At 61.7% G+C, this 115,343-nt stretch carries 93 protein-coding genes and 3 pseudogenes (2 of these 96 cut by a window edge); 58 read left to right on the forward strand and 38 right to left on the reverse strand.

What is annotated here, in order from left to right:
• On the reverse strand, positions 1 to 109 hold the beginning of the coding sequence (locus AB6804_RS21490) for a purple acid phosphatase family protein (RefSeq protein WP_370888176.1). The gene continues 1,562 nt to the left of window position 1, outside the view; 109 of the gene's 1,671 nt are visible here — the first part of the coding sequence; the start codon lies at positions 107 to 109; its stop codon lies beyond the left edge, outside the window.
• 168 nt (positions 110 to 277) lie between these two features.
• Between AB6804_RS21490 and AB6804_RS21495 the strand changes: the two genes are divergently transcribed.
• The 5 genes from AB6804_RS21495 (at position 278) to AB6804_RS21515 (ending at position 5,581) form a co-directional block, all read left to right on the forward strand.
• Positions 278 to 1,042, forward strand: coding sequence for a DUF2278 family protein (locus AB6804_RS21495; protein ID WP_370888177.1), 765 nt, complete (start codon positions 278 to 280; stop codon positions 1,040 to 1,042).
• Positions 1,043 to 1,242: 200 nt separating this feature from the next.
• Positions 1,243 to 2,505: a serine hydroxymethyltransferase gene (gene glyA, locus AB6804_RS21500; protein WP_370888178.1), complete on the forward strand. Its 1,263-nt coding sequence runs from the start codon at positions 1,243 to 1,245 to the stop codon at positions 2,503 to 2,505.
• A gap of 591 nt (positions 2,506 to 3,096) precedes the next feature.
• Positions 3,097 to 3,897 (forward strand): DUF4118 domain-containing protein, encoded by an 801-nt coding sequence (locus tag AB6804_RS21505; protein WP_370888179.1) that lies wholly within the window; start codon positions 3,097 to 3,099, stop codon positions 3,895 to 3,897.
• Positions 3,894 to 4,775 carry an alpha/beta hydrolase gene (locus tag AB6804_RS21510; protein WP_370888180.1) on the forward strand — a complete coding sequence of 294 codons (882 nt, stop codon included), beginning with the start codon at positions 3,894 to 3,896 and terminating at the stop codon, positions 4,773 to 4,775. Before AB6804_RS21505 ends, AB6804_RS21510 begins: the two co-directional genes overlap by 4 nt.
• Before the next feature lie 11 nt (positions 4,776 to 4,786).
• Positions 4,787 to 5,581 (forward strand): MipA/OmpV family protein, encoded by a 795-nt coding sequence (locus AB6804_RS21515; protein ID WP_370888274.1) that lies wholly within the window; start codon positions 4,787 to 4,789, stop codon positions 5,579 to 5,581.
• An 82-nt stretch (positions 5,582 to 5,663) separates the two neighbouring features.
• Here the strand turns inward: AB6804_RS21515 and AB6804_RS21520 are convergent, their stop codons facing one another.
• Both AB6804_RS21520 and AB6804_RS21525 read right to left on the reverse strand, forming a co-directional pair.
• Positions 5,664 to 7,334, reverse strand: a complete 1,671-nt coding sequence (locus AB6804_RS21520) for a methyl-accepting chemotaxis protein (RefSeq protein ID WP_370888181.1) — start codon at positions 7,332 to 7,334, stop codon at positions 5,664 to 5,666.
• 254 nt (positions 7,335 to 7,588) lie between these two features.
• Positions 7,589 to 9,037: a glycosyl hydrolase gene (locus tag AB6804_RS21525; RefSeq protein ID WP_370888182.1), complete on the reverse strand. Its 1,449-nt coding sequence runs from the start codon at positions 9,035 to 9,037 to the stop codon at positions 7,589 to 7,591.
• 414 nt (positions 9,038 to 9,451) lie between these two features.
• Between AB6804_RS21525 and AB6804_RS21530 the strand changes: the two genes are divergently transcribed.
• Positions 9,452 to 9,865 carry a hypothetical protein gene (locus AB6804_RS21530; protein ID WP_370888183.1) on the forward strand — a complete coding sequence of 138 codons (414 nt, stop codon included), beginning with the start codon at positions 9,452 to 9,454 and terminating at the stop codon, positions 9,863 to 9,865.
• A gap of 239 nt (positions 9,866 to 10,104) precedes the next feature.
• Here the strand turns inward: AB6804_RS21530 and AB6804_RS21535 are convergent, their stop codons facing one another.
• Positions 10,105 to 10,992, reverse strand: coding sequence for a LysR substrate-binding domain-containing protein (locus AB6804_RS21535; RefSeq protein ID WP_370888184.1), 888 nt, complete (start codon positions 10,990 to 10,992; stop codon positions 10,105 to 10,107).
• 99 nt (positions 10,993 to 11,091) lie between these two features.
• Here AB6804_RS21535 and AB6804_RS21540 point away from each other — a divergent pair, with 99 nt between their 5' ends.
• Both AB6804_RS21540 and AB6804_RS21545 read left to right on the forward strand, forming a co-directional pair.
• Positions 11,092 to 11,685, forward strand: coding sequence for a LysE family translocator (locus AB6804_RS21540; RefSeq protein WP_370888185.1), 594 nt, complete (start codon positions 11,092 to 11,094; stop codon positions 11,683 to 11,685).
• A gap of 2 nt (positions 11,686 to 11,687) precedes the next feature.
• A complete protein-coding gene (locus AB6804_RS21545) occupies positions 11,688 to 12,080 on the forward strand; it encodes a cupin domain-containing protein (protein WP_370888186.1) in 393 nt (130 codons plus the stop codon).
• A 29-nt stretch (positions 12,081 to 12,109) separates the two neighbouring features.
• Here the strand turns inward: AB6804_RS21545 and AB6804_RS21550 are convergent, their stop codons facing one another.
• The 4 genes from AB6804_RS21550 to AB6804_RS21565 form a co-directional block, all read right to left on the reverse strand.
• Positions 12,110 to 13,561, reverse strand: a complete 1,452-nt coding sequence (locus AB6804_RS21550; protein WP_370888187.1) for an MFS transporter — start codon at positions 13,559 to 13,561, stop codon at positions 12,110 to 12,112.
• A 114-nt stretch (positions 13,562 to 13,675) separates the two neighbouring features.
• Complete coding sequence (locus AB6804_RS21555; protein WP_370888188.1) at positions 13,676 to 15,634, reverse strand: aconitase family protein; 1,959 nt, start codon at positions 15,632 to 15,634, stop codon at positions 13,676 to 13,678.
• A 95-nt stretch (positions 15,635 to 15,729) separates the two neighbouring features.
• Positions 15,730 to 16,620, reverse strand: a complete 891-nt coding sequence (locus AB6804_RS21560) for a LysR substrate-binding domain-containing protein (protein WP_370888189.1) — start codon at positions 16,618 to 16,620, stop codon at positions 15,730 to 15,732.
• Positions 16,621 to 16,630: 10 nt separating this feature from the next.
• A complete protein-coding gene (locus AB6804_RS21565; RefSeq protein WP_370888190.1) occupies positions 16,631 to 17,536 on the reverse strand; it encodes a LysR family transcriptional regulator in 906 nt (301 codons plus the stop codon).
• Between the two features lie 99 nt (positions 17,537 to 17,635).
• On the opposite strand from AB6804_RS21565, the gene AB6804_RS21570 reads away from it, so the two are divergent.
• Entirely contained in the window at positions 17,636 to 21,124 is a 3,489-nt protein-coding gene (locus AB6804_RS21570) for an indolepyruvate ferredoxin oxidoreductase family protein (RefSeq protein WP_370888191.1), read from the forward strand.
• A gap of 67 nt (positions 21,125 to 21,191) precedes the next feature.
• Here AB6804_RS21570 and AB6804_RS21575 read toward each other — a convergent pair whose 3' ends face one another.
• A complete protein-coding gene (locus tag AB6804_RS21575; protein WP_370888192.1) occupies positions 21,192 to 22,082 on the reverse strand; it encodes a LysR family transcriptional regulator ArgP in 891 nt (296 codons plus the stop codon).
• A gap of 112 nt (positions 22,083 to 22,194) precedes the next feature.
• Between AB6804_RS21575 and AB6804_RS21580 the strand changes: the two genes are divergently transcribed.
• Entirely contained in the window at positions 22,195 to 22,815 is a 621-nt protein-coding gene (locus AB6804_RS21580; protein WP_370888193.1) for a LysE/ArgO family amino acid transporter, read from the forward strand.
• A 242-nt stretch (positions 22,816 to 23,057) separates the two neighbouring features.
• On the opposite strand, the gene AB6804_RS21585 is transcribed toward AB6804_RS21580, so the two are convergent.
• Entirely contained in the window at positions 23,058 to 25,136 is a 2,079-nt protein-coding gene (locus AB6804_RS21585; protein WP_370888194.1) for a TonB-dependent siderophore receptor, read from the reverse strand.
• A gap of 353 nt (positions 25,137 to 25,489) precedes the next feature.
• Positions 25,490 to 26,725, reverse strand: a complete 1,236-nt coding sequence (locus AB6804_RS21590; protein ID WP_370888195.1) for an RtcB family protein — start codon at positions 26,723 to 26,725, stop codon at positions 25,490 to 25,492.
• Positions 26,726 to 27,444: 719 nt separating this feature from the next.
• Here AB6804_RS21590 and AB6804_RS21595 point away from each other — a divergent pair.
• Positions 27,445 to 28,986, forward strand: coding sequence for a methyl-accepting chemotaxis protein (locus AB6804_RS21595; RefSeq protein ID WP_370888196.1), 1,542 nt, complete (start codon positions 27,445 to 27,447; stop codon positions 28,984 to 28,986).
• Here AB6804_RS21595 and AB6804_RS21600 read toward each other — a convergent pair.
• From AB6804_RS21600 to AB6804_RS21620, 5 genes are all read right to left on the reverse strand, one after another.
• Positions 28,935 to 29,219: a hypothetical protein gene (locus tag AB6804_RS21600; RefSeq protein WP_370888197.1), complete on the reverse strand. Its 285-nt coding sequence runs from the start codon at positions 29,217 to 29,219 to the stop codon at positions 28,935 to 28,937. The two genes, AB6804_RS21595 and AB6804_RS21600, sit on opposite strands and share 52 nt — an antisense overlap.
• A gap of 955 nt (positions 29,220 to 30,174) precedes the next feature.
• Complete coding sequence (gene flhC / locus AB6804_RS21605; protein ID WP_370888198.1) at positions 30,175 to 30,759, reverse strand: flagellar transcriptional regulator FlhC; 585 nt, start codon at positions 30,757 to 30,759, stop codon at positions 30,175 to 30,177.
• Between the two features lie 2 nt (positions 30,760 to 30,761).
• Positions 30,762 to 31,064 carry a flagellar transcriptional regulator FlhD gene (locus AB6804_RS21610; RefSeq protein ID WP_035963108.1) on the reverse strand — a complete coding sequence of 101 codons (303 nt, stop codon included), beginning with the start codon at positions 31,062 to 31,064 and terminating at the stop codon, positions 30,762 to 30,764.
• Positions 31,065 to 31,244: 180 nt separating this feature from the next.
• Entirely contained in the window at positions 31,245 to 31,517 is a 273-nt protein-coding gene (locus AB6804_RS21615; RefSeq protein ID WP_370888199.1) for a hypothetical protein, read from the reverse strand.
• 516 nt (positions 31,518 to 32,033) lie between these two features.
• A complete protein-coding gene (locus AB6804_RS21620) occupies positions 32,034 to 32,843 on the reverse strand; it encodes a PhzF family phenazine biosynthesis protein (protein WP_370888200.1) in 810 nt (269 codons plus the stop codon).
• 313 nt (positions 32,844 to 33,156) lie between these two features.
• Between AB6804_RS21620 and AB6804_RS21625 the strand changes: the two genes are divergently transcribed.
• Positions 33,157 to 35,601 (forward strand): EAL domain-containing protein, encoded by a 2,445-nt coding sequence (locus tag AB6804_RS21625; protein WP_370888201.1) that lies wholly within the window; start codon positions 33,157 to 33,159, stop codon positions 35,599 to 35,601.
• Between the two features lie 125 nt (positions 35,602 to 35,726).
• A complete protein-coding gene (locus AB6804_RS21630; RefSeq protein WP_370888202.1) occupies positions 35,727 to 37,064 on the forward strand; it encodes an MFS transporter in 1,338 nt (445 codons plus the stop codon).
• An 85-nt stretch (positions 37,065 to 37,149) separates the two neighbouring features.
• On the opposite strand, the gene AB6804_RS21635 is transcribed toward AB6804_RS21630, so the two are convergent.
• Both AB6804_RS21635 and AB6804_RS21640 read right to left on the reverse strand, forming a co-directional pair.
• The gene (locus tag AB6804_RS21635; RefSeq protein ID WP_370888203.1) at positions 37,150 to 38,256 is read right to left on the reverse strand and encodes a hypothetical protein; all 1,107 of its coding nucleotides are present in this window, start codon (positions 38,254 to 38,256) and stop codon (positions 37,150 to 37,152) included.
• 565 nt (positions 38,257 to 38,821) lie between these two features.
• Positions 38,822 to 39,934, reverse strand: coding sequence for a purine nucleoside permease (locus AB6804_RS21640; RefSeq protein ID WP_370888204.1), 1,113 nt, complete (start codon positions 39,932 to 39,934; stop codon positions 38,822 to 38,824).
• Between the two features lie 657 nt (positions 39,935 to 40,591).
• Between AB6804_RS21640 and AB6804_RS21645 the strand changes: the two genes are divergently transcribed.
• Positions 40,592 to 41,446 (forward strand): oxidoreductase, encoded by an 855-nt coding sequence (locus AB6804_RS21645; RefSeq protein WP_370888205.1) that lies wholly within the window; start codon positions 40,592 to 40,594, stop codon positions 41,444 to 41,446.
• Positions 41,447 to 41,607: 161 nt separating this feature from the next.
• On the opposite strand, the pseudogene AB6804_RS21650 reads toward AB6804_RS21645, so the two are convergent.
• Positions 41,608 to 42,520 (reverse strand): annotated as a pseudogene (locus tag AB6804_RS21650) (aromatic ring-hydroxylating dioxygenase subunit alpha); the annotation flags it as partial.
• 250 nt (positions 42,521 to 42,770) lie between these two features.
• On the opposite strand from AB6804_RS21650, the pseudogene AB6804_RS21655 reads away from it, so the two are divergent.
• A pseudogene (locus tag AB6804_RS21655) lies at positions 42,771 to 44,002 on the forward strand (IS3 family transposase).
• A 293-nt stretch (positions 44,003 to 44,295) separates the two neighbouring features.
• On the opposite strand, the gene AB6804_RS21660 reads toward AB6804_RS21655, so the two are convergent.
• The 5 genes from AB6804_RS21660 to ehuB form a co-directional block, all read right to left on the reverse strand.
• The gene (locus AB6804_RS21660) at positions 44,296 to 44,748 is read right to left on the reverse strand and encodes a monooxygenase family protein (protein WP_370888206.1); all 453 of its coding nucleotides are present in this window, start codon (positions 44,746 to 44,748) and stop codon (positions 44,296 to 44,298) included.
• 192 nt (positions 44,749 to 44,940) lie between these two features.
• Positions 44,941 to 45,765, reverse strand: coding sequence for an ectoine/hydroxyectoine ABC transporter ATP-binding protein EhuA (gene ehuA / locus AB6804_RS21665; RefSeq protein ID WP_370888207.1), 825 nt, complete (start codon positions 45,763 to 45,765; stop codon positions 44,941 to 44,943).
• 73 nt (positions 45,766 to 45,838) lie between these two features.
• A complete protein-coding gene (gene ehuD, locus AB6804_RS21670; RefSeq protein ID WP_370888208.1) occupies positions 45,839 to 46,507 on the reverse strand; it encodes an ectoine/hydroxyectoine ABC transporter permease subunit EhuD in 669 nt (222 codons plus the stop codon).
• Positions 46,504 to 47,187: an ectoine/hydroxyectoine ABC transporter permease subunit EhuC gene (ehuC, locus tag AB6804_RS21675; RefSeq protein WP_370888209.1), complete on the reverse strand. Its 684-nt coding sequence runs from the start codon at positions 47,185 to 47,187 to the stop codon at positions 46,504 to 46,506. The genes ehuD and ehuC overlap by 4 nt, the downstream gene beginning before the upstream one ends.
• Positions 47,188 to 47,237: 50 nt before the next feature.
• Complete coding sequence (gene ehuB, locus AB6804_RS21680; protein WP_370888210.1) at positions 47,238 to 48,092, reverse strand: ectoine/hydroxyectoine ABC transporter substrate-binding protein EhuB; 855 nt, start codon at positions 48,090 to 48,092, stop codon at positions 47,238 to 47,240.
• A gap of 233 nt (positions 48,093 to 48,325) precedes the next feature.
• On the opposite strand from ehuB, the gene AB6804_RS21685 reads away from it, so the two are divergent.
• The 12 genes from AB6804_RS21685 to AB6804_RS21740 all read left to right on the forward strand — a co-directional run bounded on the left by AB6804_RS21685 (position 48,326) and on the right by AB6804_RS21740 (position 62,609).
• Positions 48,326 to 49,723 (forward strand): PLP-dependent aminotransferase family protein, encoded by a 1,398-nt coding sequence (locus AB6804_RS21685; RefSeq protein WP_370888211.1) that lies wholly within the window; start codon positions 48,326 to 48,328, stop codon positions 49,721 to 49,723.
• A 76-nt stretch (positions 49,724 to 49,799) separates the two neighbouring features.
• Positions 49,800 to 50,762 (forward strand): hydroxyectoine utilization dehydratase EutB, encoded by a 963-nt coding sequence (gene eutB / locus AB6804_RS21690; protein ID WP_370888212.1) that lies wholly within the window; start codon positions 49,800 to 49,802, stop codon positions 50,760 to 50,762.
• A gap of 5 nt (positions 50,763 to 50,767) precedes the next feature.
• On the forward strand, positions 50,768 to 51,772 hold the full coding sequence (locus AB6804_RS21695) for a cyclodeaminase (RefSeq protein ID WP_370888213.1): 1,005 nt from the start codon (positions 50,768 to 50,770) through the stop codon (positions 51,770 to 51,772).
• A gap of 11 nt (positions 51,773 to 51,783) precedes the next feature.
• Positions 51,784 to 53,001 carry an ectoine hydrolase DoeA gene (gene doeA, locus AB6804_RS21700; RefSeq protein ID WP_370888214.1) on the forward strand — a complete coding sequence of 406 codons (1,218 nt, stop codon included), beginning with the start codon at positions 51,784 to 51,786 and terminating at the stop codon, positions 52,999 to 53,001.
• A 4-nt stretch (positions 53,002 to 53,005) separates the two neighbouring features.
• The gene (gene doeB / locus AB6804_RS21705; protein ID WP_370888215.1) at positions 53,006 to 54,037 is read left to right on the forward strand and encodes a N(2)-acetyl-L-2,4-diaminobutanoate deacetylase DoeB; all 1,032 of its coding nucleotides are present in this window, start codon (positions 53,006 to 53,008) and stop codon (positions 54,035 to 54,037) included.
• Entirely contained in the window at positions 54,034 to 54,513 is a 480-nt protein-coding gene (locus AB6804_RS21710; RefSeq protein WP_370888216.1) for an Lrp/AsnC family transcriptional regulator, read from the forward strand. Before doeB ends, AB6804_RS21710 begins: the two co-directional genes overlap by 4 nt.
• A 127-nt stretch (positions 54,514 to 54,640) precedes the next feature.
• Positions 54,641 to 56,119, forward strand: coding sequence for an NAD-dependent succinate-semialdehyde dehydrogenase (locus tag AB6804_RS21715; RefSeq protein WP_370888217.1), 1,479 nt, complete (start codon positions 54,641 to 54,643; stop codon positions 56,117 to 56,119).
• Between the two features lie 45 nt (positions 56,120 to 56,164).
• Positions 56,165 to 57,583 (forward strand): aspartate aminotransferase family protein, encoded by a 1,419-nt coding sequence (locus AB6804_RS21720; protein WP_370888218.1) that lies wholly within the window; start codon positions 56,165 to 56,167, stop codon positions 57,581 to 57,583.
• 592 nt (positions 57,584 to 58,175) lie between these two features.
• Entirely contained in the window at positions 58,176 to 58,898 is a 723-nt protein-coding gene (locus AB6804_RS21725; protein ID WP_370888219.1) for a GntR family transcriptional regulator, read from the forward strand.
• A gap of 59 nt (positions 58,899 to 58,957) precedes the next feature.
• Positions 58,958 to 60,253: an MFS transporter gene (locus AB6804_RS21730; RefSeq protein ID WP_370888220.1), complete on the forward strand. Its 1,296-nt coding sequence runs from the start codon at positions 58,958 to 58,960 to the stop codon at positions 60,251 to 60,253.
• Positions 60,254 to 60,287: 34 nt separating this feature from the next.
• Positions 60,288 to 61,142: an amidohydrolase gene (locus tag AB6804_RS21735; RefSeq protein WP_370888221.1), complete on the forward strand. Its 855-nt coding sequence runs from the start codon at positions 60,288 to 60,290 to the stop codon at positions 61,140 to 61,142.
• Between the two features lie 81 nt (positions 61,143 to 61,223).
• Entirely contained in the window at positions 61,224 to 62,609 is a 1,386-nt protein-coding gene (locus AB6804_RS21740) for a gluconate:H+ symporter (protein ID WP_370888222.1), read from the forward strand.
• 83 nt (positions 62,610 to 62,692) lie between these two features.
• On the opposite strand, the gene AB6804_RS21745 is transcribed toward AB6804_RS21740, so the two are convergent.
• The 7 genes from AB6804_RS21745 to AB6804_RS21775 form a co-directional block, all read right to left on the reverse strand.
• Positions 62,693 to 63,331: a LysE family translocator gene (locus AB6804_RS21745; protein ID WP_370888223.1), complete on the reverse strand. Its 639-nt coding sequence runs from the start codon at positions 63,329 to 63,331 to the stop codon at positions 62,693 to 62,695.
• A 328-nt stretch (positions 63,332 to 63,659) separates the two neighbouring features.
• A complete protein-coding gene (locus AB6804_RS21750) occupies positions 63,660 to 64,964 on the reverse strand; it encodes an MFS transporter (RefSeq protein ID WP_370888224.1) in 1,305 nt (434 codons plus the stop codon).
• A gap of 83 nt (positions 64,965 to 65,047) precedes the next feature.
• On the reverse strand, positions 65,048 to 65,917 hold the full coding sequence (locus tag AB6804_RS21755; RefSeq protein ID WP_370888225.1) for a class II aldolase/adducin family protein: 870 nt from the start codon (positions 65,915 to 65,917) through the stop codon (positions 65,048 to 65,050).
• A gap of 112 nt (positions 65,918 to 66,029) precedes the next feature.
• Complete coding sequence (locus AB6804_RS21760; protein WP_035963160.1) at positions 66,030 to 66,938, reverse strand: LysR family transcriptional regulator; 909 nt, start codon at positions 66,936 to 66,938, stop codon at positions 66,030 to 66,032.
• A 381-nt stretch (positions 66,939 to 67,319) separates the two neighbouring features.
• Positions 67,320 to 68,003, reverse strand: a complete 684-nt coding sequence (locus AB6804_RS21765; protein ID WP_370888226.1) for a GntR family transcriptional regulator — start codon at positions 68,001 to 68,003, stop codon at positions 67,320 to 67,322.
• A 533-nt stretch (positions 68,004 to 68,536) separates the two neighbouring features.
• Positions 68,537 to 69,481 carry a dihydrodipicolinate synthase family protein gene (locus AB6804_RS21770; RefSeq protein WP_370888227.1) on the reverse strand — a complete coding sequence of 315 codons (945 nt, stop codon included), beginning with the start codon at positions 69,479 to 69,481 and terminating at the stop codon, positions 68,537 to 68,539.
• 362 nt (positions 69,482 to 69,843) lie between these two features.
• Positions 69,844 to 70,950: a mandelate racemase/muconate lactonizing enzyme family protein gene (locus AB6804_RS21775; protein WP_370888228.1), complete on the reverse strand. Its 1,107-nt coding sequence runs from the start codon at positions 70,948 to 70,950 to the stop codon at positions 69,844 to 69,846.
• Positions 70,951 to 71,419: 469 nt separating this feature from the next.
• Between AB6804_RS21775 and AB6804_RS21780 the strand changes: the two genes are divergently transcribed.
• Both AB6804_RS21780 and AB6804_RS21785 read left to right on the forward strand, forming a co-directional pair.
• Positions 71,420 to 71,611: a hypothetical protein gene (locus AB6804_RS21780; RefSeq protein ID WP_370888229.1), complete on the forward strand. Its 192-nt coding sequence runs from the start codon at positions 71,420 to 71,422 to the stop codon at positions 71,609 to 71,611.
• A pseudogene (locus AB6804_RS21785) lies at positions 71,599 to 71,805 on the forward strand (2-hydroxy-6-oxo-6-phenylhexa-2,4-dienoate hydrolase); the annotation flags it as partial. The gene AB6804_RS21780 and the pseudogene AB6804_RS21785, both read left to right, overlap by 13 nt.
• Before the next feature lie 169 nt (positions 71,806 to 71,974).
• Here AB6804_RS21785 and AB6804_RS21790 read toward each other — a convergent pair.
• Positions 71,975 to 73,027 (reverse strand): GGDEF domain-containing protein, encoded by a 1,053-nt coding sequence (locus tag AB6804_RS21790; protein ID WP_370888230.1) that lies wholly within the window; start codon positions 73,025 to 73,027, stop codon positions 71,975 to 71,977.
• A 547-nt stretch (positions 73,028 to 73,574) separates the two neighbouring features.
• Here AB6804_RS21790 and AB6804_RS21795 point away from each other — a divergent pair.
• The 6 genes from AB6804_RS21795 (at position 73,575) to AB6804_RS21820 (ending at position 80,786) form a co-directional block, all read left to right on the forward strand.
• The gene (locus AB6804_RS21795; protein WP_370888231.1) at positions 73,575 to 74,336 is read left to right on the forward strand and encodes an enoyl-CoA hydratase/isomerase family protein; all 762 of its coding nucleotides are present in this window, start codon (positions 73,575 to 73,577) and stop codon (positions 74,334 to 74,336) included.
• Between the two features lie 52 nt (positions 74,337 to 74,388).
• The gene (locus tag AB6804_RS21800; RefSeq protein WP_370888232.1) at positions 74,389 to 75,450 is read left to right on the forward strand and encodes an ABC transporter substrate-binding protein; all 1,062 of its coding nucleotides are present in this window, start codon (positions 74,389 to 74,391) and stop codon (positions 75,448 to 75,450) included.
• Between the two features lie 10 nt (positions 75,451 to 75,460).
• Positions 75,461 to 76,522, forward strand: coding sequence for an ABC transporter ATP-binding protein (locus AB6804_RS21805; protein ID WP_370888233.1), 1,062 nt, complete (start codon positions 75,461 to 75,463; stop codon positions 76,520 to 76,522).
• Positions 76,523 to 76,531: 9 nt separating this feature from the next.
• The gene (locus AB6804_RS21810) at positions 76,532 to 78,313 is read left to right on the forward strand and encodes an ABC transporter permease subunit (protein ID WP_370888234.1); all 1,782 of its coding nucleotides are present in this window, start codon (positions 76,532 to 76,534) and stop codon (positions 78,311 to 78,313) included.
• Between the two features lie 12 nt (positions 78,314 to 78,325).
• Positions 78,326 to 79,867, forward strand: a complete 1,542-nt coding sequence (locus AB6804_RS21815) for an AMP-binding protein (RefSeq protein WP_370888235.1) — start codon at positions 78,326 to 78,328, stop codon at positions 79,865 to 79,867.
• Between the two features lie 70 nt (positions 79,868 to 79,937).
• Positions 79,938 to 80,786 carry an IclR family transcriptional regulator gene (locus tag AB6804_RS21820; protein ID WP_370888236.1) on the forward strand — a complete coding sequence of 283 codons (849 nt, stop codon included), beginning with the start codon at positions 79,938 to 79,940 and terminating at the stop codon, positions 80,784 to 80,786.
• A gap of 30 nt (positions 80,787 to 80,816) precedes the next feature.
• Here AB6804_RS21820 and AB6804_RS21825 read toward each other — a convergent pair whose 3' ends face one another.
• Positions 80,817 to 81,764 (reverse strand): LysR substrate-binding domain-containing protein, encoded by a 948-nt coding sequence (locus AB6804_RS21825; RefSeq protein WP_370888237.1) that lies wholly within the window; start codon positions 81,762 to 81,764, stop codon positions 80,817 to 80,819.
• 150 nt (positions 81,765 to 81,914) lie between these two features.
• Here AB6804_RS21825 and AB6804_RS21830 point away from each other — a divergent pair, with 150 nt between their 5' ends.
• The 12 genes from AB6804_RS21830 to AB6804_RS21885 all read left to right on the forward strand — a co-directional run bounded on the left by AB6804_RS21830 (position 81,915) and on the right by AB6804_RS21885 (position 93,418).
• Positions 81,915 to 83,240 carry an NAD(P)/FAD-dependent oxidoreductase gene (locus tag AB6804_RS21830; protein ID WP_370888238.1) on the forward strand — a complete coding sequence of 442 codons (1,326 nt, stop codon included), beginning with the start codon at positions 81,915 to 81,917 and terminating at the stop codon, positions 83,238 to 83,240.
• 53 nt (positions 83,241 to 83,293) lie between these two features.
• A complete protein-coding gene (locus AB6804_RS21835; RefSeq protein WP_370888239.1) occupies positions 83,294 to 84,019 on the forward strand; it encodes an amino acid ABC transporter ATP-binding protein in 726 nt (241 codons plus the stop codon).
• 33 nt (positions 84,020 to 84,052) lie between these two features.
• The gene (locus AB6804_RS21840) at positions 84,053 to 84,865 is read left to right on the forward strand and encodes a substrate-binding periplasmic protein (RefSeq protein ID WP_370888240.1); all 813 of its coding nucleotides are present in this window, start codon (positions 84,053 to 84,055) and stop codon (positions 84,863 to 84,865) included.
• 42 nt (positions 84,866 to 84,907) lie between these two features.
• On the forward strand, positions 84,908 to 85,705 hold the full coding sequence (locus AB6804_RS21845; protein ID WP_035963177.1) for an amino acid ABC transporter permease: 798 nt from the start codon (positions 84,908 to 84,910) through the stop codon (positions 85,703 to 85,705).
• A 24-nt stretch (positions 85,706 to 85,729) separates the two neighbouring features.
• Positions 85,730 to 87,070 carry an NAD(P)/FAD-dependent oxidoreductase gene (locus tag AB6804_RS21850; protein ID WP_370888241.1) on the forward strand — a complete coding sequence of 447 codons (1,341 nt, stop codon included), beginning with the start codon at positions 85,730 to 85,732 and terminating at the stop codon, positions 87,068 to 87,070.
• Between the two features lie 32 nt (positions 87,071 to 87,102).
• Complete coding sequence (locus AB6804_RS21855) at positions 87,103 to 87,786, forward strand: SDR family NAD(P)-dependent oxidoreductase (protein ID WP_370888242.1); 684 nt, start codon at positions 87,103 to 87,105, stop codon at positions 87,784 to 87,786.
• Between the two features lie 373 nt (positions 87,787 to 88,159).
• Entirely contained in the window at positions 88,160 to 89,038 is an 879-nt protein-coding gene (locus tag AB6804_RS21860; RefSeq protein WP_370888243.1) for a PAAR-like domain-containing protein, read from the forward strand.
• A gap of 24 nt (positions 89,039 to 89,062) precedes the next feature.
• Positions 89,063 to 89,500 carry a hypothetical protein gene (locus tag AB6804_RS21865; RefSeq protein ID WP_370888244.1) on the forward strand — a complete coding sequence of 146 codons (438 nt, stop codon included), beginning with the start codon at positions 89,063 to 89,065 and terminating at the stop codon, positions 89,498 to 89,500.
• The gene (locus AB6804_RS21870; protein ID WP_370888245.1) at positions 89,500 to 89,997 is read left to right on the forward strand and encodes a hypothetical protein; all 498 of its coding nucleotides are present in this window, start codon (positions 89,500 to 89,502) and stop codon (positions 89,995 to 89,997) included. The genes AB6804_RS21865 and AB6804_RS21870 overlap by 1 nt, the downstream gene beginning before the upstream one ends.
• Positions 89,998 to 90,000: 3 nt before the next feature.
• On the forward strand, positions 90,001 to 91,107 hold the full coding sequence (locus AB6804_RS21875) for a DUF2169 domain-containing protein (RefSeq protein ID WP_370888246.1): 1,107 nt from the start codon (positions 90,001 to 90,003) through the stop codon (positions 91,105 to 91,107).
• Positions 91,104 to 92,156 (forward strand): hypothetical protein, encoded by a 1,053-nt coding sequence (locus AB6804_RS21880; protein ID WP_370888247.1) that lies wholly within the window; start codon positions 91,104 to 91,106, stop codon positions 92,154 to 92,156. Before AB6804_RS21875 ends, AB6804_RS21880 begins: the two co-directional genes overlap by 4 nt.
• The gene (locus AB6804_RS21885) at positions 92,153 to 93,418 is read left to right on the forward strand and encodes a TIGR02270 family protein (RefSeq protein ID WP_370888248.1); all 1,266 of its coding nucleotides are present in this window, start codon (positions 92,153 to 92,155) and stop codon (positions 93,416 to 93,418) included. The genes AB6804_RS21880 and AB6804_RS21885 overlap by 4 nt, the downstream gene beginning before the upstream one ends.
• Before the next feature lie 331 nt (positions 93,419 to 93,749).
• On the opposite strand, the gene AB6804_RS21890 is transcribed toward AB6804_RS21885, so the two are convergent.
• Both AB6804_RS21890 and AB6804_RS21895 read right to left on the reverse strand, forming a co-directional pair.
• Positions 93,750 to 94,898, reverse strand: coding sequence for a glutathione-independent formaldehyde dehydrogenase (locus tag AB6804_RS21890; RefSeq protein WP_370888249.1), 1,149 nt, complete (start codon positions 94,896 to 94,898; stop codon positions 93,750 to 93,752).
• A gap of 1,435 nt (positions 94,899 to 96,333) precedes the next feature.
• Positions 96,334 to 99,009: an excinuclease ABC subunit A gene (locus AB6804_RS21895; RefSeq protein WP_370888250.1), complete on the reverse strand. Its 2,676-nt coding sequence runs from the start codon at positions 99,007 to 99,009 to the stop codon at positions 96,334 to 96,336.
• Positions 99,010 to 99,273: 264 nt separating this feature from the next.
• On the opposite strand from AB6804_RS21895, the gene AB6804_RS21900 reads away from it, so the two are divergent.
• Together AB6804_RS21900 and AB6804_RS21905 are read left to right on the forward strand one after the other, a co-directional pair.
• The gene (locus AB6804_RS21900; protein ID WP_370888251.1) at positions 99,274 to 99,549 is read left to right on the forward strand and encodes a hypothetical protein; all 276 of its coding nucleotides are present in this window, start codon (positions 99,274 to 99,276) and stop codon (positions 99,547 to 99,549) included.
• 628 nt (positions 99,550 to 100,177) lie between these two features.
• Positions 100,178 to 101,347, forward strand: coding sequence for a zinc-dependent alcohol dehydrogenase (locus AB6804_RS21905; RefSeq protein WP_370888252.1), 1,170 nt, complete (start codon positions 100,178 to 100,180; stop codon positions 101,345 to 101,347).
• Between the two features lie 489 nt (positions 101,348 to 101,836).
• Here the strand turns inward: AB6804_RS21905 and AB6804_RS21910 are convergent, their stop codons facing one another.
• The 3 genes from AB6804_RS21910 to AB6804_RS21920 all read right to left on the reverse strand — a co-directional run bounded on the left by AB6804_RS21910 (position 101,837) and on the right by AB6804_RS21920 (position 105,133).
• On the reverse strand, positions 101,837 to 103,471 hold the full coding sequence (locus tag AB6804_RS21910; protein WP_370888253.1) for an ATP-binding protein: 1,635 nt from the start codon (positions 103,469 to 103,471) through the stop codon (positions 101,837 to 101,839).
• A 47-nt stretch (positions 103,472 to 103,518) separates the two neighbouring features.
• On the reverse strand, positions 103,519 to 103,740 hold the full coding sequence (locus AB6804_RS21915) for a hypothetical protein (protein ID WP_370888254.1): 222 nt from the start codon (positions 103,738 to 103,740) through the stop codon (positions 103,519 to 103,521).
• Positions 103,741 to 104,899: 1,159 nt separating this feature from the next.
• Positions 104,900 to 105,133 carry a hypothetical protein gene (locus AB6804_RS21920; RefSeq protein ID WP_370888255.1) on the reverse strand — a complete coding sequence of 78 codons (234 nt, stop codon included), beginning with the start codon at positions 105,131 to 105,133 and terminating at the stop codon, positions 104,900 to 104,902.
• 100 nt (positions 105,134 to 105,233) lie between these two features.
• Here AB6804_RS21920 and AB6804_RS21925 point away from each other — a divergent pair, with 100 nt between their 5' ends.
• The 9 genes from AB6804_RS21925 to AB6804_RS21965 all read left to right on the forward strand — a co-directional run.
• Positions 105,234 to 106,973 (forward strand): putative bifunctional diguanylate cyclase/phosphodiesterase, encoded by a 1,740-nt coding sequence (locus tag AB6804_RS21925; RefSeq protein ID WP_370888256.1) that lies wholly within the window; start codon positions 105,234 to 105,236, stop codon positions 106,971 to 106,973.
• Positions 106,974 to 107,585: 612 nt separating this feature from the next.
• Positions 107,586 to 108,860: an MFS transporter gene (locus tag AB6804_RS21930; RefSeq protein WP_370888257.1), complete on the forward strand. Its 1,275-nt coding sequence runs from the start codon at positions 107,586 to 107,588 to the stop codon at positions 108,858 to 108,860.
• Positions 108,861 to 109,055: 195 nt separating this feature from the next.
• Positions 109,056 to 109,985: a LysR substrate-binding domain-containing protein gene (locus tag AB6804_RS21935; protein ID WP_370888258.1), complete on the forward strand. Its 930-nt coding sequence runs from the start codon at positions 109,056 to 109,058 to the stop codon at positions 109,983 to 109,985.
• Positions 109,986 to 110,106: 121 nt separating this feature from the next.
• Positions 110,107 to 110,610: a hydroxyquinol 1,2-dioxygenase gene (locus AB6804_RS21940; RefSeq protein ID WP_370888259.1), complete on the forward strand. Its 504-nt coding sequence runs from the start codon at positions 110,107 to 110,109 to the stop codon at positions 110,608 to 110,610.
• A 71-nt stretch (positions 110,611 to 110,681) separates the two neighbouring features.
• Positions 110,682 to 111,701: a hydroxyquinol 1,2-dioxygenase gene (locus AB6804_RS21945; protein WP_370888260.1), complete on the forward strand. Its 1,020-nt coding sequence runs from the start codon at positions 110,682 to 110,684 to the stop codon at positions 111,699 to 111,701.
• Between the two features lie 34 nt (positions 111,702 to 111,735).
• Complete coding sequence (locus tag AB6804_RS21950; RefSeq protein ID WP_370888261.1) at positions 111,736 to 113,202, forward strand: aldehyde dehydrogenase family protein; 1,467 nt, start codon at positions 111,736 to 111,738, stop codon at positions 113,200 to 113,202.
• 7 nt (positions 113,203 to 113,209) lie between these two features.
• Positions 113,210 to 114,277, forward strand: coding sequence for a maleylacetate reductase (locus AB6804_RS21955; protein WP_370888262.1), 1,068 nt, complete (start codon positions 113,210 to 113,212; stop codon positions 114,275 to 114,277).
• A gap of 29 nt (positions 114,278 to 114,306) precedes the next feature.
• Entirely contained in the window at positions 114,307 to 115,188 is an 882-nt protein-coding gene (locus AB6804_RS21960; RefSeq protein ID WP_370888275.1) for an intradiol ring-cleavage dioxygenase, read from the forward strand.
• Positions 115,185 to 115,343, forward strand: the 5' portion of a protein-coding gene (locus AB6804_RS21965) for a YciI family protein (RefSeq protein ID WP_370888263.1). 156 nt of this gene lie beyond the right edge of the window; the window shows 159 of its 315 coding nt (coding positions 1-159); the start codon lies at positions 115,185 to 115,187; its stop codon lies beyond the right edge, outside the window. The genes AB6804_RS21960 and AB6804_RS21965 overlap by 4 nt, the downstream gene beginning before the upstream one ends.

Below are 115,343 nucleotides of genomic sequence, written 5' to 3' on the forward strand. Positions count from 1 at the left end.
GTCCGCTCATCACATTGGCGGCCGTGGCGAGGCCCGACGCGCCTGCGAGCTTGAGAAAGCCACGGCGCGATGCGATCGATGCACCATCCTGCTGGTTCTTCGTGACCATGAACTTCGAACTCCTTTTGGGAAGGGATATGCTTTGAATTCCGTCTGCAAGACATTATGGTCAGGCTTATGACGGGACCGTGACAGAAGACTCGAAGGTTTCAACTACTGTGCACGAAGGTCTTCCAAAGCTGAAAATACCGTGACGTTCCACGTAAAGGAGAGGCGCATGGCACGTAATCCCTATATCGTATTCAAGGGCAAGGTCACACTCGGCGTTCCCTTTCTGGACGGTTACAAAGGCGATCCGCATTACGTCATCGTCAGTGAGGACCAGAACGGCAATGAGTTTCGCATCGTCACGAACGTGAAGTCCGACAGTTCGCTCACCGGGTCAGCGGGTTATCTCGTGCTCTATCTGTGGGACCAGTACTTCGAGCATCCGATGACCGCCGATCTCGCCACGCTTGCGGCAGGCGTCTCGGCAACGAGCTTTCCAAAACTGGACTACGTTCACGACAAGCGCCTCGTCGATCTCTCAGCGATGCGTCCCATTTCGCTCGACACGAAGGACGAGCACAACGACATCAATGCGCTCATCAATGAGATGCTGCAACTCGACATGTCCGTCGATGGCGTCGACTATGTTTATCCGACACCGAGCTATCGTGACAACCGGCTTGGATGGAAGCCCCGGAAAGACGTGACGGTGTATGGCTTTGGCTTCCTGTTCGAACCGAACAAGGACGGGCTGCACGAAACGCACATGAATCAGGGCAATCCGAAGCCGCCGCCGGGAAGCCATTCGAAGGACCATTCGAACGAGAACGGCGTGTTCCAGGACGGCGCGGTGATGATCGAAGTCGACGGCAAGTTTCAGGCGCTATTCGTCGCGTTCCAGACGCAGCTCGTTCCGACTGATAATCGCGGCAGGCCGATTCCCGACGAGTCGCATCCCATTCTGCAAACCGGCAAGAACGCGAGCCACGGTTGATGATGCTTGGCCGCGCGTGTCGAGGTGACGCTTTTATCCACGAAAGATGGCGAAAACGTCCTAGTCCCGGCGATACGAGTCGCTGCATGATCTGGCGATGCTTGCGTCACTGCAAGGCCGATTTGCGGTCGCGCGCCCCGCGAACACGGTCGGCCAGCGTTGCTTTCCAGGTTTAATCGCCCACTTCATCGGAGCCGTTCATGTTTGATTATTCGTCTGGTACTGTCTCGCGCGTCGACCCGGAACTCTGGCAAGCCATTGAACAAGAGAACCGCCGTCAGGAAGATCACATCGAACTGATCGCGTCGGAAAACTACACTTCGCCCGCCGTGATGGCCGCGCAGGGTTCGCAACTCACGAACAAGTACGCCGAAGGCTATCCCGGCAAGCGCTACTACGGCGGTTGTGAGTACGTGGATATCGTCGAGCAGCTTGCAATTGATCGCGTCAAGCAACTCTTCGGCGCCGAAGCCGCGAACGTGCAGCCGAACTCCGGCTCGCAGGCCAACCAGGGCGTGTTCTTCGCGATGCTCAAGCCGGGCGACACGATCATGGGCATGAGCCTCGCCGAAGGCGGCCACCTCACGCACGGCTCGCCGGTCAACATGTCGGGCAAGTGGTTCAACGTCGTGAGCTACGGGCTGAACGAAGCGGAAGATATCGATTACGAAAAGACCGAAGCGCTCGCCAAGGAGCACAAGCCGAAGCTGATCGTCGCGGGCGCGTCGGCGTTTGCGCTGCGCATCGACTTCGAGCGTCTGTCGCAGATCGCGAAGAGCGTCGGCGCGTATTTCATGGTCGATATGGCGCATTACGCGGGTCTCATCGCCGCTGGGCTGTATCCGAACCCGGTGCCGCATGCGGACTTCGTCACGACCACCACGCACAAGAGCCTGCGCGGGCCGCGTGGCGGCGTCATCCTGATGAAGGCGGAGTTCGAGAAGCAGATCAACTCGGCGATTTTCCCCGGCATTCAGGGCGGCCCGTTGATGCACGTGATTGCGGCGAAGGCGGTCGCGTTCAAGGAAGCGCTCGCGCCGGAGTTCAAGACGTATCAGCAAGCCGTGATCGACAACGCGCGCGTGCTCGCCGAAACGCTGGTCAAGCGTGGTTTGCGCATCGTGTCGGGCCGCACGGAGAGCCACGTGATGCTCGTCGATCTTCGCGCGAAGAAGATCACCGGCAAGGCAGCGGAAGCGGCGCTCGGCAACGCGCACATCACGGTCAACAAGAACGCGATTCCGAACGATCCGGAGAAGCCGTTCGTCACGAGCGGCGTGCGTCTGGGCTCGCCCGCGATGACCACGCGCGGCTTCGGCACGAAGGAAGCGGAGATGGTCGGCAATCTGATTGCGGACGTGCTCGAAGCGCCGGAAGACGAGGGCACGCTCGCTCGCGTGAGACAAACCGTCGCGGACTTGACGCGCCGCTTCCCGGTCTACTCGGGCAAACAATCTGGTTGATATGAGTGAGCGGCGGCGCCTGTGGCATTGGCGCCGCCGCTCTCACGAACGAGCTCCTACGCTCGACATCCCGCTGTTCTTCAAATCGTCTGTTCCGCCCTACGTCCGGCTTACTATGCGGGCAAAATCGTAACGAGCTAGCGAAAGCTGCGCTCATCCATCTGGGCGCGCCCGCGCCTCATTCCGTCTCCTCTCCATACAACGCGCGGCACGTTCCTGCCCAAAGCGACTGTGAGGATTTTTCGGAATTCAGCCATTTGTCGTTCGACATTCTTGCTAGACAATCCGAGGCCCGTCACAAACGGAAGCCGTCTGTAAGCCGCTAACTGACTCGTCACCGGGTAGACCCGAAGCAAGTCATAAGCGCGCCTTAAGCAAAGCTGCAATAGCGTGCTGCTGGAGTGGACGGCAAGCCAAAGTGATAACGAGGCTCGCGATTCGCAATCATCTTTACCGCCTTTACTGCGCTCGGTGAAAGCACAGACGCAACGATTGCCATAACGATGAACGCAGTTTACCCGCCAGTCATGCGGATTCGCTCTGCTTCAAGCCGTGCGTATCTGTCTGCCAGCAATTCTTTTATTCGAGTGAATGCGAGTCAATAATTCCCGGCGCTGGGCGCCTCGTGGTGTCAGGCGATGGATCATCGCGGCGGCCGCGCTTCTTGCCGCGGCTGTCGTTCGCGCACTGTTGCATCCGGTACTCGGCCCGGTCATGCCGGGGACGGCCTTTCTTATCGCAGCCGTACTCGTGCAGTACTATTGCGGGCTTGCGCCTGCTGTCTGCGTCATGCTGGCTGGTTTGGGCATCGCCGATTATCTTTTCGTTCCGCCTTACGGACGCCTCGATTTCATTGACCAGTCCGATATCGTTCTGTTGGTTTCTTACCCATTCATTACGGTTCTATTCATCACGCTCGTCGAGCGGCTCAGGCGCGCGCAGTACCGCGCGAAGCTGCTCGCCGCAGTCGCGCAGTCGCGTTATGAAATGCTGCTGCGTCACGATAACGAGCGGCTGCTGGCTCAACGGTCGACCGATGAGATGCATCGCTTGCTGCATCACATCGCTCAATACAACCGCTCACTCATTCTGATCAAGGCACTCGACGCGGCCACCAGCGTTGAAGGAAGCCTCCTGGCTGCGTCGTCGCCTGTGATTGCCGATCCTTCTATCGACATGCAGTCGTTCAGCGCAGGCGTCGTGTTCGGCCGGAAGCATGCACATGTTCATCAGGAAGACCTCGCTCGCGTAACCGATCGACTGGTTCCCGGGCGGCATCGCATGCGTTTTCGTTCGGATGGCCATGACTGGCGCCCGGCCGAATGCGTTTGTGAACGATTCACTACGCCGCCTGGCGATTTTCTTATTCTGCGAATGGAAGAGCGATCGTGACGCAGCCCAGCTTCAAGACATCACAAAGCGGCGATCACGCTGTTCTCCTTCTGCATGGGCTTTCGAGTTCGCCGCTCGAACTACGCTTCATTGCCCGTTTTCTTGGCGACGAAGGTTTCGCGACGCACACGCCGGAGTTGCGCGGTTACAGCGCGGGCACCGGACACCTGGCGATGGAACAGTGGATCAGCGCAGCGGTGAGTGAGTTCGACGCACTCGCCGCCCGCTATCGGCATGTATCGATATGCGGACTTTCGATGGGAGCCACGCTCGCGGCAGCCGTGGCGCACCAGCGGCCGGATGCACGTGCGCTGCTGCTACTTTCGATCACGCTCGACTATGACGGCTGGGCGATTCCGTGGTACCACTTCCTAGTGGACTGGTGTTACTACACGCCACTGCGCTCGCGGTACAAGTATCGCGAGCGCGAACCCTATGGCCTCAAGAACGAAGCGTTGCGGTCGAAGATTGCACGGGCGATGCAGAAGAGCGGTATCAGCGAGGTCGGGGCCGCGTCGATCGCGATGCCCGCGCTTCACGAAGCTAGCCGTCTCGCCTCTTCGGTCAGAAGGATAACGAAGGAAATTTCGAGCGATTGCCTGATCATTCACGCTATCGACGATGAAACGTCGAGCCCGCACAATGCGGAATTCATCGGGGCGAATATCGGCGCTTCATTCCTTCGAACGATCTGGCTCGATGACTCCTATCACATGATCTCATCGGATAACGAGCGCGAGGTCGTGGCACGCGAATGCGCGCTTTTCTTGCGGGAAAGCGCGGCTGCCAGCACTTGTGCCGACAATCCCACGCCGGTCGTGTCACGCGCGCTGGCGCGGCGGTTGCGGCAACTGGCTTCAATCGCGGAGAAGGCGTGAAGAGCACCGTCATGTCACGCGGCGTTCGCACGCGCGTTGCAGGGTGCATCGCTCATGCATTGTTATGGGCCGCTGGCAGCGTCAGCGCCGCCGAACCGCAAGCGCAAGCACCAGCGCAAGGTGACTGGAAAGTCGCCGTCGGGCCAGGGGTCTACATTTTTCCGGCGTATCCCGGCTCCTCCCGGCTCAAGCTGTTTCCGCTGCCCGCGCAGGACATCTCGTGGCGCGATCGCATCTTCTCTCAGGGACCGGATGTGCTCGGCATCAACGTGCTACATGGCGAGAACTATCATGTCGGTACGTCGTTGAGTTTCGATTTCCAGTCACGCAGCGCATCCGACGATGCCCGGCTCAAAGGCTTGCCCGATGTGCACTACGGGCCGAAGTTGCGCCTCTTCGCCGATTACACCTGGTGGGCGTTCACCGGCGCGGCGGCGGTCTATCAGGACATCGCCGGAACCGGACAAGGCATGACCGCCATGGCAGATCTTTATATGTCGGCGCCGCTCGGCAAATGGCTCGTGTCGATGGGGCCGGGAATCACCTGGGCCAGCGCGACGTACACAGAGACGTTCTTTGGTGTGAACGCGCAGGAAAGCGCCGCGTCGGGGCTGCCGCAATACGCAACTCGATCGGGCCTGCGTGACGTCCACCTGAATGTGAGCGCCACGTATGAGATCGACTCTCACTGGTCCGCGAGCGTTGCGGCGGTAGTCGGACGCCTCGAGAAATACGCCGCTGGTAGCCCGATTACGCAGCGGCGACTCGATGTCAACGGAATGGCGTCGGCGGTGTACCGCTTCTAGAATGTTCGTTGCGGTATGGCGTTGAAGCGCATTACTCGCCAGCGCATTTCTCCCGCGACGAGCCCGCCGCTCCTGTCGAAGCTCAAAAGGCTGACCAGTCCGCGCCGGATAACGCCGGTGTAACCGGCGGCTTCACGGCGCCCGTTGCCTTGAGTGGCTTGTCACGCAGCAGCGGTCGCGTAACTTGAGGAGCCACCGCATACGTCTGGCCAGTGCGAAACACCGCGACAGCTTCGCTCAGTTGTTTGGCCTGATCCTCCATCGATCCCGCCGCGGCCGCCGCCTCTTCGACCAACGCGGCATTCTGCTGTGTCACCTCGTCCATCTGCGAGATGGCCTGATTCACCTGCTCGATACCTCGCGTCTGCTCATTCGATGCCGACGCAATCTCGCCCATGATGTCAGTGACGCGCTGGATCGCAGTGCCGACCCGCTGCATTGTTTCGCCTGCCTTTGCCACTAACTCCGTACCGGTCTGAACGCGATCGCCAGACGCTTCGATAAGCTCTCTGATCTCTTTCGCCGCAGTCGACGATCGCTGCGCGAGGCTGCGCACTTCGCTCGCGACGACTGCGAAACCGCGGCCCTGTTCGCCCGCGCGCGCGGCTTCGACGGCAGCATTGAGCGCGAGAATGTTGGTTTGAAACGCGATCCCCTCGATCATGCCGATGATCTCCCCGATCTTGCCCGAGCTTTGCTCGATCGCGTCCATCGTTTGAATGACTTGCCCGATGATCGCGCTGCCTTCGTTTGCAACGCCATTCGCGTTGTCGGCGAGGCCGCTTGCCTGCATCGCGTTCTCGGAGTTCTGCTTGACGGTCGCAGTGAGTTCTTCCATGCTCGCCGCGGTCTCTTCCAACGATGCCGCTTGCTGTTCGGTGCGCGAAGACAAATCCGTGCTTCCAGCCGCGATCTCACCGGATGCCGTTCGAATGACGTCGACGGACTCCTTGATTCCATTCGCGAGCGAAGACAGCTTGGCAAATGCGGCTTGTATCGCACGCATCAGGGTGGCGAGTTCATCGCGGCCAGCGGCTTCGACTCGATGAGTCAGATCGCCTTGCGCCAATGCGGTCATTGCATCGAGCGCGTCTTTGACCGGCTTCGTCACCGATCGCGTGATGACCAGCATGGCGGCAATCGCCATGAGCACGGCCGCGATGGTTGCTCCAAACGAGAGCACGCACGCACGATCGTAGGCGGCATTCGCTTCCTTCGCGGACTCGTCGGCCAACTGAAACTGGTAGGCAACCATCGCGTCCAACGCCGCGAAATACTGGCCTTGGGCTGTTGTGAGCGGTCCCGCAATGTGCGCCCGGGCATCGTCGACCCGACCTGCGCTCAACATGTCGACGGCGACATTGCGCGCGGCGGTGTTACGGCCACGCGCTTCTACAAGCGCGTTGAACAGTTCATGACCGCGTGATGACGAAATCAGCCGTCGAACGTGTTCAAGGCGCTTCGAAGTTGATTCGGATGCCTCAATGATACCGGCCTTCATCGCCTGAATATCTTCCTGACGTCCGGTGATTGCGGCGCGCTGCAATCGCAGGACGGTCTGACTTGCCGAGTCCTTGGCTTTGGATATCTCGGCCGCTTTGACCATCCGATCTTCGGTGATAAGCGTGATCCCATTGCTGAGCGTGCGCATGTTGAAGAAGCTGATCGCAGCCACGATCACGAGCATCGCAACGACGACGCCAAAGCCAACGGTCAGCCGCGTGCCGACCTTGAGATGGTGCAAGTTGAACATTGATGAATCCCAGAGCCGGTTATTGGTATTAGGGCAGACGCAGGACGGACTAGTCGACAAAAACCGAACAGTGGAGTGCTGGTACCTGTCGATGTCCTTTCAGTTATCGACGGCTCAAGCGGAAACTTTATCTGTTTGGTTAGTTTTTCAGCCGGAGCTAATGTAATATATACCTAATACATGGATTGTCTCGCTGGCTAGTGGTTGCGACGCCGGCGCAAACAAATAGTGGACAACCCAATTAACCGGAAGGTTCACCACAACGCTCTCACTGGATTCACCGCGATGAAGTTCTTGAACGTTTCGTATGCCGGGCCCTTCGTCACGCCGTCGGCGAGGATCAGGCCGTAGTCGACGTCGATCATCGTGAAGATCATGATGCTTTCGAGGTTGTACGTGTCCTTGATTTCGAAGTACGACGCCATCGTTTCCTGCACATACGCCGATTGCGTCGCCGGTGAATCCTCCCGGCCTGACCAGCCCCATTCCGTCAGCCAGATCGGCACGTTGAACGAGTCCTTCAGTACTTGCAACACGTTGATGCACGCGTTGTCGCGCCCGCCGCACTCGATCTTGCCCGAGCTGTGATACCAGTGATAAGTCGTGTAGTCCCACTGAAGCGTCGCTGCACCCGATACGCCGGCTGCCGTCCCGTTCGGCGTGATGCCGTTCCAGAGCATTTGCAATGCGCGATATGCCATCGGTGTACCGACGTTCACGCCGCACTTGATGGTCGGATCGACCGCCTTCACGCCCGCGATCATGCCGCGGATCACGCCCCGGAACGACGGCCACTCGGCCGGGTTCCAGTCCGACGTCTGGCTGCCGTCGCCGCCGATTTGCAGGCCGACGGTATCCAGTTCATTGCCGCATTCGATATGTGTAACGAGGCCCTTCAACGGTTGCGTGCAGCGTACGGCAAGGTCATAGCCGAGCGAATAAGCGGTGGCTTCAGTGCCCCTCGGATTCCAGTCTGACGAACGCGGATTGAGCACCGGCATGATGCCGACACCGCTGCCTGCGAACGCGCCGCGCAGCGCCATCGCGAGCGTCGTGGACATGCCCGCATCGGCCGTGTCGCAGCGATACATCGTCACGCCGAGGTCCTTCAGAATGGCGAGTTGCTGCTCCGCCGTCATCGTGTAGTAGACGCCCGCGTCCCAGGCCATGTGCCCGTTGACGCCATAAAACAGCGACTTGTTCGACGGCTTCACCACGTTGCGCGGATCGATCGTGCCGATGTTTTTCCACGGCACGCCGTTCTGATACCAGACGCCGCGCGAATTCTGTGCGAAGACGATGCCGTTGAGATACAGAATTAGCGCTAGCGTGACACTCGAGCCAGTCAGGATGTTGATGCCGTTCTTCATTACACGGCCGCCGACCAGCGTCCAGATATCGCCCGCGCTGTCAGTGATGGATGCGGCGGGCGGAATGGTAATGCCGGGCGAATAGGTTGCGGCCGCCGAAACCTCGGTACTGGGCGGACGAGTTGCATCTTCCGAGACGGTGGTGCCGGGCGAACGGATGGCATCTCCCGAGACCGTGGTAGTGGGCGGGTTGATCGCGTTCGCTGGTCCGGATACGCCGTTTGCGGCTTGCGTCGCGGCCTGCTGGTCGCCGCCGCCTCCGCCTCCGCATGACGACAACGCAGCGCCGCCCGCTCCCGCCATCAGCAGACGCAGGAAGTCACGGCGAGACAAGACTTGGTGGATAGATGCGTCGGGTGAAAACCGAGTAACACCTTTGCTGCGCTTTTTCATTGAGCGATGCGTATGCAATGAGTTGAACCATGCACGATTTTGCTTTCATATCGATGCGGTCCGATTCACTTCTGGATGAATCAAAAGGAAAACTAACGATGTGAATTGTGTTCCAGCAGGACTTTGAGACGCGGGCCCCGTGCATTCAGTAGCTGGTCAGTTTGGGTCAATCCGCCGCGCTTCGCCGCAATGCGAACGGCAACTCAGATTTACGGGATCAACACTTGCAGTCGGAATCGTTTCCTGGATACGACTTGCGGCACCGGGACCGGGTCGTTTGTTGCAACGTGGAACCGCATGCACTTCGTCAACGGAGAGTCGTATAGTTCACAAACGGGGTACCCGAGGACGATCATGGCCAACGAGTGGAAGCATCGCGCCGCACGGTTCATTCAGCGTTTCTGGCAGCCGACGTGCGCTTGCATGACCTGCATGCCCGGCAGTTGGAGCCAGGTCATCAGTCTCGCGCACTGGACCATAGCGCTCAGGACCGGTCTCTTCACTGGCCTGTTGGCGGTGCTCGTCACGTTCACTCCCGCGCGCAGGCTCTATACGAATCGCTATGGCAATGCGGCCGTTGTCGCGGTGCTGAGCATGTTGGGCGATGCCTATTCGCACGCGAGCCGCTATCGCGTCCCTTATCTAGAGCACGTCCTCACCGGAGCAATCGCGGGTGTGCTCGCGCTAATTGCTGCTTACGTGTTCGAAGACCGCGCCGTTCGCGTGCGAAGGGCGCTCGACCGCGTTCTGCATTCCCGCGCGCACTGAAGGTTGGCTGCTGTGCGATTCCACGCGCTCGCAGCTTCGCGCGCCGATTGGAGAAGACGCCTGGAAGAAGCGGGAGCAGGCGAGTTCAGTCATGGCTGAAGCGTTTAGGTGCAATGAAGAGGTTTTCCTTTTGGGTTTTCACGTAATACCGAAAGGCGTTTCAGCATGATTCGATCGCGCTCGCAATCGAATCTATGGCCCAACGCCGAAGAGAAGCGAGCCATTCAATGGCGCCGGCGTCACGCAACGCTCGCCAGTTGCCCGCTCGAAGCAACGTCACCCGCCATCGATTCCCGCACGCAGCGTGCGAACTCGAGCGCCGCCGGTTGAACCGACTTCGGCAACAGCAGGCAGATGGCAAACGATGGGAGCGCAGGCAAACCGGCTACACGGGGCGCGAGCGTCTCGAGGTCGGCGGGCACCGTCGACACGAGCCACGCAGTAATCGCAAGGCCCGCTCGCACCGTGGCGGCAGTGGCTTCGATGTTGCCGCTCTCGAACACGGTGCGCCAGAGTATGCCTTCGTCCGCGAGTGCACCGAGCACGACCGGGCGAAAGGCGCAGCGTTCGTCCACCATCGACAGAGGCAAGGGCCGCTTCCGCCACGCGTCGCTGTCACGCCCCGTCACCCAGACGAGCGGCTCCACGCGAATCACTTCGCCCTCGGCCTCGCTCGCAGGGTATTCCGCCAGCGATACATCCACGCGCCCGCCATCCAGCGCCTCGCGCAATTCGGGCGACGCGCCGCAGACCAGTGTGATTTCCACCTGCGGATGCGTCTCGGCGAACGCTTTCATCGCAGGTGCGAGCGGCGTCACCAGATCGTACGGCACGCCGACGCGCAGACTGCCGCTCAGCGACTGCCCGGTCAGGCCGGCCCATATTTCATCGTTCAGCTGCATCAACTGACGCGCCTTGACGAGGAACTGCTCGCCTTGTCGCGTTAGTTCCAGCTTGCGCGTCTTGCGCACGAACAACAGGCAGTCCAGCACGTCTTCGAGACGTTTGACCTGCTGGCTGACGGCGCCTTGCGTGAGGTGCAGCCGGTTCGCGGCGACCGTCATGCTGCCGCTGTCGGCGACGGTGACGAAAGTGCGGATGAGATCGAGATCGAGGTTTCGAGGCATACATGCATTATGCGGCGTAATGCCCGGCATCAATATTATTGGTTTTGCTGATGCATCCGCGACCGATAAAGTGCAGGCGGCTCACTCGCATGCGCACCGATGGCTTCGCTCGATCTCTCGCTTCTCTTGTTCGCAGTTGTCGCGACCGTCACACCCGGCGGTGCGACGACGCTCGCCACCGCGTCGGGAGCACGGTTCGGCTTCAGGCGCTCGATTCCGCTGATGCTCGGCATCGCGATCGGTCTTACTTTGCTCGCCGCCGTCGCCGCGCTCGGTCTAGGCAGCATGCTGCTCGCGATGCCCGCGCTGCAAATCGTCGTGAAGACGCTGGGGTCGGCGTACTTGCTTTGGCTGGCATGGCGCGTGGCTCGAAGCGGCCCGCCGACTGCGAATAGCGGTCCCACGCAGCCGGTCACGCTCGCCAACGGCATGCTGCTGTTGTGGCTGAACCCGAAAAGCTGGGCGATGACCGTCGGCGCGGCGGCTTCGTTCGCGATGCTTGCGAGCAGTCCTCGCCAGCTCGCGGTCCTGCTTGGCGCGGCGTTCGGCGTGGCGGCGAGCGGGTCGCTGGCGCTTTGGTGCGCGCTCGGCGCATTGCTTGCGCGGGTGCTGCGAACGCCGGCTCACTGGCGCATGCTGAATCTTGCGATGGGTGCGCTGCTGGCCGCATCCGTTCTGTCCATCTGGAGATGATGATGTCCGTTATTGCATTTGCCGAATCGTTCAACCTCGAAGCCGCATTCGGCGATGTGTCCGAATACTGGTCGCCCAAAGTCGTCGCGCAGGTCAACGATCAATACGTGAAGGTCGCAAAGGTGCGCGGCCAGCTCGTCTGGCACGACCACAAGCACGAGGACGAGCTCTTCTTCGTCGTGCGCGGGCATCTGAGGATCGAGTACGAAGGCGGCCGCGTCGTCGACTTGCCTGCTGGTTCGATGCACGTCGTGCCGCGCGGTACGCTACACAATCCCGTCGCCGATGAAGAATGCTGGATCGTGCTGATCGAGCCAGTGCAGACGAAGCACACGGGCGACGTGCAATCGCCGCTGACGAAGACGATCGACGAGCAGCTGGGGCAGGCGCGCTGAGAAGGTTCAGCACGCTTGCCGCCGGTTCGCTAGTGGGAGATGCTTTCGAGAGACTTGCCCAAGGTTCGTGGACCCATCAGGCCTATCGCGAGAATCACGCAGAACATCGCGCTCGCAATGAACACGAAGACACCGTGAACGCCGAAATCTCGCAGGACGAACGCAATCACGAACGAGCTGAAGACGGCGGACAGGCGGCTCCACGAGTACACGAATCCAACGGCACGGGCGCGAATCGTCGTCGGATAAAGCTCCTGCTGATAGGTGTGATACGTGAATGAAATGATATTGCCGGCTAACGTGAGGAGCACGCCGAGGACGACGATCGTGGCGGGCGAGCCTGCCTGACTGAAGAGCAAACCAGCGGCGATATTCACCGATGCCATCGCGACGATCACGTGCTTGCGCTCGAAGCGGTCGGCGATCCAGTAGCCCAGCAACGGGCCGATCGGCGCCGCGAGTCCGATGACCGTGGTGTATAGCAAACTGGACGTGACCGTGATGCCTTGCTTCACCAGCAACGTCGGAACCCAGTTCGCGAAGCCGTAAAAGCCCACCGTCTGGAAGATGTGGAAGATGATGAGCATCAAGGTCCGGCGGCGATAGGGCGGCTTCCACATATCGGCGAAACTCGCGCGTCGCGGAACGGGTTCGGATGGACCCGGCGGCGGCAGTGGCTGCCCGAACTGGCTTTCGACTTGCGCCTCGAGCTTCTTCAGGGCGGCGTCGGCTTCATCGACGCGGCCCTTGCTCGCGAGCCATCGCGGGCTCTCAGGAAGGTTGCGGCGGAAGTACCAGACAAACAGCGCGCTGACACCGCCGATTAAGACGACCCAGCGCCAGCCGTCGAAGCCGAACGGCGCGACGGGTACGAGCAAGTAGGACAGGTAAGCGACGACCGGCACAGCCGAAAAACCGATGGCCTGACACACCGCGAAGGCCCTGCCTCGCAAATGCTTCGGCGCGAGTTCGGACATGTAAGTGCCGATGGTGATCAGTTCGACGCCGATACCCAGTCCCGAGACGAAGCGCCACAGGTTCAGCCCGAACGCGGTGTCCTGAAACGCCATGATCGCGTTGGCGGCGACGTACCAGAGCAGCGAGTAAGTGAAGATCGCGCGGCGGCCGAACTTGTCGGCAAGAAAGCCGCATGCCGCCGTGCCGATGAACAGGCCGGAAAACAGCGCCGCAATGAAGCTCGCCACGCCCGATGTGCCGAACAGCCCGTGCGTGGTCGATGAAAGGATGCCGCTCTTGACCAGTCCCGGCGCAATGTAGCCAGTAAAGAGCAGGTCGTACAGTTCGAAGAAGAAGCCGAGGCTCAGAAGCAGGATGAGTTTCCATACCGCCTTCGTCGCGGGCAGCCGGTCCAGCCGGGCGGAGATTTCACCGACTTCACCGCCGGTTATGCCGGTGATCGCTGATTCTGGCGCGCCTTCGGCTGGCGCTCGAAAGCCCGGGGTACTTTCCGCGATGGCCATAGGTGTCTCCTGAATAGTATTGTGGTGGTCGGGTGCGCTGTAACTGAAGCGTGCGGGGCGACTGCTCGCCTCATTGCTGTATCGAAGTGAGCATCGAAGCGCGCAACGAACGCGTCAGGCGTAGAGCCGTTGCAACTCGTCGAACGACGTCACCTTGCCGGCGATCGCGCTTGCCGCGACGGTAGGCGGGCTCGCGAGCCACACTTTCCCCGGTCCCGACCGGCCGTTGAAGTTGCGATTGATCGCGCTGATCGTGACCTGCGACGACTCCGTCGACGAGCCGGGGCCGCAGTTCGCACACGCGCCGCAAGCGGGCTGCAGCAATACCGCGCCGACCTGCTCGAACGCCTTCAGATAGCCACGCGCGACGCAATAGTCGCGCACGTCGGAGGTTCCGAACTGCAGGAAAAGCTGCACGTTCGATGGCACCGACAGCCCGCGAGCCGCAGCCCACGAAAGCACTTCGTGATAGTGATCGAAGTCCTCGCGCTTGCCGGCCGTGCACGATCCGCCATAGGCGATGTCCACCGCCGGCCGCTCGCTGAGCGCGGACAAGGGCACACCGTTGCCGGGATCGCCGGGCGCCGCGAGCATCGGCGTGATGCCGGAGCAGTCGATATCGATCACGGCTGCGTAGGCCGCGCCGTCATCGCTGCACATCCACGGTTCGAGCACGAAGTCGATGCCGCGTCGTTCCCTCAGAAAGCGGACCGTCTCCTGATCGGGTGCAACGATGCCGGTGAAGCCGCCGAGTTCGGCGGTCATGTTGGTCAGCGTGGTCCGTTCGTCCGTGGTCAGGTCGGCGATCGCCGGGCCAGCGAATTCGAAAACCTTGCCCACGCCCGAGCCCTCTCGAATCCCGGGATCGGCCAGAAGATGCAGGACGATGTCTTTCGCTGTCACGCCTGCCGGCACGCGACCGTTGAGGTTGACACGCAGCGACTGCGGCACGGTCAGGCGAACCGCGCCCGTGACGAACGCATTCGACATGTCGGTCGTGCCGACGCCGAAGGCCACGCAACCCAGCGCGCCGCTGTGCGGCGTATGCGAATCGGTTCCGACGACGACCTGACCCGGAAGCGCGTACTGCTCCGCCATCATCGCGTGCGAGATGCCTTCCGAGCCTTCTTCGATGCCGCCGTCGCGTTCGTTCAGATAGCCGTGATTAACCAGCCCGTAGTCCCTCGCGAACTGACGATGCGCGCTCGACAGTTCACGCACGTTGGGAAGCAGGCCGTTCCTGATATGAAGCTCGCTCTTGTGCGAATACGAGAGGTGATCTTCGAACGCCAGGATCGTTTCCGGCTGATGCAAAGTCAGCGGACGGCCGAAGGTCTTATGCAGCATGTGCGCGGCCATGCCGGTGTAGTACTCGTGGATGAAACGCCAGTCGGCGCGCACGAACGTCCCCGAGCCGGGAGCAAGCGTCCCGTCGGTACCTTCGGTTTTCAGCGCATGACGCTCGAGTATCTTCTGGGTCAGCGTGCGCGGCCCGCTGCCCGGTTCGGCCGATACCGGAACGATCTGCTTCATGTGCGCCGCGCCGTATCGAAGAAGCCCGCCGTTTCGGAGGATCGCGGCTGCGAGAGCGTCGCGGGAACCGACCAGCTCTTCGATGTCGAGCGCCTCGCCGCTCTGGATGCGCTCGATCAACCCGAAATCTGTCGACGTAAAGAGTCCGAGGTTGTCCGCATTCTGCCGATAGATCCGCTCGAAGCTGTGAGCGATGACGAGACGAATGCCGGCGCTGTACTCGGCGAGCGGGCTATGCTCGCGCGACGATCCCTTGCCGTAACGATTCCCGCCGACGGTCACGCAGAACTTGCCGTCGCGGACCGCGTTGTGGCCGATGGGATTGCGCTCGCCCGCATGAAACCCGACATAAGGCACCGCGCCGAGCCGTTCGTCGAAGCGCGTAAGGACGCTCACCGGCGTGATCTCGTCGGTCGAGATGTCGTCTCTCAGCGCGCCCGCCGTGGCGAGCGTGAGGTCGTGGCCTTCGAGCTGTCGTTGCACGAGGTCCGGGTCCGTGCTGAGAAAAAGAATCCGGCCCGTCAGGGTTAGGCTTGCCATCGAACGTCTCCTTGGGAGCAGACTGTAGACGGCAAGCGCGCCACGGTGGAAGTGCTGATTGAGCAAGGGCCCTCTCGCAGATTGCGAGATCGGAATTAACCCTTATGCGTGAGGAAATCGATGAGAGCCTGAACCGCGCGCAGTGCCGGCGTCTTCCGGTGCGCGTGGACGTGCAGCGAGCGGTTGCGGGCCCACGCTTCATCGAGCGGCTTGCGGACGAAATTGCGCGATCCGGCGAAGGCCGACGCGGCGCTCGTCGGCACGACGCCAATGCCGAGACCGGCTTCGACCATTCGGCACTGCGCGTCGAAGCTGTTCACGGTGACGACGAGTTTCAGCGGCGTTCTGGCCGCTTCCGCCCGCTCCTTGAGGACCTGGTCCAGTGAGCCGCCCGCCTGCAATGCGACCACCGGGTAGCGGATCACATCGTCGAAAGCGACCGTATCGTGCTGCTCGAGTTCGTGTCCCGGCGGCAGCACGACCATCAGCGGGTCATCGGCGAAGTGCCACGTTTGTAGTTGTGACGGCGCCTCCGAATTCGCCGATATCCCGACGTCGGCGCGACCGTCGAGACATGCGCGGACCACTTCGTCGCTGATCTGCTCGGTGAGCGCAATTTCCACGAGCGGATACGCAGCCTGAAAGCCCTTGAGCAGCTCCGGCAGGAAGCCAACGATCGCTGAAGCGTTCGCGAATAGCCGCACCGTCCCGGCCACTTGCCCGCCGAGCGACTGTATCTCGCGCGCCATCTGCCGCAACTGGCGGTCGACGGACTTCGCGCACGAGAGCGCATGACGTCCCGCTTCCGTCAGCTCGACGCCGGCCGCCGACCGGATGAGCAGCGGCAGGCCCATCACTGCTTCGAGATCGGTCAGCCGCCTGCTTAGTGCGGATGCAGCGATGTGATTCAGACTTGCCGCCCGTGCGATGGAGCCGGTCTCCGCAACGGAGATGAAAAGTTCGAGGCTGTAGTGATCGATTCGCATCTGGCGTCCCCTAGACTCCGCGCCCGTAGCCGAGGAAATCGACGAACGCGCTCGCCGCAGGAGACAACGGCGAGCCCTTCTTCCACAACATGCCTACGTCCATCTGCGGAACGGGATCGGCGATCTCGCGCGCCTCGATGCGCTTGCCTTCGAGCGACCACGGCCGGAACACCATCTCCGAGAGAATCGTCACGCCGAATCCGTGCGACACCAGCCCGCGTAAAGCTTCCATCGATCCGGTGCGCAGGAAGACGTCCGGCTGAGGCGTGACCTTCTTCCAGTAGCGCAGCGCGGATTCCTCGCCCTCGTCGACGGTCAGCATGATGTAGCGATGCGCCGCGATATCGCGAAGAGTCGGCCGCTGGATTTTCGCGAGCGGGTGCGAAGGCGCGACCCACAGCTTTCTTGGCGAACTGACGAGGCTGCGATGCTCGAATCGGCCGATGGACTCCAGATTCGACAGGATGGCCACGCCCACGTCGATGCCGCCCGACGCCACCGACGCTTCCAGTGTCGCCCGGTCGAGGTCGTGCAATTCGAAGTGCACTTGCGGATAGCTCGCGGCAAAGCGCGCAAGCACTTCGGGAAGGAAGTATCCGAGCACCGTGTACGACGCCCCGATGCGCACCGTCCCCTGAGCTTCTTTCGAGCGCGAGCGGGACTTGTAAAGCGCATCACTGAGCGAGTCGAGCACGTGCCGCGCGTGATTGTAGAAGTCGTGGCCGTCCAGCGTCAGCGCGACGCCATGGGGCAAGCGTTCGAAGAGCCTCGTCCCGAGCGCGCTTTCGAGCGACGACACCGCGTTCGTCACGGCCGACTGCGACACATGCTCGTTTGCCGCGGCCATCGAGATCTGACCGCTTTGCGCGGCGGCGACGAAGTACCGCAATTGACGGATCGTGATGTCGCTCGGCATTCGAAAAAGTCATAGCGGGTTTCCGAATTTATGATTTTACGATGAGCGAGGCGCTTCCTACACTCCGTGGAAACCAAAGACATACCCGGAGACTCGACGATGCCCATCTCGCTGGAAGACAAGTATGTGAAGCCGCACGGACGGGTCTATATGACCGGCACTCAGGCGCTCGTGCGGATGCTGCTAGCCCAGAAACAGCGCGACGAGTCTCAGGGTTTGAAGACGGGAGGCTTCGTATCCGGTTATCGCGGCTCCCCGCTGGGCGCGGTCGATCAGGAACTGTGGAAAGCCAGGAAACACCTCGATGCGAACACCATCCGGTTCACGCCGGGCCTCAACGAAGAACTGGCGGCCACGGCGGTGTGGGGCACACAGATGGTCAACCTCGATCCCAACGCGACGGTCGATGGTGTGTTTGCGATGTGGTACGGCAAAGGGCCGGGCGTCGACCGCAGCGGCGACGTGTTCAAGCACGGCAACATCGCGGGAACATCGCGGCACGGCGGCGTACTCGTCATCGCGGGCGACGATCACAGTTGCAAGTCGTCGAGCTTGCCGCATCAAAGCGAACATGCGTTTATCGCCGCGATGATGCCGGTGATGAATCCGTCCGGCGTTCGGGAATTCGTCGAATTCGGCCTTCACGGCTGGGCGATGTCGCGCTATTCGGGATGCTGGGTCGGCTTCAAGACAATCACGGACACGATCGAAACGTCGTCGTCTTTCGAAGTCGATCCGGCGTCGGTCGAGATCAACATTCCCGACAGCTATCCCGTTCCGCCCGACGGCTTTTCCTTGCGCTGGCCCGACGCGCCGCTGGAACAGGAGAACCGGCTTCAGCGCGAACGGCTTTACGCGCTCCTTGAATACGTGCGAATGAACCGGCTCAATCGACAACTCTGGGACGCGCCGCAGGCACGCTTCGGCATCGTGACGACGGGCAAGAGCTACCTCGACACCCGCGAGGCGCTCGTGCTGCTCGGGCTCGACGAGGATGCCGCAAGCGCGCTCGGCATTCGCCTGTTGAAAATCGGCGTCTCGTGGCCGCTCGAGCCACAATGCGTCCGAGCGTTCGCGGACGGGCTATCGGAGATTCTCGTCGTCGAAGAGAAGCGGCAGATCATCGAGTATCAGATCAAGGAGCAGTTGTACAACGAGCCGGTGTCGTCGCGTCCGCGCGTGGTCGGCAAGTACGCCGAAGTGGGCGAATGGGTGCAGGTCCCCAAGGACGGCATTCTTTTATCGCCGAACGGAGAACTCAACGCTTCGACGATCGCGGCCACCATCGCGGCGCGGCTCGCGCGCGTCTTCGGACCGGACGGTTTGCCGTCGAGCGTTCATGCTTTTCTCGAAACCCTCGCAGGCAACAAGGCGCGTCCTGCGCTGGACATGAAACTCCCGCAGCGCGTGCCCTATTTCTGTTCCGGGTGTCCTCACAACACGTCCACGAAGGTGCCCGAGGGCAGCCGGGCGGTGGCGGGCATCGGTTGCCACTTCATGTCGATGTGGATGGACCGCAGCACGGAGACATTCACGCAGATGGGCGGCGAAGGCGCTTCGTGGATCGGGCAGGCGCCCTTCACCACGACGCGCCATATCTTCGCCAATCTCGGCGACGGCACGTATATGCACTCCGGTTCGCTGGCAATTCGGGCCGCGGTCGCGGCGGGCGTCGACATCACGTACAAGATCCTCTATAACGACGCCGTTGCCATGACGGGCGGACAGCCCGTCGAGGGCGGGCCGAGCGTGCTGCAGATCGTGAATCAGGTCGTCGCCGAGGGCGTGAAGCAGGTTCATCTCGTGACGGACGACCCCGGGCAGTTCGACGCGGCCGCGTTGCCGGCGGGCACGCGGGTTCTGCATCGCGACAAGATGGACGAACTGCAACGCGAGCTACGCGACGTGGCGGGTGTGACGGTCATCGTCTATGCGCAGACGTGTGCCGCTGAAAAGCGCAGACGCCGCAAGCAAAAAAAACTCGTTGATCCTGCGCGTCGCGTGTTGATCAACGAGGAAGTCTGTGAGGGATGCGGCGATTGCGGCACGCAGTCGAATTGCGTATCCATCCTGCCGCTCGAAACGCCGCTCGGCCGCAAGCGCGCCATCGACCAAAGCTCCTGCAATAAGGACTTCTCGTGCGTGAAGGGATTTTGTCCGAGCTTCGTGACAGTGGAAGGCGGCACGTTGCGCAAGCCGCGCAAGGCTGAAATCGCCATTCCGTCCGGTCTTCCGCCGGCGACGCTGCCTGACTTGAGCGAGCCGTACAACGTGGTGGTCACTGGTGTCGGCGGAACGGGCGTCGTGACGATCGGCGCGTTGATGGGAATGGCAGCGCATATCGAAGGCAAGGGCGTGCTCGTCCTCGATATGGCGGGCATGGCGCAGAAGGGCGGCGCGGTGATGTCGCACATCCGGATCGCACGCGCGCCCGACGCGCTGCATGCTGCGCGGGTTGCATCCGGGAAAGCGGACTTGATCCTCGCCTGCGACTCGATGGTGGCCGCGGGCAAGGATGCGGTTGCACTATGCGATACGGCTCGCACGGTGTCCGTCGTGAATACCGATGTCGCTCCGACCGGCAGCTTCGCCCGCGATCCGGACTGGTCCGCATCGGCGCAAGGCTTGCTCGCGCAGGTGCAAGCGCATTCGCTGCGCACGGACTCGCTCGAAGCGACGCGCATTGCAACCGCGCTCATGGGCGACGCCGTTGCAACCAACATGTTCCTGCTTGGCTTTGCATGGCAGCGCGGGCTCGTTCCGCTCGAAGAAGAATCGTTGATGCGCGCGATCGAACTGAACGGCGCGGCCATCGAGATGAACAAGACGGCTTTCGCGTGGGGCCGACAAGCGGCGCTCGACTTGAGCACCGTGAAGGCAGCAGCGGGTATCGGGGAGCCAGTGAGCGTCGTTTCGATGCCGCTCAAGAGAGAATCGCTGGAACAGATCATTGATGATCGCGTGCGAAGGCTGACGGCTTATCAGAGTGCCGCTTACGCGCATCGTTATGAGCGTTATGTCAGAGAAGCGGCTCAGAGAGAACGCGAGTGCGTGGGTGGTGACAAAGTCAGTCGCGAGATTGCCGTGAGCTTATACAAGCTGATGGCGTACAAGGACGAATACGAGGTCGCGCGGCTCTATGCGGACACGGACTTTGCCGAGCGCGCGACGGCGATGTTCGACGGTGATGTCAAGCTTCGATTCCATCTCGCGCCACCGTTGCTGGCGAAGAAGGACAAGCAAGGGCGATTGCTCAAACAGGAATACGGAAGCTGGATGCTGACCGTGTTCAGGATGCTGGCGAAAGGCAAAGTGCTGAGAGGTTCCGTGCTCGATCCGTTCGGATATACAGCTGAGCGTCGGCTGGAACGCAAGGCGATCGAAGTGTACGAAGCGTCGATGCGCGAGGTGCTTGAATCGCTCGATACGCCACGGCTTGCGACGGCTGTCGAGCTTGCGAAGTTGCCGCAAAGCGTTCGCGGTTTCGGGCATGTGAAGGAGCGTAACGCCGAGATGGCCGAAACGAAGCGTACGGCGTTGATGGAGCAATTTGAGCGGGAAAATGCGGTGACGAAAGCGGCGGCTTGAAGCCGGGACATAGGCGCCGTAGGCGGATCGCATATGGCGCGTCTTCACCGAGAAATCGAATCGGACACTACCCGAGCCATTCGGCGGCGCGCGTTCGCAGCATCGCGCCGAACTCGTCGAGCCAGCCGATGGACAGCCGCCAGCTTTGCCAGTACAGCGCCACGTCGAGGTGACGGCCGGGCGCCATCTGCACGAGTTCCCCGCGCTCCAGATGTTCGCCGATCATGCGCTCCGGACACATGCCCCAACCGAGTCCGGCCACGCATCCACGCAGAAAGCCCGCGACATGCGGAATCCAGTGCAGCGGCGGGTTGACTTCCGCATGTGTCACGCGCCGGATGAAGCGCTGCTGCAACTCGTCCTTTGCATTGAAGGAAACGCACGGCGCGACGCGCAGTGCTTCGCGCGTCACACCGTTGGCGAAGTACGTCTCATGGAAGTGCGGCGAACAGACCGCGAAATAGCGCATGCGTCCGAGATGCGTCGAGCGGCAGCCTTGCACCGGCTCCGCCTGCGTGGTGACGGCGGCCTGTACCGCGCCTTCGCGGATAAGTTGCGCGGTGTGATCCTGATCGTCGATGACGAGATCCAGCAGGATCTGCCGCTCGACACAGAAGGGCGCAACCGCATCGACGAACCAGGTTCCGACGCTGTCGTCGTTGACGGCGACGCGCAACGTAGGCCGCCCGTTGTCGAGTCCGGGCACATTGGGTAGCGTGCCCGCAAGCTGTGCTTCGAGAATCTGCACGCGTTCGGTATGGCGGCACAAGAGCGCACCGGACGGCGTCGCGACACAGGGCGTGCCGCGCTTGACGAGCACCGTGCCGACTCGCTCTTCCAGCAGCTTGACGCGCTGTGAGACCGCCGAGGGCGTCACGTTGAGCGCGCGCGCCGCCCGCTCGAACGAGCCGTGACGAACGACGGCGCAAAGGGCATCGAACAGGGCATAGTCGAGCATTAGCGTTGCTTAATCGGGTTAAAGGAAATTAGCTTTGCTTCGTCAGAGCTGTCGGGCAATCTAGCGCAACTCGTCGGGTCTGTCCAACTCTCTTCCGATTTCCATTGCATCCATGAACTGGCTCTCCTTTTCTCACGGCGCGGTTCTTTGCGCGTCGCTTATCGTCACCATCGGCGTGCAGAACGCTTACGTCCTTCGGCAGGGCATCGTGCGCTTGCATGTTGGCAAGATCGTCGCTTTGTGCGCGCTGTCGGATTTCGCATTGATCGCAGCAGGGGTGGGCGGGGCATCGGCATTGGTCGAAAGCTATCCGCGTGTGGTGCATGCGCTGCTCTACGTCGGGCTTGCCTACTTGCTGTGGTTCGGTCTGAATGCACTGTGGCGCGCATGGAAGCCGTCACACGCGACGATGGATGCCACGGCCGGCGGCAAGGCGGCGTCGACGGTCGGTGCGCGTGCGGCCATTTTGACGACGCTTGCGTTGACGTGGCTGAATCCGCACGTCTATCTCGACACCTTTTTGCTGATCGGCACGGCAGGCGCTCGCGAACCCGCCGATGCGAGGTTGGCGTTCGCCATCGGCGCAATGGCTGCGAGTCTGGTGTGGTTTATCGCGCTCGGCTACGGCGCGCGGTTGCTGGCTCCGCTGTTTCGGCGTGCGGGCGCGTGGCGTTTGTTCGATGGCGCGATTGGGGCGATGGTGATTGGCATCGCGGTGACGCAGATGCGCTGAGGGGTGCGTTATGGGATGTCTTTGATGCAATCGCAATGTCGGATGCGGGCGCATTCTGCATATTGCATCGATGGGCGGCTCGGTCACGAGGCCCGGTATCGCGGACTACTGTGAGAGTTCGTTCGCGCTCGAAGGTATCTGCGAGGCGATTCAGAACTACCGCACTTCGACGCCGATTGAAAGAAGGAGGTCGCGCCGCTCACCCACGGCCATCCTTCCCGAATCCAGACGAGCTAAAGTCCTCAAAACTCCACGCGAGCATTGACCGCCACGGTGCGCGGTTCGCCCGGTTGAATATAGTCGGCGTACTGGAATTCCCAATAGCGATGATTCGTCAGGTTATCGATCGCCGCACGCACGCCGACGTTATGTCCTGCAATCTTCGTCGTGTAAGTCGCGCCGAGACTGTAGATCATGTAGCCCGGAACCTTGATGTCGCCCGCAGGACGCAGGCTCGTGTTGCCCGTGAACTTGGCCGATGCACCCAGCGTCAGACCCGGTACCACCGGCACCGAATAGGCCGCGTGCGCAGTCGCAACGAAGCCCGGCGCGCCGGCCACGCGATTCCCGTCGTAGTCCGAACCTTTCTTGTACTTCGTCGCAATCCACATTACATCGCCGCCGACGGTCCAGTCGCGGCCTAGCCGCACGTCCGCGCCTGCTTCCACGCCCTGAAACACGGACTCGCCATCTTCGACGAAGACGTTGTCGCTATTCGCGTACTGCGCGCCGCGCTCGATGCGGAACAGTGCAGCAGTCGCACTCCAGCGTTCGTTTTGCGTCTTGACGCCGACTTCGTACTGCTTGCTGCGCAGCGGATTCAGCACCGCGCCGGAATTCGCGTAGGTCGTGCCAACGACGTTGCCCGCTTCGAGCGACTCGACGTAGCTCGCATAAAGCGTCGTGCCGGGCGTAAGTTTGTACATCAACGCGACCGACGGTGTGGCGACCCCGTTCTTCGAATACGTCGAAGTCGTTGCGCCGTCGACACCGTAACCGTGCTGTTCGTAATTCGTGAAGCGCACGCCGCCGAGCACGGACCAGCGCGATGTCAGCGCGATGGTATCGCTCGCAAAAAGCGCCTTCTGCACGATGTCCGCATTGCGATACGTGGTGTAGCCGCCGCCGCTGTAGCGGTTCGTGTTCGGCTGATAGATGTTGCCGATGCCGATCTGATCGTAGAACGAGTTTGCGGTATTGTCGTTCGTCTGCTTCTGATACGACGCGCCGAACACGAGTTGATGCTGGAACGGCCCGGTCCTCACAAGTCCCTCGGCCATGATCTGCCACGCGTTCAGCTGATGCCCCTCCTTGCCTTCGTAGCGCATATCGTTGTAGTCGCCGGCGGGATCGGTCAGGTAGAACGTGCTCTCATTGCGATAACGCGTGCTCTTGCTAAAGCTATAAGTCGCCGAGATCGTCCAGTCCTGATTCAGGTTGTAGCGCAGGCCGGCCGTATAAAGCTGCAGGTTCGTGTTGAGGTGCTGATCGGGTGTGACGAGCGTGCTGCTGCCACCGCTCAACGGCACGGGCAGCGTGTTCCCCGCGAGTTCAGCGGTCGATATTGCCGTCGTGATGCCCGATGCATGCCGCTCCTGGTACAACGCGCCGAATGTCGCGGTGAGATCGCGGGTGAGGCGGGCGTCGGCGGACAGCGAGATTGAATCGCGCCGCACGTTGCCGTCGTTGTGGGTCTTGCCTTCCTCGTGCGTGGCGTTGAAACGGTAACCGAACATGGCGTTGGGTCCGACGCGCCCCCCGAGGTCGATATGCTCGGACCACACGTTGGTGGACGCATAGCCGACATCGACGCTCGCGATCTGCCGGTCCGTGAGCGGCGGCTTCTTCGTCACGTAGTTCACGACGCCGCCCGGCGCGCCGAAGCCATACATGAAGCCGGAGAGACCCTTCAGCAATTGCACGCTTTCGAGTTGTTCGTAGGGCATCGTGATGCCGTAGGCGTTGAACGGCTGCCCGTCGATGCGAAAGCCGTTCTGCCAGTCGAGCTGCATGCCGCGCACGGTGATGTAGCTTGCCCATGCGTTATACGGATTGCTGTTATCCGATACGGACGCGTCCTGCGAGAAGACATCCCCGAGCTTCTTCGCCTGCCGATCCGCGAGTTCTTCGCCGGTGACGATGGTCGTCGAGTAGGGCGTGTCGAGCTGCGTGCGCGTGCCGAGCGCGCCGGAGCTGACATCGCTCCGCAAGTGCTGTCCCGGGTCTTTTTCAGTGGTCGCGGTGACGGAGACAGCGGGAAGCGTCGCATCGGCCGCCCCCGGCGATGACGGCGATGCCCCGGCATCGTTTTCTTGCGCCATTGCGCAGTGGGTCGTGGCGAACAGGAGCAGTACCGCCAAGGTCGAGGGCCGCAGAGTCCATCCGCCGCATGCTGCTGTGGTCATTTTTCTTCGTCGTGAACGTGTGTGAAATGCGAACCATTCGCATTTGAAGGACGCATTCTGACGGAGCGACAAAAGTTTGTAAACCGGTGGATGGAAATTCGCGGGCGGCGGCTGGAGGGGCGTTGAGCCAGCGATTCCTTCCGTCGTGGCGTCTTGCTGCGAAGTGGACGGCGGTCGTTCAGCTTTCTTCCGTGGAATTACTCTGTTCGGTGCAACGCGAGTACACGTTGCTGCCGTCGCACTGGCATGTCTTCGAGCCCATGCCGCCCTCAACCCTTCACGCAAACGACCTGCTTGAGGGTATGCACTACTTCGACCAGGTCCCGCTGCGCTTCCATCACCGCGTCGATGTCCTTGTAGGCCATCGGGATCTCATCGATCACGTCCACGTCCTTGCGGCATTCGACGCCTTGCGTCGCCTGCACCTGATCGTCGATGGTGAAGCGGCGCTTGGCTTCCGTGCGGCTCATCGTTCGTCCAGCGCCGTGGCTGCAGCTATGGAAGCTCTCGGGATTACCCTTGCCGCGAACGATATAGCTCTTTGCGCCCATCGAACCGGGAATGATGCCGAGTTCACCTTCGCGCGCCGACACCGCACCCTTGCGCGTCAAAAGCACGTCCTTGCCGAAGTGATGCTCCTTCTGGACATAGTTGTGGTGACAATTCACCGCTTCGACGTGCGTTTCGAACGGCTTCGCGATGACCGTGCGAACGGCGGCGATCAGGTTGAGCATCATCACTTCGCGGTTCATGCGAGCGAACTTTTGCGCCCAGCCGACGGCCTCGACGTAGTCGTCGTAGTGTTGAGTTCCTTCCTGCAGATAGGCGAGGTCCTGATCCGGAAGATTCACGAAATGCGTGCGCATGTCCTGCTTTGCGACTTCGATGAAATGCGAACCGATGGCGTTCCCCACGCCTCGGGACCCGGAGTGCAGCATGAGCCACACGAAACCTTCTTCGTCGAGGCATATTTCGATGAAGTGGTTGCCTGTTCCAAGCGTGCCCAGATGCGTGTAGTTGTTCGTGTTCCTAAGCCTCGGAGTCTTCTGCACGATGACATCGAACTCGTCTTTCAGCTTCGCCCAGGCCTGATCGACAGGCTGAGGCGGCTTTTCCCACGATCCTCTGTCTCGGCCCTTGAACCCGCGCGTTTTCGGCGACATGCCGTGAGGAACGGCTTTCTCGATGGCGCTGCGCAATGTGCCCAGATTGTCCGGCAGATCGTTCGCGCTCAAGGTCGTCTTGGCTGCCATCATTCCGCACCCGATATCGACACCGACGGCGGCCGGAATCACCGCGCCGAGCGTCGGGATCACGCTGCCGATCGTCGATCCCTTGCCAACATGAACATCGGGCATCACCGCGATGTGCTTGTAGATGAACGGCATCCGGGCCGTGTTGCCCAGTTGTCGCCTGGCTTCGTCTTCGACGGGGACGCCCTTGGTCCACATCTTCACCGGGCGGGCACCGTCGACATTCATTACGTCGTATTCGTCGTGCTTCATCGTGGTTCTTCTCAAAACCAGAATGATAGGTGACGAGAGCGGGCGATGAGATATTCCGGTGGCGTTTGCGGCTGGCGTCGGGGTAGGGCGGCTTATGGTCCGGCTTACGACGGACGCGTAGTGGTGGTGGCCAGCGTGCGTGTCTGCTTCATGGAGCAATCATTCGAACGCCGAGAACGCCGAGTACGCCGACACGTAACCACGTCTTTGCGCGAGAGTTATTGTCGAACGAGCGTTCGATCCAACGTCTGCGCGATGCGTGAAGCCCGCAATGCTTGGTCCGCGCACTTCTAAAGCGCTGCGGGCCGGTCGCCTGCAGTCGCATCCCGTTGCGCGCTCTGGCCGCAACTGCCTCCAAGGTGAATCTTGCCGACTGCCTTCGGCGTTCAGGCTGACATATATAACGGCAGCCGCGTGCGAAAGCTTTATAGGCCAGATGACCGGACAGCTGTGCGCAGCCAGTTCCGACGAACCAGCACCTTCTATCGAACGCCATCAAACGATGCTTATTAACGGCGGTCTATGAAGCCGAATTGGCTGGCCGCATGCGTTGCATTTCTTCGCCCCGATAGGAACACGTCGCCCGAAAGCTGTCTCGCCCGGCGATCGAGCGCGCGTCCCCTGTCAAGTCACGCCGTTCACAGCCGTTAATGCGGAATGTACGCCAGACCCTATGACGGTTTCCACCGCAATCAACGACATTCAACGACTAACGACGCATGACTTTCTCTAGAAAACTTTGGCTGCCCCTGCTGCTTAGCCTCGTATGCCTTGCGGGGATCTCCATTGCTGACGCTTACCGCATGCGTGCGGTACGCATGGAACAGACACAGTTGGGCATCAAGCACGCCACCGAGGTTGCGAACAGCATCATCCGCGAATTCGCCCAGCAGGCGACTACCGGCGAGATCACGCAAGAGCAGGCCAGGCAAGGCGCGCTGAACGCGATCCGCGATATTCGGTTTGGCGACAACGGCTACTTCAGCGTCTTCGATTCGCAGGCGAAGGTGCTGGCGCATCCGATGAAACCCGAATTTGTCGGCAAGACGATGATGGAGTTCAAGGATCCTAATGGCGTCTATCTGTATCGCGATCTGATCGATGTGGGCAAGCGCCAGGGCGCGGGCTACACGTACTATTCGTTCGCGAAGCCCGGCAGCAATGAGATCCTGCCGAAGATGTCCTACGTGTCGTGGTATCAGCCGTGGGACTGGTTTATCGTCACGGGCGTCTATATCGACGACATCAATGCCGCGTTCTATAGCTCGCTCGGCTGGAGTCTCGGCGTGCTGACTGTGATCGCGGTGTTGTTGAGCCTTGTGGTGTCGCGCCTCAATCGCGGCATTCTTCGCTCGATGGGCGGTGAACCGGCATACGCCGCTGAAGTGGCGAATCAGATTGCGGATAACAACCTCGCCGTTGAGGTCGCGACGGCAGCCGACGACCGTTCGAGCCTGATGTATTCGATGGCTCGCATGCGCGGTCAGTTGTTGGCTGCGATCGAAAGTGTGAAGACGTCCGCCAACGCGATCGCAAGCGCAAGCCGCGAAATCGCGGTCGGCAACACGGACTTGTCCTCACGCACCGAGCAGCAGGCGGCATCGCTCGAGGAGACAGCGGCGAGCATGGAAGAGCTGACCGCAGCCGTGAAGCACAACTCCGAAAACGCCCGTCAGGCGAGCGGGCTGGCTGGAACGGCACGCGATGTTGCTCACGAAGGCGCGACTATCGTCGGGAACGTCGTCGGCACGATGGCCGAGATCGAGGAAAGCTCGCACAAGATCGCGGAGATCATCGGCATGATTGAAGGTATTGCGTTTCAGACGAATATTCTTGCGCTGAACGCGGCGGTGGAAGCCGCACGTGCCGGTGAACAGGGGCGCGGTTTTGCAGTGGTCGCGGGCGAAGTGCGCAGCCTGGCGCAGCGTTCGTCTACGGCGGCGAAGGAGATTCGCGAACTGATTGAAGCATCGAGCACGCGCGTTCACGCGGGCACCGAGCTTGTCGGTCAGGCCGGAGAGACGATGGCGAAGATCGGCTCGGCAATCCAGAAAGTGACGGACATCATGGATGAGATCGCGTCTGCGTCCAACGAACAAAGCCGCGGCATCGAACAGGTGAATCAGGCGATCAGCCAGATGGACGAAGTCACGCAACAGAACGCGGCGCTCGTCGAGCAGGCTGCGGCTGCGGCGGGTTCGCTTCAAGATCAGGCGGAAACGTTGCGGTCGACGATGGGCGTGTTCAAGACGGCCGCTTGAGGTGGCGTTTTAGGCTGCGGCTGCTGCAGGTTCAGCCCGAGATCAGGCGCGAAACGCTGCGCGCGACGATGGGCGTGTTCAAGACCACCGGTTGAGCAGGCGTCGTTAGCGCGGCGCGGCTTACTTGATTGGGCGGGGCTATTGGGACCCGGATGGCGTTCCAATAGCCCCGTAGCTGACGGCACGAAGCGATGCAGGAAGGAATCCAACGCGCCGTAATGGAGTTGCTTCATCACGGCTTGTTGGTCAAGAAAACTGGGTCGAGCCTTGGCGAGAGCGTCTTACGCGGTGAAAGGGCTGGTAAGCATAAAGCGCCGAGGTCGAGAGAGATTGATCGTTTCCACGCTTATCGAGCTACGGAGTGCGGGAGCTTCTCTCTTGCTCGGCAAGCGTCAAGCCGGTTCAGCCGCTTGTCGCTATTCGGAAGTTGGAGAGGCTTAGGTATCGGCGCAGCCCCTTCGGGCGTAACTTGCTGTTGCGTCTTATCGCATGCATCGACTAGTTGTGTTCGCTCGCTCGATGTCAACGCTCGAGGCTTTGATGTCACATCGACAATTCATCGGGCGTGGGGGCTCGAATGGAAACGCGTGCGGATCGACGTTCCGCTCCAAGAAGGGCGACGATCGATCGATGTTGAATGAGATGCGGCTGCTGTACGTTGCGTCCACGCCTGAGCAGCACTTGCTCGACCTTTCCGATGTGACGATGGACAAGCCAAGCCCGCTGCATTCGACACATATCTAGTGAGAAGACTTGAATAGGAGCGCGTGCGAATCGTCAACGGCTTCCGCTTCAAGAGGGTCGACGTTCGATTCACGTTGGACGAGCAGCGGCTGCTATAGGTCACGGCCACGCGGGCGTAGCAAGTACTCGACTTTTTAGATGTGACGATCGATAGGCCAAGCCCGCTGCCTTCGACATCTAGCGGGCGAGCGGACCTGACTGGAGTGCGTGCGAATCGCCAACCGCTTCCGCTCCAGGAAGGGTGACATTCGATTCACGTTGGACGAAATGCGGCTGCTTTACGTTGCGTTCAAGCGTGAGCAGCAAGTACTTGACTCCTGCAATCCGGAGAACGATAAGCCAGGCCCGCCGCGTTCGACATCTGAGTTAGCGCGCAAGAAGCGCTTCGGATGAGTTGCTGCCGCTCTCAAACCTGCCGGGAGCCGCTTGCAGCCCGCAAAGCGCTCAGGCCGCCTGTGCCTGCAATGCCGCGCTTCGCTCGAGCGCTGCTTTCGCGGCAGCCTTGGTTTTTCCTGCTCGCGACGGCGGCTGGCAAATCCCGCAAACCATCGAGTGCGACGGCTCATGCGCGTGCGCGACGAACTTGCCGCGGCAGCGCGTGCAACCCGCGAGACGCAGAATTCCGGCATCCTTGAAGCGGATAAACGTCCAGGCGCGCGTCAGGTCCATCTGCAACGACTCGCCGTTCATCTGAAAATGCTCTGCGTAGAGCGCGTAGGCGCGAGTCAGCAGGTCGACGCGATCCATCCCTTCGCTGTTCGCTTCGAGGAAGGCATAGACGTTGGCGAACATCGACGTATGGATGTTCGGCGCCCATGTCAAATACCAGTCTTCCGAGAACGGCAACATGCCCTTGGGCGGCGATGCGCCTTTGACTTCCCGATAAAGGCGGATCAGTCGCTCACGCGAGAGCTTCGGGAACTCGGACTCCAGCACCTGCATGCGAGCGCCAAGCTGAATCAGCTTGACCGCGCGCAGTACGTCGGCGGCGTCATCAGCAAGGCGCTTGGGGGACGTGGTCGTGCTCATGGTTAAGCCGCGAGAAGAACGTGATTGGACACGGACGCCGCAGCCGTCGCTTCGTGGCCGCGGCTCGCGAGACCACCGAGCATCGCATCGGCGCTCAGGCGGAAGAAGCACAGCAGTTGCGACGACGACGCGAGCTTTTCTGTTTGCGCCGGCGAGAGCTTGAGCAACGTGTCCGCCATTTCCGATGACAGACCCAGATGCGCCTGTGCCGCCTCGCGGTCGGCCGCCAGAACGCGCTGAGCGAGCATGAGATACGACATATTCAACTCGCGGATGGAACCGAGGTCGGAGGAAGCGTGGATCATGGCGGCGGACCAGTTAGAAGTTCGACTTGCTCATCGCGCCGCATCGTTGAGGCGCAAACAAATTGTCTGACTACGCACCGGGATTTGCAACATTTAGTTACATCGAGCAATCGTTTGCTACAGAAAATCCGACGCACGCAATCGTGCGCGAAGAGAGGGATATTTTCTTCAGTTCGCGGGTTAGCGCGTGATTGAATGCTGATAGGCGGCATTGACTTTCATTTTTCTTCCTGCGTTGCGCCAGATTCTGAATGTTGATTCTTGGCATGCATCGGGGGCATAGAGGCAAAAATCGGTAACAGCTACTCGATAAGGTGTTACCCGACTGATGCGAGAAAACGACAGAGTTACTTCTGTCGGCAGAGTTGTGATCGGTACGCCACCGCCGACCGCGGACCTTGTTCTATCCGGCACATAGATCGGCACACCACGGTAAGCGTTCGCGACTTGCATGAATGTAAGGCCGCGCGCATCTCACGCTTTCGCGCGCTTCGCTCGCCGCAAATCCTTCGGCGAACGAGCGTTTTGTTTTTGCGGGTACGAGCGGGTGGCCCATTGATCGGCGTCTCAGGCATGTAACCGGTTCAGCTGCAGCGCGCGTAACCAGCCTGCGGCCGGCAGGTCGCGCACGACGAGAAGAATCGGCCCTCCGTGTATGCGCCTGCCAAACCAGATGCCAGTGACGCGAGCGCCGACTAAGCGAAGTGCGTCGTATGCACCGAATGCCGCGCCTATGGAAGCCGTGAAGCTCGAAGGCCGCGCACAGTGCGGGAAACGACAAAGCTCAGGGCGATCCCGCCCGACAACAACATCGGCGCGCGTGCCTTGGAAGATGGATCAGAACTCGAATTTGCTGCCGGTTTCGCGACGCTTCGCGGCGTTGCTATCGCAAGCGTCTCAAGCTCGTTGAGTCAGGCATGACTTCTCTAGCTCGGCAATGAGATGGTGAGGCGCGGATCGAATGGCGCCTCACAACATTTGTGCAGCCGACAGATCGATCGTTCCTTCCAGATACTGCACCGCGTGACCGGAAATCAGCACTCTGTCCGCTTCAAGCTCGCAATACAGAATGCCGCTCCGTTCCGAAGCCTGTAGCGCAACGAGTTTTCTTTTACCGATCAAGTTCGACCAGAGCGGAGCAAGAGCCGCGTGAATGGACCCGGTCACCGGGTCTTCAGCGCCGCCGTTTGCCGGCCAAAAGTAGCGAGACACAAAGTCGTGACGGTCTCCGGGCGCAGTCACCACGACGTCTCGTGGACCAAGCTGCGCGATGAGTTCCAGGTTGGGCACGACCGCGCGTACATCGGTCTCAGTGTCGTACAGGGCAATGTAGGCCTGCTCGCTCGTAAAGACCGCTTTAGGTTGAATCGATAAACCGCGCACAAGCTCGCCGGGAACGTCCGTCGTCGGCTCGTACTCGCGCCGTGGAAAGTTCATTTCTATCAGACCTTGTGACCGGCGGTGCACCGAGAACGCCCCGGTCGCTCGTGCATGAAAATCTATGTGGGTAGCTTGAGGAAGGTGCTTGAATAAAACGAAAGCGCTTGCCAGCGTCGCGTGCCCACAGAAAGCGATCTCCTTGATCGGGGAAAACCACCGAATATCGAACCCTCCATCATCCCGGCGCACGACGAACGCCGTTTCCGACAGATTGTTTTCGCTAGCGATCGCTTGCATCAGGGAAGCGGAAAGCCATGAGTCCAGCGGAACCACTGCTGCGTAGTTTCCTTTGAACAGGTCGCTTGTAAACGCGTCGATCTGATAGAGCTTGAGTTTCATGGGCACACTCGGGCAAGCGGACGGTAGGGGAAGTGACCCGCATGGTATCGACCAACGCGCTCTGCAAACAGACACACTTTGAAGCGCGCACGCCGAGAATTGACAGCAATGCGCCGATGAACGAGCTGCGCCACCTCAAAGAAATTTAATCCCTCAAGTTTCCAAACCCACACGCCGACATAACGCTAACTCGTTTCAAAACCGCCTCGCGCTGCATCGGCACTAGCTACAAGAACCGGAAAAAATGGAACATAAGAACGCACCGGGCCTCCGAGTCATCGACTGCATTCTTCACGCGCACGACACGAGGCTCATGTTGCTTGCTTGCCTCGTATGCGCTATCGGCATTTACGCATCGTTCGCAGTCGGACGACATGCCGCCCGCGCGTCGGGCAAAGCGCGGATTCACTGGGGCGTCGTCAATGTCGTGGCAAGCGGATGCACGGCGTGGGCAACCCATTTCATCGTGCTGCTCGCTTTCGAGCCGCACATGCCCGCGGCGTTCGAACCTTTCCTGACGGCGGTGTCGCTGGCCTGCGCGATCATCGGCATCGGCGCGGGTGCAACCGTGTCGATCACCGATCCGCGCTCGCCACGACAGTTCCTGGCCGGCATGATCATCGGTACCGGCGTGGCGGCCCTTCACTACATCGGACAGAGCGCCTATCTGGTACAGGGCACAGTGTCATGGGACCTGGAACTGGTCCTGTCGTCGATTGCAGTGAGTCTGCCGTTGTTCGGCCTGTCCATGGTGGCGATCGCCAATCGCAACCGGCGCATCCGGCAGTTCGCCGCTCCGATGATGCTCTTCGCAATCGCGCTGCTGCATTTCTGCGGCATGGCGGCGATGACGTTGCGCTACGATCCCAGTGTTGCCTTTCCCCCGAATGCCGTTTCTCCCCAGGCCGTTACGCCTGTCGTCGCCGGTGTCTCGCTCGCGCTGATCATGCTGGCGGTGCTCGGCTGGCGATTCGACCTCGCGGCGAAAGCGCGGATACGGCAAGACAGGCGACGGCTGCGCGACCTCGCCGACGTTGCACTGGAAGGCCTGCTCATCACCCAAAGCAACGTGATCGTCACGTCGAACAGCAGCATCGAGCGCCTGTCCGGCTTTGCACAGGACGACCTTGCAGGCAGACATGTCAGCGCGCTGCTTCCGCACATCGATCTCGCCGGCTTGCCCGAGAAGGAGGAGCGCGAAACGGAACTGGTCGGCGCGACAGGGCAGCGCATTCCGGTTCGCGTGCTTCGTTCCGAAGTACCGCTGGGCCACAAATTGCAAACCGTCATCGCGGTGCGCGACCAACGGGAACGCCTGCGCACCGAGGCGAAGATGCGCGCGCTCGCCTTCAACGATTCGCTCACGGGCCTGCCCAACCGCGCGAGCTTCTATGAGCTGCTTACGCTGCAAACCGCTCTTCCCGCCGATGCCGATAAGCCCTTTGCCGTCGTCATGGTCGACCTCGATCGCTTCAAGCAAGTGAACGATACGTTCGGTCATCTCACCGGCGACACCGTCCTGATGCAGATAGCTGATCGGTTGCGGGCGCTCGTCAAGGCCGACGACGTCGTCGCACGCCTCGGCGGGGACGAGTTCGCGGTAATGCACAGCGGCGCCCATGCGGAAGCGGCGTGCGCGCTGTGCGTCGGCATCGTCGAAGCATGCAACAGCGAGACGTTTGTCGTGGATGGTCAGTCGATTCACCTCGGCGCAAGCGTCGGCTTTGCGCTTTACCCGGCAGACGGCGGCGCTCCCGCTGAACTGCTGCGCAACGCGGATCTCGCGCTCTATGCGGCGAAAGCGGACGGCAAGGGCACCTATCGGCGTTACGAGTCCGCATTGAACGAAAAGACGCAGGAAAGACAGGCGCTGGAAGCCGGATTGCGGCGCGCGCTGACGGACGGACAACTGGAGCTTCACTATCAGCCGCTGGTCGATGCCAAAACCGGGAGCATCGCCTCCGCGGAAGCGCTGGTGCGTTGGCGGCATCCCGAGCGCGGGCTCGTTTCTCCGGCGGAGTTCATCGAGATCGCGGAAGAGACGGGCCTCATCATTCCACTGGGCAACTGGGTGCTGCGAACAGCGTGTGCCGAAGCGGCGACGTGGCCTGCGAACATCGGCGTGGCGATCAATCTGTCGCCCGTGCAGTTCCGCGACAAGGCGCTGGCGTCGAATGTCGTATCGGCACTCAAGGAAGCCGGACTTGCGCCGCAACGACTCGAACTGGAAATCACCGAAGGCGTCCTACTCATGGACGAGGCTCGCACGCTTCATACGCTGAACCATCTGCGTGCGATGCACGTGAGAATCTCGATGGACGATTTCGGCACGGGCTACTCGTCCCTGAGCTACATCCGCAAGTTTCCATTCGACAAGATCAAGATCGACCAGTCATTCGTTCGCAACATTCCTCACGACGCAGAGAGTGTCGGGATCGTGCGGGCGATCATCACGATGAGCGCATGTCTTGGGCTTCCGACCACGATGGAAGGCGTGGAGACAGCCGAACAGTTCGGCTTCGCTGTGTCGGAAGGCTGCAGCGCGATACAAGGCTATTTTGTCAGTCGCCCGGTTCCGGCTGCTCAACTTCGGACGCTGTTGGGACACGATACGTTATGTGCGAACGTGCAGGGTGATGGTGTCGGGCGTTCAACACATGCAGATTCGCGCGACGAAGGATTAGACAGTGCATCGAGCGATGAACTGGTCTTGCAGCATCCGGCTACTGACCGGAGCATCAACCGATATCACGCCTAGAGACACGCACGACAAGCAATCAACGATTGCCATACCCCCTGGGTATAGCCTCAGTCCGCATCGGTATTGGACGCGCTTCGCGCCGCTCGCTTACGCTCCGACGCATAACTCACAACGGAGACACCATGAGCACGCCTCTCAATATCGCGTCGCTGATCGATCGCGAACGCGTTCGTCCGTTTCAATGGACGATCTTTCTGCTGTGCTTCGCGACCACGCTGTTCGATGGCTTCGATACGCAGGCCATCGCATACACCGGTCCTGCAATCGTCGCGGCATTCCATCTCGCCCCTGGCGATCTGGCGCCGATCCTCATCGCAGGCACGCTCGGCATGACCATCGGCGCGATGACGCTCGGGCTCGTCGGCGATCGCGTGGGGCGGCGTCCCGCGTTGCTCGGCGGCGTCGCGCTGTTCAGCATCGCATCGCTGGCGACTGCGTTCGCGACCGGCACGACGCAGATCCTCGCGCTGCGCTTCATCGCTGGGCTCGGCATGGGCGGCTGCACGCCGGTGCTGCTAGCGCTCGCGGCGGAGTATGGTCCGGCGCGGCATCGCGGCGCGATCATGACGGGCGTGCTTCTCGGCCTGCCCGCCGGCGCGATGCTCGGCGGACTGCTCGCGGCGCGGATGCTGCCGGTAATCGGCTGGCAAGGCGTGTTCGTGGTCGGCGGCGCGGCGCCGCTCGCGTTACTCGTGCTGCTCTGGTTCGTGCTGCCCGAATCGCTGCATTACCTCGTGACGCGCTCGCGCGGCGATCATCGCGCGGTGACTGCGGTGCTGGCGCGCATCGTGTCGCAACCGCTCGCGCACGACGCGCGCTTCGCCGTGAAGGAAGCCGCCGGGCGCGCGAGCGTCGCCGCGCTGTTTCGCGAGGGCAACGCCCGCAACACCGTGGCGATCTGGGCCGTCTATTTCTTCAACTGGATCGCGTGGTTCATGTTCCTGTCGTGGCTGCCCACGGTACTGAAAGCCGCAGGCCTGCCCGCCGCGCAAGCGCCGCTCGGCACGGTCGTCGTGAACGCTGTGTTCATCGTCTGCGCGATTCCGCTTTCCTTCGTGTTGCCGAAAGTGAGCACGCGGCGGCTGCTGATCGCGCTGCTGTTGCTCGGCATTGCGATTGCGATCGGGCTCGCTTACGCCGATACGTCGTGGGGACTCGTGTTCACGCTCGCGGGCGCGGCGGGGCTCGGCATCGGCGGACAACAGATCGCGCTCAACTATCTGGTCGTGAGCGCGTATCCGACGACGCTTCGAGCGACCGCCACCGGCTGGGCCATCGGCATGGGACGCGTCGGCGCGATCGCCGGATCGGCCGTCGGCGGCACGTTCCTGAACATGGGCGGGCCGAGCGGCTTTTATCTGGCGCTCGCCGTGCCGCTCGCGGCGGCGCTGCTCGCCGTCATCGCAATCCGCACGAACGCCCGCGAAGCGGACGCGTCGCTCGTGACCGCCGCGCACTGACTGCGGCACGAGGGAAGCGCGCGGCGCGGACGCTGTTCAGCATCGCCGATGCATGAACGGCGTCCGTCGCAGACCGCAGCGTGCGTTACTCGTTCGGCACGCCGATTTGCGGATCGGCGGGCGTCGCTGGATCGGGACTCACGGCAACCGGCGCATAGTTGACGACGTTCGGCAGTCGCGGATTGCTCGAGTTCGTACTGTCGAGGATGCGGGACTGAATCGTCGTGGTATCGGTCACGCCCCAAAAGTTGTTCGAGAAGTCGAGCGTGTGAGTCGCCGATGCAGCGTACGTGCCGTGAGCCGCAATCACCATGCGGTTCGTATTCGGCGAAGTCTTCTTGAACAGGAACGAATTGTTCTTCGCGATGCCGGCAGGCGCGCCGCTCGCCGGGAAATTGTCGATGAGCACGAGCGGATCGACCATGTTCACGAACAGGTTGTTCTGCACGATCACCGAAGGATCGAACGCGAAGGCGGCCGAGTCGACGAACGTGTTGTACTTGATCGTCGAGTTCTTGAAACTCGGATAGCCGTTCGTTCCCGCCTCGTAGGTGGTCACACCGGCGCGAACAACGGGCGTCACGTTGAGACGGTAAGCCTGCGTGTAGGTCATCGAGAACGGCGCAGCGGGGCTGATCTGCACGAACGCATCTTCGAGACGCGCATGCTGGATGCTCACGGTGCCGCCGCCCACATTGGCGTCGACGTTGCTGACAGTCACCCCCAGCAGCTGCGACTGATCGCTGCCACCCACGTTCAGCTTCCCGGCGACGTTGATGATTCCCTTAGTCGGAATCTTCCCGATGCAGTCGGCCGTGCATGGCACCGGCTTCATGCTCTCGACGATGACGCCATCCGGGATAGTGAGCGTAGCGCCCCTGGCGACCTGCACCGTGCCGGCGATGTAATAGGGCGATCCGCTCGCCGGCCATGTCGTGTCGGCCGAAATAACGGTGCCGTCAGCGACGACCGTTTGCGGCTGTGCGTAGACGTAGGCGGTGACGAGCTTGCCGGACGCATCGGAACAGACCTTGGCCGGGTCCGTCGTGAAGGGGCCGCCTGAACATGCGGCGGCAGTCGAACTCGATGCAGGCGCGGCTGACGCTGCAGACGTTGCGCTCGTTTCACCGCCACCGCCGCCGCCACATGCCGCAAGCAAAACGCTCAGTCCAACCGCCATGCGTAATTTCATGATTTTCCCCGTGGTCTTTTCGTAGTTACTCGCCTGCTCCGAGGCGATGAGACACGAGGTTATCGAATGTCACGCGGAGCGATTGTGCGCTGTTCCACTTATCGCGATGATTTGTCTAATGTTTCGAAGTCGCGCCGGGGGAAGGCTGATGCCCGCGAAATTGCGGGCTTAGACGACGTATCGACCGATGGTCGGCCGTTCGATCATCGGCGGCATGGATGGGGAAGCATTCGGCTGTTGCAAAACGGCGTGTCGCGTGGGACGCCTCGTCGCTCTCGTACGATCGCGTCGTGCCCCAGGAGCCGTTGACCATCGATCGCGCCGAGATCGAAGGCGGGCCGCGCTGCGCTGCTCTGCGGTGACAATGCGATCGCTTTCGAAACGTGCTGAGGAAGAGCCTCACGTCTGCCTTGTCGTTCTCGGGCAGTACGGCAGCGGTGCCCGCAATTCAAGGTCTCGATGAACCGGCTGTATCGCTTCTAGCGCATCAGCCGGCTGCCGATGTGGACCGAGCAGCGAACGGCCTCGCCAACCGTTCGCCGCCTGTCCTGAACGGATGCTTTTTTCAGTGCGACGGCACGCCTTTTCTCCAAGCGCCCCAGTGCGAGACGATCTCCTTGACGACCGGCCCGCCCGTCAGATATAGATTTTGTATCGCCGGCGCGAAGCCGCCCTGTGAAGCGTAGTTGAGCAGATTGTCCGCAGCCGTCTGTCCTTGATACGGCCGGTCGAAGTCCGATCCGGTACGCAGCACCGCCACGCGCGACAGGTCCACCCGGTCCACGCTGGCCGCGCGCTTGAGCGCTTCGAACGTCGCGTTGTCTTCCTGCTGCGTCGTGCAATAGACGCCTTTACCGTCGGTCAAAAGACGCGTCCAGTAACGCGCTCGCTCGCCGATGTATTTGCCGGACCACCATGTATCGCCTGCGAGCGTGTCGCACTGGATCACAGCGGGCGGCTGGTTCGCTGGCGCGTAGCTGAATTTCGCGCGCGCCACTTTGGCTTCATCGCTGTCGGACAGCTTGACGTTGCGGGATATCGCGTAGGCTGCGTCCGCGAGCGATGCGTTGAGCGCGAACACTTCAGTGCGGTAATCGAGCGGAGGCTTCTCCTTCGGGCCTTTGGTGTTGATGCCCGTGAAGCCGGTTTCCCAGTCGGCGGGCTTCTCGCGTGCGTCCAGTTCCCACTGAATGCCGAAATCCACCAGATACTTCGCCCACGCCGCCGAGCCGACCGTGCCGCGGGCCGGATCGATGCCCGCGATTCCCGCGACCAGAAAATACGTGTGCCGCAAATTGAACTGGTCGGAGAAGCCCAGCGCCATGATGGACGCCGCCGCATTGGTGTGGCCCATGCCGGTCGTCATCACGCAGACATCGTCGCGATTGCAGTTCACGTTCGGATAATCCGGCGATAACCCAGGCACCTTGACGGGCTGCCATGGACCGAGGTTGTCGAGCCAGACCTGACCTTCGGGGCCGAACATGGAGATGATCATGACCTTGACGTGCCGGCCGCCGCCATGCCGGTCGTAGCCGCGGTCGGAGTCGTCCTGTGCAAAAGCGCAGCCGGTGATGACGGAGAGACTCGTCAGGGCGACGGCGGCGATCCTTGGAGTGAGAGCTTTGCGGGCGTGCCTTGCATAGACGTTCGGTCGAAACGCGGCAACTATTCTCATGGCAGGGTTCATCCTCTTGAAGGTTCGAACTTCGAAGGAAAGCCGCACGTGCAAGCGACCGTTGCGGCGCGCCGAGCGATTATAGTCGGCATCGCGAAGGAAAGCTGCGGCTGAGAAATGTCTCCCCTGTCCGCAGCCGCGCGTCTCACAAGAAAGCTCGTTGTCAGGCACCGTCAGCGGATTGAACGCACCATCCTTGGTGATTCACGACCTCGAATGGATCAGGCTCGATTCGGCACGGAAGGGCGGCGCTGACTCAAGTGCTAGAACCTCGCTGCGAAGTGCGGCCCCTTACATCGCGGACTCGTTCGCACGAGCGGCAACGGCGAGTTGGTGCGCGCTTACAACGAAGTGACGGAGCGCATCGGCATCGTGCGCCGCCTGATTCATTGAAGCGCATCGCGACAGCGCGACTCACGACGAGCACGCGAAGAGGCTTCGCCTAATCGATCGCGGCAAGTACGGCGAAGCGGACATGCTGTTGCGCGCGCATATCGCGTGTCGATGCTGAGCGAGGCACAGGCGAACAAGCTGCGTTTCGTCGGATGAGACGAAGAGGTGAGAGGTTGCCGAGTCCGGCGAAACTGCCGCGAAACGGATAGCATGAAGCCCCACGGTCGACGACCGGACGCTATCCACACTCAATGGAGCTCAAACATGATGAATCGCGACAACCCCGTCTGGCTGATCACTGGCTGTTCGACCGGCTTTGGCCGTGAACTGGCGAAGGCCGTGCTCGAACGCGGCTGGCGCGCGGTCGTGACGGCCCGCGATGCGTCGAAAGTGCAGGATATCGTCGAGGGGTACGAGGATCGCGCGATCGCGTTGCCGCTCGACGTGCAGAAGGCCGATCAGATCGCGAGCGTCGTCGAGCAGACGAAGCAACGCTTTGGCCGCATCGACGCGCTCGTCAATAACGCGGGTTACGGCTATCTCGCGGCCATCGAGGAAGGCGAGGACGATGCCGTGCGCGACATGTTCGAGACGAACGTGTTCGGTCTCGTCGACATGACCAAGGCAGTGCTTCCGGTCATGCGGGCGCAGAAGAGCGGCATCATCATCAATGTCTCGTCGATCGGCGGGCTGGCCAGCTTTGCCGCGACAGGGTATTACCACGGCACGAAGTACGCGGTGGAAGGCATATCGGAATCGCTCGCGGTGGAGGTGAAGCCGCTCGGCATCGACGTGCTGATCGTCGAGCCCGGCCCGTTCCGCACGAACTGGGCGGGACCGTCGATCAAGGCATCGGCGATCGAAATTGCCGACTATGCCGCGACGGCCGGCGAGCGGCGCAAGCAGACTTCTGCGCGCAGTGGCAATCAGGTTGGCGATCCGGTGCGCGCGGCGCATGCGATCATCGAAGCGGCGACCGCCGACGCGCCGCCGCTGCGTCTGCTGCTGGGGAAGACTGCGCTTGAACTGGCGCGCAAGAAGCTCGATACGCTCAAACGCGACTTCGACGCGTGGGAGAAGACGACCTTAAGCGCGGACTTTCCGGACGATCAGGGGTAGGCGCGTCGTTCGGCAGCGGGGGGCAGGGCCGTCGCCGGTTCTGCCTGACTGGCGGATTCAGAGCGTGCGCCTGGCGCTCGGCCACGGTTCGCGTATCGCCTTGCTGAGACGCGCTGCCAACACGACTTCGTTGCGCGTACGCTATCATTCCCACCCCCATCAAGCGCCCGGCGATACCACGCATGAAAGTGCCGCATGCCATCTTCTAGCGGCGACTGATACGGACCCGCATCGCTCACGCCACGACGATGCAGCCCCAGGCGGCCCGCATCCATGCCTTCCGCGATCTCGTCGTCCTCGATCATCGTTTCCAGATACGCGGCGCGTTGCGCATCGACGAACTCGCGCTCGGATGCCGCCATTTACTCGGGATAGTGAAACTCGATGACGTTGAGCGTCTCCTGCGGTCCCTTGGGATACAGCGTCGAAACGACGAGCACGTGCGTATACAACTCGATCATGTGAGTTGGAAAATACGCGAGCCATATCGCGCCGAAAGCGGGCGGCTCGCCGCCGTCGAATGCCAGCAGCTGGTCGTGCCATGTTCCATAAACTTCGGAGCCGGCTTGAGCGACCGCGTTGTTCACGCCCACTCTTTGCATGCTGTAGGTCTCGCCGAAATCCCATTCGAGATCGTCGCAAGTCACGAAACGGCCCAGCCCCGGATGAAAGGGCGCGACGTGGTAGTCCTCCAGATAGACTTCGATGAAGGTCTTCCAGTTATAGCGGCATGTATGGGTTTCAACGTGGGCGAGCACATAGCCGGACAGATCGAATTCACGGCGCGCGAAAACGTCGGCCAGGTCACGCGCCGGATCGCGCGGGCCTTCGTATAGCAGACCGTGGAAGTCGTGCAGTGGGAACCGCTCCAGATTGCGGCATGGCTTTCGATCAAATGAGGAGCACCGATCATTTGCCGTGGCCATCGTAGGTTCAGCGATGCAACGGGCACACGATGTTGCCGCCCGTCGCTGCCAGATTGCCGCGCGTGAGCGAGATCGACTTTGCATCGCCGCCTGCCACGACGCCGACGTTGCCCGCCTCGCCGCCAAGCATCAACGCCTGCCGGTGTTGCACTAGCGCTGGAACTCAGGCAACCGTTTTTTACGCGAAAGCTGCGTGATCAAAGATTTAGCGCGCGTCTGACGCCAAGCTCAAGGGGGAAGCCCTCTGTTATCCACCACTGAATCATTCTTCGGGCCCGCTCGAAGACCCTGTGACAACTGGGGAGATACGCGACCGCGTGCTTGGTCACATGTATGGGCCGGCCCCCGCAAAAACCGGACATGCGGTAACGCTTAAATTATGAGGTAGTCGTCTGCCTATGTTTAAGCCTAGTCACAACGTGGAACCTCTAGAAGTTCTGACTCAGCCGGAGCAGCGCCGCCGGCGTTCTGTTGAAGAGAAACTCGCGATAGTTCGCGAGACCTTCGACCCCGGCGCAACGGTTTCTGGCGTCGCTCGGCGGCATCAAGTAAATGCCAACCAAGTCTTCGGCTGGCGCAAGCTCTATCAGGACGGGAGCCTATCGGCGGTCAGTACCGGCGAGCAGGTGGCGCCGGCATCGGACCTAGCCGAAGCGATGAAGCAGATTCGCGAGCTGCAGCGATTGCTGGGAAAAAAGACGATGGAGGTAGAAATTCTTCGTGAAGCAGTGGAGTATGGTCGAGCAAAAAAATTGACTGCGCGCTCACCATTGCTGCCGGGGGACGACCGTTGAAGAGTCTGTGAAGTCCTGGGTGTGTCGCGCTCGAATCTCGCAGTCAAATCGAAGCGGAGGGTTGACTGGGTCGACCGGCGCAAGATGCCCGTCTTCGACGACATGGCCCTTGTCGCCGAGCTCCAGGAATTGTCAGGCGACGTGCCGACATATGGATACCGACGTGCTTGGGCGCTACTGAGGCGAAGCCGGGATGCGCTGGCTCAACGGCGCGTCAATGCAAAGCGTGTGTATCGCGTGATGCGTCGCCACGGCCTGCTACTTGAACGTCGCCCTCGTCACGTCTCGTCTACGCGTCGGCATGACGGCAAGGTCGCGGTGGACAGAAGCAACGTGCGGTGGTGCTCGGATGGCTTCGAATTCCGCTGCGATGACGGTGCCCCATTACGCGTCGTCTTCGCACTCGACTGTTGCGACCGCGAAGCCATGAGTTGGGCCGCAAGCACAGGCGGTTACATCGGCGACATGGTGCGTGACGTCATGCTTCAAGCCGTCGAGAACCGTTTCGCCGGCGCGCTAAAGGCTGAGAGCGAAGTCGAGTGGTTAAGCGACAATGGTTCCTGCTACATTGCCGACGACATTGAAGTTCTCTCGGAAAATCGGACTGCAAGCCGGTCACAACACCCGTTAGAAGCCCGCAAAGCAATGGGATGGTCGAGAGCTTCGTTAAAACGATGAAGCGTGATTACGTCTCGTGGATGCCGAAACCCGACGCCAGGACGGCGCTGCAAAACCCGGCCATCGCGTTCGAGCACTATAACGAGTCACACCCGCACAGCGCCCTGAAATACCGCTCGCCGCGTGAGTTTCGTCGGCAAGCAGTTCCTCCAACGTAGGCGTGACCGGTGCCCGGTTATGCGGGGGCAAGTCCAATGTACCATCCGAGCCCGGTGAGACTCGACGATTAGCGAATGAGTACCCTGCAAGCAGGCTTCGCGAACATCGGTATCTCATCTATTGCTCACGTCGGATTGAACGTTGTTTATCGCGCATGCGCGCGAAGTCGACGCGTTCCGTCAGCGACCTCCAGCGCATTCGCATTACACCTGAGACGACCGGTATTGGGGGACAAGCAACACATTCGGAAAACGCAGTGCGCTAATGCGAGCGATCCACGTTTCCCAAGTGCCTAATCCGCTCCCATCCGCTGCCGCGCGCTCATGAACGGGCCGGTCGGCTGGCGTTCAGGCGCGAAGCGGTCGAAGCCCGCGGGCTCGGGCATATCGATATAGACCGCTTCCATTCCTTGCCGGCTATAGGTTTCATGCCAGAAGCCTGCGCCGCGGCTATCGCGCAGGAAGTCGCGCCACCAGCGGGAATGGGGCTCGCTGCGAGTGAATGCTTCGAGACTGTCGAGATCGCGCCAGTACTGACGGATACCGATATGGTTGAGCGCGAAGAACACTTGCTGACTCGACAGCAAGCCATCGGGCGGATTCGATTCGATCTGCCGCAGCCCTTTGCCGATGCCTAGTATCGCCGCAATTCCTCGCAGCCGGCGCACACGGAAGCCCAATAGCACGACGACGAGATTCGGATAGGCACTGAGGTCGACGGACCTGCGGACGACGGGCGCTTGCATGGCGACTCCTTGCTGTTGATGCTGTAAGCATAGTCGCCAATGATCCCCTTGTACGTTGCCAGTCGCGAAAGGTTTCGTCGTCGGAACAAGGCAATTCTTCTCGCGTAATGACTAGTCGCTCGTTCCACGCCGTGCTCGAAGTCGTTCACACAGCATGTGAAGCTGATTGCGCCGATGCGCGACGATGGGCGTCTACAAAGCCTCCGTCACCGCACGCAGAAACTGTTGTGTCCGCTCATGCTGCGGTGAAGAGAAGAATTGCTGCGGCGGCGCTTGCTCAATAATCTTCCCTTGCGAAAAGAAGCACACGCGATCGGCAAAATCCTTGGCAAACCCCATCTGATGCGTCACCATCAGCATCGTCAGATCGTGCTCCGCGCCGAGACGGCGAATTACAGTCAGCACTTCACCACACAGCTCGGGGTCGAGCGCAGACGTGACTTCGTCGAAGAGCATGACCTTGGGACGCATTGCAAGCGCACGCGCAATGGCGACGCGCTGCTGCTGTCCCCCCGATAGCTGCGACGGATAGTGATTGCACTTCTCGTCGAGGCCGACCATCGACAACAACTCGCGCGCGCGTTCGGTGGCTTCCTTCTTCGACAGACCCAGCACGCTGATCGGCGCTTCTATCGTGTTTTGCAAGGCCGTCATATGCGGAAAGAGGTTGAAGCTTTGAAACACCATGCCGATCTTGCTGCGCACCTTGCGAACATGCCGCGGTGACGCCGGCATCAGCTTGCCATTTCGCATTTCATGCGTCAGCGGTTCGCCATCCACTTCGATGACACCATCGGTCAGCGGGTCGAGCGTCATCAGCACGCGCAGCAGCGTCGATTTACCCGAACCGCTTGGCCCGATGACCGCCACTTTCTCATTGCGCGCGACGTCGAGGTCGAGGCCATCGAGCACGGTCAGCGGGCCATAGCGTTTCGTCACGTTGCGAAAGCGCACGATCGGCGTGTCGGCATTGGCGGCGGCCGCCGCGCCCAGTGCAGGGTCGAGGTCTCGTTTCATCTGCTGCTCCTGAAGATCCATTTCCGTGCGCCGTCCGCCGGGTTCGAGTGTTCAGCACGCGTGATGTCCTGCATCATGGCAAGCGCACGCGTCGTTCGAGGTGACGCACGCCCGAGGCGAAGGTCACGCTGATGATGAGAAAGAAGATGCCGGTCATGGTGATCGGCTCCAGATACCGGAAGGTCTCCGAACCAATATTCTTGGCTTGCTGCATCAACTCGACGACCGTAATCGCGGACAGCACAGGCGTGTCCTTGAACATCGCGACGAGATAATTGCCAAGCGCGGGAATCACAGGACGTATCGCCTGCGGGAGAATGACGCCGCTATACGTGCGCCACGGCGAGAGCGACAGCGCACACGACGCTTCCCACTGCCCACGCGCCACGCCATTAAGCCCTGCGCGATACACCTCCGACACATAACACGCGTAGTGAACCGCAATGCCGATGGTTCCCGCTGTCAGAGCGGACATCGTCAGCCCATAAAGTGGGGCGACATAGAACAGCACATACACCTGAATCAGCAACGGCGTGCTGCGTATGAACTCGATGAAAAAGGCCGTGATCTTCGCAACAGGCGCGATGTCGCTGCGCCGAAGAATGGCGAGCACGAGCCCGAGAATCAGCGCAATCGCGAAGCCGATCAGCGTAATGCCGATGGTGTAGGTCGCCGCGCGTGCGAGTTGGGGGAGGATGTGCAGCGCATACTTCACATCGAACAATTGGCTCAGTGTGGTCATGATGCAGCCCTCGGAACGGCGCGACGCACGGCGACATGGCTGCTGACGCGCTGCTCGAAATAGCGCATCACGGTCGCGATGATCTGCGCCAGGACGAAGTAGATGAGCAACGTGAGCGCAAAGATTTCGGCGGTCTTGAAGGTCGCTTCGTCGAGCTGGCGCGCGCGGAAGGTGAGGTCCGACAGCGTGATGAGCGACACCAGTGACGTCCCTTTCAGCAGTTCGATCATCAGGTTCGTCGCGGGCGGCAATGCATAGATCATCGCCTGAGGCAGCACGATCCGGCGCAGCCTTGCAGACGCCGGCATGTTCAGCGCGAGCGCCGCTTCATACTGACCGCCCGGCACCGAACGCAACGCCCCGCGCAGAATCTCCGAACCATACGCGCCGTAATGCAGGCCAAGACCGACGATCGCGACCGTGAACGGTGTCATTTGCAGATTGAACGGCGGCAAGGGCAGCACGAAAAAAAGCCAGAACAACTGCACCAGGAGCGATGTGCCGCGAAAAATCTCGACGTACGCGTTGCCAGCCCATCTCAGGATTCGATACGGCGCCGTGCGCAACACGGTCGCAACGCACGCCATGATGATCGCCAGCAGAATGCTAAAGATCGCGATCTGGATCGTGACGAGCGTGCCCTTCATCATCAAGGGTAGAAGCTCATTGAGGTCACTCATGACGGGTCCTCGTTAATGGGTGCATGCAGCGCGCGCCTCGACGGAAGGCTTTATCCGCCGCAGAGTTCAGGCGCTTTCTTGGCAGTCACGTTGGACTTGTCGAAGCCGAACGGACCGACCGTCTTCAGGTGGTCGTCGGTGCCGAGCCACGCATGCAGTTCCTTGTTGACGGCATCGCGCAAGTCGGTGTCTTCGGGGCGAAAGGCCAGAGCGCCATAGCCCGTATGTTTGGGATCGTCATTGAACTGGCCGATGGATTCCACCTGGGGTCCGCCCTTCGAGGCGAGACCCTTCATCGTCAGCGCGGTGCCGACGGCGGCATCCGCACGGCGTGCGCGCACGGCCTGCAATTGCGCGGTCGTGTCGGGTACCTGAAGAATCTGATCGTCCTTGATGCCCGCTTCGCGCGCGTAGCCTAGCTCCGCCGTTCCCGCCATTACCGCGAGCTTGGTGTCCGGCTGTTTGGCGACATCGGCATAGCTGTGAAGGTTCTTCGGATTGCCCTTCATGGTCAGCAGTGTGTCGGGGATCTGGTACTGCGGATCGGCAAAGGCAACCTGCTTGCAGCGTTCCGGGGTGATGTACATGCCGGCCGCGATGACATCGAAACGGCCCGCCTTGAGGCCCGGAATCAAGGCGCCCCATTCTGTCAGCACCGCATCCACTTTCTTGACACCGAGCTTCGCAAAGACCTTCTTGGCGATTTCAGGCGATTCGCCCGTCACGGTGCCGTCGGCCGTCGTATAAGCAAAGGGCGTTTCGTTTGCATAGCCGATGCGCACCTCGCCCGTGCGCTGAATGCGCTGCAGCGTCGTCTCGGCGCTTGCGCTTGCAGCATAGCCCGTGAAACTCGCCGTCGCGACGCAAGCCGCTACCAGCATTCCAGACAGTCGCTTCGTCTTCATATCGTTCCCGTTCGTATGGTTTGTCTTTGCTCAAAGAATCAGGCCGCATGACGCCGCGACACCGGAAAAACCCTTATGACTGAAGCCGTTGAGCAGCCGTTCAACGCAGCCACGATGCAGAATACAAAGCCATATTTGTGTTGCGATTGCTCTAGGACAATTATTTTCGAACGCGCTTTTGCGCCACTATTGGGCATGGGCGGAGTGAACACGAGCATCAGGAGAGCGACAAGGTGAATGAACGATGGCGCGACGCGGTGCGCACGGGGCAGGGTGTGCAATCGAAATACAAGCGGCTCGTCAAGGCGATGGCTGCGGACATCGAGAGCGGCGCCCTCGCATCGGGCGCGCGTCTGCCGCCGCAGCGCGACGTGGCGGCGGACCTGCAAATCAGCGTGCAGACGGTCACCAACGCCTATAAAGAACTGGAGAGGCAGGGCCTGATCCGGTGCGAAGTCGGACGCGGCAGCTTCGTCACGGCACGCGTGACGGAGACGATGTCCAATTACATGCTCGATACGGCGGAGCGCTCTGTCGTGGATTTCTCGATCGCGCGCATCGTTCATACGCCGGAGCACGATGCGATGTGGCGCAAGGTCTGCGCGACCTTGTCGACCATCGAGGATCAACCCTGGATTCGCGCGTTCAGACCCATCGCCGGCTTCGAGAACCACCGTCAGGCGGGCGTCGAATGGCTCGCGACGCTCAACATGCCCGCAAGCGCCGACACCTTGCTCGTGACCAACGGCGTCGCGCACGGCATTTTCCTGGCGCTGGCATCGACTGTCGGTCCGGGCGATACGGTGTTATGCGAAAGCCTCACCGATCACGGCGTGATTGGCTCGGCCAACGTGCTTGGGTTCACGCTCAAGGGTCTGGAAATCGACGAATACGGCATACGTCCCGAACATTTCGAGGAAGTCTGCGACAGCGAGCGCGTCAGCGCGCTCGTTTGCACGCCGACGCTGAACAACCCTACCGTCGCCTTGATGCCCGACTCGCGCCGCCGCGCCATCGCGCGAATCGCCGAGCGATATGGCGTATATGTCATCGAGGACGATGTGTACGGCGCGTTGCCCGCGAAAACGCAAACGCCGATTTCCAGCCTTATTCCCGACCTCGCGTTCTATTGCACGAGCATGACCAAGTCGGTGCTGAGTGGCCTGCGCACGGGTTTCATGACGGTGCCGCGCCGCCTTGCCTTGCGCGCGGAAAGCGTGCTGCGCGTGAGTTGCTGGATGGCGACATCGCCGATCGCGGAAGTCACCGCGCGCTGGATCATGGACGGCACGGCGCAACGTCTCGTGCAAATCCAGCGCGAACGTCTCGCGGCGCGGCAGGCCGTCGTGCGCGAGTTGCTCGGCGAATACGTGCTCGGCAGTCATCCGAATGCGTTGTCCGCATGGCTGCGGGTGCCGGAAGAATGGGAAGCAGAGCGCATGACACGTGAGCTGCGCAACCGGAACATCGCGGTCACATCGCCCGATCCCTTTCTCGTGCGCGGCGCTGAGCGGCCCAATGCAGTGCGTCTGTGTGTCGGCGCGGAAGTCGGCGAGCGCACGTTCCGCAGAGCCGTCGAAACGATGCGCGAGGTGTTCGGACAATATCCGCACGTGCACGACTTCAATTGAACTAGGACATTCAAAATCGATTTTTTAGGACATTAGACTGAGTTGCATCGATCAACGAATAGCAACTCAGTCCCACATGTCCAGACTCTCGCTCGCCGATGTCTATCGCGCTCGCCAGCGCATTGCGGGCCGCGCGCTCGTCACGCCGCTCCTGCAATCGGCGGCGCTCAGCAAGGTGGCGGGCGTTGCGGTCTGTCTCAAGCTCGAGACCGTTCAACCGACCGGCAGCTTCAAATTGCGAGGCGCGACCAATGCGTTGGCGCAACTGGCCGATGAAGGCTGCAAGCGTGTCGTGACGGCATCGACCGGCAATCACGGCCGTGCAGTCGCTTATGCGGCGCGCGCCCTCGGTATCGAAGCGGCCGTGTGCATGTCCTCGCTCGTGCCGAGGAACAAGGTCGATGCCGTCGCCGCGCTGGGTGCGCGCGTTGTCATTGTGGGCAAGAGTCAGGACGATGCGCAGGTGGAGGCGCAACGTCTCGTACGCGAAGAAGGCTATGCACTTGTGCCGCCGTTCGATGACCCGCGGGTGATAGCGGGCCAGGCCACCATCGGCATTGAAATCCTCGAAGCGCTGCCCGATGTCGCGACCATCGTCGTGCCTTTGTCGGGCGGCGGCTTGTTCAGCGGCGTTGCATTCGCAGCGAAGAGCATCGCGCGCGCCACCGAAATGGTCGGCGTATCGATGGAACGCGGCGCGGCCATGCATGCGAGTCTGGAAGCTGGTAGAGCCGTCCATGTCGATGAACTCGAAACCCTTGCCGATTCGCTTGGCGGCGGCATCGGCCTCGATAACCGGCATACCTTCGACATGACGCGCGAACTGATCAACCGCGTCGTGTTGCTCGACGAGGTATCGATTGCGCGCGGCATCACCCATGCGTATCGCGAGGAGCGGCTCGTCGTGGAAGGGGCCGCGGCGGTCGGCATGGCCGCGGTGCTCGACGGCGCGGCTCGTTCGCAAGGACCGATCGTAATCGTCGTCAGCGGCTGCAACATCGATATCGACACCCATCGCCGTTTGATTGGAGCCGCGTAAATTTTATGCCCGCCATTGATCGATCCACTGTGCTGCTGTCGCAAGCGCAACTACGCGAACTGGTGCCGCTCGATCACGACGCGGTTGAGCAAGTCGAGGCCGGGTTCCGCTCGCTGGCAACCGAAGCCGTTGCCATGCCACCGGTCCTGCGTCTCGACATTCCCGAGCACGCGGGCGAAGTCGACGTAAAAACCGCTTATTTGCCGCGCTTTTCGAGTTTCGCCATCAAGGTGAGTCCGGGTTTTTTTCATAATCCTTCGCTGGGCCTTCCGAGTCTGAACGGTTTGATGCTCGTGCTGTCCGCGCATACGGGACTGACCGAAGCGGTGTTGCTCGACAACGGTTATCTCACGGCGGTACGCACCGCGGCGGCGGGCGCAGTGGCCGCACGATGGCTCGCACGTCGCGATGCGAAGCGGGTCGCGATCATCGGCGCGGGCGAGCAGGCGCGCTTGCAACTCGATGCCTTGCGCCTCGTGCGAGACATCGAGCACGTGACGGTATGGGCCCGCGAACGCGAACGTGCGCTGCAATACGCACGCGAATGCGCGGGGCTGCCTTGCGAAGTGGCGGACAGCGTAGGCGATGCGCTCCGGTACGCCGATATCGCCATTACGACCACGCCGAGCCGTGAGCCTTTGATTCATGCACGTGATCTGCGTCCCGGTTTGCACATCACGGCGATGGGCTCGGATGCCGAGCACAAGAACGAGATCGCGCCTGACGTCTTCACAAAAGCGCTCTATGTTTGCGATCGCCTTCGGCAAACGCGCGTGCTTGGCGAACTGTATCACGCCATCGAGGCCGGCTTCGTCGAAGCGGATGCGTCGTTTGCGGAGCTTGGACAGGTCATTGCTAAGCAAGCGCCGGGTCGCACGAGCGACGAACAAGTCACGTTGTGCGATCTCACCGGCACAGGGGCGCAGGACACCGCCATCGCGACACTTGCGCTGCAGCGTGCGCGTGCAGCACGGGCAGGAACCATTTTCCACAACGACGTGACGCTCTGAGAGAGAGGACGATGTCCGAGATCAAGCAACAACGGGAAGGCGAGGCGCCGATGGTGCGGCGGCCGTTCGAGCGCGGCGAATACGATGCGCGCATCGCGAAGACGCGGCGCGCGATGGAGAAGGCGGGCATCGATCTGCTGATCGTGACCGATCCGACCAACATGGCGTGGCTCACCGGTTACGACGGCTGGTCTTTCTACGTGCATCAGTGCGTGCTGCTCGCGATGGACGGCGAGCCGCTTTGGTACGGACGCGGCCAGGATGCGAACGGTGCGAAGCGCACGGTGTTCATGGGGCATGACAACATCGTCGGGTATCCTGATCATTACGTGCAGTCGCCGGTGCGTCATCCGATGGATTACCTGTCGAGCGAAGTCATCGCCGCGCGTGGCTGGAACACGCTGCGCATCGGCGTGGAAATGGACAACTATTACTTCAGCGCGAAGGCGTATGCGTCGCTTGTGCAGCATCTTCCCGAAGCGAGCTTCGTCGATGCAACGGCGCTCGTGAACTGGCAGCGAGCAGTGAAGTCGCCGCGCGAAATCGAATACATGCGCATTGCGGCGCGCATTGTCGAAAAGATGCATGCGCGCATTTTCGACAAAGTCGAGCCGGGCATGAGAAAGAGCGATCTCGTCGCGCACATCTATGAAGCAGGCATCACCGGTATCGAAGGATACGGCGGTGACTATCCGGCTATCGTGCCCTTGCTGCCGACCGGTTCCGATGCAGCAGCGCCGCATCTCACCTGGGACGACTCCAGATTCACGGCGAATGCGGGCACTTTCTTCGAAATCGCGGGATGCTTCAAGCGCTATCACTGTCCTCAGTCGCGAACGGTCTATCTCGGCAAGCCGCCGCAGCATTTCATCAATGGGGAAAGAGCCGTCGTCGAAGGCATCGAAGCGGGCCTCGCAGCGGCGAAACCCGGCAATAGAACGGAAGATATTGCCAATGCGTTTTTCGCGGTACTCCGTAAGTCGGGGATCGAAAAAGACAGTCGCTGCGGTTATCCGATCGGCGCGAGTTATCCGCCGGATTGGGGCGAGCGCACGATGAGCCTGCGTCCAGGGGACAAGACCGTCCTCGAACCCGGTATGACGTTTCACTTCATGCCGGGCCTCTGGCTCGACGACTGGGGTCTCGAAATCACGGAAAGCATCCTGATCACGGACACGGGCGTGGAGACCTTCTGCAATACGCCTCGCAAACTGTTCGTGAAGGAGTAGCACGATGCGCGCGTCACCCATCAGCCCGACCGTCGACTTCGATGCGAACGGCGTTCAGCACGGCTTTCTGAAATTGCCGTATTCGCGCGACGATTCCGCGTGGGGCGCGGTGATGATTCCGGTCACCGTGATCAAGCGAGGCGAGGGACCGACCGCGCTGCTCACGGGCGGCAATCATGGCGACGAGTATGAAGGGCCTATCGCGCTGGCCAAGCTGGCATCGACGTTGAAGGAAGAGAAGGTGGGCGGCAGGGTCATCATCGTGCCGTTCATGAACTATCCCGCGTTTCGTGCAGGCACGCGCACATCGCCAATCGACGCAGGCAATCTGAATCGCAGCTTTCCCGGCAAGCCCGATGGCACCGTGACGCAAAAAATTGCCGATTACTTTCAACGTCACCTGCTGCCGCTCGCAGATTATGTGCTCGACATTCACGCGGGCGGCCGCACGCTGGACTTTCTGCCGTTTGCCGCGGTTCACGTATTGAACGACGCGTCACAGCAGGCGCGTTGCGAAGCCGCGATGCGCGCATTCGGTGCGCCTTATTCGATGCGCATGCTGGAACTCGACAGCATCGGTCTCTATGACAGCGCTGCTGAAGATGCGGGCAAAGTCTTTGTCTCAACCGAACTGGGCGGCGGCGGTTCATCGACGGCGTGCAGCATTGCCATTGCAGAACGCGGCGTGTACGGGTTCCTCGCCCATGCGGGCATCGTCGGCAAGCAAGCGGCTCGCAGTGGCGACACGCGCACGAGCACGCTGCTCGATATGCCCGATGGTTCGTGCTTTACGACAAGCGAACACCCGGGCCTGCTTGAGATGTGCCGCGATCTGGGCGACATGGTGCAAGCGGGCGACGTGCTGGCGCGTATTCATGACATCACGCGCTCGGGCGCGGCGCCCGTCGAATACAGAGCGAAGCGCGCCGGACTGCTTGCGGCGCGTCACTTCCCAGGTCTCGTGCAAATGGGCGATACGGTCGCGGTCGTCGCCGATATCGTCGAGCGCAATATTCCGGTCTCCGTGGCGCAATGAAGCTCGACCGATACGATCTCGCGATCCTGCGCATCCTCGCGCGCGATGGCCGCATTACGAAGTCGCGTCTTGCCGAAGAGGTCAACCTCTCCGTCTCGCCCGCGTGGGAGCGCGTGAAAAAGCTCGAAGAGAGCGGCCTCGTCGAAGGCTATCGGGCGGAGATCGACTGGACGACTGCGTTCAAGGGTAGCCGCGTCGTCGTCGAAGTGACGCTGTCGCGTCATACCGCGCAAGACATGCGCCGCTTCGAAGAACGGGTCAACGCGGCGTCCGAAATCGTGCAGTGCTATGCGACGGGAGGCGGCGTCGATTACGTGCTGCATGTCGTGACCCGGGACATCGATCACTATCAGCGTTTCATCGATTCCTTGCTGGTGGAGGAACTTGGCATCGAACGTTACTTCACTTATATCGTGACGAAGGTGGTGAAGAAAGTCGCCGAGGGTCCGCCGTATTGGGCTGAGGAAGCGCTCTAAAGATCGGCAAGCCAATCGCGATAAAACAGAAAAAACCTCAAGAGAACAGGCACGAAACGAAAAACAATCAATGCGTCTCAAGCCTAAAGTGGATGCCTCGAACGCATCTTCCAGACGGAGGCCACACATGTTGCTCGGACATCCCGTACTCTTCAAATCACACTGCTATATCGACGGCCGTTGGGTTCATAGCGACAGCGCCGCATCCATCGCGGTCACGAATCCGGCGGATCAGAAAGTGATCGGTCATGTCCCGATGCTCGATCAGCCGCAGATCGTCAGTGCCGTCGATGCCGCCGATCGCGCATTTCAATCCTGGCGCTGGGTGCCGCAACACAAGCGCAGCGCACTGCTATTGCGCTGGCATGAACTCATCATGCGGCATCAGGCGGATCTCGCCGACATTCTGTCACTGGAACAAGGGAAGCCGCTTGCCGAATCGAAAGGCGAAATCGCCTATGCAGCAAGCTTCGTCGAATGGTTCGCGAACGAAGCGAAGCGCCTTTCGGGCCGCACCATGCCGACGCATATCGATGGCGCGCATCTCGGCACCGTCATGGAGCCGGTCGGCGTGGCCGCGCTCATCACGCCCTGGAACTTCCCCGTCGCGATGATCACGCGCAAAGCCGCTGCGGCGATTGCGGCGGGCTGCACAGTCGTCGTCAAGCCCGCGCACGAGACGCCGTTCTCCGCTATCGCGCTGGCGCAACTTGCGGAAGAAGCAGGATTACCGGCGGGCGTGTTCAACGTCGTCATCGGCGAGCCTCAAATGGCGATGGAAACGCTCGTTAGCGACACGCGCGTGCGTGCCGTCAGCTTCACCGGTTCCACGCGCGTGGGCTGCCTCGTTGCGCGGACTGCGGCGCACGCGGGCATCAAGAAACTCGCGCTCGAGCTGGGCGGCAATGCGCCGTTCATCGTGACGGAAGACGCTTATTTGGAACAGGCCGTACGCATTGCGGTTGGCGCGAAGTTTCAAACGTCGGGACAGGATTGCTGCGCGGCCAATCGCATTCTCGTTGCACGTCCGGTCTATGAGCGCTTCGTTGAACGCTATGGCGAAGCGGTGAACGCGTTGATGGTCGGCAGCGCATTCGAAGCCAATGTCGAGGTGGGGCCGCTCATGCATCAGGCCGCTTTCGATGCGACCGTTGCACGTATCGACGATGCGAGAACGCGCGGCGCGCGCATCGTTGCTGGCGGAAGGCCGCACGAGCGCGGCGGATGGTTCTATGAACCGACCGTCGTCGCCGACGCGGAGCCAGGCATGCGTATCTACGACGAAGAAAATTTCGCGCCGATTTCGGCGGTTTCCGCGTTCGACACGCTCGATGAAGTCGTGACCCGCGCGAACGACACCGAGCATGGCCTCGCTGCGTACGTCTGCGCGACGCGCATCGACACGATCTTCCAGTTGGTGCGCCGGCTCGACTTCGCAATGATCTCGGTCAACGGCGTCAAGTTCACCGGCGCGCCGATTCCCTTCGGCGGCATGAAAGCGTCAGGACTTGGACGCGAGGGCGGCGCAGAAGGCTTCGAGCCGTTCGTTGAAACCAAATACTTCTGCCTCGGCAACCTGGGACTGCCGCTCACCAGCGCAGCCTGAAGAGACCTTTATGAAAGACTCATATCGAGATTCAAGGAGAAGCACATGAGCCAACAACACCAATCGCTCGAACAACTGTTTGCGGACGACCGCGCGCATTTCATGCACCCGTCGACGCACGCGCACGATCACGCAAGCGGCGCGCTGCAAGGCAAGATCGTTACCGGCGCGAAGGGAATTCGCATTGAAGACCATGAGGGAAAGAGTTACATCGATGCATTCGCGGGCCTGTATTGCGTAAACATCGGTTATGGCCGTACCGAGGTGGCCGAAGCCATCTATGAACAGGCGAAGAAGCTCGCTTATTACCACACGTACGTGGGCCATTCGACGGATGCGATCATCGAACTGTCGGCGCGCATCATCGACTGGTCGCCGGAAGGCATGAAGAAGGTGTACTACGGCATGTCGGGGTCGGACGCCAACGAAACGCAGATCAAGATCGTCTGGTATTACAACAACGTGCTCGGCCGTCCCAACAAGAAGAAGATCATTTCGCGCGAGCGCGGCTATCATGGCTCGGGCATCGTGACGGGTAGTTTGACGGGCCTGCCGAGCTTTCACCAAAACTTCGATTTGCCGGTCGATCGCGTGAAGCACACCGTTTGTCCGCATTGGTATCGCAAAGCGCCGGCCGGCATGAGCGAGGCGCAATTCACGGCGCATTGCGTCGACGAGCTAGAAAAGCTGATCGCGAAGGAAGGAGCCGATACGATCGCTGCGTTCATCGCAGAACCGGTGATGGGCACGGGCGGCATCATCACGCCGCCGCAAGGCTACTGGGAGGCGATTCAACAAGTGCTGCGCAAGCACGACATTCTGTTGATCTCCGATGAAGTCGTGTGCGGCTTTGGCCGTCTCGGCTCGAAGATGGGCGCACAGCACTTCGGCATCAAGCCGGACCTCATCACGGTGGCGAAAGGGCTGACGAGTGCATATGCGCCGCTGTCAGGTGTGATCGTCGGCGAGAAAGTGTGGGACGTGATCGACAAGGGCTCGCAAGAGTTCGGTCCGATGGGTCATGGCTGGACGTATTCGGGCCATCCCATATGCGCGGCAGCGGCGCTTGCGAACCTCGATATCCTCGAGCGCGAGAATCTCGCTCAGAATGCCGCGGATGTCGGCGCTTATCTCCAGCAGCAATTGCATGCAGCGTTCGATTCGCATCCGCTCGTCGGCGAAGTGCGTGGCGCGGGAATGCTGGCGGCGCTTGAATTCATGGCGGACAAGCAAGGCCGCAAGCCGTTCGATGCAGCGTTGAAGGTCGGTCCGAAGGTATCCGCCGCGGCGCTCGAGCGCGGTGTGATCGCGCGCGCGATGCCGCACGGCGATATCCTTGGCTTCGCGCCGCCGCTGGTCACGACGCGCTCTGAGGTCGATGAGATCGTGGGCGTCGTGAAAGAGGCCGTGGATGTGGTGGCTGACGAAGTCATTGGCTCTGCTTTGACAACGCCTGCGCTTTGAGAAGATGCGAATTCGCTGATGTTAGACGAGTAGTGTTGAACGGCCGGGCGGACGTTGCCGCCGCCCTGGCTAAGCTCTTGCCCCGGCTCGTGCGCTGCGGTGAACGTGGGGCGGCCTTCGTTCGCAATGGCGGCGCATCGCAGAAACAGAGCCTTTAGTCAGTGCACATAGCGCCTCGCTGCCAAGCACCGACTCTTGCTAAGAACAAGAGCAAGCCCTCGGTCTCTGCTAGCAGTGATTGATTCGCCGGGAACGCAATCAATCATGTGCGCAAGGACCAGCGCGGACTGAACCGGCAGTCTATTCCTAGCCGAGCGTTCGCGAGCTCTGTCATTAAGCGATGCGCCGACTCCTCATCACCGCGCGCGCTACGCAGGTGCAAACGGATAGGCCACGCATACCGCGCGTCATCGCGCCAAGCACGAAACCGCGCCAGTTCAATCACTCCAGTAGTTGGCTATCCGGACGCCACGTCCATCCTTGCCCGCCTCTCCCGTCACGCCCTTCAGACAAACCCCTCAGCAGGGTTATCCCCGATCCGTCTCCTCGCGCAAACATGCAATCATATATATGAATTGCTCGGAGACGACAGATGCAGACGGATAGCCGATTACCCCGTTATCAACGCTTGCGCGATGAAATGGTGGCTCTCATCGCTGCCCGCAAATGGCGTCCGGGGGAGGCGATTCCAACCGAACAAGCGCTTGCGCAAAGCTACGGCCTTGCGGTGGGAACCGTCAGAAAGGCCGTCGATCTGCTCGTCGCGGAGGGTTTGCTCGAGCGCTTTCAAGGCAGAGGGACGTTCGTGCGCCGCGCGAACTTCGATGGCTCCCTGTTTCGCTTCTTCCGCTTCCAGACCCGGGAAGGCGAACGCCGCATTCCGGAGAGCCGCATCTTGCGTCGCGAGGTCGTCGATGCACCGTCGGCGGTTGCCGCGACGTTGCAGATAGCGAGCACTGCGCGCGTAATCCGGATGTCGCGTCTGCGGCTGATCGACGGCGAGCCGATGCTCGCCGAAGAAATCTGGTTGCCGTACAAGCGCTTTGCGGCGTTCGCGCAGATGGACCTGAGCGAAGTCGGCGATCTCCTGTACCCCGTGTACGAGGCGCAATGCAACCAGATCGTGGCGTCCGCGACGGAAACTCTGACCGTGGAAGCCCTCGGCGCACTGCACGCGAGGCTTCTGCGGATCGAACCCGGTACGCCGGCCGTCGTCATCGAGCGTCTCGCGTATGGCTACGATCGACAGCCGCTCGAATGGCGCCGCTCACGCGGTCCCGCCAGCGCTTTCATCTACCAGGCTGAGATCCGCTAGCAATCGCGCGCGATCGGAAACACGTTGTTCTCGACGAAGAACGGCGACGAGGAGACGGCATGTTCAAGTGGTTCAGTGAAATTTCAGGCAACGAACGCAGGACGTTCTGGGCGTGTTTCGGCGGATGGGCGCTCGATTCGCTGGACGTGCAGATGTTCAGCCTCGTGATTCCGGCGATCATCGCCGAGTGGTCGATCAGCCGCACGCAGGCGGGACTCGTCAGCGGCGTCACGCTGGTCGCATCTGCGCTGGGCGGATGGATCGCGGGCATGCTGTCGGACCGGTTCGGACGCGTCAGGACGCTGCAATGGACGGTGGCGTTCTTCTCCGTGTTCACGTTCCTGTGCGCGTTCGCGCAAAACTATCCGCAGTTTCTCGTGCTGAAAACGCTACAGGGCTTCGGCTTCGGCGGAGAATGGGCGGCAGGGGCGGTGCTGATGGCTGAGACCATCCGGAACGAGCATCGCGGCAAGGCGATGGGCAGCGTGCAGAGCGCATGGGCCGTCGGCTGGGGCGCAGCGGTGCTGCTCTATGCGCTCATGTTCTCGTTGCTGCCCGCACACACCGCATGGCGTGTGATGTTCGCGATCGGCATCGTTCCCGCGCTCCTGATCCTGTACGTTCGACGTGGCGTGCAGGAGCCGGCCGCGCCGGCGCAATCGGCGCACGACGCACGCGTGCATGGCGACGAGCGCACACGCGATGTGATCTTCGGCATCTTCTCGCCAGCCATGCTGCGCATGACGTTGATCGGTGCGCTCCTCGGCGTCGGCGCGCATGGCGGTTACTACGCGCTGATGACCTGGCTGCCGACGTTTCTGAAGACCGAGCGCCATCTCTCCGTGCTCAGCACCGGCGGCTATCTTGCCGTCGTGATCGTCGCGTTCTTTTGCGGGTGCATCCTCAGTGCTCAACTGCTGGACCGCATCGGACGTCGAAAAACCATTCTCAGCTTCGCGATCTGCTGCGTCATCACCGTCGTCGCCTATTTGTTTCTTCCGCTCGGCGATACCGCGATGCTCTTCTTCGGCTTTCCGCTGGGATTCTTTGCAGCCGGCATTCCCGCGAGCATGGGTGCGCTGTTCAACGAACTGTATCCGCGCGGGATGCGTGGCACCGGCGTCGGGTTTTGCTACAACTTTGGCCGCGTCGTGTCGGCCGGATTTCCAGTGCTAGTGGGTCATATGTCGACGAACATGTCTCTTGGAACGGCGATCGGCATTGATGCTGGTCTGGCTTACGCGATCGTCGTGGTGTCCGTGCTGATGCTGCCGGAGACGCGAGGCCGCGTGCTGGGTGACGCTGCTCCCGATAGCGAGGACGCAAGCCTTCTCACTCACGCGCAAAGGCATTGACGGAGCGCGTAGACCCATTGATGGAGAAATATTCATGCTCATTGAGTCGGGGGCAGACGTGAGCCGTCAGGCCGGCACCGCATCGATCGATACGCATGCCCATGTTTTCAGGCGCGGCCTTCCGCTCGCTCAGCATCGCCGTTATGCGCCGGATTACGACGCGCCGCTGAACGTTTATCTAGCGCAACTCGATGCGCACGAGATAGCGCGCGGCGTGCTGGTGCAGCCGAGTTTTCTCGGCACGGATTGCGGCTATCTGCTCGATGCGCTGCGTCGCGCGCCTGATAGGTTGCGCGGCGTTGCGGTGATCCCGCGCGATTGCGAACTTGATACGCTGACTGAAATGCGCGAAGCGGGCATCGCGGGAATCCGGCTGAACCTGATCGGCCATGCGGATGAGCCGCTCGAACACTGGTTGAGCGCGCAAACGCTGGCTCATGTTCGAACACTCGGATGGCATGTCGAAGTTCATGCGGAAGCCGCGCGGCTGGATGGCATCATCGAGCCGCTTTTGGATGCGGAAGTCGATGTCGTCATCGATCATTTCGGCAGGCCCGATCCCCGACTCGGTGCAAGCGATCCAGGTTTTCGCCGTCTTCTTGAGCGGTCTCAAACGCAGCGTGTCTGGGTAAAGATATCGGGTGCGTATCGGATCGGGTCGGACACTAGCCAGGTCAGCGATGAGACGCGCAAAGCGTTCGGTATGCTAAAGGACGCCTTCGGCGTACATCGCATGATGTGGGGTAGTGACTGGCCACATACGCAGTTCGAGGCATCCGAACAATTCACTCGATCGCTGGAATTGTTGCGCACGCTGATTCCGGACGAGGAAGAGCGCAACGTCGTCCTCGCGAGCACACCAGCGAGCATCTACATGTTCGACGACTAAGCGCCAACTCACCGACAGCATTGCAGTAGCGTGGTCCATCGAGCTGCGCGCAATCCAGGCAACCCAACCCGAACTCACTCCATGACTAGTCTAGATATCGATCTGTTACTGACCGCGCTCATCAGCGTGTTGGTGCTCGTCGCGCTCATCGTGTCGCGCATCAAGATGCACCCGCTTCTCGCCTTGCTCGTGGTATCCATCGGCGTAGGCTTCGCAACCGGCATGGAGCCCGGAAACATCGTCAAGCACCTAGTCAACGGCGCGGGAAAAACATTGGGAGCGGTGGGAGTCGTCATCGCTTTGGGCGCGATGCTCGGCAAGATTCTGGCTGATGCGGGCATCACGGAGCAGATCGCCGAGGCTATTCTCAGACGCTCCTCCGACCGGATGATTCCTTGGGCCATGACGCTCGTCGCCTTTGTCGTGGGCATCCCGATGTTCTTCGAAGTGGGCCTGGTGGTCATGCTGCCTCTGATTTTCAGCGTAGCGCGCAAGCTGGAAGGCCACGCTCGCTTCAAAGGCTCGGCCTATGTTTATCTCGGGGTTCCTGTTATCTCGGCGCTCGCCGCCATGCATGGCATGGTGCCGCCTCATCCGGGTCCTTTAACCGCGATTGCTACGCTTAAGACTTCGGTCGGCCCGACGATGCTGTATGGTTTTCTGGCGGCCATTCCAGCGATGATCTTGGGCGGTCCGCTCTATGGCGCATTCATTTCGCCGCGGATGAACACCAGACCCGATCAAGCTCTGCTGGACCAGTTCACCGTTGGCCAAGCCATCGACAAGGAGCAGCGCGCCGGCGTTGGTCTGGGCGTGCTGGCGGCTCTGCTTCCGGCCATTCTCATGCTGATTCACGCTGGCGCCGAAATGGTGCTGGCGAAGGGTAGCCCGGCACTCCGGTTGGCCAGCTTTCTCGGCAATCCACTGATTGCAATGCTGCTGGGCGTGCTGTTCGCGATCATGGCCCTGGTCGTCGTCCGAGGCGGTGACACTGAAAAGCTGCGCAGTTCACTGGGCAATAGCCTGAAACCCATTGCGTCGATCATCATGATCATCGCAGGAGGCGGGGCCTTCCAGGAGATGCTCACCAGTGCCAAGGTCGGCGATGCCATCGTCCATCTAACGCATTACTTCGCATTTTCCCCGTTGATCCTGGGCTGGTTGATCGCGATGCTGTTGTCGGTCTCGACGGGGTCCGCCACGGTAGGAATCGTAGGTGCGGCTGGTTTGCTCGCGCCGCTGGCGGGCGCCGATCCCGCCTTGAATCTGCCGTTGCTGGCATTGTCGATTGGCTGTGGTTCCCTTTTCTTCAACTACGCGAATCACGCTGGCTTCTGGATGGTTAAAGAATCTTTCGGGATGACCATGGGCGAAGCGACGAAAACCATTTCGGTGGTTCAGTCGATCGTCGCCGTCGTCGGTTTGATTATGGTGCTCATTTTCAACGCTGTGATACCCGTCCACTGACGCAGGCGGGCGCTGAACTACGTCGCTACAAAGTTGCTGCATGTGAGCCGGGGCGGCGAGGACTTCGCGCATGCACCGCGCGTTCAAACACGCGATGCCAGCAACCGAATGCCGGCTGCGCCGAACACGAGCGCGAGGCATGCATCGAGATAACGTTGAATGCGCGCATAGATGCGGCGCGCTGGCGCCATTGAGAACAGCGCCGCATAGCCGCCGAACACGCTCACCCCAATGCACAGGCAACCCGCGACGACGGTCAACATGTGCGAGGGTCCCTGACCTGCGGATGAGCCGAGCGCGGCGACTGACATCCATACGAGAATCGCTTTTGGATTGGTTAGATGCAGCAGCGCGCCGCGTGCATAAAGCCGTCGCGCGTCTGGTTCTGCGGCATTGGCCGACGCTGCGCGCACCGGCGGACGCCACGCCGAGCGGCCCGACTTGAACGCGAGCCACAAAAGATAGACGCCACCGCAAATTTTCACTGCGACGAGAATGCCCGAGTACGCCGTCAACGCGGCGGAAAGGCCAAGCGCGGCAAGCATCGCCCAGAAGAAGGAGCCAGACATCACGCCGGCCGCGAAGGCTAACGCCGCGCGCCTTCCCGAAGTGCTCGCGATAGACATGATCGCCAGATTGCTCGGACCAGGGCTCGCCGTCCCGACGAAGTAAGCCGACCAGGCGAGCAGAACGTTGGCGTTGAAGAAGGCGTGTGCTGTCACGGTGGTTTGTCTCAGTTCGATGGCTGTGCTCGAGTATCAAGGAGCAACTCGCTCGCGAACAGGCACGGTTCATCACAATACGCACAGGCCAGTTTGTATTCGGCTGCGTTCGCTAGTCGTTCTGTTGAGCGTTCTTACCGCCACAGTGCAGGGCGGCATCGCATGCCGGTATATGAACAGATATCTTCTCTGGCGAAATGCGGCAATGTGACGGAAATTTTGGCGGAAGGCATTCAGCACCATGCAACCTTCGCCTGAAAAGACGCGATGCCCCCGGGTGTGAGTCCGGGGGCATTTCAGCGAAATAAGGAAGCGCTTGACGTCGGCGTTAGCGATTCGCAACCTTTTTCGGCATCGTCAGAACGACGGCCGCTGCAACGATCAACGAGCCGGCCACACAGTACAGGCCCACATCGGTGCTGTGCGTCATGTCCTTGATCCAGCCGACCAGATAAGGACTGACGAAGCCTGCGAGATTGCCGACGGAATTGATCAGTGCGATGCCCGCCGCTGCCGCCACGCCGCCGAGGAACGCGGGAGGAATCGCCCAGAACTGACACAGCGCGCCGAGAATGCCGATGGTCGCGACGGTGAGCGACGCCACCGCCAACGCGACGTTGTGCGGCACCAGCGTACTTGCCACGAGACCCACCGCGCCGACGATCGCCGGCAGCGCGACGTGCCAGCGCCGTTCCTTGCTGCGGTCCGAGCTGCGTCCCAGCAGCACCATCGCGACGGCGGCCGCGCCGTAGGGAATCATCGTGAGGAGACCGACGTTGAGCGCATCCGATACGCCGGATGCCTTGATGAGCGTCGGCAGCCAGAAGCCGATGCCGTACAGCCCCATGATGATGCCGAAGTAGCACAGGCACAGCACCCACACGCGGCGATTGGTGAACGCGCCGCTCGCGCTATGTACCTCGATATGCTCCGACTCGTTTGCAAGCCCTTTCTCGAGCAGCGTCTTCTCATCGGCACTGAGCCACTTCGCGGAGCTGATCTTGTCGTCGAGATACATCAGCACGACGAAGCCGCCGATGATCGAAGGCAACGCCTCCAGCAGAAAGAGCCACCGCCATCCCGCCATCCCGCCGACGCCGCCGAAGTTGTTCAGAATCCATCCCGACAGCGGACCGCCGATGACGCCCGCAATGGGGATTCCGGTCATGAACAACGCCGTGATCTTCGCGCGCCGCGACGACGGATACCAATAAGTAAGGTAAAGAATGATGCCCGGAAAGAAGCCGGCTTCCGCAACGCCGAGAAAGAAGCGCAACGCATAGAACGCGGCCGGCGTTTTCACGAAGATCATCATGCCGGACAGCACGCCCCAGCTCAGCATGATGCGCGCGATCCACTTGCGTGCGCCGAAGCGATGCAATGCGATGTTGCTCGGCACTTCGAAGATGAAATAGCCGATGAAGAAGATGCCCGCGCCCAGGCCGTAGACGGTCTCGCTGAACTTCAGATCGGCCAGCATTTGCAGCTTCGCAAACCCGACGTTCACGCGATCGAGATAAGCAAAGACATAGCATAAAAACAGAAAGGGGATGAGCCGCCAGGTCACCTTGGCATACGTTCGATCCTCGGCATCGGTATGCGCGACGACATCGCCGTAAGTGGTTTTCAACATGATTGTCTCCGTGAATCGTCACCGGCGTGCTACATGGTCACGCCGGCTTGTGTCCTGATGGTTCTCGGCCTACGCGCCGCCGCTCAGTGGAACATGTCGGGGTTCGTCTGCACGAGCTGCTCGTAGATCGGCTGAAAATGCAGCCAGCCGATGTATTCGCTGCCGACGTTCTCGCGGCTGTAGCGCGAGCTGTGCTCCGGCACCATGACGGGCTTGATGCCGGTCGATTCGACGAGCAACTGCTGCTGGCAGCATCGCTCTAATGCGATGAACCAGAACGCCGCCGCTTCGATGCTGTGACGGCTCGCGGTCAGGAGACCGTGATTCTGGTGAATGGCGGCCTTGACGTTCTTGAAGTAATCGGCAACGGACAGGCCTGCCTTCTCTTCGACCGCGACTGCGCCGGCTTCGTCCTTGATGACGACGTGGTCCTCGAAGAACGCGGCGGCGTCCTGCGTGATCGGGTCGAGCGGGCGGCCGAGCGCCGCGAACGCAGTGCCGTAGACGGTATGCGCGTGGCACATCGCGACGATATCCGGATTCGCATCATGCACCGCGGCGTGCAGCACGAAGCCCGCGCGATTCAACGCATACTCGCCTTCCACCACCTTGCCCGCGTGATTCGCGAGAATCAGATTGGAAATCTTGACCTGCGAGAAATGCACGGCCATCGGGTTGGTCCAGTACAACTCGGGAAACTCGGGGTCGCGCACCGTCAGATGGCCGGCGAAACCATAGTCGAAGTTATGCATCGCAAAGGCGCGGCACGCCGCGACCAGACGCTCCTTGCGATGCTGACGCTCTTCCGCGAACGAATTGAAATCGGGCAGTTCGGGGAATTTCAGTCCCGCCTGTTTCGGCCGATAGATCGAATTATTAGACGGATGGGAAATAGTGCGGCGCAGTTCGGTTTGTTTCGCGCCGGTCTGCTGTTCTTCGACGGTAACGGTCATGGTTGTTTCCGGATCGGGGCTGTTGGCATGCCCGCTAAGATAAGGAAACCGGCCTCGACCATCTACGGGCGCCGGACAATAAGATTTATCACGATGCCATATAAATGCGGAATTACACCGCCTGCCAGGGTGGCGTCCTGAAGGCCTCGACGAAATAATCGATGAAGGCGCGGATGCGCGGCACCACCTGCCGCTCGGGTAGATAGACGATGTGAATCGCGGTATCGTCCTTCGCCTCGTATTCGCTCAAAAGCCGCACGAGTTCGCCCCGGCGGATGGCCGGCAACGCGAGATGCTCGGCAAGCCGCATGATGCCCACGCCTGCCACGCACAATTGAAATAGCGTGGTGCCGTCCGTGCTGCGGAAACCGCCGCGCACCGCCACGCGTTCGAGCTTGCCGTTGATGATGAACGGCCACTGATTGAGATGCTCGCGTGGCGATTCCCACGTCAGACATGCGTGCTTGGTGAGGCCCTGAGGCGTGACGGGCTGGCCGTGCGCGGCGAGATAGGCGGGCGAGGCGACCACGATGCGCTGCAGGTCGCACAATTTCCGGCTGCGCAGCGATGAATCCTGCAAGCGGCCCATGCGCACGGCGATATCGAAATTGTCTTCAATCAGATTGACGTTGGAATCCGACAACGAGAAGTGCACGCACACCTTCGGATAAGCCGCGAGAAAGCCGGGCAACTGAGGCACCAGTTGATCCATGCCGAAAGCGTGCGGCGCGCTCACTCGCAAATTGCCCGTAGGTTCGCTCGATCGAACTTGCGCTTCCGCTTCTTCCAGGCTCTCGAGAATCTCGCTGCACGACCGAAGGAATCGTTCGCCCTCATTCGTGAGACGCATCGTACGTGTCGAACGATGAAGCAACTGCACGCCGAGCCGTCGTTCCAGATTGCTAATGCTTTGACTCACGAAAGGCTGGCTGACGTTGAGGACGTTCGCGGCCGCGGTGAAACCGCCCGTTTCCACGACGGTTTTGAATACTCGCATCTCCAGAAGTCTTTCATCCTTCATGAGGGCTGGTCCATGGCGGTGTGGGTTTTTTGTCGTGGATGTTGAACGTGGTTCTGGTGTGGGCGACTCGGGACGGACATGCAGCCAGACGCTACCGTGACGGACGGTAACACGAGTGTTTGCCTGATCGCTCGTATCGATTTCGGCAATGCGGTGATTGTTTCCGCATTGAAGGCTGGCGGCCAAGATCGGACGTGCGATTAGCGCCGTGGTGTCATAGTCGTCGAGCTAGCTATCGTGCGTCAATAAAAGACGTGGATGCACCACATCAACACTCAAAACTGTGATGTGAGTTCCGACAAGATCATCCAGAAGCGGCGAGAGCAGCTAAGGGCCGCTCGGCTGCGAACAGAAGAAGCGTGAGCGTCGTGCAGCAGGTGCTCAAAGGCGGCGTCGTGACAGGATGAATTGCTCTAGCTCGCTGCAGGCGTGGTCGATGTGCCGCTTCAACAGCGCAGCGGCGCCTCGGACGTCGCCGGTCTTGCACAGACGAACCAGCTCGCTGTGTTCTTCTTCCGCACGGCGGCAGCTTTCCGCGCTGAGCGAAAGTTGCAAGCGGGTGTAGCGGTCAGTCTGCTGGAGAAGGCTGGTCACGATGGCCAGGGTGCGAGGCTGTTCCGCTCGGGACATCAGCAAGTCGTGCAGCCGCGTATTGAGTTCACCCCATCGCGAAAGGTGTTGCGCATGCAATTCTTGTTTGTATTCGGCCAGAATAGCATCGAGTTCAGCGAAGTCGGCTTGGGTGAGCTTGGGCGCTGACTTCTTCAGAAGGAGGGGTTCGAGCAGTCCGCGGAGCATGAAGAGTTCGCTGATCTCAGCGACAGAAAGCTCAGAGACGACGGCGCCCTTATGAGGAACGATGCGGACCAGCCCTTCGCCTTCCAGTTGGACGAGTGCTTCCCGGACCGGAATCCGGCTGACGCCGAATTCTGCGGCAAGCGCGTCCTGTCGAAGTTGATAGCCCTCCGGCAACTCACCCGAGATAATCTTTCGGCGAAGCGCGTCGGCTGCCTGTTCTGCGACGGTAATGGCTTGAAGCCGGGAGCTGGGCACTGAGATACTCATGGCAAGAAACTTCCGGCGTCGGATGGACGTGTGATCGTATAAAGTATATCACTGAGGCCTACTATATCGAGTGAGTTTGCTCAAACGGTATCGTCACGGATTCGGCTCGGCTTGCAGATCATTTGCCATGAGGGCGTAGTCTCAATTTAGAGCAGCAGCGTTCATCGCGGGGGCGGGACAAAAGAGGGCTGTTTCGCCGGTGCGAGACTGATCGAGGATCTGAGCCACGATGAACATCAGCGTTCGACCGAACGGATGCTCTGGCAAGAGGTCATTCATTTGTCAGGCGTGCCGGATTGCACTCTTGCCAGCAGACGCAGCCGATGGGCGGACCACACCGAAATCGAGTTCGCGGCTGGTTAGACCGCACATAACCAGTGCGCCTCGCTGCTGACACCATTGCGAGAATGTGAGTTCGGCTCGCTTGCGGCGGACACCGCGCCACGCTTCGACATCGCGAATTCGGTGGCGACACAATACTGAGTGGCCGACCCTAAGGCTGCCCACTTGGGCAGCTCGCAAGCGGCCATCACTTAAGCCTGGTTTTCTTTCAACCAGGCCGCGTACCATGTGCGAAACAGCTTGTACTGTTCTTCCGCGTAACGGCGCTGCGAGTCGCTCAACACATCGGTCTCGTTGAAATGCAGCGTGTACTCCTTGTCGCCGTTGAGCACCATCAGATATTTGTAGTAAAGGACGAGGTCGGTGCCTTCGTCGAACGACGAAAGGACGTTGAGAGCCGATTCCAGTTCCTTTGCCTGCCGACGAGCGGTCACGTTGCCCTTGCGAGCCTTATTGCACAGCGCCACGAGATGCAAGACTTCCTTCGGCAACGCATTGCCGATGCCGGTGATCGCGCCCGTCGCACCGCAATTGACAAAGCCGTGGAACACATGGGTGTCCACGCCCGCCATCAGCGTGACGTTTTCGTCCTGCGACGTGATGTGCTCAGCCGCATAGCGCATATCTGCAGCGCCGCCGAATTCCTTGAATCCAACGAGGTTCGGGTACTGGCGACGCAGTTCGAAGAACAGGTCAGCACGGGTCGCAAAGCCGTAATACGGGCTGTTGTAGATAACAGCGGGCAGCTTGGGAGCGGCTTCGAGAATCGCCGCGAAGTGAGCTTTTTGGGCGGCAGGCGAGGAGCCGCGCGACAGCACACGCGGGATCACCATCAAGCCCTGTGCGCCTACCTTGGCAGCATGCGCGGCATGTGACACGGCTTCCTTCGAATTGACCGCACCCGTGCCGACGATGGTCGGGATGCCAGCCGCAACCAGGCGAGCCACACCTTCCTGACGCTGAGCTTCGGACAGCAGAGGCCAGTCTCCCATCGAGCCGCAGTAGACCACCGCGCTCATGCCCGCTTCGACCAGTTCCTTACCTTTGCGCACGAGTGCGTCGAAGTCAGGGGTGCGGTCGGTCGTGCATGGCGTCATGAGGGCCGGGATGGTACCGGTGAAGATGTTGTCGCTCATTACGATTCCTTCAAGAAGTTTGCCGGATAGTCGGAAATGCCTTCACGCTGGCCGCAGAGGCGCTTGAGGACGGCACAGCCCTGCTAATCGACCGCCTTGGCGAAATACTAGCCGTAATGAATATTTTATACAATCCTCATCGATTGAGCATTTTCTCCGGATTAGTCAGACGTTTAAAGTGCCACCCTCAACTTGCTTCGCCGCCGGCCGCGCTCCGCCACTTCGTGAACGCGGGTGTCTTGGACATGGAATGGCTTTGTCCGGCCGTTTATTAATTTCGCTCGACTTTGAGTCCGGACGACCTGAAAGATGCTCGAAGGAGGTAGCAAGTAATCCGCCGCGTCCTCCTTGGTGACGATTACTTAGCTAAACGAATAAATAGGCTGACCCAGCGCCTTCGCATCGATCTCGATGCCAAGACCATGCGCCGACGGTGCCGAGCCGAAGCCGTCCTTGCTGCGCGGTTGGTAACCAGCGACGTGCTCGTTGGTCCAGTCGTTCATGAACGATACGCTCAGCAGTGCGCGCTCCTTCGTGGAAGCAGCCAGATGCGCCGAGGCAGCAGACACCACGTCGCCGCCCCACGTATCTTCGATGGTCATCTGAAGTCCAAGCTCTTGTCCCAGGTCGCGCATCAATTTCGCCTTCGTGAGACCACCGACTTTCGAGACCTTGAGGTTGAACGCTCCAGCGCCGCCTTCGCGCACTGCCCGTATGAGCGTGGCCGGGTCGTTCACGACTTCGTCGTAGACCATCGGAAGCGTCGTGTGCTTGCGCACCTCGATGCATTCCTCCATCGTTGGACAAGGCTGCTCGAAGTAGAAGCGCGGAAGATTCTCCATCGCCCGTGCGGCGATGATTGCGTCGTTGACGCGCCAGCCGCAGTTTGCGTCACCGATGATCAGATCTTCAGGGCCGGTCGCATCGATGATGTGCTTCGCGCGGATGCCATCGAGCGTCGGATCCCCTCCGATCTTGAGCTGGAACCGGTGAATGCCTTCTTCGCGTCGCGCGAGCACGTAGTCCACCATCTCTTCGGGCGAGCCGAGCGGCACGGCGAAATACAGAGGGAAGCGCTCCTGCCGCACGCCGCCGAGCATGTCAGCGACGCTCGCACCCCAGGCCTTTCCGGTCAGATCCCAGCAAGCCACGTCAATGGGGCTCTTGGCGTATGAATGGCCCATGAGTACGGCGTCCATGGTGTCGTAAACCTTCGAGATATTCGTCGGATCGAGGCCAATGAGCGCGGGGGCGAGCAGTTCGAGCGCGGCTCTCGCGCCCGACGCGTGTTGCGGCAAGTATGCCGAGCCGAGCGGGCAGACTTCTCCCCATCCTTCGTGACCGGAGTCACTGATCACACGGACCATTGTCGAGGGAAGGGAAGTGATGTCTCGACCGCCGGACATCGTGTACGTTCCGTGGATGTACGTCAGGTCGAAGTTGAACACATCAATCTTTGCGATTTTCATTTGTCTTGCCTGGTTGCGGTTGAATGCATCAGCCTACCGATGCAAGGAACGATGCGGTCTCCGCTCGCTGCGGATTGCCGATGACTTGGTCCGGCGAGCCGATTTTATCGATTAGCTCGTTTTTGAACAACGCGACCCGGTCGGAGACATCGCGAGGGAAGCGGATTTCACGAGTGATGCAAATCATCGTCATTCATGCCCTCAGGAGCGTGCGGCGCGTGTCGAGCAACTCGCGGAAGAGCATGGGTCGAAGTGCGGACGTCACCTCGTCAGGCAGAATGTACTCCGTAGACATGGTAAGGGCGTAGTCAATTGCCATGAGGCGTTGCTGGCCGCCCGAACGCTTCGACGGAAAAACGTCGAGCTTGGGTCCCAGGCCTACGTGACGTACCGCTAGGACGCGAGTCCCGACTTTGCTCTTGCCCTGCACCTTTCGCGGCGAAAGCATGACGCTCTCGACGACCGTGAGATGAGAGAGCGCTTTCCATTACTGGAAGTCGATGCCGATATTTTCCCTGAGCACCGACTCGAAGAAGTTGGCCCACACGATCTGTATGAGCAGGGGAGGGAGCGCGGCACCACTAGAATTGCCACGATGATTGCATTGAAGCTCGCCGGTACGATCCTTCGCAGCAAGCCGAGAAAGACGGGCATCGGCTGAATGAAATCAAGGCGCTTGCGCTCGCCATTTAGGGACGCGACGACCGCTTCATGCCGATCGATGTCGGCTTGCGTATCGTCTGGGGCATGGCGAATGCCGACTTGCTCGTTTGGGGCCGCTGCGGGCATTGGGCGCAGTGGGAGCATGCCCAGCGATTCAATCGGACTGTGGTGTCGTTTCTGACGTTGCGGTGAATCAATATGATTCGGAAACCTTATGAATGTAGTGATGCAGCCTGCTTCAATTCGTGACCTCAAGGATCGCAAACGCCGAGATGCGCCAGCGCAGTGCGTCACAAGCGCGCCGCTTGGGCCGGCCTGAGTAACTCAGGGCGTAGAAGCCGCGCCCGCGCGCCCGCGACGATCAACGCGACTGCAACTTGAACCCTTCGCCGCGAATACCAGCGCGGTCTACCGCAGCAATGCGGTTGCGTCCCTGTTCCTTCGCCTGATAGAGCTGCGCGTCGGTCAAATTGATGAACGCAGTGATATCGATGCCTTCGTTCGGTGCAACGGTGCCCACGCCAAAGCTTGCCGTGACGAGCTGACCATGCGGCGAGCGCAAATGTGCGATGGCTTCGTCCGCGATCAGCATGCGGCAACGTTCCGCGACGCGCACGGCGGCATCGGCGTCGGTTTCGGGAAGCACGAGCACGAACTCCTCGCCGCCAAAGCGGCTCAGGAACGCGTTCGGCCCGGCAGCATCGCCGAGCACGCATGCGATGCGCTTCAGGCACTCGTCGCCTTGCAGGTGACCGTAATAGTCGTTGTAAGACTTGAAGAAATCGATGTCGACCATCACGAGCGAAAGCGGCTTGCCCGATGCTGCCGCGCTTGCCCATTCACGCGCCATCACGGTGTCGAACATGCGACGGTTGCCGACGCCCGTCAGGCTGTCGGACAACGACAGGCGTTCCAGTTCGCGCTGCATTTCGGCAAGCCGTTCCTCGGTGCGCTTGCGCTCGCTGATGTCGAACATGAAACCGACCAGCGCGTCGATCTCGCCATTGTCCTTGCGCACGACGTGGACGACGTCGCGAATCCACACATAGCCGCCGTCGGCGGTCAGTGCGCGATAGTCCGCTTCGTGATCGGTGCCCGCTCGCGATTGCGCGACGCAAAAATTCACCACGGCCTCGCGGTCGTCCGGATGCATGCGTGCGGCCCAGTCCTCGACCGTTTTCCAGGTGGACGGCGCATAGCCGAGCAGTGCTTCGATCTGCGGGCCGATGTAAGCAAACTGCATCGTCGCCCAGTCGATCTTCCACGGGATCGCCCGGGTGGATTCGAGCAACGTGCGATACACGGCGTGATCGTCCTCACCGAGCGTGTGCCCGGGTGGTGCAAGGCTGTCCTCGTGGCGCAGGAAGGCGGCCCGGAGCGGACTGCCGGCCGAAGTCTTGTCTTCGTGACTCATCGTGATCGTCCAAATAACGCGTGAGTGCGTTATCGGCCGATTCGGCGGCGTCTTGAATGCAGGGCACGAAATCGATCGAAGCAAGCTGTAACTGCGTCGCCTTGTCGACGGAGCAGATCGATTCCTGCCACACGCCGCTTTCAATTGCAGCGGGTCAATTGGCACGCTCATGGTTCTGCGCACTGACCACGTTCGCCCAGAAACCGACGTATGCCAATAGCGCCTGCATAAACGCGAGAGGCGACTAGGCAGCAACCCACGGCGACCATCGACCGATAAACATTGCAACCGCCAGACGTCGCCATTTCGCACTGTCCGGCCCTCGGTCTACGCAGAACCAGCAAGCTTCGAACACCCGTACCGGCCGGCGCATCGGCGGCGGCTCGTCGCTTGAGAATTCCACACGTCACGCCTGCGATAAACCCGACAACTCATTGCGCGCCGCACCATTCCCGACCCCTCACAAGCAATCTCGTAAACCCGGTTGCATCGGATTTTTGATGAGCCTATATTGCTATTCACCATCAACTATTGCGATGCGATAACCATGGATAAAGACGTTCTGTTCTCGAGTCACGGCCGCGTGGCGGTCATCACGCTGAATCGCCCGGAGCGCCTCAATGCGTGGACGACGCCGATGCGCAACAAGATCATCGACGCGCTCGATCGCTACAACGACGACGATGAAGTCGCCGCAATCATCATGACGGGCGCGGGCAATCGCGCGTTCTCTGCAGGACAGGACCTGTCCGAAGCGCACGATTTCGACGGCGAGCGCGCGGTGGAGTGGGTGAAGGAGTGGCAGCGCTATTACGCCGCGCTGCGTGGCCTGCAGAAACCGCTGGTCATGGCGCTCAACGGCACGGCCGCAGGCTCGGCTTTTCAGGTCGCGCTGCTCGGCGATATCCGCGTCGGTCATCCGGGCGTGCGCATGGGGCAGCCGGAAATCAATGCAGGCATTGCCAGCACGACCGGTCCCTGGATCATGAACTCGATGCTCGGCATGTCGCGCACGATCGAACTCACGCTCACCGGACGCCTGATGGACGCGGAGGAATGCCATCGCATCGGTCTGATGCATCACCTCGTGCCGGAGGAACAGGTGTTCGAGAAGGCGCTCGAAATCGCCACCGAACTCGCCGACAAGCCGCCGGTCGCGATGCGGCTCGACAAGCAGCGTTTCCGCGAAATGACGGAGCCCGGTTTCGTCGACTGCATCGAAGCGGGCATGCGCATCCAGCGCGAAGCGTACGACTCGGGCGAGCCGGCACGCATGATGGAAGCGTTCTTCAAAAAGCGCGCCAAGTAAATCGGGTAGAAGCCGAGCCGGTCCTCTTAATCGCAGTGCGGGAGACGTGAACATGACGCAAGACTTCAACCCGACGCGCCGCCGCATCCTGCACGGTGCGGGCGCGCTCGCCGTAGCCAGCGCAATGCCGCTCGTCGCGCGTGCGCAAAGCAAGCAGATCGTGGTGTCGGACCCGGGCGGCCCGTACACGACGGCTTATCGCGAGGCGTTCTACGATCCGTTCGAGAAAGCCACCGGCATCAAGGTGGTAAGCGTCGCACGCGAGTCGCAGCCGGTGGCCCAGTTCGCCGCGATGGTGCAAACCAAAAACTACGTCTGGGACGTCACCACGCTCACGCTGTCCGCCGACATCCCGTATCTCGAGTCGAAAGGTTTGCTCGAACCGATCGGCCTGAAGGCGAGCGAGTTTCCGGACGTCATGCCGGAAGCGATCACGCCGAACTGGCTCGGCGTCGACGTGTATTCGACGGTGCTGGCCTATCGTGCGGACAAGTTCAAGGACAACGGCCCGAAATCCTGGGCGGACTTCTGGGATGTGAAGAAGTATCCCGGCCGCCGCAGCTTGCGCCGCAGTCCGCTCGACACGCTGGAGCAGGCGCTGCTCGCCGATGGCGTGCCGCTCGACAAGCTTTATCCACTCGACGTGGACCGCGCCTTCAAGAGCCTCGACAAGATCAAGCCGCACATCAGCATCTGGTGGACCTCCGGCGCGCAGGCGATGCAGGCGATCCAGAGCGGCGACGTCGACTTGATATCGACCTGGAACGGCCGCGCTCAGGCTGCGAAGGATGCGGGCGCACCCGTGACGATCGTGTGGAACCAGGGCCTGTATTCCATCGAAGGATGGGGCATTCCGAAGGGCACGCCGCGCGCTGAGGCCGCCAAGCAGTTCGTGCGCTTCTGCGCCGATGCGAAACGTCAGGCGTTGCTCACGCGCACGCTCGCCTACGGCCCGACCAACAAGCGCGCTTTCGACACCATCAGCAAGGAACGCGCGCCGCTTTTGCCGACCGCACCGGACAACATCAAGGAGATGAAGCTGCCGAGTCCGCAATGGTGGGAAGCGAATCGTCAGACGGTGACCGAACGATTCAATTCGTGGATCATTTCCTGAGGAGCGGCTCATGAGCTCGAAACTCGAGGCGATCGCCATCGCCAAGCGCTACGGCGACACGACGGCACTGGAACCGACGGACCTCACCGTGCAGGCGGGCGAGTTTCTGACGCTGCTCGGTCCCTCCGGTTCGGGCAAGACCACGCTGCTGCAGATGATCTCCGGCCTCGTCGCACCGAGCGGGGGACGCATCAAAATCGACGGCCGCGACGTGACGCACATGGAGCCGGGCAAGCGCGGCATCGGCATGGTGTTTCAGAGCTATGCGCTGTTTCCGCACATGAGCGTGTGGGACAACGTCGCGTATGGCTTGCGCATGCGCCGCAAGTCACGCGAGGAAGTGCGCACGGCCGTCGACGAATCGCTCGGGATGGTGCGCATGACCGAATTCGCCAGGCGCTTCCCGAAGGAGCTGTCCGGCGGACAGCAGCAACGGATCGCGCTGGCGCGCTGCTTCGCGTATCGCCCGTCGGTGATTCTGCTCGACGAGCCGCTCGGCGCACTCGACAAAAAACTGCGCGAGCACATGCAGGCCGAGATTCGCCGCCTGCACAAGGAACTCGGCGCGACCTTCGTCTACGTGACGCACGATCAGGACGAAGCGCTCACGCTCTCCGACCGCATCTGCCTGATGAACCAGGCGCGCGTCGAACAGGTCGGGACGCCTGCCGATCTTTACGACCGTCCCGCCTCGCGTTTCGCGGCGGGTTTCATCGGGCACTCGAATCTGCTGGAAGGCGCGCTCGACGAGGCGCGCGGCGCGAGCGGCGAGCCAATCCTGCTCGCGGCGGGCGGCCGCATTCCGTTGCCGCTCGGCGCGTCGATCAAGCCCGCCGCGCGCCATACGCTGCTGGTGCGTCCCGAGGCGCCGCGTCTGGTCGAACCGCAAAGCGGTTTCGTCGATGGCACGATCTCCGAGGTCGTGTTCTTCGGCAGCGACACGCGCGTGCAACTCGCGATGAGCGACGGCAGCGCGCTCACCGTGCGTTGCGAACGCAGCGTGAGCCCGCGTATCGGCGATCGGGTGGGTCTTGTGTGGGATCCGTATCGCACGACGCTGCTGCACGCCTGAGGACGCGCCATGACCATTGCACTGCATGCGCACCGCGAGAGCGACGCGTCGCGGCGCGGCCGCTCGGTGTGGATTGCGCGCACGCTGCGCATCCTGCCGATCGTGCCGACGCTCGTCTTCCTGCTGGTGTTTTTCATCGTGCCGGTGGGCGAGATTCTGCAAGGCGGGCTCGTGAGCGCGGAAGGGCACATCGGTCTGGCGCAGTTCGAGCGCATCGCGCGCACGCCGGTCTATGCGAAGGTGCTGGGCATCACCTTCGGCATCTCGTTCATGACGGCCGCGCTGTCGATCCTGCTCGGCTATCCGGTCGCCTACATGTTGAGCCGTTTGTCGGAGCGGGTACGCGAACGCTGGCTGCTGTGGATCATGCTGCCGTTCTGGACCAGCTATCTCGTCAAGACCTATGCGTGGATGCTGCTGCTGTCGAAGACCGGCGTGCTCTCGACAATCGCGCTATCGCTTGGCCTCGTGCACGAGACCAACGGCACCATTCCATCGCTGACGGGCGTGCTCATCGGCATGGTGCATTCGATGCTGCCGCTCGCCGTGATGACCATGCTTCCGGTGATGCGCGGCATCGACGAGCGCTTCGCGCAGGCCGCCGAAACGCTCGGTGCAGATCGCAGCACGAGCTTCTTCACGGTGTTTCTGCCGCTGTCGTCGCCGGGCGTGGCGGCGGCGGGCTTGCTGGTGTTCATCTCGAGCCTCGGCTTCTTCATCGTGCCGGCGCTGCTCGGATCGCCAAAAGAAACCATGGTCGCGCAGCTCGTGATTTCGTCGGTGCTCGAACTGTTCGACATGAGATTCGCCGGCGCGCTCTCGACCGTGCTGCTGGTCTGTTCCATCGTGATCTTCTTCGTCTATGACCGCATGGTGGGGCTTACGTCGCTGACGGGCGAAGTCACCGAGCGTTCACGCGGCTCGCGCGCCGCCGGGTTCAGGCTTGCCGTGCTCATCGGGGCAGGGCGCCTCTTCGCGCCGTTCGTGATGCGTCGCAAGGTGCACGTCGATACGACCGCCCGCGCCGCGAGTCCGCTCGGGCTTTACACGTGCGTCATCATGGCGATGCTGGTGGTGCCGGTGCTGTCGGTCATTCCATATGCATTCACGAAGACCGATTACATCGCCTTTCCGCCGAAGCTCTTCAGCGCCCGATGGTTCGGCGCCTTTCTGGAATCGCCCGTGTGGCACAGCGCGGTCGTGCGTTCGTTCGAAGTGGGTCTCGGCACCGCGCTGTTGTCGCTTCTGCTCGGCTTCGGCGCGACGCTCGCGATGACGCGCATGTCGCGCCGCGTCAGCAAGCCGGTGTTCGCGCTGCTGGTTGCGCCGTTGATCGTGCCGCGCATCGTCGTGGCGGTCGGGCTTCTCTATCTGTTCGGACGGTTCGGGCTGACGGGCACCAATCTCGGCCTCGTGATCGGTCATACGGTGCTCGCGATTCCCTATGTGGTCGTCACGCTCGCGGCGGGTTTCCAGCGTTTCGACTGGCGCCTCGACGATGCCGCCCGCGTGATGGGCGCTTCGCCCTTGCGGCGCATCACGTCGATCGTGCTGCCGCTCCTGATGGCGAGCGTCACCGCTGCATTCCTGTTCGCGTTCCTCGTCTCGTTCGACGATCTCACCATCGCCATCTTCGTGAGCGGCGGCATCAATTCGACGCTGCCCAAGCAGATGTGGGACGACATCCAGCTCGCGGTCACGCCGACGCTCGCGGCGGTGTCGACCACGCTCATCGTCCTGATTGCGCTGGTGGTCGCCGTTTCCTCCTGGATCAAGCGCCGCGCGCGCTGACTTGCTTCAGACATGCATCGATACTCCGAATACTTCGCCCATCGCCATGCCGACGACGAACTCGATTGCGCGCCGCTGCTGGCCGCAGGCTTGCGCGCCGCGCCCGGGCGCACCGTCGTTCATTTCGACGAACACGCGATCACCTGCGAGGAAGCGTCGCGGCAAATCGCGCAATTGCAGCGCTGGTTCGCCAATGCCGGTCTCGTTGCGGGCGACCGCGTCGCGGTCATGCTCGGCAACAGCGTCGAGCATATCCACCTGATCTACGCGCTCGTGCTGAGCGGCCTGGTCTGGGTGCCGGTCAACACGAAACTGCGCGCCGCGGGCCTCGAATATTTGCTGCAACATGCGGAGCCGAAGCTGCTCGTCATCGACGATGAATTCGATGACGTGACTGGCGGTGTCGATTGCGGCGAGGCGCGCCGCACGCGGCTGCCTGCGTTCGATGCGAGCGATACGAACGATGCCTTCGCGACGCCCGCCATCGCCGTGGACGATCCGCTGTGCATCATCTATACGTCGGGCACGACGGGCGCGCCGAAAGGCGTGGTATTCACGCATCGCATGATGCGCATTGCAAGCGAGGCCGCGTTGCGCGTCGCCGATGTGCGCGCGGGGGACCGGCTGTTTCTGTGGGAGCCGCTGTGTCATATCGGCGGCGCGCAAATGCTGCTGCTGCCGTTCCTCGAACCGGTCACGCTGCATGCGGTGCCGCGCTTTTCGGCTTCGCGTTTCTGGCCGCAAGTCGAGCGCGCGGGCGCGACGCAACTGCATTATCTTGGCGGCGTGCTCGACATCCTGATGCAGTTGCCCGAATCAGCGCAGCCCGAGGCGCATACCTTGCGCGTCGCATGGGGCGCGGGTGTCAGCGCCGCAGCGTGGGAAGCGGTGCAGGCGCGCCTGAAAGTGCGTCTGCGCGAGTGCTACGGCATGACCGAATGCTCCAGCTTCGCGACCATGAACGTGTCGGGCAAGCCAGGTTCGATCGGCCGCGCGCTGCCGTGGATCGAAGTCGAATTGCTCGATGAGAACGGCCTCCCGGCGAAAGCGGGCGAAGCTGGTGAGATCGTGCTTTCGAGCAAGGTGGAAGGCACGTTTCTGCCCGCCTATCTGAAGAACGCCGATGCGACCCGGGCCGCCTTGCGCAACGGCAAGCTTCACACCGGCGACCGCGCGCGTCGCGACGCCGATGGCGACCTCTTCTTCATCGGCCGGCAGACGGACAGCATGCGCGTGCGCGGCGAGAATGTATCGGCGTGGGAAATCGAGCGCGTTTTCGCGGCACATCCGGCGGTGCGCGCGAGCGCGGCGATCGGCGTGGCGTCGAGCATCGGCGAGCAGGACATTCTGCTCAACGTGCAATTCAACGATGCGCCGGTCGAATGGGAAAGCCTGCATGCGTGGGCGCGCGAGCGGCTCGCGAGTTTTCAGTTGCCGCGCTACTACCGCGCGGTGCCGGGCTTCGAACTGACGGCGAGCGAGCGCATTCGCAAGCATCTGTTGCCGCGCAACGTCGAGGACGCATGGGACCGGCTCGCGGCCTTGCGCTCGTGACTATCGCATTTAAATGGCCGATTGGCGCTATGTGATAATTGTTCATCCGCACCGGAACGACATGACAGCAATGAGCGACGAGTTCAAGAACGCAGCCACGCGCAGGCGCCGAGTGCCCGCAAGACAAGCGGGCGGTGATTCGGCGGACCCGAGCGCATCTTCACTGTACGTGCAGTCCGTGGAAAAGGCGATGAAGGTGTTGACCGCCTTCGACGGCACCAAGCGGCAACTGTCGCTGTCGGAGATCGCGTCGCTGACGGGCTTCGACATGAGCGCGACGCAGCGCTTCACCTATACGCTCAGCGCGCTCGGCTATCTCTTGAAGGATGCGGACAGCCGCAAGTACGAACTGTCGCCGCGCCTTCTGGACTTCACGTACCACTATCTCACGTCCAACGACCTCGTCAGCCGGGCGACACCGTATCTTCAGCAACTCGGCTCGGAGACAGAAGAGGCGACCAATCTCACGGTACTGGACGACACGGACATCGTCTTCGTGCTCCGTATCGTGAGCCGCAACGTTTTCAATGCGCATGTCATCACCGGCTCGCGTTTGCCGGCGTATTGCACCGCGCCCGGTCTTGCCATTCTCGCGACGTTCGACGATGGCGACATCGACGACATTCTCTCGCGCTCGAATCTCGTGCCTTACACGGCATCGACGGTTTATCAGCCGCGCAAGATCAAGGAGCGCATCGCGCAGATACGCAAGCAGGGTTACGCGCATACGGAGGACGAATACTTCGTCAGCGACATCTCGACGGCTGCTGCGATCACCAATGCGCGCGGGCGCGGCATCGGCGCGGTGAACATCGCGGTGGCGCGCTCGCGATGGAAGGCGGATCGCGATGAACGTCGCGTCGCCGATCTGGTCATCTCGACGGCATCGGCCATTTCGACGCGCAGACGCGTGGAATAGGCAAGGCGAATCAGACTTGCGACCGTCGCGCTAGCCGGCTCCCTCGTTTGTTTGCCGTTCGCGGCAAGGAGCGGTCTGTTGCTGCTCGTCGACCTTGAATTCCGCCATATCCTCATGCACGAGTTCGAGAAAAGCCTCGACCACGGGATTGGCCTGCGGCGTCTGCGGGTAAAGCGTGAAGCCGCGAAACCATATCTCCGGCGCGAACGGCCGGAACACGATGCGGGCCGGATCGGCATCGACGGTAGCCAGCGGATTGACGATGCCCACGCCCGTGCCGCGCGTGACGAGCGCGCAGATGGTCGCTCCATACGGCGTCTCGATGGCGGGCACCTGATCCGCTCCCGCCTGACGCAGCGCGCGATCGAGCGCGGTGCGGGTATCGTCGGCATAGGAAGGCAGGATTAGCCGCTCACCGCGCAAGTCGGCCGCCCCAATTCGCTCGCGCGCCGCAAGCGCATGCCACGCCGGCAACGCGCATAGCCCCGCGAGCGTATAAAGCTCGACGCTCGTCACGCCGAACGCATCGGGCGTGGTGGTCGCGAAACCCACGTCGCAATGTCCGGACGACACCCAGCGCTGGATCGTGCTCTCGCTGCGCATTTCGAGCGACACGGCGACGCGCGGGTGTGCATCCACGAAGCGCCCGATCACGGCAGGCAGAAACGACAGCGCAAGGACCGGCGCGGCCACGATGCGCAAGCGTCCGCTGCCAAGCTGAAGAATCTCCCGTGCCGAATGCTGCAACTTCTCCAGCCCGACGAAGCTGCGATCCACCTCGCGATAAAACGCGCTGCCCGCATCGGTGGCATGAATGCGCCCGCCATTGCGCACGAACAGCGTCAATCCCGTGGCGGCTTCGAGTTCGGCAATGAGCCGGCTGATGCTCGGCTGCGACGTGCCGAGTTCTTCGGCGGCGGCCGTCATCGAACCGCGCAGCATGACGAGCCGGAACGCCTCGACCTGCCTGAGATTCATCGTCTCCTCCCGGGCTTGTGGCCGCGCAACATCGGCCGGAGTCGACAGATTGCCATATCAGAAATGAATGGAAGCCGTTTTTGGCGCTATTTGACCGGATGATTTGCCAGGGCGACACTGGACTCGAATCAAGCGAACAGGGTTGAGTTGATGCGTGCCGATGCCTTGCTGTTCCATGAGACGTTCCGCTGTACTCCGTACTGGTGGGATGCCGCTCCGCCCGAAGCCGCGCCCGAACCGGTGCCGGCAAACGTGGACGTGGTCATCGTCGGCAGCGGATATTGCGGACTGTCGGCGGCGGCAGAAGCGGCGAAGCACGGCGCGCGCGTCGCGGTGCTCGATGCCGCCGAAATCGGCGCGGGCGGCAGCACGCGCAGCGGCGGCATGGTGTCGAGCGGTCAGAAGCTCGCGCTGACCAACGCGATTCGCGGCGTCTCGGCCGAACGTCTCACACGGCTGATGCAGGAGTCGATGGCGAGCTTCGACTATCTCAAGCGCACCGTCGCCGAGGAATCGCTCGATGCCGACCTGCGCATCACCGGCCGCTTCTTCGGCGCTTACACGCCCGCGCATTTCGACGTGCTGCGTCGTCAGGGCCAGTTGTTGCGCGACAAGACCGGCGTCACGGTGCATGTGATCGAGCGCGATGCGCAGCGGGGCATCATCGGCTCCGACTACTACTACGGCGGCATTCTCGTCGATGAATACGGCGGGCTGCACACCGCGAAATATCATCGTGCGCTGCGTGATCTCGCGCGCCGCCGCGGCGCGACGCTGCATTCGCACGCGGCGGTGCAGCGCATCGAGCGGAGCGGCGATAGGGGCCTTCGCGTTCACACTGCGCGCGGCGTGGTGGATGCGCGGCAGGTGCTGGTCGCCACCAACGGCTATACCGGTCCGCTGATGCCGTTCTTTTCGCGCCGCGTGTTGCCGGTCGCGAGTTACCAGATCGCCACCGAGCCGCTGCCCGAAGGCCTGATGGACGTGCTGAATCCGGGCCGCCGCATGATCAGCGATTCGAAGCGCAATCTCTTCTACACGCGTCCGTCGCCGGACGGCACGCGCATGATCTTCGGGTCGCGGCCCGCCATCCGCGAGATCGACGAACGAGAGGCCGCGCGGCGGCTGTATGCAAAGCTCGTGCAGTTGTGGCCCGCCCTGCGTGACGTGCGCGTGACGCATGCCTGGAAAGGCTTCGTCGCGATGACCGGCGACAAGCTCGCGCACATCGGTCAGCACGATGGCGTGCACTACGCGCTCGGCTGCAATGGCAACGGCGTCGCGCTGATGAGCTATCTGGGGCATCGCATCGGCAGGCACATGGCCGGCGTCGAGCAGGATGTCGGTGCGTTCGGGGAAGGGGCGTTTCCTCTCTCGCGCGCGGGAATGGCCGGCACGCTGGCCGTGCCCGTCGGCAGCGCGCTGTACCGTATCGGCGATATGTGGCACGGGCGGGTGCGCGGGGCGCTCTCCTAGGCAGCAAGTCAAGCACGTTCGTAGGGACGACTAAGTACCTGCAAGGAGCGGCAATGATTCAGATGAACAACGTTTCGAAGTGGTATGCCGGGCATCGCGTGCTGCACGACTGCACGGCGAGCATCGCGCGCGGAGAGGTCGTCGTGATTTGCGGGCCGTCCGGGTCCGGCAAGTCCACGCTGATCAAGTCCGTCAACGGCCTCGAAGCGGTGCAGAGTGGGCAGATCGTGGTGGATGGCGTCGACGTGACGGCCAGACGGGTCAACCTCGCGCGGCTGCGTGCGCGCGTCGGCATGGTGTTCCAGCATTTCGAGCTGTTCCCGCATCTCTCGGTGCAGCGCAATCTGATGCTCGCGCAGATGAACGTGCTCGGCCGCGCCCGCGACGAAGCCGCCGGACGCGCCCACTCGCTGCTGCGCCGTGTGGGGCTCGGCGGCCATGAGGACAAGTATCCGGCGCAATTGTCGGGCGGTCAGCAGCAGCGCGTGGCGATCGCCCGCGCGTTGTCGATGGACCCGGTCGCCATGCTGTTCGACGAGCCGACTTCCGCGCTCGACCCCGAGATGGTCAACGAAGTGCTCGACGTGATGACCACGCTCGCGCAGGACGGCATGACGATGTTGTGCGTCACCCACGAAATGGGCTTCGCGAAGCGCGTGGCCGACCGCGTGTTGTTCATGGACCGAGGCGTCATCGTGGAAGACGATACGCGCGAAGCCTTCTTCGAGCGTCCGCGCTCCGAACGCGCGAGAGACTTTCTCTCGCGCATCCTGCATTGAACCCACCGCTGTCCAATTCAAGGGAGCCTCATCATGCGATTACTTCGTCTTGCCCGCCATCTCGCGGTGGCCGCATCGTTTCTGGTCGGCGCCGCGACCACCGCCCATGCCGCCGATGATGTCGGCACGCTGACGCCGGGCAAGATCGTCGCCGGTGTCGATGCCAACAACAAGCCGTACTCGTATATCGACAACGGCAAGATGACGGGCTTCGATGTCGAACTGGTGCGCGCCATTGCCGCGAAGCTCGGACTCGCGGCCGACTTTCGCGCGCAGGACTTCGCGGGGCTGCTGCCGAGCGTGGCGAACCAGCAGATCGATCTTGCCGCCGGCTCCATTTCGATCACCAGGGAACGGCTCAAGATGGTCGATTTCTCGGAAGGCTATCTGACGGGTCTGCTGAGCGTCGGCACGCTGCCGGGCAGCAGTATCGGCGCGGATGTGGCCTCCGTGAAGGACAAGCGCATCGGGGTGGTGCAGGGGACGATCGAGGACACGTATTCGCAGAGCTATCTGCCGGGCGCGCAGATCGTTCGTTTTCCGAACATCAACGCTGGCTTTCTGGCGTTGCGCAACAAGTACATCGACGGCTACTTCATCGACAAGACGCTGCTGGAAGGTTTGCAAGGCAAGTATCCGGACCTGAAACTCGCCGACAAGCTCGACATCTCCGCGTCGAATCTGCCGGCCGGCTTTCCTATCCGCAAGGGCAATGCGAAGCTCGAAGCGGCGGTGAACAAGGCCATCGGCGAACTGGTCGCGGACGGCACGTGGCTGAAGCTCTACCAGCAGTTCAATCCCGGCTATCCGAAGCCTGATCCGATGCCGCCGTATGCGATGAAGTAACCGCGGCCCGTCACGCTTCGTCAAGACCAAGGAGAGAGCCTCATGAATGCATTCCTGCAGAACTTCCTGGATTGGCCGCTGCTCGTCGATTCCCTGCCGTCGCTGATCGGCACGGGTCTCGTCAACACGCTGATCCTGTCGGTGATCTCGACGGCGCTCGGGATCGTCGCAGGAATGGCGCTGGCGCTTTGCGCCGTGTCGCACACGCGCTGGCTCACGTGGCCGGTGCGTGTCTTCGTGGACGTGTTCCGCGGCTTGCCCGCCGCGCTCGTTATCCTCGTGGTCGGACAAGGACTGGCGCCGGTCGGACTTTCACTGTTCGGGCCGAATCCGTATCCGCTCGCCATCGTCGCGCTGGCGCTGGTGTCGTCGGCGTATATCGCGGAGATCTTCCGCTCGGGCATCCAGAGCGTCGGACGCGGGCAGATGTCGGCGTGTCAGGCGCTCGGCATGACGTACTGGAGCGGCATGCGTCACGTGATCGTGCCGCAGGGCGTGCGGCGCATCCTGCCCGCGCTCGCCAATCAGTTCATCTCCATCGTCAAGGATTCGAGCCTCGTGTACTTCCTCGGGCTGCTGACTTCGCAGCGCGATCTCTTCACCATCGGACAGAACGCGGCGGTCAATACGGCCAACCTGTCGCCGCTGGTGGCGGCAGGCGCGGTGTACTTGCTCATCACCGTGCCGCTCACGCACGCCATCAATCACCTGGACCGCTGGACCAACCGCTTCCTCCATCCTGCCGCGCGCCGGCAGAAAGCTTCCCGCGCCGCGCGCAACGTGCGAAACGAGGAAGCGCTTCAATCGCAGACGGCGGCCGTGGCCGAGCGCCGTCCGTAACGCTCATTTCGACGAGAGAAAAACATGGGTCCTAAAGTCGACACCGTCGCCGACGATATCGCGCTGCCCGAACGCGCCGATGTGGTCGTGATCGGAGGCGGCATCATCGGCGTGTCAACGGCGCTTGCGCTGCACGAGAAAGGGCTGTCCGTGGCGCTATGCGAGAAGGGGCACATCGCGGGCGAGCAGTCGAGCCGCAACTGGGGCTGGGTGCGCGTGACCCGACGCGATCCCCGCGAGTTCCTGCTGAGCATCGAGAGCCTCAAGATCTGGCGCACGCTCGACAAAAAACTCGGCATCGACACCGGCTTCAATCAGTGCGGCATTCTGTACGTATCGAACGATGACGGCGTTCTCGAGCGTCACCGTGACTGGCTCAGGCGCGCACGCGAGATCGCCGGCGACGGTGCATTCGACACGCGCGAAGTCGCCACGCGTGAGATCGCCGAGCTGCTGCCGGGCGCGACGCAGACCTTCAAGGGCGGCATCTTCACGCCGGGCGATGCCCGCGCGGAACCGCAGAAGGCCGCGCCGGCCATCGCCAACGCGTTGCGGCGCAAGGGCGTGAGCATCCTCACGCCGTGCGCGGTGCGCGGCATGGAGACCAGCGGCGGACGCGTCAGCGCGGTGGTCACCGAACACGGGACCATCCGCTGCGATGCGGTGGTCGTGGCAGGCGGCGCATGGACGCGCTACTTCTGCGGCAATCTCGGCGTGGACTTGCCGCAACTGCTCACGCGTGCGTCCGTGCTGCGCACCGAACCACTGGAAGGCGGACCCACGTGCAGCGCGAACAACGAGGAATTCGCGTTTCGCAAGCGCGCGGACGGCGGCTACACGGTCGCTTACGGCCTGCGCACACACGCGGACCTGACGCCCGATTCCTTCCGCCTGTTCTTCAAATACATCGAGGCGCTGAAGAGCCAGTTGGGCGCGCTGCAGATTCAGGTCGGCAAGCGCTTCTTCGATGAACTCAGGCGGCCGCGCCGCTGGCCGCTCAACGAATCCACGGTGTTCGAACACGTTCGCACGCTCGACCCGGACCCGGTGGTGCCATATGTCGACAAAGGTCTCAAGGCCTTCACCGAAGCGTTTCCGCACCTGTCCGGAGCGCGGATCGCGCAGCGGTGGGCGGGCTATATCGATGTGACGCCGGATGCGATTCCCATCATCTCCGGCGTGGCGCGCCTGCCGGGCATGTTCATCGGAACAGGGTTTTCGGGACACGGCTTCGGCATCGGGCCGGGCGCAGGCCGGCTGATGGCGGATCTCGTCAACGGCGACGCACCGCTCGTCGACCCGCACGCTTTCCGTCTCGAGCGCTTTAGCGACGGCACGAAGATCACGATCGACGCGGGCTTCTGATGCACGAGGACAGACCGCACATGGAGTGGCACATGGACAAGGTGGCGATGGTGTCGGGTGCAAGCCGCGGCATCGGGCGCGAGATTGCGCTGGAACTCGCGCGGCGCGGATATCGGCTGTCGCTCGGGGTGCGCGACACGGGTGCCTATGATGGCGTCCCGGACGCGTTGCTGCATCCGTACGAAGCACGCGACCCGGACGCCGCCCGCGCCTGGGTGGATGCGACGCTCGCGCGCTTCGGCCGCATCGACGTGCTGGTGAGCAACGCGGGCATCTGCCGGATGATCGACTTCGACACCGGCACCGATGCGCTGCTGACCGAGACGTACGACATCAACGTCAACGCGCCTTTCCGGCTCGTGCAGGCGGCGCTGCCGCATTTGCGCCGCGCGGGCGCGGGACGCTTCGTGCAGTTGGCGTCGCTTTCCGGCAAACGGGTGAAGAACCTGAACGTCGGCTATCAGATGTCGAAGCACGCGATGGTGGCGCTCACGCATGCGGTGCGCCGCGCCGGTTGGGACGATGGCGTGCGCGCAACCGCGGTGTGTCCCGGCTTCGTCAATACGGACATGGCCGCCGGCATCGCCGATATCGATCCGATGGATATGACTCAGCCGCGAGACCTGGCGGTTCTCGTCGTTAATACGATCGAGTTGCCGAATACGACGAGCGTGGCGGAGCTGCTCGTCAACTGCCGTTACGAAGAAACGCTATAGCGCGTCGGTGCGGGCTTGTACTTTCATGTACCTGATCGTGCTGACACGGACTTACCGCAGGGGCGGTCGAAAAGGGCCATCATAAGTTCGCGATGCTTTCCCTCGAACGACCCGGCTTACAACGCCTGTGCGTCGCCTCTGAATCGGACCAGCGCGCGGATCGCCATGGCGCGACAGGGCGACGCGATACCACGTAAAGCCACAGGCTCCCGGAACGCGAGATCGTTCGCGACGAACATCACGCACTTCGCAAGCTGATTGCGTCGTCCCCTGCGCGAGCCTCGAAACCCATCTCACCATTGAAATAGCCGTCGCGTGATTCGTCTTCGTGACATGCACGTCCTTCCACGTGCAGCGCGTAGAGGAAAGCGTCATGAGTTGCACGGTGTTCGCGGAGGGCATGGGTTTCTTTCATCGGGGCAGCGGCGGCAAGGGTGTCGCGCCCGGTGATGTCTGCCTGTCGCCCCCGCCGCCGCCCGGTGTTCCCGCGCCCGTGCCCTACGTCAACATGCTTCAGGCGAGCGATCTCACCAAAGGCAGCAAATCGGTGTTGATCGACGGCGAACCCACCGCGCTCGAAGATGCCTCCGAAATCTCGACCAGCACCGGCAACGAAGCCGGCACGCAGGGCGGCGGCGTCGTGACGCACAAGACGAAGGGCATGGGTTCGTTCAAGTCGTGGTGCCGGTCGGTGCTGGTCGAAGGCAAAGGCGTGCCCTGCCACGGCGACATGATGATTCAGAACACCGCGTGCGATCCGCCGAATTGCGTCGATGCCGCGGCGATCACGCGCTTTCGCAAGGCGCTCGGCAAGAATGCGGACAAGCCCTGCCCGCCGTACGACCGCGACAAGCACTCGCCTCCCATCACCGCCGCGCAGGAAAAGAAAGTAAAAAACAAGAAGTGCTGGGAATGCCGCCGCGAGTTCCGCGCGGGCGAAACCCCGCTGACCGTGAATCCCAAGAACCCGGCCGAGTGGGGCAAATGGCTGCGCAGCAGTTCGGAATACAAGACGCGGCGCGGCGGTGCGTACAAGGACAAGGACCAGTCGGACATGACGCCGGATCATCAGCCGCCGCTATGCGTGGCCTGGGCCATGGGCGGGTGTCATCTGCGCCCGCAGCCGAGTCCCAAGGGCTTCATGAAGAAGATGTCGCAAGCGAAGATGGTCAAGCCGCATTGCCGGCGGCATTCGAACTCGCAGGGTTCGCAGGCGCGGGCTTATGCGGGGCGGATCATCAGCCGCAGATGACTTTCACCGCACCGCGGAGACGCAATGAACGACGCCTACAAGCAGCTTCAGCAGGAATACATCGCCGCGATGCGCGCGGTGACGCCGGATATCGTCGCCTGGTGGGACGCGCGCTGTCCGTACCGCTGGACGGAGCCGGTGCCCGCCGCCGCGACGGCGCCGTTTCACCGCCGCTGGCCGGCCGGACCGGCAGGGCATCCGCGCATCATCGGCATCTTTCGGCAGTATTTCTTCGCCATCGACGATCTGAACGACCAGCACGCCGCGGCGAACGCGTCCGGTTCGGACGGCGAGGACCACGATGTCTGGGGCGAGGACGTTCCGCCGCCCGACATCGAGTATGTGCGGCCAGCCGATCTGCTCATTGACGATCTTGCGAATGCGGCCCCCGATGTGTACGAGATCATGCAGGGGTTCGTGTTCGTGCCGATAGGATCCGACCCGGAAGGAGGGATGTGCTAATGCCGCTCGAAACGCTACACAACGTCGACGATGCCATCCAGACCCTGCTGGGCGCGCCCGGCGACATCGAAGGCGGCACGCCGCTGCCGGAAGGGCGCGGCATGGGCGCGCTCGGCCAGGCGCATCCGAAACTGCGCAAGATGTTCGAAGCCTATCGGGAGGGATATCAGTTCCTGTACCCGACGGCGGACCAGTGGTGGCGCGACTGCGTCGCCGCGCGCGAGCGCCCGGGCCGTACCCACGAAGAAGCCGTCCGTGAGGCGTTCGAAGTGCGCGCCGCAGGACCGGCCTCGGCGCCTGAATTCGTCTGGTTCGTGCGGTTTTTCTGGTTTGCCTGCGACGACATCATCAAGTCTCTGCCGCTCAGGCAGCGCGTGGCGCCGGAAATCGTGCTGCTGAAATGGCTTGCCGACGCCGGAGAACGAGACGCCGTGACGCTGCTCACGTCCATGCCGTATTGGCCGATCGGCCTCGACGAGCAGGGCGAATGGTGCTGAATCATGTTCGACGTCACGCTCGAGAACCGAACGCCGTTCGAGGCGGCGACCCACGTCCAGTTCGACGGCGACGGCCAGGAGGTGCTCGTCGCGGTCCTTTCGGCGAGCTTCGCCGCGCTCGACGACGCGCCGGGCAGCGATGGTTCCGGTCGCGCGCTCGGCCTCGCGCCCGAACAGACGCCCGTTGCGTTCGAGGACGTGCCGGCGGGCGAACCGGGCCGCTCCAGTCCGCGCATCGAGGCCGATATCGTGCCGCACAAGCCGCGCGTGGATGTGGTCGTGCGCGGATGCGCTCACGCGCCGGGCGGCCGTCCCGCCGATGAAGTGACGGTCGCCCTGTGTGTCGCCGATATCCGCAAGACCTTGCGCGTGATCGGCGACCGCGCGCTTCTCGCACGCGGCGAGGGCGCGCCGATGCCGTTCTTGCGCATGCCGATCGTCTACGAACGCGCGTTCGGCGGCACGCTTGCGGACGGCGACGTGTATCTGGAAAACCCGGTCGGCGTGGGCTACCGCAACGCGAGGTCGAGCGACGCGTCCGTCATGAGCCGCTTGCCGAACATCGAATATTTCGATCGACCGACGCGCGGCAGCGGCGATCACTTCACGCCGGCCGGTTTCGGCAGCGTGGCGCGTCACTGGATGCCGCGCGCACGGTTCGCCGGCACCTACGACCAGCATTGGGTCGACGAAGTCTGGCCACTGCCGCCCGCCGACTTCGATCCGCTCTTCAATCAGATTGCGCCGCCCGATCAGCAGACGTCGGCGCTCGCTGGCGGCGAGATCGTCGAGTTGCGCAACCTCACGGCGTCGGGGCTGTGGCGTTTTCGGTTGCCGCGCCTCGACGTTCCCGCGCGCCTCGTCTTCGAGGATCGAGTGGACGATCGCGCGCTTCGCCCCGATACCGTCCTGATCGACGCGGACGCGCAGACGGTCACGCTGAAGGCGCGGCTCGCCGTGACGGCGGTGCGCAATGCGCCGCGGCTGCGCGCGCTGGTGTTCGGGCATATGACGGCGGGATGGCTTGCGGCGCGGCAGCGCGACAAGCGGTATCTCGATGTGCAGGGTGGCGATGGCACGCTGGCCGGACGGCCGGCGTTTCACCCATGAGCTCGGGCGTTCACGTGATCGGCGGCGGTGCGGTGACGCCCGTCGGACTGAATGGGCCGCAAACCTGCGCCGGCATTCGCGCGCGTGCAGTGCGCATCGAGGAAGTGTTTCGCACCGCGCCATTCGGCAAGCCGCAGGCGGTCGCGCGCGTGCCTGCGCACTGGACCTTGCGGCGCACGCCCGTTGGCTGGCTCGTGAATCTGGCGGCGCGAGCGGTCGCAGAAATATCGGCGCGGCATGGACTCGATGCGAGACGCACGGCGCTCGTCGCGATTCCGCCGGAGCCGTTTCGCCAGGCCGGATTCGACGACCCCGCCGCCTTCGCGAGCTTCGGCTGGGCGATTGCCGCCCGCACCCGGCTGCCGTTTCGGGACATCAGGGACGTGGCGCAGGGCGGGGCGGCGTCGACCATCGCGGGTTTGCGGCAGGCGGCGGCCCTGCTCGCCAGTGACGGCATCGATCATGTGATCGTCGGCGGCGCGGATTCCTATGTCATCGACGAGGAATATGTCCGGCTCGACGCGGCGGGCCGTTTGCGCACCGAAGGCACCGCGCAGGGCCTCACGCCGGGAGAGGGCGCGGCCTTCGTCCTTCTCGCGCGCGAGCGGCCCGGCGACACCGCCATGTCTCTCGAAATCCTCGGTACGGGCGATGCGCTGGAGCCGCAGTCGGCCACGTCGAGCGAATATTCGCAGGGGCGCGCGCTCGTCGCCGCGTTGCGCGCGGCCGCGTCGGCGGCAGGGCTCGCGGAAGCGGCCATCGACTGGGTGGTCTCGAACGGCAACGGCGAGCGCTATGCGTCGTGGGAAGCGCTGCTCGCTCGGGCGCGCTATTACCGGACGCGGCGCGAGAGGTTGATCGTGCATTACCCGGCACTGTCCGTCGGCGAGATAGGCGCGGCGAGCGGCCCCCTCGCGTTGCTAATGAGCGCGCACGGTTTCGCGCGCGGTTACCGGCCGGGCAGCGTGGCGATGATCGAACTCGCGTCGGAAGGCGAGGGGCGCGCAGCATGCGTCGTTCGCGCGGCGCGTCGGCGGGACGGATCATGAGCGAAGTCATCGACGATCTCGTGAGCCGCTATGCCGAAGACGCCGCTTTCTTGTGGCTGTTGCGGCGCCGCGCGGCGGACGCGCCCGATTACGCGCTCGCCGATCTCGCCGAGGCCGATGAGCGGCTCGCCGCGCACCTCGAAGCGTTGCAGGTGTCGGGCGCAGCCGCGTGGCGTCACTGCATGCTGGAGCTTGCGAGCGGAACGCACGGAGCGGCGTTCGTCGCGGCCGTCCTCGCGCTCGAAGGCTGCGACGCGCTGCGGCTCGAGGCGGTACTGGCCGCCGTCGAAGCCGCGCCGGGTGAGATCGCCAGCGTCGTGTCGGCACTCGGCTGGGTCGATCCATGCTGTCTTCGCTCGGTGGTCGCGGACATGCTCAGCTCGCGCTCGGCGCTGCGGCAGGAAATCGCGTTGGCCGCTTGCGCGATGCACGGACGCGACCCGGGCCTCGCCTCGGGCTGGCTAAAGGCGGCGTCGCCGGCGGTGCGCGCGCGGGCGTTGCGCGTCGCGGGACAGCTCGGAAAAACCGGCTGCCTCGACGATGTACGCGCCGCGCTCACGCATCCGGGCTCCGCATCCGCCGATTCCGAATGCCAGTTCTGGGCCGCGTGGTCGGCTGTCCTGCTCGGCGCGCGAGGCGCGGAAGCTGACGCGCTGTTCGACGCGGCGCTCGTGCTGGACTCGCGCAGGGCGCGTGGACTGACACTCGCGTTGCAGGCGATGGATCCGAAGCACGGCGCCGATGCGCTGAAGCGCGTACCGGCCGATACCCGGCATGAGCGCACGCTCGTCGAGGCGAGCGGGATCGTTGGGTTGCCGGACAACGTGCCGTGGATGATCGCCCACATGCGCGATAGGCGGTTCGCGCGTATCGCTGGCGAGGCGTTCGCCCTCGTGACCGGCGTGGATCTCGTCGAGTCGAAGCTGGCAGGCGCCCATCCGGCGGACTTCGCGCCGGGTCCGAACGACGATCCCCGCGATGACGATGTCGCCATGGATCGCGACGACGGCCTTCCTTGGCCGGATGTGGAGCGCATCGACCGGTGGTGGCAGGACAATGGCGGACGCTTTCGACGGGGAACGCGCTACTTCATGGGCGGGCTCGTCGCGCAGGAGCATTGTCTTGCCGTTCTCGGCGAAGGCAGGCAGCGTCAGCGTGCGCTCGCGGCGAACTATCTCTGTCTGCTCGCGCCGGGCACGCCGCTATTCGATACGCGGGCGTGTGCGCGCGTTCAGCAGAAGGCACTCGCGGCGCGGCAGTGAGGGTGCGTGAGGAGAGGACACACCCGATGATATGTGCCGATGGCAGTCGTTGACGACCGGCCGAACGAATACCGCTTCGAGCCTCGGGCAGACGTGGGATTTCAGCAAAAGCGGTGAGTGGTCATGACACCCGCTACGCGCACTGGCGCGTGCAGCGGGATCGCTGTAATCAGTTCGCGACGACTGCGATCTTCCAACGGTTGCCGATGCGTCGGCAAACAGCACCGTGGGTTGCATCGCCTAAATGCAGCTGGCCGGTGCGGGTTCTAACGGGGGATCTCGATGGCCCTTTGATCGAGCCCCCGTTTCGTTAGGATAGCTTCATAAGTCGTTAGGCTCCGGGGTGCAAGACCACCTTGGTCCAGCCGTGGTCGCGCACGTCGAAGTGTTGATAGGCTTCAGGCGCCTGGCCGAGCTTCAACTCATGCGAGACGACGAACGATGGTTTCGCGCGGCCCGCAGCGATCAGGTCGCGCAACTGCCGGTTGTAGGCCTTGACGTTGCACTGGCCGGTAGCGATGTGCTGGCCCTTGAACCAGCACTTACCCCAATCGAATGCTATCTTGCCTTTCTTTGCCAGTTCGTCCTGTGCGTTCGGGTCCTCGGGCACGAACACGCCAACCACTCCGATTCCGCCGGTGAACTTCACCGATGACACCAGATTGTTCATTGTTAGATTGGGGTTTTCATGGCGTTGTGGAGCCGGATCGTGGCATTGATAGCCGACGCATTCGCAACCGACGTCCGCGCCAAGCCCGTGGGTCAGGTCCATGACCCGTTGCACCGGGTCTTCCTTCGAATAGTCGATCGCAGTTGCGCCGATCGACTCGGCAAGTTTGAGCCGGTCGGGATGGCAGTCGACCACCATGACGCTGCGGGCGCCCTTGATCATGGCCGAGTGCGCGGCCATCAGACCCACCGGACCCGAGCCGTAGATGACCACTGCGTCGCCGGGCCGCATGCCGGCTAGTTCGGTGGCGTGCCAGCCGGTCGGGAAGATGTCGGCGCACATCACGTAGTCGGTCTGCTTCTGCTCCGCGTCCGGCGGCAACTTCAAGGACATGAAGTCCGCCCAAGGCACCCGAAGATACTCAGCCTGTCCGCCCGGCCATGGGCCCATGTCCGCAAAGCCGAAGGCACCGCCCGCAATGCCCGGCTGGTTGGCGCTCAGGCAAAACGCAGTGAGGCCGCGATCACAATTCTTGCAATGGCCGCAGCTTACATTGAACGGCAGGCACACCCAGTCTCCGGGCTTGATCCGCTCGACCGCCGGTCCCACCTCTTGAACCACACCCAGATTTTCGTGACCGAAGATGCGCCCTTGCTCGAAGTCCGTTCGACCCTCGTACATGTGTAGGTCGGATCCGCAAATGTTGGTCGTGGTAATTCTGACGATGGCGTCGGTCGGGCGCTCGATCTTGGGATCCGGTACATCTTCTACGGCGACCTGGCAAGGACCGCGATATACAACCGCTTTCATATTGTGCTCCTCAGAAGGCGACTGCAAAAAGCCTGAGCCGTACAGACCGCTCGGCGGCTGACGGCGTCGACAAACCCGCAGGCGTACCTGCGGGACGGCTGGTCTCCCGATCTATCAGCGCTTCGTTTCTGACGCTAACGTCCTGTCTTGTTCTTTCCTCTTGCTTCCGGTCCGGTACACCAAAATGAGCGGCCGATAACCAATGGCTAAGATCAGCGCACCTATAGTGATCCTAATTTCATGATGCAGCATTGTTGATTTGTCGACGATGCTTGCACGAGGGCTTTGCAGCCATCCGCGTGCCCGCTGCAGAGTTCATCAAGCACGCGGCGTGATGCGCATCGTCGAAAGCTGCGCCGCCGATATCGACTCGCGTCGCTCGTCCAAGCCTGACCGGCGAACGAGTTATCGCAAGCATCGTCCACCGGCAAGAGATGTCCGTAACGGATGCAAATTATGCAAAGCCGACTAAGGCACACGGGTGCTTATATACGAATGCTTGAACAACCTATAACCTTCGACGGGCGAGGTAATGACACCGTGTCCAGCGACGACGGTGATCCATGATCGCAGCGCAACGACTTCTCGCTATTCCTGTCAGAACGAGCGCCAACCGGCACGCTCGGCCCGCTTCCGGCGGGCACTTCGCTGAGCATGGCTCGTCGGCGCGTCCAAATTTCGAGCATAAGTTATGGTCCTTCTGCAGGGCTTTGCTTCGATCGCTCTGATGTGACAAGACGCTGACAAAGATGCAGCTGCTTTCACAGTTGTATCGGTTAGATGTCGGCGTTTGTCTGGTCACCCTGGCGTCTGTCGGTTTGTAATGCGATTCGCCAGTGGCGCTGAGTTCAAAGACGACACGCCGCATCGTCGGCAGGGGCAATTCGTCGCCGCCAGTGCCGTATTGATAGCTGTCGACGTCGCAAGGAACTCGTTACTTGCATGTGACATTTGGGTCACATGCCGCGCCGCCGTGACGGGCGATCGTCGCAATGTCTCGCGTATGCACGGACTAGCGCAGATAGGCACCGGTTTCATTCGTTTGGAACAGGCCCTGGTGCCGTGAAAGCAGTAACGGCATCCGAATACAACTTCGTTATCCTGATTTGATGTCCGCCCTCCGCTTTCTCACAGACTGACCTCGCCGAGGCCTGCGGTTAGGCATTGAATGCGCCGACATGTTCAGCGCGCAAACGAACGTGTGCCCGGTAAATGCGAGGGCCGCCTATCACATGACGCAGTCGCATAGTTCACAGCAAGCCGCGCAAGCTCGAACGGTCGTGCATCCAAAGCCCGTCCGAAAGGGCGCTAAAACGCAGGGGGCCGCCTGCTTATGACAATGATCATTGCGACCCGTCTGTTGCGCGTTGAATTGGCTATGTGCTGGACCGTCGTACCCGTCGACCGACGGGCGTCAACTCACCCGGCACTCACGTCACACAGCTTCGCGAAGATATTGCGCCGTGCGGCTCTCCGCATGGCGCGCAACGACGTGCGGCTCGCCCGCCACCACGATGCTGCCGCCGTCCTCTCCCGCCCCCGGACCAATGTCGATGACCCAGTCGCTGTCAGCCGCGACCCGCATGTCATGCTCGACGACGACTACGGTATTGCCCGCATCGACGAGTCCTTGTAACTGCGTCATCAAACGGTCGACATCGGCGGGGTGAAGGCCGGTGGTCGGTTCATCGAGGATATAAAGCGTGTCGGCGTGATGCGCACGCTGCAATTCGGTCGCGAGCTTGATGCGCTGCGCCTCGCCGCCCGATAGCTCCGTCGCGGGCTGACCGAGACGCAGATAGCCAAGTCCGATATCTCGCAACACGGTGAGCGCGCGCATCACAGCGGGCTCGGCGGCGAAGAAGGCGCATGCGGTATCGACGCTCATGGCAAGCACGTCCGCGATATTCTTGCCGTGCCATTCGATCTCCAGCGTCTGCGGGTTGTAGCGCGATCCGTGACACGTCGAGCATGAGGTAAAGACGCTCGGCAGGAAAAGAAGCTCGACGCTCACGAAGCCCTCGCCCTCGCACGTCGGGCAACGGCCCTGTGCGACGTTGAACGAGAAGCGGCCCGCGCCGTAGCGGCGCTTGCGCGCCGCCGATGTATCGGCGAAGAGTTTGCGCACATGATCGAACAGGCCTGTGTAGGTCGCGAGATTGGAGCGCGGCGTACGGCCGATCGGCTTCTGATCGACCCGCACGAGGCGCTTCACGGTCTCCATGCCCGCGACGATATGTCCGCCCGCAGGCGTCTCCACGCGCGCGAGCAGCGGGTCCTGATCTTCATCGCCGCCATCGTCGAACAACCGGCCCAGCCGCGCGGCGACGAGTTCGGGCAGCGCCTGACTCACGAGGCTCGATTTGCCGGAGCCGGAGATGCCGGTCACGGTCGTGAAGCAGCCAAGGGGGAAGGCCACATCGATGCCATGCAGATTGTTCCGTGTGATGCCCGCGAGCCGCAACCAGTCGCGCGCCGCACGCGGCCGGCGCCGCGAGCGTGAACGCGTGGCGAACAGATGCCTCCGTGTCTGCGATGCCTCGATCGCGGCGAGTCCTTCCGGCGGCCCGCTATAGAGGACTTCGCCGCCCGCTTCGCCGGCTGCGGGGCCGACATCCACGAGCCAGTCCGCGCGCCGCATCATATGCAGATCATGTTCGATGACGAAGAGCGAATTGCCCGCCGATTTCAGCCGCTGCAAGGCGACGAAGAGCGCTTCGCTGTCGGCCGGATGCAAACCGGCGGAAGGCTCGTCCAGCACATAAACGACACCGAAAAGCTGGGAAGCAAGCTGAGTCGCAAGCCGCAAGCGCTGCAACTCGCCCGATGAGAGCGTGGGCGTCGCCCGATCGAGCGAGAGATAGCCGAGCCCGAGATCAGTGAGCGTGACGAGGCGCTCCAGCAAATCAGCTGCGATGCGCTCGGCGGCTGCCCGTTTCTCGCCCGACAGGTTGGGCGTTCGCCGCACATCGGGTGCCGCTTTGTGCGCCGAGCCGCCGGCAGCCACCCGTTTCGCCGTCGCTGCACGCCGCGCTTTCTCGTTCAGCACGTGGCTGTCGGTATCGGTATCGGTCTCGGGCCACACACCGCGTGCGATGGGCTCGAGAAGCTCGGTCAGCCGGGTGAGCGGAAGCCGCGAGAATTCCGCGATATCGAGTCCGGCGAACGTCACCAGCAGCGCCTCTTGCTTGAGCCGCTTGCCTTTACATGCAGGGCAATCGCTGCCGACCATGAAACGCGAAACCCGCTTCTTCATCAGTGCGCTTTGCGTATGCGCGAATGTGTGCAGGACGTAGCGTCGCGCTCCGGTGAACGTTCCCTGGTAACTCGGCTCTGCGCCGCGTTTGAGCGCCGCTTTCGTCTCCTTCGGTGTAAGGCCCGCATAAACCGGCACGGTCGGCTGTTCGTCGGTGAAGAGGATCCAGTCGCGATCCTTCTTCGGTAGATCACGCCACGGCTTGTCCACGTCGTAGCCCAGCGTCACGAGGATGTCACGCAAATTCTGACCGTGCCACGCGGGTGGCCACGCGGCGATGGCGCGCTCGCGGATAGTCAGGCTATCGTCGGGCACCATCGATTCTTCCGTGACCTCGTAGACGCGTCCCAGGCCGTGACACACCGGGCACGCGCCCTGTACGGTATTTGGCGAAAAGTCTTCGGCGAAGAGCATCGGCTGCCCGGGCGGATAGCTGCCCGTGCGAGAGTAGAGCATGCGCACGAGACTCGACAGCGTCGTTATGCTGCCTACCGAGGAACGCGCATTGGGCGCGCCGCGCTGCTGCTGAAGCGCAACGGCCGGTGGCAGACCCTCGATCGAACCGACTTGCGGCACGCCGACTTGCTCGATGAGACGGCGCGCATACGGGGCGACGGATTCGAAGTAACGGCGTTGCGCCTCGGCGTACAAAGTTCCGAACGCCAGCGACGACTTGCCGGAGCCGGATACGCCCGTGAATACAACGAGCGCATCGCGGGGAACATCGACATCGACGTTCTTGAGGTTATGCTCGCGCGCACCGCGAACGCGCACGAAGCCCGCTCGTGATGTGCTCCGGGCATCGTCGCCCGTGGACGACCGTTTAGTGTGCAGTGTCTTGTTTCTGGCATCCATCGATGGGGCGTGCGTCACTCAGAGGGGCATGATCAAAGGGCACCGTCAGCATGCCGCGTGCCATTGCAGCGACTCTTTTCTGCAATGAGTCAGACCGCCTTGCCTGGATAACTGGATCTTACGCATCACGTCACGATAATACGACGGTCGACCGGCCGCAGCTACGCGCTGATGCATGCTGCCCGCCTACGAACGCATCGCGCTCGAACGCAAGTCCATGAAGCGGCGTGGCCGTGCGGACGACATCGCCGCATCACGGTACGCATGCCCGACGCACACGCCAGAACACCGAACTTGGCTGCGACAGTGCTGGCAGTACACGATCGCATTGTTAGCGCCGCATTGGTGGCCGTCAGGGCTATCTCACTGCGCGGCGCGGTCCTGCGCGACGACGAGGCGCGTTCACGACGCTGCAACTCTGACGTCGAATATGTACGCTCCGGCGTCGCGATCTGTCATGGCGATGCAGATGTGGACGGCTACACCCGCGTAGCGTGGGGCAATCGGCATCTGCTGATAGCGGCATACCATGAGCGGTAGCATTACAAGTCGTTAGGTAATCTAACCGATACTGGCATGGCGATGCGCGCTCGTGATGGCGCGTGCAGCCATCGCCATGCCCGCTTCGGCATCGGGCTTTCGCTTGCACTGAATTGGTGACCGTTCGCCAACCCATGAACGAGAAACCGCCTGGAGATACTTCAAGACGGCTTGCCCGATCTACTAGCCAATGATCAAGACGCTGCGCACCATCCTGCGCTTCATTGTCTGCTTACATAGCCCGCATCGGCGGGCGAGGAGGAAGCTTGTCGAGGACAACGAAGCGCAGCAATGCCAGCACTTGCGTTGCGAGCTTTGTCGAGAGTGGCAAGCGCGCTCGTGGGCCGTGTTACCGAGTCACGGGTTGTCTATTTCGTGCTCTATCGGAGATAACACCGGCGTACGTCGTGCAGCCGCTTATAGCCGTCTTGCCGACATGGACACCGACGCAAATCCACCGTCTGCCGGAACGCCGCCTAACCGCCGATGCCTGCGTTAAGACCTACCGCAAAGCACGTGCGCCTGAACGGTATGGGCAATGCTACTTGCCTTGCGGTTGCCGCGTCGCAGCCTTGCGAAGATGATGACCGCGCGCGCTACAACCGCTTACTAACGATGGAGGGTAGCAATGAGAGCGCTCATCTGGGCAGGCAAGAAGGACATTCGGTGCGAGTCGGTTCCGGACCCCGTCATAGAACATCCCCGCGATGCAATCATCAAGGTAACAACCTGTGCGATTTGCGGCTCCGACCTCCATCTGTTCGATGGGTTCATGCCGGGCATGGAGTCGGGCGACATCATGGGCCACGAATTCATGGGCGAGGTGGTCGAAGTCGGCAATGAGAATAGCGCGCTGAGTATCGGTGACCGGATCGTTGTTCCATTCACGATCATCTGCGGCGAATGTGACCAGTGCAAGCGTGGCAATTTCTCGGTCTGCGAACGGACCAACCGGAATAAGGAGACCGCGGACAAAGTCTTCGGCCATACGACGGCGGGTCTATTCGGTTATACGCATCTCACGGGTGGGTATCCAGGCGGACAGGCCGAATACGTGCGAGTGCCGTTCGCAGACAGGACGCACGTGAAAATTCCCGACGGCCTCACCGACGAGCAGGTGCTCTTCCTGGGTGATATTTTTCCGACTGGCTGGCAGGCCGCGGTGCAATGCGACATCGAGCCGACGGATACGGTCGCGATATGGGGCGCCGGCCCTGTCGGCCAGATGGCGATACGCAGCGCCGTTCTACTCGGTGCGAAGCAGGTAATCGCAATCGACCGTGTGCCCGAGCGGATCGCGATGGCGCGCGCGGGCGGTGCGACCGTCATCAATTTCGAAGAAGAGAGCGTCGTGGAACGCCTCGGCGAGCTGACGCAAGGCAAAGGACCCGAAAAGTGCATCGACGCGGTCGGCATGGAGTCGCATGCGACGAGTTCGGTCGATGCCATGTACGATCGTGCCAAGCAGGCGGTGATGCTAGAAACGGACCGGCCGCACGTACTGCGAGAAATGATCTACGTCTGCCGTCCGGCGGGCACGCTGTCGGTACCGGGGGTGTACGGCGGTCTTATCGACAAGATTCCGTTCGGCGCCTCGATGAACAAGGGCTTAACGTGGCGCATGGGCCAGACTCATGTCAACCGGTGGACGGACGACCTGCTGCGACGCATTCAGGATGGCCAGATCGATCCATCGTTTGTGATCACGCACACGGTCCCGCTTTATCAGGGACCTGAGATGTACAAGACATTCCGCGATAAGGAAGATGGCTGCATCAAGGTTGTGCTGAAGCCTTAGCCGAAGGGATCGCCGCCCCGCGTCGATGGTTGGTCGTTGCAACGTCCGTTCGCTATACATTTTTCGGCGTGTCTCTGGGAGCGTGACAGGTCGCGGCAATAGTTCGCGGTTTTCTCGATTGGAGGAATCGCCGACTTGAGCGAAGGCGAGCATCGAATGTCGTGGGGAGCATTTACGACCTGCTTTACCGGTCGGTTGCTTTGCCGACACTGCTTCCTGTGTCACCGTCGCCCGGCCGGCGAGTTGCAATATGCGGCTCGCCGCGTCGTCGATCGACTGGCAACCACGCGCGCTGTCGGGATGGCTGGACGACGAAGCGCCGGGCATCGGATCGCAGGCCGGCGCGAACTTGATCAGGCTGCCAGCGTCTGCTTTGGATCTTCGTAACATCCACGTCTTTCAACATCCGTTCATCAGCGTTTCTCGCGCTTCCAGAGCAGCGAAGCGCGATTCACCGAAGAGCAAGCCGTCACGACTTGCCTCGTTGGATCAGGGCGCCGTATCCGCAGTCTCGATAGCCTGACTGAGTTGCCCGACATCGACCGGCTTGGTGAAGTGGAAGTCGAACCCGGCGTCCGCTGTGCTCGCCCGGTCCTGCGGCTGACCCCATCCGGTGATGGCAATGAGCGTCGCGTCGCTTGTCGAGGGCGTTGCCCGGATCCGGCGAGCGACGTCGATTCCGCTCATCCCGGGCAATCCGAGATCGAGCAAGATCACGTCCGCGCTGTAATCGCCCAGGAGGTCGACCGCCTCTTCGCCGGAATAGACTGTCCGTACTTCGTGTCCTTCCATTTCGAGGAATGTCGTCATTGCGTCAGCTGCATCGACATTGTCATCAACGACCAGGATGCGATGCTTCGGAACCGACGAACGATTGGCAGGCGCAGCGCGCGCCGGAACCGGCGGTGGCAACACCCGGGACGTTGCCGGAAGATGAATCGAAAAGCAGCTCCCCCGGTTTTTCCCGGCGCTTGCGGCGGTCAGGCGGCCTCCATGCAGCTCGATCAGCGATTTGGACAGCGCGAGTCCGATACCGAGACCCCCTTGCCGGTGTTGGTCACGATTCACTTGCGAAAACATCGCGAAGATGGCCGACAACTTGTCAGGCTCAATGCCGATCCCATCGTCCGCGACCGACAGGACGATTTCGCCGTCATCTGCTGTGGCCGTGAGTTCAATGCGCCCACCCGGTGGCGTGTACTTCGCAGCGTTCATCAGCAGGTTAGCCAGCACCTGCGCCAGCCGGAGCCGGTCTGCCTCGATATGCAATGGCCGTGCGGGCGGCTTGATGACAAGCTCCTGGCCTTTGCCTGCGAGGATCGGCCTCGCTACCTCGACGGCTTCTTCGACAACCTCTCGAAGCGCAACGGCCTCTTTACGCAGGTTCAGCGCCCCGCGCGTGATGCGCGACACGTCTAGCAAGTCGTCAAGAAGCAGCGCCATCGCGGCCGACTGCCGGCGCAGCACGTTGATGCACCAGCGCCTGCGTTCCTCCTTCAAGCCTGTCTGTTCGAGTATCTCGGCGACCTGTCTGATTGGCGCCAACGGATTGCGCAGTTCGTGCGCGAGCGTCGCGAGAAACTCGTCTTTGCGGCGGTCAGCCTCCGAAAGAGCCTGTTCGGCGCGCACGCGGGGCGTTAGGTCAACGAACCAGGCCACGACCGAACCTTCCAGCGACGCTGCGACGACGTGGAACCACTGCTCGCCGCTTTCGCCTTGAACCTGTACGTCGAAGGCCTGGCGTCCGGGGCGCTCAGCGAGCGGCGCGAGTCGCTCGAGCAAAACGTTTGCATCCCACCCGGTCGGACGCACATACGAGGTCGAACTGCCGACCACGACGCCGGCGGTCTGGTTGAATAACTGGGCGGCGGCCTCGTTCAGATAGTCCCATCGAAGTTCTGCGATGCGGCCTTCGCACACAACCGGCGTGAGGATGAAGAACGGCACGCCGGCGCTGTTCAGGGCCACGTCGAACCGGTGCCGCGCGTCGCGCTCGACTTGCAAGAGGCGATCTGCTGCATCCTGCGTAGCCGCTTCGGCTCTTCCTGCGCGCCGGGCCACCTTAGCGAGCTGCTGCCCAGCCGCGACGAGAAGTGCGCCGACCATCGCGTACGCCAGCAGCACGATTTGGTCGTCCCGCTGGGGAACTTCAAAACTGCCAATAGGCCGCATCAGAGCGCGCCGAATGCGATGCCGCTTAAGAGAAGCAGCGATCCCGACCACGCGCCGAATAGCACCGTGATCAATGGAAGCGTGGCACTGAAAAAGAGAAATGTGAGCCGTCCGTGGGCAAGCAATGTCAACGCCTGTTGAGCCAGCAATACTATGGCTGTAGATGCGATACCCAGTAATAGGCGCTGTTTGGGTGGATATTGCGCGATGCGAACGATCATGGCTTCGTCTCGACTCGTCTAATTGCTTTGCTTCGCATTATGCCGTTCCTCGCGCATGTTTACTCGTGGCCGCCCAGTGGTTGCAATGACAAAAGTGGATGCGCATGTATCGGAAACGCCATTGGCGATGACGAACCGTTGCGTGTGATGCGACGCAGTTAATCTCTTTGCAGTAGCGGCCTGACCGCGCTTTACGTCTTTACGTACTGCCGCCGCTTTGAACCGCCGAACCTCGCCGATTGGCCTGTTCGTCTGCCTGTTTGGTCCAGAGTGCGCGGAGTTCATGGCGTCGCAATGCTAATGCAGTCGTTGGACAACGCCCCGGGCCATGTGACCAACAAAAAAAAGCGCCGGCTCCAGTTCAGGAGCGGCGCTGAAAGTTCGTCTCAATCCGAATGCCGTGACGAACCTGAGAGACGTAATTTTAGGTCCATGACGCCACCGCTTCTAATACCGACTTTTGATGTGAGGAATCATTTTTTCTTATATCAGGGTTATCATCTATTACATCTTTCTTACATGCTCGGGTTAATTTTCCGCATAGCGCGCGCAGTGTTCGCGGAATCGAGGCGCCGGGCGCGTCCGCCGGCACTTTCGCGAAGCGGATCAGGCGCTTCTGCCGTCCGCATGAGCTCGACACGCTGCTTACCCGGTTGCGAAATCAGACCTCGCCCGATGAACGTCACTTGTCCTTTAGTAGCGCGCGGTTCAGTTTCCAAGGCAGGGGCCGTTATTCCGTTAGCCCCACCGCAGTAAGAAACACTGACGGAATGTAATGCCGAGGACCTCGTTGTGAAGAAACGCTGCCTTTCACTGATCTCCCGTTTGCTCTCCATGTTGGCCTTCCAGTCCCTGACGCGATCACACGCGTAACTTACGGGTCGACGACCGCCATTTGGACATAGAAACATGCGTCGCATATGATCGACTGCATTGTCAAGGCGAGTGAATGGTATGTCAGCGAATTCTATGGCCGGCACTCGGTGCAAGCCAAAGGCTTCAAAGCATTCGCCCAGTCAGCTATGGCTATAGCGGCTATTTAGCGAAATACGACTACGGCGGGAGAATAATCACGCACGGCAAGTAAAGCGACGGAATTGAACGAGTCATTGAAGCTATTAACCTGAAGGGCAAAGCCACGCAGCGAATGCTGCGCTTGTCAGGCTGGCCCCGGCGCGGCCACGTCGATGCAGAAATAACCGGCGCACTTGCCAAGCGCGATGTTCGTATTCAAGTCCTTGCAAACAGCTGAGCCGGCAATGCAGAAAAAGAGCAGCCAGTGCACGGGAGCCGCAGACCAAGGCAGCAGCGCGTGCGAAAAGGAAAACGGAAAACCAATGATGAACCGTACGGAACACGTCGAGCTGTCGCTCGCGGGCGACTGGTCCGCCATTTAACCTAGTCTCAAATCGTCGACGTCCAACTGACCCGAGATGCGAAGACAAAACTCCCTAGACGCTCGACCTCGGGCCAAATCACATCTAGAAGGCACGATGAAGCATAACAACAAGCAATCCGTGCGCCGGCGGGACGTGTTTCGCTTCACTGGCGAGCATGTCCACAGAGGCAAAGGCGAGGGCGACTTTCAAGTGCTCGATCACATCACAGACGGAGTGATGTTGCTCGACCGGCAGTGGATGTTTCGCAACGTCAACCGCACCGCTGCGCAACTGCTGCAGCGTTCTCCGACGGACTTGATCGGTCGCGACATCTGGGCGGAATACCCCGACCTGATCGGGTCGGGGTACGAAAAAGCGTATCGCGAGGCGGCCGAGACCGGCTTGCCCTGCACCGTGACCGAGTTCTACGCGCCGCTCGATACCTGGTTCGAAGCGCGGGTATTTCCCTGCGAGGGCGGCATCACCGTGCTGGTCCGCGATGTCACCGAAGCGCGCGCGATGTCGGAGCGCCTGTCGGACCAGGCCTCGCACGATGCGCTCACCGGCCTGATCAACCGGCGCGAACTGCTGACGCGTCTCGGCGAACTCGTCGATGAGGGCACCGCCGCTTCCGTCGATCTGCTGTTCATCGACCTGGACCGCTTCAAGGAAATCAACGATTCGTTTGGCCATGCGGCGGGAGATGAGGTTCTGTGCGTGATCGGCGAGCGTCTTTCCGGCTCGATCGGCGAGCGCGGCCACGCCTCGCGCATCGGTGGTGACGAGTTCGTGGTGTTTCTCGTAGATGCGCCCGAAGGCGAAGCGGAGCGCGTCGCGAGCGACTTCATCGTACGCATGCGAGAGCGCATCGAGACGCCGTCCGTGCGGGCGTCAATCAGTGTGAGCATCGGCTTGGCCCGCTACCCGGTGTCGGCGGCAAACGCCGACGAGCTGCTACGCAACGCTGACACTGCGATGTATCACGCGAAGCGCATGGGCGGCTCACATGTGTGGACGTTCGGTGAGGAGGACGCGAGGCGTCTCTCAAATCGTCTTCGACTACGCGCAGACCTCGAGGGTGCGAGCGCGACCGGCCAGTTCCAACTGTATTACCAGCCACAACTGAATCTGGTCACGGGCTCCATGTATGGGGCGGAAGCACTTGTGCGATGGAACCATCCTGAACTAGGACTCCTTGCGCCAGGAAATTTCCTCGATGTCCTGCTCGAGTCTTCAGCCTACGAGGCGACGGGAAAGTGGCTGATCCACCTTGCGTTACGCGAGGCGGCGCAATGGCAGGTGGCGGACCGCATGCCGTATAGGGTCGCCGTCAACCTCTCGGCTACGATGGCTCAAGACTGCGATCTTGCTGCGTTGGTCCAGGAAGCAGCCGGGGCCGCGGGCGTATCCGCCTCGGTTCTAGACATTGAAGTGACAGAGGCGGTCATCGTGAGCGACTTCGAAGCCGCTTCGCGATCGCTTGCGGCGGTCCGGAAGCTCGGCGCGACCGTCTCACTCGACGATTTTGGCACAGGCTATTCAAGCCTCTCGTATCTTACGAGGTTGCCCGTCGACCGCATCAAGATTGATAAATCGTTCGTGCAGCAGCTCACCGTTACTGAGACCCGTCGGCAGGCTCGCGTGATGATCGAAGCGATGGTGGCGCTCGCTCGCGCGCTTGGCATGCAAACGGTCGCCGAAGGCGTTGAGAGTGCGGAGCAACTCGCGCTGATACAGAAGCTCGGATGCGATGCGGCGCAAGGATACTTCATCGGCAGGCCAGTGCCAGCTGACGCATTGAACCTATCGAGAAGATGTAGCTTGTTGCCCGCGCACACGTGGTCGCCGTCATAAAGCGGTGGCTGCTCCTGTAAGTCCATAGAGTTTCGAGGATGGTACTGCTTAAACCTGCTATCGAGCCATGCGGGAGCAGGCCTCCCGACAATTAATTTGGACCATGAATTAATAGAGATGAAGTCCTGAACTGAAATTCAGTTATGTCCCACAGGGGGCGAGGAAGATTCGCGTTCGCACCGTCTTTTGTCAGACAGGCGTCGTTGTGACTCGTGGTGCCAGTTGGCTTCGGGCCGCTTAAGGCGATCGCTCAATGGATACTCCGCACGCTCGCACCAGTATTCGCGCGTCTATCCGGAGAACCCCCAAGTAGCTGACAAAGAGCCTCTCAACAACCGCTCGGCGGTATCCGCATGGCCATTCCAAGCGCCATCCGGCCCGGTCGTCACGATTCTTCGTGATTCGCGAATGAGCCATTCGTCGATCCCCACGTTTTATGCGAAGGGCGCTTGAGCCACTCTTACAGTGTCGGCGACGACAAGCTGCAAGACGTCACCATCGCCGGATCGAGAGCAACCAGCACTTAATGAACCGCGCGTGGACATTCTGCGCACCTAGCGCCGGCCGGACACCTCCGCGCACGGCTGCCGACGGTTTAAACAGGAGACATCGATGAATGCGAAACAGTGGGATACCTCCTACGAATGGAAAGCCGTGACGCTGCTTGCGTTGGGCTTTGGCTTAGTAGGCCTGGACCGGTGGCTTATCGCACCGCTTTTCCCTTCCATCATGAGAGACCTGCATTTGACTGCGCAGGACGTCGGAAACTGCATCGGCATACTGGGCCTGTCGTGGGGTGTCTTCGCTGCTTTGATGGGCGGCATCTCCGACAAGGTGGGACGCCGCAAGGTGCTCATTCCGGCGATCATCATTTTTTCCTTACTATCGGGCTTTTCCGGTGTGGCAGGTGGCCTTGCGAGCCTGCTGGCTGTGCGCGCGCTGATGGGTGTCGCCGAAGGCTCGTTTTGCCCGACGAGCTTTGCAGCGACAGCCGACGCCTCGCATCCTAAACGCCGTGGCTTCAACCTCGGCCTTCAGCAAAGTGGCTTCGCGCTGTTCGGCCTCGCACTTGCGCCGATCATTGCTACGCAGTTGCTAGGCGTGATGACGTGGCGATGGGTGTTTGCACTGGTTTCGATTCCTGGGCTGATCCTTGGCCTGCTGATGTACCGCGTCATTCGCGAACCTCAGGCAACGCGCGTGACTTCCGCACCGCATTTCCACGCCAGTGCGCAGCCGCCACGAGGCAACTGGCGCGACGTATTCAAAAGCCGCAACATTCCCATCGCCATGACCGCTCTGTTCTGCGCGATGACGGGCGTCTTCGTGCTCGGCGCCATGCTGCCGCTCTATCTGACTGACTACCTCAGGCTGGACACGCAGCGAATGGGCGTTGTGCTGTCGGCAATCGGCTTCGGCGGATTCGTCGGTCAATTTTGTCTGCCGGGACTCTCCGATCTGGTCGGACGTCGCCTTGCCAGCATCGTCGGCTTTACGGGCACCGCGGCGATGCTGTATGTGTTTCGCGAACTCGGCGCGCAGCCGGTCGCGTTGTTCGCCGTGTTGTTCGTCGCGTCGTTTTTTACGCTGGGACTCGTGTCGTTGCTGTCTGGACCAGTCGCCACGGAGGCCGCGCCTGTCGGCATGGTGTCGACTGCTATCGGCATCGTGGTCGGTGCGGGCGAGATCTTCGGCGGTGGCATAGCGCCCGCGCTCGCCGGTTTTGTGGCTACGCGGTTCGGCATCCAGAATATTCTCTGGTTGCCTATCTGTGCGGTTGTGCTTGGCATCGGCGTAAGCTTGCTGCTCACGGAAACCGCACCCGCCAAACTGCGTCGCCATCATGGGACTGCGATGAAACTTCCTGTGGCTGGGCAGCCCGACTAATTTGTTCCTATTCATCGCCTAGAGGTGCCGACGCTTCGCAAGAGGCGAGGCACCCTGGTGCGTTTTTATCACTTACCGTAACCGACTGACGGCGGGTCCACGCCGCGTTCGCGCTCGTGCAGATCGCAGTAACCGATGCAAATCCGCGCGTCGCCGGAGCTACACTGGCTGCACGACACGGGCGGAAGGGACAACATGGATCGCTTTCTCAGCATCGAGGCGTTTGTGCGAGTGGCTGAAACCACGAGCTTCGCGGAGGCGGCGCGCCAACTCGGCGTAACTAGCTCCGTTGTCACGAACCGAATCCAGCAACTGGAGAAGTTTCTCAACGCGCCGCTATTTCACCGCAGTACGCGCCACGTGCGGCTGTCGGATGTCGGTGAAACTTTCTATCGCGAGTGCGCGGAAGTCGTGGGACGCGTCAACGAGTTGACAGATCAGATGCGCGAACTGCGTGCGACGCCCACCGGACGCTTGCGAATCCAGATGTTGCCCGGTTTTGCGCTAGGTCATTTCGGCGCATCACTGGCTGAATTCAACCGGCGCTATCCGGCGATTCAGCTCGATGTAATCGTCAATGACCGCGTCGTCGATCCTATCGAAGAGGGCTTCGATGTCGCGTTCCAGATCTTTCCACCGATCTCCGAATCACTCATTGAGCGGCGTCTTTTTACGGTACGACGGCTGTTTTGCGCTGCGCCTTCATATCTGGACGAGCATGGCGCACCGCAACATCCTCGCGAACTACTCGACCATACAACGGCGCTCTACTCGGGCTATCCATCGCGCAATCGCTGGACAATGAAGCGCGGCGAAGAAGTCTTCGAAATGGAGTTGCCCGGCATGATCCGTTCGAACTCCGTGCATCTGCTGCGCGACTACGCTCTCACGGGCGGAGGGGTGGTCTGTCTGCCGACGCTGGTGGCGAGTGCTGCGCTGCTGGATGGATCGCTCGTGCCCATTCTGACTGACTATGCGCTATCGCCGCTGAACTTCGCGGCGGTCTACCCGGCTACTCAGCGGCAGGCTTTGAAGGTAAAAGCCCTCGTTGAATTTCTGGCCGACCGGCTCGGCCCTGAGCCCGGCTGGGATCTGCCGCTGATCGAGCGCGGCTGGGTCAGCTAATGCAGACTATGCCGGGGATTATTCGCGAATCGCAAACGCCGTAATCGCGCACGGTCCGCTTGTTGTCATCCTGTTGTACTCATAAAGTTGGATCTAACAACTTTTCCAACAGGAGACAACGATGACAGAGACGTCATTTCATACCGTCCTTGGCTCGCTCGACAACTACCGCAAGGGCGACATCGAAATCACCAGTGGCTCCGCACGCCACTACGTTTTTTCCAACATCTTCGAAGTCGCAGCGCACTCCGCCTCTTACGAAAAAGTCGTGGTCGGCAAGAACCTCGACTATGTCATCGAGGCATTGCGCACGGAAGGAGAGTCGCCGTGGTTCGCCTGTACACACGACGAGTTCGCCATTCTGATGGACGGTGAAGTCCGCATCGATTTCATCAAGCTCGCTGAACCGCCGCAGAGCAGCAAGGGCACCGTGCTCGCAGCCGCGTCGGGCGAGCAGCCGGCCGGCCGCGCGATGGGTCACATCGTGTTGCGCCGGGGACATCAGGCACTGCTGCCGGCCGGCTGTGCATATCGCTTCAGCGCTTCCAGGCCGGGCGTCGCGCTCGTCCAAACGATGCTGGGCGAGCTGTCCGTAGAGAAGTGGGCCGACATCTGCCTGCACTGACACGCCGTCACCGAGACGGCGCATTGGCATTCGTCAGAGCCGACCATCAGAACATCATCAGGAGACTTCACATGGCTAGCCTCGAAACCTTCGATCATCCGGTTGACTTCGCCGCCCACACGGTGCGCGCGAGCGAACCGGACGCGGTGACCGGCTATCGGCGCTTTACGCTTGGCGCGTTCGAATTCATGCGCGACGAGTATTTCGTCAAAATCAACTGGCCCGCGAAGGGTCAAACCCGCACGCACGCCGTGCCCGCCGATGCCTTCCTGCGCGCGATGATGCGCGACGTAGCCTGGGGCTTCTTCTACGGCTGGGTCAACTTCGACCACGTATTCGGCACGCGCAATCACTACGGCAAGGTCGATGTGTACGCCGGGTCCTTCAACGGCATCATGAAAGACGCGGGTGTGGACTATAGCGAAACGTTCGAGACGCCCACCATCATGGCGACGTTCAAGGCGATCCTGCACGACTGGACCAACGAAGGTTTCGATCCGTTCGCCGCTCCCGAAGAAACCGGAACCGCGTTTGGCCGCAAGCACGGCGACAACGACGCCGCCATCGAGCGCACGCGCATTGCTACGCGTCGCATGCCGGGACTCGAAGGCGACTCGCCGTTGCGCGACGATCTGCCGGTGAATCGCGCGTTTGCGGACGTGCCACAGGACGAACCGGAGGTTCACGTCGAACCGGGTTTCGAGGGGCAACTGCACGCGTTCAGTCTCTTCAAGTACCTGTCGCGCTCTGACGTGACGTGGAATCCGTCTGTGACGTCGGTGTGCGGCCCGAGTCTCTTTTGCCCGACCACCGAGGAATACATCCTGCCGGTTTTCCATGGCAATGATCGGGTCGAATGGTTCCTTCAACTGTCGGACGAGATCGTCTGGGATATCGGTGACAAGAACACCGGCGCGCCGCGTGCACGCATCACGATGCGGGCAGGCGACATTTGCGCGATGCCGGCAGATATCCGCCACCAGGGCTATTCAACGAAGCGCTCGATGCTGCTCGTCTGGGAGAACGCGACCCCCAATCTGCCGAAGCGTTACGAAACCGGGGAACTCAAGCCCTATCCGGTTGATTTCTGAGCCGCCGGCTTCTGGTACCACCGAGGATTTCTCCATGCAAACCCAGCTTTTCATCGACGGCCGCTTCACCGATGCAGTGGAAGGCGGCACCATCGACGTGCTCAACCCGCACGACGGCTCGCTCATCACGAGGATCGCGGCGGCCACGGCCGCTGACGTCGATCTTGCCGTTGCTGCCGCTACGCGCGCCTTTCCGCAGTGGTCCGCCACTTCCGCTGCCGAGCGCGGCCGCCTGCTGCTGCGTCTCGCCGATGCCATCGAGGCGAATGCCGAAGAACTCGCTCAACTTGAATCGCTCGACACGGGCCACCCGATCCGCGATTCCCGGGCACTGGACGTGCCGCGCACCGCGGCCTGCTTTCGCTACTTCGGCGGCATGGCCGACAAGCTGCAGGGCTCGGTAATTCCCGTCGAAACCGGCTTTCTGAACTATGTGCAGCGCGCGCCGATCGGTGTCGTCGGCCAGATCGTGCCGTGGAATTTCCCGCTGATGTTCACGAGCTGGAAGATGGGTCCCGCGCTCGCAGCCGGCAACACCGTCGTGATCAAGCCGTCCGAGATCACGCCGCTCTCTACGCTGCGCATCGCCGAACTGATGGCGGAAGTGGGCTTTCCGGCCGGCGTCGTCAATGTCGTGACGGGCTATGGCCATACGGCCGGCCAGCGGTTAGCGGAGCACCCGGGCGTCGGCAAGATCGCCTTCACCGGGTCGACCGCGACAGGCCGGCGCATCGTCCAGGCGTCGCAAGGCAACCTCAAGCGCGTGCAGCTGGAACTGGGCGGCAAAGGCGCCAACATCGTCTTCGAAGATGCAGATCTCGACGCCGCCATCAACGGCGCCGCGTGGGCCATCTTCCACAACCAGGGCCAGGCTTGTATCGCAGGCTCGCGCCTCATTCTCAACGAGCGCATCGCCGATGAATTCCTCGAACGCTTCGTCGCGCTGGCCGCATCGGTCCGGGTGGGCAATCCGCTCGATCCCGAAACGGAGATGGGCCCACTGACTTCGCGCGAGCACCTCGAGCGGGTCAAGGCGTTCGTCGATGTGGCGCGCGAGCAGGGCGGGCGCATACTGACTGGCGGCACCGCACCGCAGGATGCGTCGCTGGCAGCGGGGTATTACGTGCGGCCCACGGTGATCGAGGCCAGGACGCCGCAGGATCGGGTCGCGCAGGAAGAAGTATTTGGCCCGTTTGTAACGGTGCTGCGCTTCAAAGACGACAACGAGGCGCTGGCGATCGCCAATAGCACCGAGTACGGGCTGGGCAGCGGCCTGTGGACACGTGACCTCTCACGTGCGCATCGCATGGCGGCAAAGATCAATGCGGGTATGTGCTGGATCAACTGCTACAAGCGTGTCAATCCAGGTAGCCCGTTCGGTGGCGTGGGGCAGTCGGGCTATGGCCGCGAGATGGGCTTTGAAGCAATGCACGACTATACGGAAGCCCGCTCGGTGTGGGTCAACGTCGACGGCAACGTGCCGCCGCACTTCAAGCGCTGAGGCCGTCATGGAGCGGTTCGTCTATCAGGGCATGCCTTCGCGCGTGGTGTTCGAGTGGGGCGCGCTCGCACGGTTACCCGAGGAAATCGAGCGTCTCGGCGCCAGGCGCGCGTTGATTCTTGCGACGCCGGAGCAACAGCAACTGGCTGACCGCGTCGCCCGGGACCTCGGCACGCGTGCGGCGGGCGTGCACGCGCAAGCCGTCATGCATGTGCCCGTCGAGGTGGCGCGTGCCGCACGCGATGCGGCCGCCGCGCTCGATGCGGATTGCTGCGTGGCGGTCGGCGGCGGCTCGACCATTGGGCTGGGCAAGGCGATCGCCCTCGAATCGCCGCTGCCGATTGTCGCGGTGCCGACGACCTATGCGGGCTCGGAAATGACGCCGATCTTCGGACTCACTGAAGGGCGTCTCAAACGCACCGGGCGCGATCCACGCGTGCTGCCGCGTACGGTGATCTACGATCCGTCGCTCACGCTTTCTCTGCCTGCGGCGATCTCGGCCGCCTCTGGCGTCAATGCGCTCGCGCACGCGGTGGAAGCGCTTTACGCGGAAGACGCCAACCCGGTGATTAGCTTGATGGCGGAGGAATCGATCCGCGCACTAGGCGAGGCGCTTCCGGTCATCGTGCAGCGGCCCGGCGACGCCACGATGCGCAGTCGCGCGTTGTATGGCGCATGGCTTGCGGGCACGTGCCTCGGCTCGGTAGGCATGGCGCTGCATCACAAGCTTTGCCACACCTTGGGCGGCACGTTCAACCTGCCTCACGCGCAAACCCACGCTGCAATGCTTCCTCACACGGCGCATTACAACCATGCGGCCGCCCCCGAAGCGCTCAGACGAGTTGCCCGCGCACTTGGAGGATCTCACGCCGAGCAGGCCGGACCGCTGCTGTTCGCGCTGAACCGCAAGCTCGGCATTCCGGGCGCGCTTGAGGCGCTCGGCATGCCGGAACCGGGCCTTGACGAAGCGGCCGATCTCGCTTGCAAGAACCCGTACGCGAATCCACGCCCGATCGAGCGCGAGGCAATCCGAGCACTCTTGCAGCGTGCCTGGAGCGGCGCGGTACCGGTCTGAGCGCCATGACGACGATGACGGAGGTGGATATGCTTGCTGACAAGGAAGGACCGGAACCGAGTTTGACCGATCAGGTCGTGGCGAGCTTCGCAGCTACACCCGACGAGCGTCTGCGCACGGTGATGCAGAGCCTCGTGCGGCACCTTCACGCGTTTGTCAACGAAGTCGAGTTGACCGAGGCTGAATGGATGGCGGCGGTCCAGTTCCTGACCGCGACGGGCAAGATGTGCGATGACGTGGTGCGACAGGAGTTCATCCTGCTGTCGGACACACTGGGCGTGTCCATGCTGGTCGATGCGATCAACCATCGATACGCGACAGGCGCGACCGACAGTACCGTGTTCGGCCCGTTCTACATTGACGGTATGCCCGAGCGCCAGTTTGGAGAAAATATGGCGCTCACGTCCGGGACACCTGCGCTGGTGCATGGCCGTGTCCTGACGACGGATGGCGAACCCATAGCGGGCGCAGTGCTCGATGTATGGCAAACCGCCGAGAATGGCATGTACTCGGGCCAGGACACGGCGCAACAGCATGGCAACCTGCGCGGACGATATCGCACTGACGCCAGCGGCTGCTACGCGATCTCGACGATCGTGCCGGTCAGCTATCCGATACCGACGGACGGTCCGGTTGGGAAGATGCTCGAAGCAACGGGACGGCATCCGTGGCGTCCGGCCCATATGCACTTCATGATTGACGCACCAGGCTTTCGCACCCTGGTCACCCATCTATTTGACGAAGGCGACCCGTTTCTGAGCTCGGACGCGGTCTTCGGGGTCAAGCCGTCGCTCATGGTGGCATACCGCGAGCGACCGGCGAGCGATGCGCTCGCGCGTCAATTCCGCTTTGACGGCGCCTTTCGCGAAGCGCGCTACGACTTCGCTCTCGACCGGGACCTAAAAGAATGAGACGCTATTTCGCGGTTTTTGCTACCGATAAATCAGGAATGCGTGACGTTCGCGAGCGTGTGAGACCGCTTCACAGAATGTACCTGAGGAACGCTGCTTCTCAGCATGGCGTCTTTGTGCGACTCGGGGGTCCAACGCTTGCCCCTCAATGCGAT

The organism is Caballeronia sp. RCC_10, assembly GCF_041360715.1.
In the GTDB taxonomy this organism is placed as follows: domain Bacteria; phylum Pseudomonadota; class Gammaproteobacteria; order Burkholderiales; family Burkholderiaceae; genus Caballeronia; species Caballeronia grimmiae.

What these genes read in the sequence shown, in the direction of transcription:
- AB6804_RS21495 (WP_370888177.1), top strand. Translation starts at nt 278, where the DNA reads ATGGCACGTAATCCCTATATCGTATTCAAGGGCAAGGTCACACTCGGC.
- glyA (WP_370888178.1), top strand. Translation starts at nt 1,243, where the DNA reads ATGTTTGATTATTCGTCTGGTACTGTCTCGCGCGTCGACCCGGAACTC.
- AB6804_RS21505 (WP_370888179.1), top strand. Translation starts at nt 3,097, where the DNA reads ATGCGAGTCAATAATTCCCGGCGCTGGGCGCCTCGTGGTGTCAGGCGA.
- AB6804_RS21515 (WP_370888274.1), top strand. Translation starts at nt 4,787, where the DNA reads ATGTCACGCGGCGTTCGCACGCGCGTTGCAGGGTGCATCGCTCATGCA.
- AB6804_RS21520 (WP_370888181.1), bottom strand. Translation starts at nt 7,334, where the DNA reads ATGTTCAACTTGCACCATCTCAAGGTCGGCACGCGGCTGACCGTTGGC.
- AB6804_RS21530 (WP_370888183.1), top strand. Translation starts at nt 9,452, where the DNA reads ATGGCCAACGAGTGGAAGCATCGCGCCGCACGGTTCATTCAGCGTTTC.
- AB6804_RS21535 (WP_370888184.1), bottom strand. Translation starts at nt 10,992, where the DNA reads ATGCCTCGAAACCTCGATCTCGATCTCATCCGCACTTTCGTCACCGTC.
- AB6804_RS21540 (WP_370888185.1), top strand. Translation starts at nt 11,092, where the DNA reads ATGGCTTCGCTCGATCTCTCGCTTCTCTTGTTCGCAGTTGTCGCGACC.
- AB6804_RS21545 (WP_370888186.1), top strand. Translation starts at nt 11,688, where the DNA reads ATGTCCGTTATTGCATTTGCCGAATCGTTCAACCTCGAAGCCGCATTC.
- AB6804_RS21550 (WP_370888187.1), bottom strand. Translation starts at nt 13,561, where the DNA reads ATGGCCATCGCGGAAAGTACCCCGGGCTTTCGAGCGCCAGCCGAAGGC.
- AB6804_RS21555 (WP_370888188.1), bottom strand. Translation starts at nt 15,634, where the DNA reads ATGGCAAGCCTAACCCTGACGGGCCGGATTCTTTTTCTCAGCACGGAC.
- AB6804_RS21560 (WP_370888189.1), bottom strand. Translation starts at nt 16,620, where the DNA reads ATGCGAATCGATCACTACAGCCTCGAACTTTTCATCTCCGTTGCGGAG.
- AB6804_RS21565 (WP_370888190.1), bottom strand. Translation starts at nt 17,536, where the DNA reads ATGCCGAGCGACATCACGATCCGTCAATTGCGGTACTTCGTCGCCGCC.
- AB6804_RS21570 (WP_370888191.1), top strand. Translation starts at nt 17,636, where the DNA reads ATGCCCATCTCGCTGGAAGACAAGTATGTGAAGCCGCACGGACGGGTC.
- AB6804_RS21575 (WP_370888192.1), bottom strand. Translation starts at nt 22,082, where the DNA reads ATGCTCGACTATGCCCTGTTCGATGCCCTTTGCGCCGTCGTTCGTCAC.
- AB6804_RS21580 (WP_370888193.1), top strand. Translation starts at nt 22,195, where the DNA reads ATGAACTGGCTCTCCTTTTCTCACGGCGCGGTTCTTTGCGCGTCGCTT.
- AB6804_RS21585 (WP_370888194.1), bottom strand. Translation starts at nt 25,136, where the DNA reads ATGGCGCAAGAAAACGATGCCGGGGCATCGCCGTCATCGCCGGGGGCG.
- AB6804_RS21590 (WP_370888195.1), bottom strand. Translation starts at nt 26,725, where the DNA reads ATGAAGCACGACGAATACGACGTAATGAATGTCGACGGTGCCCGCCCG.
- AB6804_RS21595 (WP_370888196.1), top strand. Translation starts at nt 27,445, where the DNA reads ATGACTTTCTCTAGAAAACTTTGGCTGCCCCTGCTGCTTAGCCTCGTA.
- AB6804_RS21600 (WP_370888197.1), bottom strand. Translation starts at nt 29,219, where the DNA reads ATGAAGCAACTCCATTACGGCGCGTTGGATTCCTTCCTGCATCGCTTC.
- flhC (WP_370888198.1), bottom strand. Translation starts at nt 30,759, where the DNA reads ATGAGCACGACCACGTCCCCCAAGCGCCTTGCTGATGACGCCGCCGAC.
- AB6804_RS21610 (WP_035963108.1), bottom strand. Translation starts at nt 31,064, where the DNA reads ATGATCCACGCTTCCTCCGACCTCGGTTCCATCCGCGAGTTGAATATG.
- AB6804_RS21615 (WP_370888199.1), bottom strand. Translation starts at nt 31,517, where the DNA reads ATGCAAGTCGCGAACGCTTACCGTGGTGTGCCGATCTATGTGCCGGAT.
- AB6804_RS21620 (WP_370888200.1), bottom strand. Translation starts at nt 32,843, where the DNA reads ATGAAACTCAAGCTCTATCAGATCGACGCGTTTACAAGCGACCTGTTC.
- AB6804_RS21625 (WP_370888201.1), top strand. Translation starts at nt 33,157, where the DNA reads ATGTTGCTTGCTTGCCTCGTATGCGCTATCGGCATTTACGCATCGTTC.
- AB6804_RS21630 (WP_370888202.1), top strand. Translation starts at nt 35,727, where the DNA reads ATGAGCACGCCTCTCAATATCGCGTCGCTGATCGATCGCGAACGCGTT.
- AB6804_RS21635 (WP_370888203.1), bottom strand. Translation starts at nt 38,256, where the DNA reads ATGAAATTACGCATGGCGGTTGGACTGAGCGTTTTGCTTGCGGCATGT.
- AB6804_RS21640 (WP_370888204.1), bottom strand. Translation starts at nt 39,934, where the DNA reads ATGAGAATAGTTGCCGCGTTTCGACCGAACGTCTATGCAAGGCACGCC.
- AB6804_RS21645 (WP_370888205.1), top strand. Translation starts at nt 40,592, where the DNA reads ATGATGAATCGCGACAACCCCGTCTGGCTGATCACTGGCTGTTCGACC.
- AB6804_RS21660 (WP_370888206.1), bottom strand. Translation starts at nt 44,748, where the DNA reads ATGCAAGCGCCCGTCGTCCGCAGGTCCGTCGACCTCAGTGCCTATCCG.
- ehuA (WP_370888207.1), bottom strand. Translation starts at nt 45,765, where the DNA reads ATGAAACGAGACCTCGACCCTGCACTGGGCGCGGCGGCCGCCGCCAAT.
- ehuD (WP_370888208.1), bottom strand. Translation starts at nt 46,507, where the DNA reads ATGACCACACTGAGCCAATTGTTCGATGTGAAGTATGCGCTGCACATC.
- ehuC (WP_370888209.1), bottom strand. Translation starts at nt 47,187, where the DNA reads ATGAGTGACCTCAATGAGCTTCTACCCTTGATGATGAAGGGCACGCTC.
- ehuB (WP_370888210.1), bottom strand. Translation starts at nt 48,092, where the DNA reads ATGAAGACGAAGCGACTGTCTGGAATGCTGGTAGCGGCTTGCGTCGCG.
- eutB (WP_370888212.1), top strand. Translation starts at nt 49,800, where the DNA reads ATGTCCAGACTCTCGCTCGCCGATGTCTATCGCGCTCGCCAGCGCATT.
- AB6804_RS21695 (WP_370888213.1), top strand. Translation starts at nt 50,768, where the DNA reads ATGCCCGCCATTGATCGATCCACTGTGCTGCTGTCGCAAGCGCAACTA.
- doeA (WP_370888214.1), top strand. Translation starts at nt 51,784, where the DNA reads ATGTCCGAGATCAAGCAACAACGGGAAGGCGAGGCGCCGATGGTGCGG.
- doeB (WP_370888215.1), top strand. Translation starts at nt 53,006, where the DNA reads ATGCGCGCGTCACCCATCAGCCCGACCGTCGACTTCGATGCGAACGGC.
- AB6804_RS21710 (WP_370888216.1), top strand. Translation starts at nt 54,034, where the DNA reads ATGAAGCTCGACCGATACGATCTCGCGATCCTGCGCATCCTCGCGCGC.
- AB6804_RS21715 (WP_370888217.1), top strand. Translation starts at nt 54,641, where the DNA reads ATGTTGCTCGGACATCCCGTACTCTTCAAATCACACTGCTATATCGAC.
- AB6804_RS21720 (WP_370888218.1), top strand. Translation starts at nt 56,165, where the DNA reads ATGAGCCAACAACACCAATCGCTCGAACAACTGTTTGCGGACGACCGC.
- AB6804_RS21725 (WP_370888219.1), top strand. Translation starts at nt 58,176, where the DNA reads ATGCAGACGGATAGCCGATTACCCCGTTATCAACGCTTGCGCGATGAA.
- AB6804_RS21730 (WP_370888220.1), top strand. Translation starts at nt 58,958, where the DNA reads ATGTTCAAGTGGTTCAGTGAAATTTCAGGCAACGAACGCAGGACGTTC.
- AB6804_RS21735 (WP_370888221.1), top strand. Translation starts at nt 60,288, where the DNA reads ATGCTCATTGAGTCGGGGGCAGACGTGAGCCGTCAGGCCGGCACCGCA.
- AB6804_RS21740 (WP_370888222.1), top strand. Translation starts at nt 61,224, where the DNA reads ATGACTAGTCTAGATATCGATCTGTTACTGACCGCGCTCATCAGCGTG.
- AB6804_RS21750 (WP_370888224.1), bottom strand. Translation starts at nt 64,964, where the DNA reads ATGTTGAAAACCACTTACGGCGATGTCGTCGCGCATACCGATGCCGAG.
- AB6804_RS21755 (WP_370888225.1), bottom strand. Translation starts at nt 65,917, where the DNA reads ATGACCGTTACCGTCGAAGAACAGCAGACCGGCGCGAAACAAACCGAA.
- AB6804_RS21760 (WP_035963160.1), bottom strand. Translation starts at nt 66,938, where the DNA reads ATGAAGGATGAAAGACTTCTGGAGATGCGAGTATTCAAAACCGTCGTG.
- AB6804_RS21765 (WP_370888226.1), bottom strand. Translation starts at nt 68,003, where the DNA reads ATGAGTATCTCAGTGCCCAGCTCCCGGCTTCAAGCCATTACCGTCGCA.
- AB6804_RS21770 (WP_370888227.1), bottom strand. Translation starts at nt 69,481, where the DNA reads ATGAGCGACAACATCTTCACCGGTACCATCCCGGCCCTCATGACGCCA.
- AB6804_RS21775 (WP_370888228.1), bottom strand. Translation starts at nt 70,950, where the DNA reads ATGAAAATCGCAAAGATTGATGTGTTCAACTTCGACCTGACGTACATC.
- AB6804_RS21780 (WP_370888229.1), top strand. Translation starts at nt 71,420, where the DNA reads ATGAGAGAGCGCTTTCCATTACTGGAAGTCGATGCCGATATTTTCCCT.
- AB6804_RS21790 (WP_370888230.1), bottom strand. Translation starts at nt 73,027, where the DNA reads ATGAGTCACGAAGACAAGACTTCGGCCGGCAGTCCGCTCCGGGCCGCC.
- AB6804_RS21795 (WP_370888231.1), top strand. Translation starts at nt 73,575, where the DNA reads ATGGATAAAGACGTTCTGTTCTCGAGTCACGGCCGCGTGGCGGTCATC.
- AB6804_RS21800 (WP_370888232.1), top strand. Translation starts at nt 74,389, where the DNA reads ATGACGCAAGACTTCAACCCGACGCGCCGCCGCATCCTGCACGGTGCG.
- AB6804_RS21805 (WP_370888233.1), top strand. Translation starts at nt 75,461, where the DNA reads ATGAGCTCGAAACTCGAGGCGATCGCCATCGCCAAGCGCTACGGCGAC.
- AB6804_RS21810 (WP_370888234.1), top strand. Translation starts at nt 76,532, where the DNA reads ATGACCATTGCACTGCATGCGCACCGCGAGAGCGACGCGTCGCGGCGC.
- AB6804_RS21815 (WP_370888235.1), top strand. Translation starts at nt 78,326, where the DNA reads ATGCATCGATACTCCGAATACTTCGCCCATCGCCATGCCGACGACGAA.
- AB6804_RS21820 (WP_370888236.1), top strand. Translation starts at nt 79,938, where the DNA reads ATGAGCGACGAGTTCAAGAACGCAGCCACGCGCAGGCGCCGAGTGCCC.
- AB6804_RS21825 (WP_370888237.1), bottom strand. Translation starts at nt 81,764, where the DNA reads ATGAATCTCAGGCAGGTCGAGGCGTTCCGGCTCGTCATGCTGCGCGGT.
- AB6804_RS21830 (WP_370888238.1), top strand. Translation starts at nt 81,915, where the DNA reads ATGCGTGCCGATGCCTTGCTGTTCCATGAGACGTTCCGCTGTACTCCG.
- AB6804_RS21835 (WP_370888239.1), top strand. Translation starts at nt 83,294, where the DNA reads ATGATTCAGATGAACAACGTTTCGAAGTGGTATGCCGGGCATCGCGTG.
- AB6804_RS21840 (WP_370888240.1), top strand. Translation starts at nt 84,053, where the DNA reads ATGCGATTACTTCGTCTTGCCCGCCATCTCGCGGTGGCCGCATCGTTT.
- AB6804_RS21845 (WP_035963177.1), top strand. Translation starts at nt 84,908, where the DNA reads ATGAATGCATTCCTGCAGAACTTCCTGGATTGGCCGCTGCTCGTCGAT.
- AB6804_RS21850 (WP_370888241.1), top strand. Translation starts at nt 85,730, where the DNA reads ATGGGTCCTAAAGTCGACACCGTCGCCGACGATATCGCGCTGCCCGAA.
- AB6804_RS21855 (WP_370888242.1), top strand. Translation starts at nt 87,103, where the DNA reads ATGGACAAGGTGGCGATGGTGTCGGGTGCAAGCCGCGGCATCGGGCGC.
- AB6804_RS21860 (WP_370888243.1), top strand. Translation starts at nt 88,160, where the DNA reads ATGAGTTGCACGGTGTTCGCGGAGGGCATGGGTTTCTTTCATCGGGGC.
- AB6804_RS21865 (WP_370888244.1), top strand. Translation starts at nt 89,063, where the DNA reads ATGAACGACGCCTACAAGCAGCTTCAGCAGGAATACATCGCCGCGATG.
- AB6804_RS21870 (WP_370888245.1), top strand. Translation starts at nt 89,500, where the DNA reads ATGCCGCTCGAAACGCTACACAACGTCGACGATGCCATCCAGACCCTG.
- AB6804_RS21875 (WP_370888246.1), top strand. Translation starts at nt 90,001, where the DNA reads ATGTTCGACGTCACGCTCGAGAACCGAACGCCGTTCGAGGCGGCGACC.
- AB6804_RS21880 (WP_370888247.1), top strand. Translation starts at nt 91,104, where the DNA reads ATGAGCTCGGGCGTTCACGTGATCGGCGGCGGTGCGGTGACGCCCGTC.
- AB6804_RS21885 (WP_370888248.1), top strand. Translation starts at nt 92,153, where the DNA reads ATGAGCGAAGTCATCGACGATCTCGTGAGCCGCTATGCCGAAGACGCC.
- AB6804_RS21890 (WP_370888249.1), bottom strand. Translation starts at nt 94,898, where the DNA reads ATGAAAGCGGTTGTATATCGCGGTCCTTGCCAGGTCGCCGTAGAAGAT.
- AB6804_RS21895 (WP_370888250.1), bottom strand. Translation starts at nt 99,009, where the DNA reads ATGGATGCCAGAAACAAGACACTGCACACTAAACGGTCGTCCACGGGC.
- AB6804_RS21900 (WP_370888251.1), top strand. Translation starts at nt 99,274, where the DNA reads ATGCCCGACGCACACGCCAGAACACCGAACTTGGCTGCGACAGTGCTG.
- AB6804_RS21905 (WP_370888252.1), top strand. Translation starts at nt 100,178, where the DNA reads ATGAGAGCGCTCATCTGGGCAGGCAAGAAGGACATTCGGTGCGAGTCG.
- AB6804_RS21915 (WP_370888254.1), bottom strand. Translation starts at nt 103,740, where the DNA reads ATGATCGTTCGCATCGCGCAATATCCACCCAAACAGCGCCTATTACTG.
- AB6804_RS21920 (WP_370888255.1), bottom strand. Translation starts at nt 105,133, where the DNA reads ATGGCGGACCAGTCGCCCGCGAGCGACAGCTCGACGTGTTCCGTACGG.
- AB6804_RS21925 (WP_370888256.1), top strand. Translation starts at nt 105,234, where the DNA reads ATGAAGCATAACAACAAGCAATCCGTGCGCCGGCGGGACGTGTTTCGC.
- AB6804_RS21930 (WP_370888257.1), top strand. Translation starts at nt 107,586, where the DNA reads ATGAATGCGAAACAGTGGGATACCTCCTACGAATGGAAAGCCGTGACG.
- AB6804_RS21935 (WP_370888258.1), top strand. Translation starts at nt 109,056, where the DNA reads ATGGATCGCTTTCTCAGCATCGAGGCGTTTGTGCGAGTGGCTGAAACC.
- AB6804_RS21940 (WP_370888259.1), top strand. Translation starts at nt 110,107, where the DNA reads ATGACAGAGACGTCATTTCATACCGTCCTTGGCTCGCTCGACAACTAC.
- AB6804_RS21945 (WP_370888260.1), top strand. Translation starts at nt 110,682, where the DNA reads ATGGCTAGCCTCGAAACCTTCGATCATCCGGTTGACTTCGCCGCCCAC.
- AB6804_RS21950 (WP_370888261.1), top strand. Translation starts at nt 111,736, where the DNA reads ATGCAAACCCAGCTTTTCATCGACGGCCGCTTCACCGATGCAGTGGAA.
- AB6804_RS21955 (WP_370888262.1), top strand. Translation starts at nt 113,210, where the DNA reads ATGGAGCGGTTCGTCTATCAGGGCATGCCTTCGCGCGTGGTGTTCGAG.
- AB6804_RS21960 (WP_370888275.1), top strand. Translation starts at nt 114,307, where the DNA reads ATGCTTGCTGACAAGGAAGGACCGGAACCGAGTTTGACCGATCAGGTC.